Origin of the sequence: Butyrivibrio sp. AE3004 (assembly GCF_000703165.1) — a bacterium.
GTDB lineage: Bacteria > Bacillota > Clostridia > Lachnospirales > Lachnospiraceae > Butyrivibrio.
The window spans coordinates 3273391-3388733 of record NZ_JNLQ01000002.1 but is presented as its reverse complement, the minus strand read 5'-3'; the positions used below and the strand labels follow the sequence as shown (position 1 = coordinate 3388733).

General features: G+C 36.8%; 97 protein-coding genes and 2 tRNA genes (1 of these 99 running past the window's edge). 38 read left to right on the top strand and 61 right to left on the bottom strand.

Features of this window, described 5'->3' with window-relative positions:
- Positions 1–38 precede the first annotated feature (38 nt).
- The 10 genes from BV60_RS0117540 to fba form a co-directional block, all read right to left on the bottom strand.
- Complete coding sequence (locus BV60_RS0117540) at positions 39–1064, bottom strand: aldo/keto reductase (protein ID WP_029323832.1); 1026 nt, start codon at positions 1062–1064, stop codon at positions 39–41.
- Positions 1065–1117: 53 nt separating this feature from the next.
- Positions 1118–2197 carry a PTS transporter subunit IIC gene (locus BV60_RS0117535; protein WP_029323829.1) on the bottom strand — a complete coding sequence of 360 codons (1080 nt, stop codon included), beginning with the start codon at positions 2195–2197 and terminating at the stop codon, positions 1118–1120.
- A 62-nt stretch (positions 2198–2259) separates the two neighbouring features.
- Positions 2260–3456 carry an FprA family A-type flavoprotein gene (locus tag BV60_RS0117530; RefSeq protein ID WP_029323827.1) on the bottom strand — a complete coding sequence of 399 codons (1197 nt, stop codon included), beginning with the start codon at positions 3454–3456 and terminating at the stop codon, positions 2260–2262.
- An 89-nt stretch (positions 3457–3545) separates the two neighbouring features.
- Positions 3546–5132: an NAD(P)/FAD-dependent oxidoreductase gene (locus tag BV60_RS0117525; protein ID WP_029323825.1), complete on the bottom strand. Its 1587-nt coding sequence runs from the start codon at positions 5130–5132 to the stop codon at positions 3546–3548.
- A gap of 70 nt (positions 5133–5202) precedes the next feature.
- Entirely contained in the window at positions 5203–7212 is a 2010-nt protein-coding gene (locus BV60_RS0117520) for a hybrid sensor histidine kinase/response regulator (protein ID WP_051656832.1), read from the bottom strand.
- Positions 7209–9380, bottom strand: coding sequence for a hybrid sensor histidine kinase/response regulator (locus BV60_RS22310; protein ID WP_051656831.1), 2172 nt, complete (start codon positions 9378–9380; stop codon positions 7209–7211). Before BV60_RS22310 ends, BV60_RS0117520 begins: the two co-directional genes overlap by 4 nt.
- A 34-nt stretch (positions 9381–9414) precedes the next feature.
- Positions 9415–10032 carry a YdcF family protein gene (locus tag BV60_RS0117510; RefSeq protein ID WP_051656830.1) on the bottom strand — a complete coding sequence of 206 codons (618 nt, stop codon included), beginning with the start codon at positions 10030–10032 and terminating at the stop codon, positions 9415–9417.
- On the bottom strand, positions 10029–10544 hold the full coding sequence (locus BV60_RS0117505; protein WP_029323820.1) for a flavin reductase: 516 nt from the start codon (positions 10542–10544) through the stop codon (positions 10029–10031). Before BV60_RS0117505 ends, BV60_RS0117510 begins: the two co-directional genes overlap by 4 nt.
- Positions 10545–10592: 48 nt before the next feature.
- Positions 10593–11096 carry a transcription elongation factor GreA gene (gene greA / locus BV60_RS0117500; RefSeq protein ID WP_029323818.1) on the bottom strand — a complete coding sequence of 168 codons (504 nt, stop codon included), beginning with the start codon at positions 11094–11096 and terminating at the stop codon, positions 10593–10595.
- A gap of 323 nt (positions 11097–11419) precedes the next feature.
- The gene (gene fba / locus BV60_RS0117495; protein WP_029323816.1) at positions 11420–12355 is read right to left on the bottom strand and encodes a class II fructose-1,6-bisphosphate aldolase; all 936 of its coding nucleotides are present in this window, start codon (positions 12353–12355) and stop codon (positions 11420–11422) included.
- Positions 12356–12513: 158 nt separating this feature from the next.
- Here fba and BV60_RS0117490 point away from each other — a divergent pair, with 158 nt between their 5' ends.
- The gene (locus BV60_RS0117490; protein ID WP_029323814.1) at positions 12514–13374 is read left to right on the top strand and encodes a putative sugar O-methyltransferase; all 861 of its coding nucleotides are present in this window, start codon (positions 12514–12516) and stop codon (positions 13372–13374) included.
- A gap of 99 nt (positions 13375–13473) precedes the next feature.
- Here the strand turns inward: BV60_RS0117490 and BV60_RS0117485 are convergent, their stop codons facing one another.
- The 16 genes from BV60_RS0117485 to BV60_RS0117410 all read right to left on the bottom strand — a co-directional run bounded on the left by BV60_RS0117485 (position 13474) and on the right by BV60_RS0117410 (position 34810).
- The gene (locus BV60_RS0117485; protein WP_029323812.1) at positions 13474–16683 is read right to left on the bottom strand and encodes a glycosyltransferase family 39 protein; all 3210 of its coding nucleotides are present in this window, start codon (positions 16681–16683) and stop codon (positions 13474–13476) included.
- Entirely contained in the window at positions 16670–19405 is a 2736-nt protein-coding gene (locus BV60_RS0117480) for a YfhO family protein (protein WP_029323810.1), read from the bottom strand. Before BV60_RS0117480 ends, BV60_RS0117485 begins: the two co-directional genes overlap by 14 nt.
- 35 nt (positions 19406–19440) lie before the next feature.
- On the bottom strand, positions 19441–21546 hold the full coding sequence (locus BV60_RS0117475; RefSeq protein ID WP_051656829.1) for a glycoside hydrolase family 13 protein: 2106 nt from the start codon (positions 21544–21546) through the stop codon (positions 19441–19443).
- Positions 21547–21750: 204 nt separating this feature from the next.
- Positions 21751–23625, bottom strand: a complete 1875-nt coding sequence (gene ftsH, locus BV60_RS0117470) for an ATP-dependent zinc metalloprotease FtsH (protein WP_029323806.1) — start codon at positions 23623–23625, stop codon at positions 21751–21753.
- Positions 23626–23637: 12 nt separating this feature from the next.
- Positions 23638–24162 (bottom strand): hypoxanthine phosphoribosyltransferase, encoded by a 525-nt coding sequence (gene hpt, locus BV60_RS0117465; protein ID WP_029323804.1) that lies wholly within the window; start codon positions 24160–24162, stop codon positions 23638–23640.
- 41 nt (positions 24163–24203) lie between these two features.
- Positions 24204–25631, bottom strand: coding sequence for a tRNA lysidine(34) synthetase TilS (gene tilS / locus BV60_RS0117460; RefSeq protein WP_029323802.1), 1428 nt, complete (start codon positions 25629–25631; stop codon positions 24204–24206).
- 48 nt (positions 25632–25679) lie between these two features.
- Entirely contained in the window at positions 25680–25997 is a 318-nt protein-coding gene (locus BV60_RS0117455; protein WP_029323800.1) for an FtsB family cell division protein, read from the bottom strand.
- A gap of 102 nt (positions 25998–26099) precedes the next feature.
- Positions 26100–26339, bottom strand: a complete 240-nt coding sequence (locus tag BV60_RS0117450) for an RNA-binding S4 domain-containing protein (RefSeq protein WP_022761750.1) — start codon at positions 26337–26339, stop codon at positions 26100–26102.
- Positions 26336–28066, bottom strand: coding sequence for a PEGA domain-containing protein (locus BV60_RS0117445; protein ID WP_029323799.1), 1731 nt, complete (start codon positions 28064–28066; stop codon positions 26336–26338). The genes BV60_RS0117450 and BV60_RS0117445 overlap by 4 nt, the downstream gene beginning before the upstream one ends.
- Positions 28067–28113: 47 nt before the next feature.
- A complete protein-coding gene (locus BV60_RS0117440; protein ID WP_035777851.1) occupies positions 28114–29454 on the bottom strand; it encodes a CCA tRNA nucleotidyltransferase in 1341 nt (446 codons plus the stop codon).
- Between the two features lie 81 nt (positions 29455–29535).
- Positions 29536–30972: a proline--tRNA ligase gene (gene proS, locus BV60_RS0117435; protein ID WP_029323795.1), complete on the bottom strand. Its 1437-nt coding sequence runs from the start codon at positions 30970–30972 to the stop codon at positions 29536–29538.
- A 217-nt stretch (positions 30973–31189) separates the two neighbouring features.
- Positions 31190–31780: a cytidylate kinase-like family protein gene (locus tag BV60_RS0117430; RefSeq protein WP_029323793.1), complete on the bottom strand. Its 591-nt coding sequence runs from the start codon at positions 31778–31780 to the stop codon at positions 31190–31192.
- A gap of 12 nt (positions 31781–31792) precedes the next feature.
- The gene (locus BV60_RS0117425) at positions 31793–32536 is read right to left on the bottom strand and encodes an amino acid ABC transporter ATP-binding protein (RefSeq protein ID WP_029323792.1); all 744 of its coding nucleotides are present in this window, start codon (positions 32534–32536) and stop codon (positions 31793–31795) included.
- Positions 32526–33197, bottom strand: coding sequence for an amino acid ABC transporter permease (locus BV60_RS0117420; protein WP_029323789.1), 672 nt, complete (start codon positions 33195–33197; stop codon positions 32526–32528). Before BV60_RS0117420 ends, BV60_RS0117425 begins: the two co-directional genes overlap by 11 nt.
- 52 nt (positions 33198–33249) lie before the next feature.
- Positions 33250–34089, bottom strand: a complete 840-nt coding sequence (locus BV60_RS0117415) for a transporter substrate-binding domain-containing protein (protein ID WP_029323787.1) — start codon at positions 34087–34089, stop codon at positions 33250–33252.
- Positions 34090–34093: 4 nt separating this feature from the next.
- Positions 34094–34810, bottom strand: a complete 717-nt coding sequence (locus BV60_RS0117410; protein WP_029323785.1) for a gamma-glutamyl-gamma-aminobutyrate hydrolase family protein — start codon at positions 34808–34810, stop codon at positions 34094–34096.
- Positions 34811–35204: 394 nt separating this feature from the next.
- Between BV60_RS0117410 and BV60_RS0117405 the strand changes: the two genes are divergently transcribed.
- Positions 35205–35277: transfer RNA gene (locus tag BV60_RS0117405), tRNA-Lys, on the top strand.
- Between the two features lie 169 nt (positions 35278–35446).
- Here the strand turns inward: BV60_RS0117405 and BV60_RS0117400 are convergent.
- The 7 genes from BV60_RS0117400 to BV60_RS0117370 all read right to left on the bottom strand — a co-directional run bounded on the left by BV60_RS0117400 (position 35447) and on the right by BV60_RS0117370 (position 43119).
- Positions 35447–36235, bottom strand: coding sequence for a hypothetical protein (locus BV60_RS0117400; protein WP_029323783.1), 789 nt, complete (start codon positions 36233–36235; stop codon positions 35447–35449).
- Between the two features lie 79 nt (positions 36236–36314).
- The gene (sufU, locus tag BV60_RS0117395) at positions 36315–36776 is read right to left on the bottom strand and encodes a Fe-S cluster assembly sulfur transfer protein SufU (RefSeq protein WP_029323781.1); all 462 of its coding nucleotides are present in this window, start codon (positions 36774–36776) and stop codon (positions 36315–36317) included.
- Positions 36777–36798: 22 nt separating this feature from the next.
- Positions 36799–38013 (bottom strand): aminotransferase class V-fold PLP-dependent enzyme, encoded by a 1215-nt coding sequence (locus BV60_RS0117390; protein ID WP_029323779.1) that lies wholly within the window; start codon positions 38011–38013, stop codon positions 36799–36801.
- A gap of 10 nt (positions 38014–38023) precedes the next feature.
- Entirely contained in the window at positions 38024–39187 is a 1164-nt protein-coding gene (locus tag BV60_RS22305; RefSeq protein WP_051656828.1) for a SufB/SufD family protein, read from the bottom strand.
- Between the two features lie 4 nt (positions 39188–39191).
- Positions 39192–40601 (bottom strand): Fe-S cluster assembly protein SufB, encoded by a 1410-nt coding sequence (gene sufB / locus BV60_RS0117380; RefSeq protein WP_029323775.1) that lies wholly within the window; start codon positions 40599–40601, stop codon positions 39192–39194.
- 84 nt (positions 40602–40685) lie between these two features.
- A complete protein-coding gene (sufC, locus tag BV60_RS0117375; RefSeq protein WP_029323772.1) occupies positions 40686–41465 on the bottom strand; it encodes a Fe-S cluster assembly ATPase SufC in 780 nt (259 codons plus the stop codon).
- A gap of 394 nt (positions 41466–41859) precedes the next feature.
- Entirely contained in the window at positions 41860–43119 is a 1260-nt protein-coding gene (locus BV60_RS0117370; protein ID WP_029319159.1) for an IS110 family transposase, read from the bottom strand.
- Positions 43120–43434: 315 nt separating this feature from the next.
- Here BV60_RS0117370 and BV60_RS0117365 point away from each other — a divergent pair, with 315 nt between their 5' ends.
- Together BV60_RS0117365 and BV60_RS0117360 are read left to right on the top strand one after the other, a co-directional pair.
- Complete coding sequence (locus BV60_RS0117365) at positions 43435–44127, top strand: hypothetical protein (protein ID WP_029323770.1); 693 nt, start codon at positions 43435–43437, stop codon at positions 44125–44127.
- An 18-nt stretch (positions 44128–44145) separates the two neighbouring features.
- Positions 44146–44700 (top strand): hypothetical protein, encoded by a 555-nt coding sequence (locus tag BV60_RS0117360; protein WP_029323769.1) that lies wholly within the window; start codon positions 44146–44148, stop codon positions 44698–44700.
- Positions 44701–44751: 51 nt separating this feature from the next.
- On the opposite strand, the gene BV60_RS0117355 is transcribed toward BV60_RS0117360, so the two are convergent.
- Positions 44752–45435, bottom strand: coding sequence for a fibronectin type III domain-containing protein (locus tag BV60_RS0117355; protein WP_029323768.1), 684 nt, complete (start codon positions 45433–45435; stop codon positions 44752–44754).
- Between the two features lie 282 nt (positions 45436–45717).
- Between BV60_RS0117355 and BV60_RS0117350 the strand changes: the two genes are divergently transcribed.
- A complete protein-coding gene (locus BV60_RS0117350; RefSeq protein ID WP_029323767.1) occupies positions 45718–46755 on the top strand; it encodes a putative manganese transporter in 1038 nt (345 codons plus the stop codon).
- A gap of 3 nt (positions 46756–46758) precedes the next feature.
- Here the strand turns inward: BV60_RS0117350 and BV60_RS0117345 are convergent, their stop codons facing one another.
- From BV60_RS0117345 to BV60_RS0117335, 3 genes are all read right to left on the bottom strand, one after another.
- Positions 46759–48099: a sensor histidine kinase gene (locus BV60_RS0117345; RefSeq protein ID WP_029323766.1), complete on the bottom strand. Its 1341-nt coding sequence runs from the start codon at positions 48097–48099 to the stop codon at positions 46759–46761.
- Positions 48100–48125: 26 nt separating this feature from the next.
- Positions 48126–48800: a response regulator transcription factor gene (locus tag BV60_RS0117340; RefSeq protein ID WP_029323764.1), complete on the bottom strand. Its 675-nt coding sequence runs from the start codon at positions 48798–48800 to the stop codon at positions 48126–48128.
- A gap of 82 nt (positions 48801–48882) precedes the next feature.
- Complete coding sequence (locus BV60_RS0117335) at positions 48883–50007, bottom strand: DUF3810 domain-containing protein (protein ID WP_081846802.1); 1125 nt, start codon at positions 50005–50007, stop codon at positions 48883–48885.
- Between the two features lie 121 nt (positions 50008–50128).
- On the opposite strand from BV60_RS0117335, the gene BV60_RS0117330 reads away from it, so the two are divergent.
- Positions 50129–50824, top strand: coding sequence for a hypothetical protein (locus tag BV60_RS0117330; RefSeq protein ID WP_029323760.1), 696 nt, complete (start codon positions 50129–50131; stop codon positions 50822–50824).
- A gap of 225 nt (positions 50825–51049) precedes the next feature.
- A complete protein-coding gene (locus BV60_RS0117325) occupies positions 51050–51565 on the top strand; it encodes a hypothetical protein (RefSeq protein ID WP_029323758.1) in 516 nt (171 codons plus the stop codon).
- Positions 51566–51625: 60 nt separating this feature from the next.
- Here BV60_RS0117325 and BV60_RS0117320 read toward each other — a convergent pair whose 3' ends face one another.
- Both BV60_RS0117320 and BV60_RS0117315 read right to left on the bottom strand, forming a co-directional pair.
- On the bottom strand, positions 51626–53005 hold the full coding sequence (locus BV60_RS0117320; protein ID WP_029323757.1) for an MATE family efflux transporter: 1380 nt from the start codon (positions 53003–53005) through the stop codon (positions 51626–51628).
- Positions 53006–53201: 196 nt separating this feature from the next.
- On the bottom strand, positions 53202–53867 hold the full coding sequence (locus BV60_RS0117315) for a hypothetical protein (protein ID WP_029323755.1): 666 nt from the start codon (positions 53865–53867) through the stop codon (positions 53202–53204).
- Between the two features lie 213 nt (positions 53868–54080).
- Here BV60_RS0117315 and BV60_RS0117310 point away from each other — a divergent pair, with 213 nt between their 5' ends.
- Positions 54081–54833 (top strand): RluA family pseudouridine synthase, encoded by a 753-nt coding sequence (locus BV60_RS0117310; protein WP_029323753.1) that lies wholly within the window; start codon positions 54081–54083, stop codon positions 54831–54833.
- Between the two features lie 40 nt (positions 54834–54873).
- On the opposite strand, the gene BV60_RS0117305 is transcribed toward BV60_RS0117310, so the two are convergent.
- From BV60_RS0117305 to BV60_RS0117295, 3 genes are read right to left on the bottom strand one after another with little or no spacing between them, the layout of a single operon-like run.
- Positions 54874–55563, bottom strand: a complete 690-nt coding sequence (locus BV60_RS0117305) for a response regulator transcription factor (protein WP_029323751.1) — start codon at positions 55561–55563, stop codon at positions 54874–54876.
- A 29-nt stretch (positions 55564–55592) separates the two neighbouring features.
- Positions 55593–56720, bottom strand: coding sequence for a sensor histidine kinase (locus BV60_RS0117300; protein ID WP_051656826.1), 1128 nt, complete (start codon positions 56718–56720; stop codon positions 55593–55595).
- Positions 56721–56738: 18 nt separating this feature from the next.
- A complete protein-coding gene (locus BV60_RS0117295; RefSeq protein ID WP_029323748.1) occupies positions 56739–58622 on the bottom strand; it encodes an HD-GYP domain-containing protein in 1884 nt (627 codons plus the stop codon).
- 158 nt (positions 58623–58780) lie between these two features.
- Here BV60_RS0117295 and BV60_RS0117290 point away from each other — a divergent pair, with 158 nt between their 5' ends.
- Positions 58781–59704 (top strand): alpha/beta hydrolase, encoded by a 924-nt coding sequence (locus tag BV60_RS0117290; RefSeq protein WP_029323746.1) that lies wholly within the window; start codon positions 58781–58783, stop codon positions 59702–59704.
- Positions 59705–59718: 14 nt separating this feature from the next.
- Here the strand turns inward: BV60_RS0117290 and BV60_RS0117285 are convergent, their stop codons facing one another.
- Positions 59719–61281: a glucosyltransferase domain-containing protein gene (locus tag BV60_RS0117285; protein ID WP_029323744.1), complete on the bottom strand. Its 1563-nt coding sequence runs from the start codon at positions 61279–61281 to the stop codon at positions 59719–59721.
- 96 nt (positions 61282–61377) lie between these two features.
- Between BV60_RS0117285 and BV60_RS0117280 the strand changes: the two genes are divergently transcribed.
- Positions 61378–63051, top strand: a complete 1674-nt coding sequence (locus tag BV60_RS0117280; RefSeq protein WP_029323742.1) for a hypothetical protein — start codon at positions 61378–61380, stop codon at positions 63049–63051.
- Positions 63052–63110: 59 nt separating this feature from the next.
- Entirely contained in the window at positions 63111–64184 is a 1074-nt protein-coding gene (locus BV60_RS0117275; RefSeq protein ID WP_029323740.1) for an undecaprenyldiphospho-muramoylpentapeptide beta-N-acetylglucosaminyltransferase, read from the top strand.
- Positions 64185–64247: 63 nt separating this feature from the next.
- Here BV60_RS0117275 and BV60_RS0117270 read toward each other — a convergent pair whose 3' ends face one another.
- Positions 64248–65828, bottom strand: coding sequence for a glucose-6-phosphate isomerase (locus BV60_RS0117270; protein ID WP_029323738.1), 1581 nt, complete (start codon positions 65826–65828; stop codon positions 64248–64250).
- 254 nt (positions 65829–66082) lie between these two features.
- Positions 66083–67591, bottom strand: coding sequence for an arabinosylfuranosidase ArfA (gene arfA, locus BV60_RS0117265; protein ID WP_029323737.1), 1509 nt, complete (start codon positions 67589–67591; stop codon positions 66083–66085).
- Positions 67592–67840: 249 nt separating this feature from the next.
- Between arfA and BV60_RS0117260 the strand changes: the two genes are divergently transcribed.
- Together BV60_RS0117260 and BV60_RS0117255 are read left to right on the top strand one after the other, a co-directional pair.
- Complete coding sequence (locus BV60_RS0117260) at positions 67841–69019, top strand: cation:proton antiporter (protein ID WP_029323735.1); 1179 nt, start codon at positions 67841–67843, stop codon at positions 69017–69019.
- A gap of 2 nt (positions 69020–69021) precedes the next feature.
- Positions 69022–69840, top strand: a complete 819-nt coding sequence (locus tag BV60_RS0117255; protein ID WP_029323733.1) for a helix-turn-helix domain-containing protein — start codon at positions 69022–69024, stop codon at positions 69838–69840.
- A gap of 3 nt (positions 69841–69843) precedes the next feature.
- On the opposite strand, the gene BV60_RS0117250 is transcribed toward BV60_RS0117255, so the two are convergent.
- From BV60_RS0117250 to BV60_RS0117230, 5 genes are all read right to left on the bottom strand, one after another.
- Positions 69844–70548, bottom strand: coding sequence for a 5'-methylthioadenosine/adenosylhomocysteine nucleosidase (locus BV60_RS0117250; protein ID WP_029323731.1), 705 nt, complete (start codon positions 70546–70548; stop codon positions 69844–69846).
- Between the two features lie 125 nt (positions 70549–70673).
- Positions 70674–71198: an S-ribosylhomocysteine lyase gene (locus BV60_RS0117245; protein ID WP_035777305.1), complete on the bottom strand. Its 525-nt coding sequence runs from the start codon at positions 71196–71198 to the stop codon at positions 70674–70676.
- Positions 71199–71317: 119 nt separating this feature from the next.
- Positions 71318–71473: a hypothetical protein gene (locus tag BV60_RS24540; protein WP_081846739.1), complete on the bottom strand. Its 156-nt coding sequence runs from the start codon at positions 71471–71473 to the stop codon at positions 71318–71320.
- Positions 71470–71595, bottom strand: coding sequence for a hypothetical protein (locus BV60_RS24055; protein WP_255358134.1), 126 nt, complete (start codon positions 71593–71595; stop codon positions 71470–71472). Before BV60_RS24055 ends, BV60_RS24540 begins: the two co-directional genes overlap by 4 nt.
- A gap of 199 nt (positions 71596–71794) precedes the next feature.
- Entirely contained in the window at positions 71795–72337 is a 543-nt protein-coding gene (locus BV60_RS0117230) for an NADH peroxidase (protein WP_029323727.1), read from the bottom strand.
- A gap of 266 nt (positions 72338–72603) precedes the next feature.
- Between BV60_RS0117230 and BV60_RS0117225 the strand changes: the two genes are divergently transcribed.
- Positions 72604–73461, top strand: a complete 858-nt coding sequence (locus tag BV60_RS0117225) for a MurR/RpiR family transcriptional regulator (protein WP_029323725.1) — start codon at positions 72604–72606, stop codon at positions 73459–73461.
- Positions 73462–73610: 149 nt separating this feature from the next.
- On the opposite strand, the gene BV60_RS0117220 is transcribed toward BV60_RS0117225, so the two are convergent.
- A complete protein-coding gene (locus BV60_RS0117220; protein ID WP_029323723.1) occupies positions 73611–75860 on the bottom strand; it encodes an ABC transporter substrate-binding protein in 2250 nt (749 codons plus the stop codon).
- 162 nt (positions 75861–76022) lie between these two features.
- Between BV60_RS0117220 and BV60_RS0117215 the strand changes: the two genes are divergently transcribed.
- On the top strand, positions 76023–77540 hold the full coding sequence (locus BV60_RS0117215) for an MBOAT family O-acyltransferase (protein ID WP_029323721.1): 1518 nt from the start codon (positions 76023–76025) through the stop codon (positions 77538–77540).
- Positions 77541–77562: 22 nt separating this feature from the next.
- Complete coding sequence (locus tag BV60_RS0117210) at positions 77563–78654, top strand: hypothetical protein (protein ID WP_029323719.1); 1092 nt, start codon at positions 77563–77565, stop codon at positions 78652–78654.
- Between the two features lie 171 nt (positions 78655–78825).
- On the opposite strand, the gene BV60_RS0117205 is transcribed toward BV60_RS0117210, so the two are convergent.
- The 9 genes from BV60_RS0117205 to dnaA all read right to left on the bottom strand — a co-directional run bounded on the left by BV60_RS0117205 (position 78826) and on the right by dnaA (position 90148).
- On the bottom strand, positions 78826–79587 hold the full coding sequence (locus BV60_RS0117205) for an exodeoxyribonuclease III (RefSeq protein ID WP_029323717.1): 762 nt from the start codon (positions 79585–79587) through the stop codon (positions 78826–78828).
- Between the two features lie 34 nt (positions 79588–79621).
- Entirely contained in the window at positions 79622–79831 is a 210-nt protein-coding gene (locus BV60_RS0117200; RefSeq protein ID WP_029323716.1) for a hypothetical protein, read from the bottom strand.
- A gap of 134 nt (positions 79832–79965) precedes the next feature.
- Entirely contained in the window at positions 79966–81414 is a 1449-nt protein-coding gene (locus tag BV60_RS22300; RefSeq protein WP_029323714.1) for a GGDEF domain-containing protein, read from the bottom strand.
- A gap of 5 nt (positions 81415–81419) precedes the next feature.
- A complete protein-coding gene (gene gyrA / locus BV60_RS0117190; RefSeq protein WP_051656825.1) occupies positions 81420–84056 on the bottom strand; it encodes a DNA gyrase subunit A in 2637 nt (878 codons plus the stop codon).
- Between the two features lie 13 nt (positions 84057–84069).
- Positions 84070–86007 (bottom strand): DNA topoisomerase (ATP-hydrolyzing) subunit B, encoded by a 1938-nt coding sequence (gene gyrB, locus BV60_RS0117185; protein ID WP_029323710.1) that lies wholly within the window; start codon positions 86005–86007, stop codon positions 84070–84072.
- 10 nt (positions 86008–86017) lie between these two features.
- The gene (gene recF / locus BV60_RS0117180) at positions 86018–87118 is read right to left on the bottom strand and encodes a DNA replication/repair protein RecF (RefSeq protein ID WP_029323709.1); all 1101 of its coding nucleotides are present in this window, start codon (positions 87116–87118) and stop codon (positions 86018–86020) included.
- Positions 87115–87336, bottom strand: a complete 222-nt coding sequence (locus BV60_RS0117175) for an RNA-binding S4 domain-containing protein (RefSeq protein WP_029323707.1) — start codon at positions 87334–87336, stop codon at positions 87115–87117. Before BV60_RS0117175 ends, recF begins: the two co-directional genes overlap by 4 nt.
- A 5-nt stretch (positions 87337–87341) precedes the next feature.
- On the bottom strand, positions 87342–88451 hold the full coding sequence (gene dnaN, locus BV60_RS0117170) for a DNA polymerase III subunit beta (protein WP_029323705.1): 1110 nt from the start codon (positions 88449–88451) through the stop codon (positions 87342–87344).
- Positions 88452–88756: 305 nt separating this feature from the next.
- On the bottom strand, positions 88757–90148 hold the full coding sequence (gene dnaA, locus BV60_RS0117165; RefSeq protein WP_029323703.1) for a chromosomal replication initiator protein DnaA: 1392 nt from the start codon (positions 90146–90148) through the stop codon (positions 88757–88759).
- 487 nt (positions 90149–90635) lie between these two features.
- On the opposite strand from dnaA, the gene rpmH reads away from it, so the two are divergent.
- The 21 genes from rpmH to BV60_RS0117060 all read left to right on the top strand — a co-directional run bounded on the left by rpmH (position 90636) and on the right by BV60_RS0117060 (position 113304).
- Positions 90636–90770, top strand: a complete 135-nt coding sequence (gene rpmH / locus BV60_RS0117160) for a 50S ribosomal protein L34 (protein WP_022761795.1) — start codon at positions 90636–90638, stop codon at positions 90768–90770.
- 114 nt (positions 90771–90884) lie between these two features.
- Positions 90885–91262, top strand: a complete 378-nt coding sequence (gene rnpA / locus BV60_RS0117155; RefSeq protein ID WP_035777842.1) for a ribonuclease P protein component — start codon at positions 90885–90887, stop codon at positions 91260–91262.
- A complete protein-coding gene (yidD, locus tag BV60_RS0117150) occupies positions 91234–91443 on the top strand; it encodes a membrane protein insertion efficiency factor YidD (protein ID WP_029323700.1) in 210 nt (69 codons plus the stop codon). The genes rnpA and yidD overlap by 29 nt, the downstream gene beginning before the upstream one ends.
- A 17-nt stretch (positions 91444–91460) precedes the next feature.
- Complete coding sequence (locus BV60_RS0117145) at positions 91461–92750, top strand: YidC/Oxa1 family membrane protein insertase (RefSeq protein WP_029323699.1); 1290 nt, start codon at positions 91461–91463, stop codon at positions 92748–92750.
- Positions 92751–92765: 15 nt separating this feature from the next.
- The gene (gene jag / locus BV60_RS0117140) at positions 92766–93572 is read left to right on the top strand and encodes an RNA-binding cell elongation regulator Jag/EloR (protein WP_029323697.1); all 807 of its coding nucleotides are present in this window, start codon (positions 92766–92768) and stop codon (positions 93570–93572) included.
- Positions 93573–93663: 91 nt separating this feature from the next.
- The gene (gene mnmE, locus BV60_RS0117135; RefSeq protein WP_029323696.1) at positions 93664–95061 is read left to right on the top strand and encodes a tRNA uridine-5-carboxymethylaminomethyl(34) synthesis GTPase MnmE; all 1398 of its coding nucleotides are present in this window, start codon (positions 93664–93666) and stop codon (positions 95059–95061) included.
- An 18-nt stretch (positions 95062–95079) separates the two neighbouring features.
- Positions 95080–97008 carry a tRNA uridine-5-carboxymethylaminomethyl(34) synthesis enzyme MnmG gene (gene mnmG / locus BV60_RS0117130; protein WP_029323695.1) on the top strand — a complete coding sequence of 643 codons (1929 nt, stop codon included), beginning with the start codon at positions 95080–95082 and terminating at the stop codon, positions 97006–97008.
- A gap of 59 nt (positions 97009–97067) precedes the next feature.
- Positions 97068–97805, top strand: a complete 738-nt coding sequence (gene rsmG, locus BV60_RS0117125) for a 16S rRNA (guanine(527)-N(7))-methyltransferase RsmG (RefSeq protein ID WP_029323694.1) — start codon at positions 97068–97070, stop codon at positions 97803–97805.
- A gap of 319 nt (positions 97806–98124) precedes the next feature.
- Positions 98125–98889, top strand: coding sequence for a ParA family protein (locus BV60_RS0117120; protein WP_029323693.1), 765 nt, complete (start codon positions 98125–98127; stop codon positions 98887–98889).
- A gap of 193 nt (positions 98890–99082) precedes the next feature.
- A complete protein-coding gene (locus tag BV60_RS0117115; RefSeq protein ID WP_029323692.1) occupies positions 99083–99976 on the top strand; it encodes a ParB/RepB/Spo0J family partition protein in 894 nt (297 codons plus the stop codon).
- 15 nt (positions 99977–99991) lie between these two features.
- Positions 99992–100504: a DUF4446 family protein gene (locus tag BV60_RS0117110; RefSeq protein ID WP_029323691.1), complete on the top strand. Its 513-nt coding sequence runs from the start codon at positions 99992–99994 to the stop codon at positions 100502–100504.
- A gap of 45 nt (positions 100505–100549) precedes the next feature.
- Complete coding sequence (serS, locus tag BV60_RS0117105) at positions 100550–101836, top strand: serine--tRNA ligase (protein ID WP_029323690.1); 1287 nt, start codon at positions 100550–100552, stop codon at positions 101834–101836.
- Between the two features lie 98 nt (positions 101837–101934).
- Positions 101935–102819 carry a DUF3881 family protein gene (locus BV60_RS0117100; protein WP_029323688.1) on the top strand — a complete coding sequence of 295 codons (885 nt, stop codon included), beginning with the start codon at positions 101935–101937 and terminating at the stop codon, positions 102817–102819.
- A 109-nt stretch (positions 102820–102928) separates the two neighbouring features.
- A tRNA-Arg gene (locus tag BV60_RS0117095) sits at positions 102929–103002 on the top strand.
- A gap of 357 nt (positions 103003–103359) precedes the next feature.
- Positions 103360–104070, top strand: a complete 711-nt coding sequence (locus tag BV60_RS0117090) for a hypothetical protein (RefSeq protein ID WP_029323686.1) — start codon at positions 103360–103362, stop codon at positions 104068–104070.
- Entirely contained in the window at positions 104067–104717 is a 651-nt protein-coding gene (locus tag BV60_RS24240) for a CD3324 family protein (RefSeq protein ID WP_197029589.1), read from the top strand. Before BV60_RS0117090 ends, BV60_RS24240 begins: the two co-directional genes overlap by 4 nt.
- Positions 104718–104954: 237 nt before the next feature.
- Complete coding sequence (locus BV60_RS0117080; protein WP_051656824.1) at positions 104955–107306, top strand: DUF3160 domain-containing protein; 2352 nt, start codon at positions 104955–104957, stop codon at positions 107304–107306.
- Between the two features lie 10 nt (positions 107307–107316).
- Entirely contained in the window at positions 107317–108744 is a 1428-nt protein-coding gene (locus BV60_RS22295; protein ID WP_051656823.1) for a CapA family protein, read from the top strand.
- Positions 108745–108790: 46 nt separating this feature from the next.
- The gene (locus BV60_RS0117070) at positions 108791–109888 is read left to right on the top strand and encodes an NHL domain-containing protein (RefSeq protein WP_029323681.1); all 1098 of its coding nucleotides are present in this window, start codon (positions 108791–108793) and stop codon (positions 109886–109888) included.
- A 17-nt stretch (positions 109889–109905) separates the two neighbouring features.
- Positions 109906–112341: a clostripain-related cysteine peptidase gene (locus tag BV60_RS0117065; RefSeq protein ID WP_029323680.1), complete on the top strand. Its 2436-nt coding sequence runs from the start codon at positions 109906–109908 to the stop codon at positions 112339–112341.
- A 6-nt stretch (positions 112342–112347) separates the two neighbouring features.
- Complete coding sequence (locus BV60_RS0117060) at positions 112348–113304, top strand: 3'-5' exonuclease (RefSeq protein WP_029323678.1); 957 nt, start codon at positions 112348–112350, stop codon at positions 113302–113304.
- Positions 113305–113330: 26 nt separating this feature from the next.
- On the opposite strand, the gene BV60_RS0117055 is transcribed toward BV60_RS0117060, so the two are convergent.
- A complete protein-coding gene (locus BV60_RS0117055; protein ID WP_029323676.1) occupies positions 113331–114752 on the bottom strand; it encodes a D-alanyl-D-alanine carboxypeptidase family protein in 1422 nt (473 codons plus the stop codon).
- Between the two features lie 141 nt (positions 114753–114893).
- Between BV60_RS0117055 and trmB the strand changes: the two genes are divergently transcribed.
- On the top strand, positions 114894–115343 hold the 5' portion of the coding sequence (trmB, locus tag BV60_RS0117050; protein ID WP_029323674.1) for a tRNA (guanosine(46)-N7)-methyltransferase TrmB. Its footprint extends 189 nt past the window's final position; only the first 450 of its 639 coding nucleotides appear in the window; it begins with the start codon at positions 114894–114896; the stop codon falls past the right edge of the window.

The following is a 115343-nucleotide window of genomic DNA, read 5'->3' as shown; positions in this document are numbered from 1 at the left end:
TGATATAAAAACCATGTTATTTTTATCAAATATATGATTTAGACCGTTATTTCTCCTGATATTACCCTTTTGTAATCAGCTAGGTTTTTCTTTAGAAGTTCGGGAGTTTTTAGACCATAAGGACATCTGCTCATGCAGGCACCACAATTAATGCAGTCATCTATCTTTGCCATTTTAGCCTGCCATTTTGTTGACAACCACCCCGCACTGGGGGCTCTCCTGATCATAAGTGACATTCTTGCACAATTATTTATTTCTATTCCTGCTGCACAAGGAAGACAATATCCACATCCCCTGCAAAAATCTCCTGACAGCTCTGCCTGTTCCCTTTTTATAAAATCTTTTATTTCACCTGTCATAGCAGGTTCCTTTTCAAAGAAATTAAGCCATTCCTCCAGTTCGGACATTCTCTGTATCCCCCAGATAGGAACAACATTAGGATAATCAAGCATAAATGCCATTGCTGCATCAGAGTTCGTTATAAGACCTCCGGCAAGACCTTTCATTGCAATAAATCCAACATCAAGCTCTTCGCATTTCTTTACAAGAGCTATATCCTTTTCATCTGCCAGATAGCTGAAGGGAAATTGCATAGTTTCGTAAAGTCCGGACTCCACACACTCCATAGCCACTGCAATTCTATGAGATGTTACACCGATGTGTCTTATCTTTCCCTGTTTTTTTGCTTCCTCCATGCACTCATACATTCCGCTGCCATCACCGGGCTTCCAGCACTGAGTAACCATGTGGAACTGATAAACGTCAATATAGTCTGTTTGAAGTTTTTCGAGAGATGTTTCCAAATCCTTCCAAAACTGATCCGGAGTCTTGGCTGCCGTCTTGGTTGCAATATATATTTTTTCACGCATACCTGCAAAAGCATTTCCCAGCTTCTCTTCACTGTCGCTATAAGCTCTTGCAGTATCAAAATACCTCATGCCGCCATCATACGCTCTTCGCAAAATAGAAATACTGGTATCCATATCATCTCTCTGTATAGGAAGAGCACCAAAGCCATTTTGCGGAACTACTATTCCGGTTTTGCCAAGTTTTACATCTCTCATAAGAAATCCTCACTAAAAATCCATAGAATGCGTAATATTACAAAAACAATTGATTATGAAAGCTTCAGATCGCCTTCCTTAATCCATCCTATCTTTCTGAAAATCTCACCAAATATATATGTGAGAACTGCAGGAAGGACAAAGCAGATAAGGATAAGCCCTGCCCAGTCAAATGCTGTAATTGCTGCCTTAGAACCGTTTGCTACATCATTGACCCATCCGGCATATACACCTATCTGTCCCACAAAACCACAGGTTCCCATTCCGGATGCAACTGCACTTGCGGGATCATTCATCTGAAGGTGGAAAACGCAGGTAGCAAGAGGACCTGTGATAGCACTGGTAATAATAGGTGCAATCCAAATCTTGGGGTTCTTAACAATGTTTCCCATCTGAAGCATTGATGTTCCGATTCCCTGTGATATAAGGCCTCCCCATTTATTTTCCTTAAATGACATACATGCAAAACCAACCATCTGTGCGCAGCATCCTGCAACAGCTGCACCACCGGCAAGTCCCGTAAGTCCGAGAGCCGCACAAATTGCTGCTGAAGAAATAGGCAGAGTCAAGGCAATTCCCACAACAACAGATACCACAATTCCCATGAGGAAAGGCTGCTGCTCTGTAGCCCACATTACAACTCCTCCGACAGAAGAAGCTGCTGTTCCTATTGCCGGTGCGATCAGACTTGCAAGTCCAACACCTACAAGAATTGTAACAATAGGAGTTACAAGAATGTCAACTCTTGTCTCTTTTGAAACTGCTTTTCCGAACTCTGCAGCTATTATTGCTATGAAAAGAACAGCAAGTGGGCCGCCCGCTCCGGATCCGCCTGACAAAGTTGTACTACCGAGAGCGTTGGCTGCATATCCCACAGTTACAAGTGAAAAAAGTACAAGCGGTGGTGCCTGAAGTGCGTATCCAATTGCTACTGCCATAGCTGCTCCGCTCATTGATGAAGCATACTTTCCAATCTCTGAAAGCCATGCCAGTCCAAGCTGCGTGCCGATTGTATTTAGTATCGTTCCGATCAGGAGCGATGCAAACAATCCCTGTGCCATAGCAGACAGTGCCTCAATACCGTATCTCTTTCCGGAGATTACGATATTCTTTCTTTTCATAAATTCTTTCATTTCTCCTCCTTGCCTCCTTATATCAGCCCCTTTGACTGTATACGTGAAGGTCTTAAAATTATTTATGCTTCAACAACAGCTGTAACAAAAGCATCAAGCTCCTGTTCATCTGTCTCATGAAGTGCACTTTTGATTGTGAGCATAGGCTCAACAATTTTAACGTTTTTCAGGCATTGAAGTTTTTCTGTCATCAGTTTACCTGAAGCAGGTGCCCAGGTTCCGTTCTGTGCAAGTGCAAAGGTTCTGTTCTGAACCATTAAAGAAGCACAATCACTAAGGAAATTTTCCATCGGTATATATATACCGTTGTTGTATGTAGGGCAGAAAAGAACAATCTTTTTGCATCTCCATACCTCTGATACAAGTTCAGAAGCATGCGTCTGAGATACGTCATAAACAGCAACCTTCTTACCGCTCTTTTCGCGGAGAAGAGCAGCAGCTTTCTGAGCCGCACTTTCAGTATGTCCGTAAAGACTGCCGTAGATTACAATAATATCTTCATCTTCCGGTGTATATGTGCTCCACTTTTGATATTTATCAATAAACCATGCAATATCCTTGCGCCATATAGGACCGTGGAGAGGACATATAAACTTAATATCAAGACCTGCTGCCTTTTTGAGCACTGCCTGAACCTGCATTCCATATTTTCCGACAATATTAGCATAATATCTTCTGGCTTCATTCAGAAATGTTTTTTCAAAGTCATATTCATCCGCAAAAATTCCCGCATCTATGGCTCCAAAAGTGCCAAATGCATCTGCGCTGAAAAGTACTCCCGTAGTAGTATCAAATGTAAACATTGCTTCAGGCCAATGTACCATTGGCGCCATAACAAAGCTAAGTGTGTGACTTCCGAGTTCAAGAGTATCACCTTCGGTCACAGTAATTTTTTTCTGCTCGTTCAGTTCCGGAAAAAACTGTGATAAAAATGTAAATGTTTTTGCATTTCCAACAAGTGTCACATCAGGATTCATGGCAACAACTGTTGCTATCTGCGAACAATGATCTGGCTCCATGTGATTTATCACAAGGTAATCCAGCTTTTTCCCATCAAGAACTCCGCTAAGATTTTCGAGAAACTGATCAGAAATGGAAATATCTGCTGTATCAAGTAACGCTGTTTTGTCATCAACAATAACATAACTGTTATAGGATACGCCACTATTTAGCGGAAAAATATTTTCAAATCTTGAAAGTCTTCTGTCACTTCCGCCAATCCAATACGTTTCATCTGTGATTTTCTTGTAGTTAATCAATGTTGCACCCTCCTTATACCCTCATATTTATAATTAGATTATCTGATTCTAAATAAGGACGCCATAAAAAATATGGCGCCCCTATAAAATCAGTCTATCTCTATCTCTTCATCCTCTGGATTCTTCTCCTCCGTGGACTCATGGTATTCCTTCTCAGTATTAACACTCCAGATATTGCTTCTGTCACGTGTTCCGCTGAGAATATTTTTAACAGTCTCAAATGATGTACACATAGAGTGGTCTATATTGTTGTATCTGTGCTGTCCGTTTCGTCCTACACAGAAAAGATTGTCAATTGTGTTGAGATAATCAACAAGCTTGTCCATCTCATCATATGTATCGAAATAAGCAGGGTATGCCTTCTTAACACGCTCTACGTGATAATCAATAACCTCTTTTTCTTCATCGATGAGATTGATCTTAACCATCTCCTTGATTGCCATTTTAGCAAACTCATCGTCAGTCATGCTCCACATGGAATCGCCTTCATTGCAGAAGTACTCAAGTCCCATCCAGACAGTATGATCGATGTCCTTAACAAGATAAGGAGACCAGTTATTGTAAATCTGGAAACGTCCCATGGAAACATTGCGGTCATGGACATATACCCAGTTATCCGGAACTATATTTCCGATTGTTCTTACTTTTGTCTTATTCTCAAGGTTAAGATGCGGAATAAGAACACCAAGTGTCATATAATCTCTGTAAGGAAGACCTGCTGCGATCCTTGCGGGATCTGCGGGAACATCATTCATTCCGGCAACAAGATCCTTTATTGGCATCGAACTGATCACGTAATCTCCGTTAACAGTAACCAGTTGTCCGTCCTTCTCATACGTAACACCACTAATATGATCTCCGTCTTTGTTTATCTTAACAACCTTGGCACCTGTTATTATCTGTCCGCCCTTTTTATGAATCTCAGCAGCAGTAACATCCCAAAGCTGTCCGGGGCCGAGCTTTGGATAGCTGAATTCCTCAATAAGAGATGTCTCAACCTTTCCGCCGGTCTTTCCGCTCTTTTTCTTAAAGGCATTAGCCAAAACTGCCATGATTGATACGCCCTTTACTCGCTGAGCGCCCCAGCTGGGATCTATTTCAGAAGGATGTCTGCCCCAGAGGTTAGCAGTATAATGCTCGAAAAACATTGAATAAAGCTTCTTACCAAACCTGTTTACATAGAAATCCTCAAGTGAATTCTCTTTACGTTTGAAAAGCATTGCCTTTATGTATGAAAATCCTGCAACAATAGTTGTTCCGAGACCCATGTTTGTAAAAGTCTCGACTTTAAGTGTTATAGGATAATCAAAAAACTTACCATTAAAGAAAATTCGTGAAATACGATTTCTTCTTAACATTACCCTGTCTTCTGTCTCAGGATCGGGACCGCCCTTTGTAATGGTTGACGAACGCTTAAGCACAATATCATCATATGATGGACTTCCCTGTCTGGGAAGCATGTTGTCCCACCATTCATTTACCTCGGGAACCTTAGAAAAGAATCTATGTCCACCCATATCCATTCGGTTGCCGTGATATTCGACTGTTCTGGAAATACCTCCGAACTTTTCAGTCTCCTCAAACACCACCACTTCAATATCGTCTGACTTTGCCAATAATTCGTATGCAGCCGTCAGTCCTGCAGGGCCGGCGCCTATGATTAAAGCTTTCTTCATTTTTTTACATTTTGCTCCACTATCTTTATTTATATCTTCACAATAGTGTAATTTTAACATTTATAATTATTTATGTCGACTGCATATTTTCTCTTAATGATAATATTGTATTTTCCACCACATTCATATCTATGGGTTTAGCCACATGCGCATTCATTCCGGAGTCTATTGCCCTCTGCACATCATCGGCGTAAGCATTCGCAGTCATAGCTATTATAGGGATCTCCTTAGCTCTTTCCTTATTCAGTTTTCTGATTGCAAGCGCTGCCTGATATCCGTTGAGAATTGGCATCTGTATATCCATAAGAATCATATCGTAATGATAAGGATCAGCCTGTTCAAACATTTCAACAGCTTCCTTTCCGTTTGCTGCCCTCTCAACTATAGCACCATCCATGTTCATAAGCTCTGTAAGGATATCAGCATTTATATCATTATCCTCTGCTGCCAGGAATCTCATTCCTTCAAGCGCCTTTCCCTTATTATCTTCTTTAACTGTGCTGACTCTGTTAAATATATCATCCATAAGCTGTTTAAATGTAGATAAGAAGAATGGCTTCTGAATGAAATCGTATATTCCTGCTTCCCTTGCCTCTTGGGCGATTTCTTCCCAGTCATCTGTAAGCAAAAGAAGAATTGGCTTTGGTTTTAAGTTTTTATCTCTTATAAAGGCCGCAAGCTCAAAGCAGCTTATGCTTCTTATCTGCATTCCCAGGAAAATAAGGTCAAAGCCTCTGTTATCATCCGCTCCTGCCTCAATAAGTCTCAAAGCTCTGTAGCCACTGGTGCAGAAGAACACCTCCACATCCGTGTCATGAAGAGCGGTCTCTATTTTATTACATTCATCCATGTCATCGTCAATAATAAGAATTCTATGGATACCGTGGTTTTTCCAGTAATTTCCTTCATCCTGATGAACACCCTGAAGTCTTAGTTTTATTAAAAATTTTGATCCTTTTCCTTCTTCGGATTCTACTGAGATTGTTCCGCCCATCATCTGAACAAGGCTTTTTGTTATTGCCATTCCAAGCCCTGTTCCCTGAATTCCGCTTGTTGCCTCCTTTTCTTCCCTTGTAAAGGCATCAAAGATTTTCTCCTGAAATTCCTTACTCATTCCGATTCCGTTATCTTTTACAGAAAAGCTAAGATCCCAGTATTCTCCGGATGAGCATTTCTCTTCACTTATGGTAAAATCTATTTTTCCTCCTTTAGGAGTATATTTAACCGCATTTCCAAGAATATTTACCAGTATCTCATTGATCCTTTTTTTATCACCTATAAAAATGTCCTGCTGCATTCCTCCGGAATGTACCTGGTAATCCAGTTGCTTTCCCTTAGCCTGGAAAGCTATTACGGAATTAACCTCTTCCAAAAGAAGACCAAGCGCAAATTCTTCATGATTTATGTCTGCTTTTCCACTTTCAATCTTACTCATATCAAGAACATCATTTAAAAGTGACAACAGGTTCTGGCATGCAAGTCCTATCTTATGTGTATAGTCCCTTACCTTTTGAGGATTATCCGAATTTTTGGCTATAAGCAGATTGAAATTCGTGATGGCATTCATCGGTGTTCTGAAATCATGAGACATATTAGCCAGAAAGTCTGTCTTGGCATTATTGGCTGCCTGAGCAACAGCAATCATTTCTTCCATCTGCCTGTTTCTTTTTACTTCTTCGGTTATATCAGTCCAGATAAGTAAGAATTTATCACCGTCCTCAAAATCCACATGACTTATGATACCTCTGAAATAACTAATGTCTCCGGTAATCTGATTTTGAACCTCAAGTATTTCAGCCTGTGCCATCTGCCCTATTGAAAGCTTCCTTACAGATTCATCTGATGGCGGAACTGTCTCATCAATTCTTACTCCTTTTTTTATAAGATTTCTTACATCAGATAAAATGCTATCTCTTGGCACTCCAATTATTTCCTCTGCATTATCCGTTAAATATTCAACGCGGAAGTCCTTTGCCGAGAAAATAGCTGCTACTATCCTGTTTTGTCTGACCACATAGTCACAAAACCAGTCCTTATATTTATTTTGTTTATCCTGTCCGCTACTTACTTTTTCAATCATATGCTTTCGTGCCCCCTGCCCTTAAAAGCCCTGACTGTGTTTTCAAAAAGCTTTATATCAATTGGTTTGGGTATATGGGCGTCCATTCCCGACTCACTTGTCTGTTCTATATCTTCTTTAAAAGCATTTGCGCTCATCGCAATGATTGGAATCGTTCCTGCGTCTTCTCTCCCTTTTGCCGAAAGTTTCCTTATTTCCTGCGCCGCCTCATATCCATTCATATTTGGCATCTGTATGTCCATAAGTATCATGTCATAATACCAGACTCCCTTATCCTTAAACATCTGAACTGCTTTCTCGCCGTCTTCCGCTATATCTATCAGCCCGGCTCCCTTCATTTTCAGTATTTCAACAAGGATTTCCGCGTTAAGCTCGTTGTCCTCCGCCCCAAGAAAACGCATTCCCTTAAATGCGCTCTCCTCTTCCTGTACATCGTTGTTTTCCTTGTTTTCAAGGGCTTCTTCTATTTCCCTCATTTCTTCGAGCTCAGTCTTTTTTGGTATATCAAATGCAAGTCTGACTGTAAAAATTGTTCCCGCATTTATTTTACTCTCAGCTTCAATTGTTCCACCCAGAGTTTCCACCACTGTTTTTGTAAGAGTTAGTCCGAGTCCTGTTCCCTGCTCTTTATTGGCATTTTTTCTTTGCTCCTTCTTAAAAGCTTCGAAAGCGTGCTCAATAAATTCTTTGCTCATACCGATACCATTGTCTGAAACTTCGAATTTCAGGTGTATCCTCTCCTTGTCTTCCTCATACTCCTTAAAGACATCCAGTCTTATTTCACCTTCCTCATCAGTATATGTAATGGAGTTTTGCAAAAGATTTTTCAATATAATTTCGAGCTTAAAAGCATCCCCTATAAGCAGATCTTCCTTCACGCTGCTTCTGTCGATAGTAAAATTCTGTTTTTTCCCTTCCGCCAGCGCGCCCATTTCATTTTCTACAATTCTGAGAACATCATTTAATGAAAATCTTTCATATTTGATCTCGTCCCCGCCCGCTTCCATCTTGCTCAGGTCAAGAATGCAGTTTATCATGTTCAGCATATTCCTATGGGCATATTCCGCTTTTTCTCCGTATTCGATAACCTTTTCCGGGTTATCCGCATTTTCCTTCATAAGCGCAAGATATCCTGACATGGCATTCATAGGCGTTCTGAAGTCATGAGACATATTCGCCAGAAATCTTGTCTTGGTCTCATTCGCTGTATTTGCAACCTTTAGCATATCCTGCATTGATATGAATCGCATAAGAAGCATTAAAATTGCCAGTGCAACTGCAAATGCAGAAATAAGCAGAATATTATTTATCCATCTCACTTGGGAAATACTGCGTTCAATAGGTTTTGACGGAGTTAAACAAACAAGCATTGTTTTGCCGTAATCTACGGGCATATATGTGACATAATAGTCTTCCCCTTCAATCTCCATTACGCATACACCGGTTTTTCTTGTCTCGATTTTTTGCTCAATGGGTCCTCCCACCGGATCGTAAATAACCCTTCCATTCTGGGATATGTACCTGACAATATTTTCTTTTTCCTCTTCAAGGCTTACCGATGTCGCTATCAGATCTCCGTCCTCATTAACAATGTAATTCTGGGATCCTGCCATATCGCTTCTTTTTATGGACAGTTTACTCTTGATCAGATCCGTATCTATAGCCACGCCTATTGCACAAAACTCTTTATTATTAAACTTGACCGGTTTTATACTCAGCACAAAAAGATCCTGATGTTTTCCTTTACTGGCAATAATATGTGTAACCTGCCTTGTACCAACAGAAGAAAGATTCGAAATAAAACCAGCCGATTCCTTTAAAGTTCCGATTTTTCCATCAGAATCTCTATAGTTGCCTTTCTCGTCAAAAAGGTAAACCTGTTCTACTTCCCATATTTTTTTTTCAGTATTTATATAAATTAAAAAATCACTGATTCCTGAAGATTTTTCATGTTCAAGATGATACGACCAGCTTTTTAAAAGCTTATAATATCTTGTAAATCTGGTCGTAACAGCAGATTCCAGCTGAGAATAATACGTTGTCAGCTGAACAATTCGATCACTATATACATATCTGTTCTGGATAATATTGACTACAAAGATCAGAACAGCAAAAAGAAGCGCGGTAACAACCGGCACCACCCATTTGGTTATCTTTTCACTACGCATATTAACCCCTCATGAAAATAGCGCATTGTGAATACTATCTCAGCTCATACATGCGATCTCCCTTGAAGTAGTCTCCGCATTTTCTGAGTTCCGACAGTACTAAGTCATAGCTTTTAAGATTGTCCATCCAGGTATCTATACTGATTCCTCTTGTGACAATCGGGCATACCGTAAATTTATAATCTCTAAGTTCCGACTGGAACGTCATTAAAGCTCTTCTTGCATGAAAAGCCTGGCAGCATAATATTATGTGCCTTACATCTTTTAATTCGTTTTCAATAATTTTTCGTGAGAACTTAGCATTTTCAAAAGTATTCCTGGATTCTGTTTCCTTTATTATCACATTTTCAGGAACGCCTTGTTCCACCATTAGTTTTGTCAGATACTCCGCCTCTGTACTGCATCCAAGACTATCTCCACTACTTGCTGAAAATCTTTGAAATTCATCTTCAAGAGATTCATATGTCATATAAAACTTGCCTGAAACCAGAATTTTGGGAGCGTAGCCTTCTTTCCACAAATATGCAGCATGTTCTGCAAGTTCCTTCATTGGTGCACCGGGAACAAGTATCAGATCAGCTTTCCCGGGCTTTTCTGAAACAAAAATAAATTTTCCAATTTCCTCCAGTGAAACTATGTTAGCAGGTCTCATCGAATCATTACCTTTTTGATCTCAGCTATATAAAAATAGTGATAATCACCCTTATCGTAATAATCAGCAATAATACGTCCGTTTACAACACAATCCTCTTTCATAAGCTGTTTGTAAAGAACCTTACATATAATAATGTTATCCGCTTCGTCAATAAACGGAACTCCATCGTCAAAATTCAGATTAAGCTTGGCATTGGAAATCTTATCCTCGTCTCTTCCTGAAACAGAGCCAAGGTACTTCTTAAGTCCCCTGTATGCATCACGGTTAAGGAACGAAAGCGAAAATTTCTTCTGCGCATCAATAAATTCTCTGGTATACCTGCTTTCTCTGACATAAATGATCGCACATGTTTTATCCCATATATGGGTTATTCCGCCCCAGGAAACAGTCATGGTATTTGCCTTCTCATCATCCCCTGCCGTTAGCAGTGCCCATGTATCTCCGCCGAAGTGAAAAGCACCCTCCAAAATTTCATCTAACTCAACAGGTTGAAATACGTGAAGTCCCATAATTAATTCCTCCTAAACCGTGCGAAAAAATATTTATTCTTGTTCTTTTTAAAAGTCTCTGAGTTTATCTTCTTCCGTAAGCTCGGTATTTTCTATCTTCAATATGGTTATGTCATAGCTATAGTCGCTATTTACTTCAATTGTCAGCTTATCTCCGACTTTATGCCCCATAAGCTGTTTTCCAAGCGGAGACTCTATACTGATAAGGCCTTTAAGCGCATTTCCTCGCATTGTGGTAACAATCTTGTAAGTAGCTTCGGTTCCGTCGTCTTCCATTCTGACTGTAACCGTCTTATTCATTCCAACCTCATCCTCAGCGCTGGAATCATCAACTATCTCAGCTGTTTTAATCATTCTCTCAAGGAATCGTATTCTGCTTTCATTCTGATTCTTGGCCTTTTTTGCTGCATAATACTCAAAGTTCTCACTTAGATCACCTTGAGCCCTTGCTTCTTTAACGTCTTCTAAAAGTTCCTTTCTTACAACAGCCTTGCGGTGCTCAATCTCCGCCTCCATATCCTCGATATCTTTTTTTGTCAACTGATTGTGCATTATAAAAAACCTCTCTTAATAGCATATATACTAATTGTACACGAGCTGATTAATAAATAAAAGTAAAGAAATCCTAAAGATACCCAAAGAAACCTATGGAAGTTCTGCTCTCGCTTTGCTCGCCAGAACTAGCACACTTACTAAGCTCAGCTTTGCTTCGCTAAGTAATTGTCCTAAAAGTAAAGAAATCCTAAAGATACCCAAAGAAACCTATGGAAGTTCTGCTCTCGCTTTGCTCGCCAGAACTAGCACACTTACTACAAAACAAGGCTACTGCGGATTAACCGCAGCAGCCTTGCTGTTTTTATAATATGTTCGATTTATCAAGCCTTTCCGTCTGAACCAAGAACATTGATGATCTTGTCATGAACGATTTCCTTAACATATGCACGGCCATCGCCAAGATACTGACGAGGATCGAAATGCTCAGGATGCTCAACGAAGTGCTGACGAATACCTGCTGTCATACCAAGACGAAGATCTGAATCGATGTTGATCTTGCAGACTGCACTCTTAGCTGCTGCTCTGAGCTGCTCATCCGGAATACCGATAGCATCCTTCATAGCGCCGCCGTTTGCATTGATGATACCAACGTACTTCTGAGGAACTGCTGAAGAACCGTGAAGAACGATAGGGAATCCGGGAAGACGCTTAACAACTTCTTCAAGGATATCAAGACGAAGCTTAGGATCCTGGCCGGGCTTAAACTTGAATGCACCATGGCTTGTTCCGATAGCAATTGCCAGTGAATCAACGCCTGTACGCTTCATGAAATCCTCAACCTGATCGGGATTTGTGTACTGTGCTGCATCATCAGCAACGTTAACATCATCCTCAACACCTGAAAGAGTACCGAGCTCAGCCTCAACTACGCAGCCCTTCTCATGTGCGTAATCAGCAACTTTCTTTGAAAGCTCAATATTCTCTTCGTAAGGCTTTGAAGAAGCATCGATCATAACAGATGTGAATCCGTTGTCGATACACTCCTTACAAATCTCAAAGCTAGCACCGTGATCAAGGTGAAGAGCGATCGGAATACTTGTAGCTTCAGTTGCAGCCTTAACCATGTTTACCAGGTAAGGGAACTGTGCATACTTGATAGCGCCCTGTGAGCACTGAAGGATTACAGGGGACTTAAGCTCATCACAAGCCTCTGTGATAGCCTGAATGAACTCCATGTCGTTGATATTGAATGCACCAACAGCATATCCACCATCGTATGCTTTTTTGAACATCTCAGTCGTTGTAACTAATGGCATAATTTTTACCACCTTTCGTAAATATTGTTAACAAAACACTAGAAATATTATAGACCAAATCATAACCTTAGTACAATCCTTATTTGCTATCAGTTTAGCTTTTTCTGTAAGGATTTTATGATACAATATCATAAGATACTCGGCAGGAGGAGTTACATATGACTTTTAATGATAAGGTTTTAAAAAAGCTTGATCAGAAGATCATGGCTGATTATTTGGATAAGAGCACAGGCGGCAGCAGTGTTTCCGATGACGGAAGATATCCCGCATACTGTCGTCTTGCCAGTGAAAACAACTTTTTGTTCAGTCACTTCAGAAGAAATGAAATATATAATCTGATTCTTGAACACATGTCTAAAGAGCAGGGAAGCGAATACCTTGAAGAGCTTACCAAAAGTGATAATTTTGGAGATCTTTGCTCTCGCCTCAATGAATATTTAAAAAATGACACTGTTGGTAAACCACGTGTATATGATTACGAAATTGGCGGCAGAACCGTTTCCGTTTCTCCTACAACCCTAAGGTACATTAAGGTTTTGGACGATCTTAAAAAGCTTTTCCCAATGGAGGATATTAAGTCTGTTGCGGAAATAGGAGTGGGCTACGGTGGACAATGCAGAATAATTTTTGCTGATTATAAAATTGATAAGTATTCGCTCATTGACCTCCCAGAAGCTCTTGGCCTTACTAAGCGTTTTCTAAAAAAACTTATAGATATCGGTAACGTACAATTCATAGACGGAACCGCTATGGATGGCGAAAATATATCAGATCATGACCTTGTGATCAGCAATTATGCTTACAGCGAGCTGGCAAGAGTAATCCAGCAGGGGTACTGGGATAAAGTTGTTTCCAAGGCTTCCCATGGATATTTTACCTGGAATCTTGAATCAGAGCGCAAGCTGGACGGCTTTACGGTTGATGAATTCACAAATATGCTAAAATCAATCGGTCGTGATGTAAGAGTTCTTGAGGAAAGACCTCTTACAGCCCCCGGTAACTGCCTGATTGTCTGGTAAAAAATGATCATCTCATCATAAAAAATTAAGTAATGATTCTTATAATAAAAAACATCAGTTTGAAAGTTCCTTCATTTCTTTCAAACCGATGTTTTTATTTTATTTCTTTATTATTTTCCGAACCCCAAACCCGATCATAATCATCAAAAATGCTAATGAGATTATCTCTGAAATTCTCCAGTATAATGGCTCCCTGAACCTGATTTTTATTACCGAATCAGTACCTTTGGGAACCGTAACCCTTAGCTTATTATTGTCTCCCGATGTCAGCTCATATTTTTCGTTTCCATCAGTCCCGTAATAATATGGATAAGCCAAAAGCGGAAGGTCTGCAAAGCCCTCATTTGTCGTACTGTTCACAAGGTGTAAAGAGTATTCTCCGTCTTTTCTTTCTTCATCAAAGTAAGTTATGTCTTCAGATGATGGTAGCACAGATGCATACTGAAGTCTCTCCGTGTCCGTACCGACTATCATATACTGTCTGTCATCATCAAAAGAAGTCCAATCTTCAAAATTATTAACCGCAACCTTAACCGTCTGCTTTTCAATGAAGCATCTCACGTAGGATCCACTCTGCCAGATACTTATGACAAGAAGGATAATCCCCAGCTTGTACCACTTTTTTTTCCCAAGCATGACAGCATAAAGAGCACATATAAGAATTGTTGCTGCAGTAAGATATCTTGGCGGATATTGAATGCTCCCCAGTATCTTAAACAGGATTTTCACCTTGTTATAAAGCATATCGTACGGGAAATAACAAGTGCTGAGAACAAGTGCCAATAACGCAAGCGCTCCCGTTATAATCTCCGCTACATGCTTTTCAAGTTCTTTTCTGTTCGAAAAAAGGTAGATTACAAAAGCAATCATTATCATAATCAGTGAGATCCCGGGTGATTGAGGCATTTCCGTTATAGGCTCATTTCCAAGCTCCCTCATTGGTGCAACCACATCATAATATGCTCCAAACATTTGCTTCCATGTTATTCCGAAAGTCTGGATTGGAGTGGTCTCCCCTGAATTTATAAGCATCGGCACGTTTTTGTAATAATCAATAAGTGGAACTATCTGCCACAAATTAAGTAGCAACGCACTTCCTGCTGCAAAAGCAAGTTTTTTCCACTTCCCTTTTAACAGCATGTTTTTAGCATCCGCAATTACAAATATCACTATAAAAAGTGTTGCCATTATAACGCTTAACAGATGCGTCATGAACAATCCCGTCATTCCAAGACAAAGTAGCACAACCCCTCTTTCAGACTTATCATCCCTGTGAATTCTTGAAAGTCCTAAAACTATCAGGGGCAGAAATGCAAAAGCGCTGTATTCTCCCACTGCCTGCCTTGTGAAAAGGTCCGTAAGTCTCCAAAATGACAGGAAATATAAAAGCATGCATAAAGCACCAAAGCGCCTGCTGCCCGATAGATATTTAAAGCAGATATAAGCTGTAAATGCCGTGAGAAGCTGTATGAAAATGCAGTAGCAAATATATGTCATCCAAAGGGGCATTCCCAAAAGATGTAAAATGGCCGGAATATAAAGAAGAGCATCACCATACATGACTCCAACCGGATATCCATAATTATTAAACCAGTAATGCTGCATTTTTACAGGAAATTCTCCGTCCCTTAATCCTTCCGCAATCCCTGCTATCCTTCTTATATGGAACGGCAGATCATGTCCAAAAGGAATACCCTCTTCTTTTTCTTCAGAAGAGGAAGCTTCCGTATATTCTATCTGCTCTCCCTGCCATATTAGTAAAGCCCCGTCAAATTTTAATATCTGATCACATCCCATATTCTGAAGGCTTTCTACTCTCTCATCATTTCCGTCAAACACAAGATAGATATAGTCGCAACTGAGTTCATCAGGTGGATTAAACAGATATCTTGCATAGTAGGAAGTATCATTCATATTAAAGTCATAGGGCGAAAGCTTTGTTCCGAGAAGGAAGAAAATATACGGCGGAATATACGGCTGATTATCATGGATAAATACAACCTGCTTATCCACAAAGTATTCCTCTTTTTCAAGCACCTTAAGCGGTTCATCTATTGTCTTTTGAAAAAGATATAAATTATCCGAGTATTCCCCAAAATACTTAATAAAGAAAGCTCCCGATAACCCGATAAACACACAGGCTAACAAGGTACAGGAGGCAATCATTGCCTTTCTTTTTTTTGAAAACAGTAAAAGTACAGTTTCCATACCAAATGCTGCAAAAAATGCCAGCGTAAAGAAGATTCCGTTCATCTTATTTACATTTGGTCCGTCTCCCCCAAGCATTGCTCCGATCAAAAGCTCACAAGCAAACCATAAAACCGGAAGAATTGCAAAGCCAAAAGTCTTAATCTTAGCCGAATCTTTTATCGATATTATTGAACGAACCATCCCTATCACGATAAAAGGTATTGTCACATAATACATTGTTCCGAATGCAGGAATACTATTGTAATCAAGACTGTCATACAAAAATACACTCTTTAGCGCATTTAGTAATCCTGTAAGAGAAGGAGCAATTATCTCTCCACCTCTGTAGAAAGTAAGAGCCGGCATAGTTATAATTCCAAATACTATGGATTCTTTGCCGTTTATATTTACATATTGTGTCACAAGAAGAGGTGCTGCAAGAATCGCAAGCGGTATTACAAAGCTTATAACTCTAAGAGCACTTAGTTTCCTGCTTACCAGCAGGATAACAAACAAAACTGCAAGAAATAGCGGCATTATAGCATAGCTTATTGCATATGTATAAAGTGTTGCTCCAGCCAGGAGGCCTGCCAATGCATAATCACCTGTTTTCTCTGAGCCGATTGCCCTCATCATGGTGTATAAAAAAAGTGTGGTCATGCCCAGCATCAGATTACAGTCAAGACCGAATCTTGCACTCATAACGAACACAGGGCAACATGTAAATATTATTGGGTAAATATATTCTGCGATTGAATCTTCTCCGCAAATAATTCTTACTATTTTTTCTCCCGCAAACAATGTAATAAGAGAGAAAATTGCACCCGGAAGGCGAAGTGCCCACACATTCAGTCCGAGGAATTTTACAAAAATTGCTGCAAGATATGCATATAGCGCACTTTGCCCGCCTCCAAAGTTTATGAGATAAACCGGAAAGGATAAAAGATTTCTGTCTACCCCGTAATTTGCAAGACAATACGCATCATATGCCATTCCGGCTTCATCAACATGCAGTCCTGAAGGTGTACTCCCAAGAAACACAAGTCTTGAGAATATAGCGATCATATATACTGCAATGAAATAAAGCTGCTTTTTGTTTAAGCCATTATTTGTCTTCACGACTCTTCTTCTCCGTAATTATTAGTATTATGAAAATTGCGACACCTGCTATTGCCATCAATACTCCGAAAGTCGCACCGGGGGTATGGTACTTTAGTGCTATACTGTGAGTTCCCTCTGTTATTGGTGTTCCCAAAAACATTATGTTTGCTTTTTCAGGTATCCTCTTTTCTCCATCAACATAGATATCCCATCCCTTATCATACGGGATATTTATCACAAAATATGAATCTTCATTAGCGGTTATTGTACCTGTAATCTCATTTGTCATCAGTGACATTGGATTTCTGTGGAGGTTATTGTCTTTCATTGTTTCTGCGCAAAGATTCTCCGACATCCCCACATAATCCTGCATGCTCTGGCATATTACGCTAATACTGTCAAAGCTGTATCTTCCTTTTTCAGGGAAGGTTATTGTAATTGCACTTCTTGCTTCATCACTGTAACAAAGATTAACAAGATAATTATGCCATCCACTGTAAAACTGACTGTAAGGCGTTTTGTATGCAATTGTCTTAGTTATCTGTCTGTTCCCGGGTGTATCTGTCGAAACGGATATATTTGTTGAATCATAAGGTATTTCACATCTTAAATTTTCAATATAAAGATATGTTTCAGATTTCGGAATTCCCTCAAAAGACAGAGTGCATGTAGCATTTTCCTTCTTAACAACAAAAAGTCCGTCTTTAACCTTTAGGCCATGTTTCTCGGAAATCTCATAGGGAACACTTACCTCTTTAAAATACGAATCATCCAAAGTATCAAGCTCTGAAAGCTCGGCTGTGCTTTTACTGTTTTCTTTTTCTCTTACTGCTCCGAAAAGCATGGCCTGCTGCCTTCTTACAGGTGAAAGAGCATCATAGTCCTTTCTTGAAATCACTTGTTTTCTTGTATATCCAAGAGCAGCTGAATTATTATTTGCAAAAATACCAAAATTATACCATTCAGAAAAAGGAGCATATCCAATCGGAACATAAGCCTGTTCCTGCTCATTGTTATATCTTAGGGAATAATACTTTACCCCGGCAATATTTAATGGTATAGCTCTGTCATCCAATCCGAAGAAAGAAAAGTTTGACATTTCATTTACTGCCAAAGATTCCATAAAATCCGAGACAGCTCCATTGGCAAGGCTCCAGTAAAACTGCGTTGACGGAACACTATAGGGAAGCGACGCATTCCAGGTAAGATTTCTTCCGGAATAGCTGTAATAATTATCCTGTCCTTCTGTAACAGTCTCAGAGAGAGCTTTTAGCTCCGTACTCATGACAAGATTGTCATATTCATCCGGTGTCATTTTATCAACATAACCGCTTGGAAGGTTTCCTGCCTCCGGAGCGTTGGCAGCATAGCCGTTTTGAAGTATTCCCAAAAGAATTAGTACAAACAACATACCCTTTCTCACATTCCCGGGTATTTTCTTTATAACCACAGGTATGATGAGCAATACCAGCAATATCATCTGAGGATAAACATTATCTGATTTCTCACCAAGGAAAAACATTACGGCAACATATATAAGCGATGCTGCAGCAATAACTATCATGTCTTTTGCTTTCATATCTTCCGCCTTTTCGCAGAAAGCTGTTATCAGATATGAAAGGAGCAGACAATACGCAAAACTCCATCTGTTTATTGTGTAGGAAAAGCCTGTCATCGCATATCCCGCAGCGGGAATCAAAAGCATTACCGTCATAAGGGCGGTTAATATACGAAGTCTTATTACTTCTTTCTTTTTATCCTCATCCGCCTTTACAAATAGCAGACAGACAGCCGGTAGCGCAATAAATGTGAGACTGATTACCGTATCGTATCTTGGGAAATATTTATATGACAAAAGACTTACAAGCAGTTCTTTATAGTATTCTGCGGAATATATGACAGGTATGGCATGAGATCCTATACCGGCCCTGGGGTTTGATAAAAATGCAATAATTACCGGAAGAAGTATAGGCATCGCCAAAGATGTTCCAACAACACCAAGAAATAGAAATTCCGCAATACATCTAAATGCCTTACCTATGCTTTCAAAGCACCCTGCAGTAAAAATATAGATAATCGTATACACCATTATCATCAGCACCAGCATATAAAAAAAGTAAAAGTTGCTAACAGCTGATAGGGCTGTTGCCAGTATAAACACAGCCGCTTTTTTCTCATGAATGTATCTTTGTGCACCGTAAATAAGTAGCGGCAGACATATCATGGGCTGGACAAATTGCGGATTCCACATTCCTATAAATAAAACTACACCACAAAAAGAATATGACATCGCACCGCATAATTTTGAAACATCAGAATACTTACCATTTCCTCTCGTCATGAGTAAAAATGACAATCCGGCAAGATATGGTCTAAGCAGAATAAGAAACTGAAAATAGTAATAAACATATTTAGATGGTAACAGTCCTACAGGAAGATTAAGCGGATCACCCACAGCATAATACTGCATGGAAGTAAGAAAATCAGCACCGTAACCTATTCCCAAATCATAGTTTTGGACAGATAATTTATGCTCAACAAATATTCTGTAAAAAAATCCTCTAAGATATCTTCCATATTTTGTAAGTGCATTAATGTGTTGTTCAAATGCATCAGAACTATTGATAAGTGATTTTCCGCTTTTATAAAACCACCCCCATACCAGAGCAGCCATCAGAACGTAAAATATCGTATAAAACAAATACACTGCTGTTTTGGAACGTTTATCTGCTGTTTTCATTATAATTTTGACCTCAGATCTGTATTATTGGACAATTACATGCGGAAGAAGTTGGTAGCCCAGAAAGCTTCTTCATTTATAGCTGCTATTCTGTTAAACTGCAGAACAACAGCAGAATCTGCTCCATAAGGTCTTACCAGCTTACCATTTTTAACACTATAGCTGATTGGATCTGTCCTAAATCCCTTATTACTTGTCTCAAGCACCCTAAGTAGTCTGGCATCCTCAGGAATTCCAAGAGGTACTATTGAAATTTCACTGACTGTCAGATACTTATTCGTGTTCACCACAACAATGGTCGCTGTGGTTCTGTTAAACCTGCCATAAGCAAGTATTCCTTCCCCGGCCTCCAGTCTTACAAGTGATCCGGTTCTAAGCTCCATGCTGTTCTTATGTATGCGTATCATTTCCTTATGAAACTCCAGCATACTCTGATCCTCGCATCCCCAGGGATACGTTCTCCTGTTATCAGGATCTGTAAAGCCACATACTCCTGCCTCATCCCCATAATAAACCGTCGGTGCGCCTGGCCATGTCATCTGCACTACTACTGCCTGTCTCATGACAGCCTTATTAATTCCGTCTTCAGCAGCTTTATGTCCTTTCGTAGAGCACCTTCCCACAACATGGTTTGTTCTGGTTAGGAATCTGGAATGATCATGATTAGACAGTTCATTCATGGCTACCAGTGCTGATTCCTGTACAAAATTATCAGTACCTGCCTCCAGCATAGTATTCCAGAATTTATCAACATCTCCTATCATTTCCTCATGATATTCATCACTATGCTTTTCCATTCCGGTAAGAAAATATGAAAGAGGTTCCATGAAAGCATCATAGTTCATAATGCTATCCCATTCTCCGCCTTTTAACCATTCATGAGCACTCCCATAATGTTCTGCAAGAATCAGAGCTTCGGGATTTGCTTCCTTAACTTCTTTACGAAATCTTTTCCAGAATTTGTGATTGTATTCCTCTGAATGTCCAATATCAGCACCGACATCCAGTCTCCATCCGTCTGCATTATACGGTTCTGAAACCCATTTTTTTCCTATTTCTATTATGTAGTCTTCCAGCTTCCTGCTGCCTTCATAGTTTAGCTTAGGCAGGGTATCATATCCCCACCATCCCTCATAATTTTTGTTATAAGGCCATTGTCCGCCGTTAAAGCAAAAATAATCGTGATATGGGCTGTCTTCGCTGATATATGCCCCTTCTTCATACCCCGGAGCATTCTCATATATCCTCTCCCTGTCCATCCATTTATTAAATGAACCGCAATGATTAAATACTCCGTCAAGAATGACTCTTATTCCCCGCCTGTGAGCTTCTGAAACAACCTTTGCAAAAAGCCTGTCCGAAGCTTCAAGATTTTCTCTGTTTGTTACTCTGTCTATATATCTTGTCGCCTTAGTATTATTCTCAGTGTCTTCAAGGAGATTTCCCTTATCAGACACTATTTTCCCAAAATGCGGATCAATATGATCATAGTCCTGTGTATCATACTTATGACATGAGGGAGAAACAAAAATAGGGTTGAAATAAATAACTTCTATTCCCAGCTCCTTCAGGTAATCAAGCTTTTCAAGCACTCCCTCAAGATCCCCGCCGTAAAATTCCCTGATATTGCCTTCAGGATCAGGATAATTCCCCCAATTGATTATCTGTCTGCTTCTTTTTCCAACGTAATTATATTCATTTGTCAGTACATCATTTGTGGGATCACCATTTCTGAATCTGTCGACAAATATCTGATACATAACTGCGCCTTTTGCCCAGTCCGGTGTACCAAAATCAGGTATCATTCTGAATCTGTATTTGCCTGGTATATCTGTACAAACTCCGCTTTGATCATAAAAGAGAGTCTCGTTCTCCCCTTCTATTCGGAAATAGTAATAGACAGTTCCTCCCTTTTCAGGAACCTTAGTTTTTAAAAGATAATAATCGAACCCATCCTCGGTGTGATGCTTATTCATAACCCCTTCACCGGATTCAATATCAGTTTTGTATACAAGAGTTATCTTATCTGCATCCCCATCGCCGCAGCGGAAGTATATAAAGATCACACTTCCCGGCTTTGGACTGGTGGGTTGATGAAAGTCCAAAGTCATATCATGGAACAATCGTTCCCGTCTAATCATAAAAAACTCCTTAAATAGCAAAAAAGACAGCTTAGGGTTGCTGTCTTTTTTAGAGAAGGTATTTCTTTCTTATGGGTATAGCAAAAAACTTTAATGTATTGGGGGTTACGAGATTATATTAGCACCAGCTTATTTTTTGGTAAATACTCACGTTTCACAAAATAACTAAAAGCCCCACTACATTTTTGTACATTTTGCACAAGCTTAGATTTTTTCTGCAAGTGCTGCTACATCTTCCCTTAGTGAAACAGCCGGATGAGAAGCGAATAAGGCTTCGAACTCCTCGCGTCCAATTTTTTCTTTTTCAATCAACAGCTTAGAGCTTGAATGAAGGATATCCTCGTAGGATCTGATGATTTCTTTTGCTTTTGCATAGCAAAGATCAATGATATCCTTAACCTGTTTATCTATCTCGCCTGCCATCAGCTCAGAATTTCTCTTATTGTGCTGAATGTCATAACCGATAAACACATCCTCTTCCTGTTCATTATAGTTGATGATACCGATTCTCTTTGACATTCCGTATACGGTTACCATCTTTCTTGCTTCGCTTGTAGCTTTTTGAATATCACTGGAAGCACCTGTTGTTATATCACCGAAGATTATTTCCTCAGCTATACGTCCTCCGAGAACTACCATTATCTCCTGAAGCATCTTTCCTTTTGTGAGGAACATTTCATCTTTTTCGGGAAGTGGCATGGTATATCCGGCTGCTCCCATTCCTGTCGGAATAACAGATACAGTATATACAGGTCCCACATCAGGAAGCACATGATATAAAATAGCATGTCCTGCTTCGTGATATGCAGTAATCTTCTTTTCCTTATCGGAAATAATATGACTGTGCTTCTCAGTACCTATTCCGACCTGAACAAACGCTTTCTGAATATCCGTCTGCTTAATAAAAGATCTGTTATCCATTGCAGCGTTAATTGCAGATTCATTAAGTAGATTCTCGAGGTCCGCTCCTGTAAAGCCCGCTGTTGTCTGCGCAATACTTTCAAGATCAACATCTTCTCCAAGCGGCTTATTTCTGGCATGTACCTTTAGAATCTCATGTCTTCCTCTAACGTCAGGTCTGGCAACTGTTATCTTTCTGTCAAAACGTCCGGGACGAAGGATTGCAGGATCAAGGATATCAACACGGTTTGTAGCCGCCATGACAATAATACCCTCATTAACGCCAAAACCATCCATTTCAACAAGGAGCTGGTTAAGAGTCTGCTCACGTTCATCGTGTCCGCCTCCCATACCGGTTCCTCGACGTCTCGCAACTGCGTCTATCTCATCAATAAAAATTATGCAGGGAGAATTCTTTTTTGCATCAGCAAAGAGGTCTCTTACACGTGATGCACCGACACCTACAAACATTTCAACAAAATCAGAACCCGAAATACTAAAGAAAGGTACTCCTGCCTCTCCTGCCACTGCTCTTGCAAGAAGTGTCTTACCTGTTCCAGGTGCACCTTCCAAAAGAACACCTTTAGGTATTCTCGCTCCGACCCTGGTAAATTTACCGGCATCCTTAAGGAACTCAATAATTTCCGTAAGCTGCTCTTTTTCCTCAACAAGACCTGCTACATCCGTAAGCTTGATCTTATTTTCCTCTCCTGTTGAAAGGCGCGCTCTGCTCTTACCAAAGTTCATCATCCGACTGTTGCCGGAAGACTGTCCCTGGGCATTATTCATCATCACAAACAGGAACGTAATAACAAACAATCCTACAAGAATAGGTATTATGCTGCTTATAAGAAGATTTTCCCCGGGTACATCTCTTACAATCGGATCTACGCCGTTCTGTACGAGTATATTCTCTATTTCCGAGACATCCGTAGCATATAGTATTTTTTCCGTTTTATCTGACAGAGTGATCTGAACAACTCCGGTAGGTGTTTCTTCATTCGGAACTATAACCGCATCATATACCTTTCCGTTTTGAAGGTCCTGAACAAGCTGCCCTCTGGTATAGTCTGTATTTGATGACTGAATCCTGCCTTTTCCGTACTCCAGAAAGGCAAGCGCCAGCAGCAGGACTATTATAAGTCCAAAGTAAAAATTAAATCCCCTGTTTTTATTCACTGTTTATCCCCTTCAATCGAACTCTACTACCCCAATATAAGGCAGATTTCGATACCTCTGATCATAGTCAAGTCCATATCCCACAACAAATTCATCAGGTATCTCAAATCCTGTGTAGTCCACATTAACATCCATTACACGTCTCTCAGGCTTATCAAGAAGTGTACAAAGCCTTATGCTTGCCGGTCCTCTGTCCTCAAGCATCTTCATAAGATAACTGAGTGTTCTTCCGGAATCCACAATATCCTCTACAATAAGGACATCCTTATCATTAATAGGCTCATCAAGATCCTTTACAATCTTAACAACACCACTGGACTTCGTTGAAGATCCATAGCTTGAAGCAGACATAAAGTCCATTGTTACAGGAACAGTAATTCTCTTTGCAAGTTCACACATAAAGAAAGTGCCGCCCTTAAGCACACATACAAGATGAACTGTTTTTCCGGCATAGTCCTTGCTTATCTGCTCGCCGATTTCCTGTATTCTTTTGTCAACCTCCTCCTCAGAAAGTAATACTCTAACTGATTCTGCCATAATTACCTCACTTCCGAGAGTGAAAATCACTCCGTATTTCTTTATCTTTTTGTTACTGTTACTTCCAAAACCCTGAGTGAATAATCATCCAGCTTGTAGTAATCGCCTATCCTGTATCCGGGAACCCATAAAACATTGTCCCCGTCCGCAAGTATATATAGGGAATCTCTTACATCAAGCGGAATTTTTTCATCTATCATGAATTTTTTCAGTTTCTTGTTTCCATTTCCGACTGAGATCATATCCCCTGTACATCTCGTTCGGAATTGCAAACTATTATTTATTTTATCATAATTAAACCATTTAGTATATTCTCCTGTCGGGATTTCGAGCCTACTTTCATAGAGAAATACTCTCATTTTTACAATCCCTACCCCCGGAATTTTCACTGTAACGTGTTCTCCCTGGTCAAGAGCCTCCAAATCAGGTATTATCGCCTCACTAAAGGGATTATCGAGCTTTTTGAACGTAAGCTTTAATTTGTCATAAGCCCGAATTACTTTTATTCCGTATGGAAGATCCTGTTCCTTAGATCCTTCCTTACTTAGAACCATTTTACTGATCGTATTAATGTGGATATCCTGTATATCCTTAACATGCGGATAGAGAAGTTGTAATCCCCGTATAATAAGACGTTCTCTTATTATTTCATGTCTTGAGGAAAGTACATTACAGTCAAGAATAACCTCTCCTTTCTTTTTGCTGATAAGCCACCCTTGTGTCTGATCTGCCATTAATTCCAGAAAATCATCTATTCTCCCAAGGTAATTAGCTGTCTGTGCCACATGCTTATCTGCCTTTGGATTTACCTGCTTTTTTGCCACGGGAATTATATTATGTCTTATCCTGTTTCTCGTATAGTCATCGGTAAAATTGCTGTCATCATTACAGTGCTCAAAGCCTTGCTCTGCAAGATACTCTTCTATACTCTCCCTGTCCACATCTATAAGGGGTCTTATGATCTCAAAGCCGCCTCTTGTGCCCTTTACCCTAATACCGGACAGGCCTTTGATCCTGCTTCCTCTGAAAAGATTATGAAGGACTGTTTCAGTTTGATCGTTTCTGTTATGTGCGGTTGCAATCTTAACCGTTCTTCCGTATTTTTTCGAAAGTTCCTCAGCAATCTCACAAAAGGCATTATATCTTTCATTTCTTCCGGCTTCTTCCTCGGAAATATCATTATCCTGAGTAATTCCCGGGATATCTATATCTCTTCTGAAAAAAGTTACATTGTATTTTTTGCACAGTTCTTCAACAAATCTGGCTTCACCTTCTGCAGCTTCACGTATCATATGATTGATATGTACCACTGCAAAATTAAAAAACAGTTCTTCCCTCAGTGTCCTCAGAACATGAAAAAGGCAGACAGAATCAGCACCTCCCGACACACCTGCCAGGACTATCTCTCCGTCTGCTATAAGGCCTTCATCCTCTATAAATTTTTTTACGTCTGCTGTCAAATTATTCATCTTTTAATTCAGAAAGGCTCCGGATCAATTCCGGAGCCTTTATTACCTTTACTTTCCTGCGCTCTTATCCTTGAAAATAATTTCTCCGGGATATACAAGCCCCAGTTTTTCCTTCGCAACCTGTTCAATATATTTTCTGGTTGTTGTATATGTCTCAAATTCAGCTATTTGTTCCTTGCGCTTTTCTTCCTGTTCAATCTGAGTCTGTAATGTATCAATCTTTGCATGATACATGTCTCTTTTCTGAACAAGGCTCATGCTTCTTATCAAAACCACAACAAGAAGAAGCGCAACAGCCACAGTAGCCATAATCATACCGTATTTGTTCTGTTCATTAACTCTTTTATATCTTGCTTTTGCTGCCATCAAAACTCCCCATCCGAAACAATTGCTATTTACGTTATTTCGGAGATATAACCCCTCAACTTTATTTTAGTACGCAAAAAAATCACTGTCAATCAAAGCATATCAAATATATCGGTAAAGCGATGACACATCCTCTTTGTGTATGGTTTCCTTTACATCAAGTACCTCTACCTTAACATCCTTGTTTCCAAAGCTTATAGCTATAATGTCTCCTGCTTTAACATCAGTACTTGCCTTTGCCACTCTGTCATTTATCATAACTCTTCCCGCATCACAGGCTTCGTTCGCAACCGTTCGCCTTTTGATAAGTCTTGTCACCTTTAAATATTTATCCAGTCTCATGGCTGACCTCCGCTTACTTCCTCGTGTTTTATATCACTTTCACTACCTGTATTGTTATTTCCGCTGTTATTATTTTCTTCATTACCCTCATCAGCTTTCTTAACTGGCACAAGATTAGGGAACGTGTAAGTAACATTGGATTTTTCTTTGTCTATATGAATGGTATAGCTCTTTGTCTCATACCCTTCTTTCTGAAGAGTTACCATATGTTGTCCTGCGGTTTTTGCAAAGCTTACCGGCATTATTCCAACATAATTACCATCCATATATACCTCTGCTCCTATCGGTTCATCAAAAGTCACCTTATATCCGCTGATTACATTTTCATCCACTGTGCTTTCTGAATTTGACGAATCCGAAGTATCAGATGTGTTGCTGGTTGAAGCTGCATCTGAATTATTTCCTCCTCCGGTACCTGTATCCTTTGAAGAGGAGGCTTCAGAAGATGCTGTTGTTGCTGCTGCCTCAGAATCAACACCTGCTGTGCTGCCTGAAGATGAACTTGATGATGCCTTGGCTGCGGAATTCTTCTTTTCGGATTTTGATTTTCCTGAATTGGCGGCATTTTCATTTACAAGGTCATCATACCACTCGCCCGTTGAAGTCGCATGTGTTGCTTCGCTTGGTGCGGCTGAAGATTCTTCTTCTGCGGAATTTTCCTCTTCGACACTTGAAGCCTCTTCTGCTGCATCCTTTTCCTTTGTACCCTCTTTTGCCTCAAGATCTATAAAAAGCGTTGCGTCAGGCTCCGCAACCTTCAGGATATGATCCTGTGGTTCGTACCCTTCGGCCATAACATGTAACTTATGCTTACCATAGGTGTAACTGTGAGGTACTTCAGTCAGTACTTCATTTCCGTCAACAAAAACTCTTGATTCGGAAGGAGTAACAACAAAAGTCACATTTCCTTCTTTTATTTTTTCGACCTCAGCAACACTTGTATCAATTACGGTTTCTTCGTTTCTGTTTACAATAATTTCAGACGAAAACTTTGCGCCGTTTCCCATAATGCTGACATTATAGCTTCCTTCAGGCGCACTTATCAGCATATGAGGAGTTATTTTTCTTATTACTTCCTTATCGAGCTCAATCCATGCTCCTACAAGGCTTCTGTCATTAACTGTTTCCGATGAAAGGCTTACATAACCATGGCCTTTTGTTACCACTATGCTGTACAGTTCCTTATCTATACCACTAACCCTCAGCGTATCAGTAGCAAGAATATCTTCAGGATTCACAGCCTGCCCATCAGATATTATCAGTGTTTTGGGCGTTATATGGAAAACCGTACCATTAATCTTTGCTGTCTCATCATCGCTGACAAGGCTAAAGTCTGTCACTCCGCCTTCTACCCATGCATCACGGGATACACAAAGAGAGTTTAGATGCTTCACGCCTTTAAGAAAAGTTATGTTCACCACCTGTCCTACTTCGAGCATTGATGCAGACATTGGCTCTCCGTGGATATCGTATATCATGGATGTATTATCATAGCTTAATGTATAATTTTTGCCCACATCATGATTTCTGAACTGTATGGTCTGGGAATAGGTATTGACCTGTTTGACCACGGCTGTATCTGCAGAATCATACTTCGCCAAAAGAGAAACTCTGACTTTTTCATCTTCATTTATTACTACGTCAGACGCAAAAGCACTGATTGGTCGAAATAATGCAAAAGCCAGTGCAAACAGCAATATGAAAAAATTCTGAAAGGTCTTTTTCATAGCTCCCCCTTTTCCGGATTTCGGAAACAGCCCCAAACTTTTATTTACTATCTACCCGTAAATCCCGAAAATACGGAATCATCAAGTAAATATTCTTTTGAATTGTGAGAAGGATTTTCAATAACATCCATGAGCATTGCACCAAGAATATCTCCAAGCTCTTTTCCGGGCTTAATACCTTTATCAATGAGATCTTTACCGTTTACAGCAAGCATTTTTAAGGATGTGCATTCATTGTCTCTTTTGATCTCATCGTACAAACGGCTCAGTTTATCAATCCATGCAAATTTCTCATCCTTTAAATAATCACTTTGTGCAACGGTATCTGCCCGTTTTATCTCGAGAAAATACGGAAAGAGTTCCTCTCCGATTTTGTTTACAGCCTTTCTTACATTCTTCTTCTCTGCTGAAAATCTCCAGTCATGATACCTCACAAGTATCCTGACCTTATCCATTGTATCCCTGTCAAATTTCAGGCGTCTCAAAATAGCATATGCCGTATCCGCACCCTTCTCTGCATGTCCAATAAAATGATCTTCTCCCATTTCATCGGTAGTTTTGCAGGATGGTTTCTCTATGTCATGCAAAAGCATGGTAAGTCTGAGCAGCTTATCATTTTTCACTGCTTCAACAGATCTTACAATATGTTCTCCGACATTATATGCATGATGCGGGTTATTCTGCTGTGTTTCAAAGCATTTGTCAAACTCAGGCATAAATACCGCTGTGATTCCTGTCTGATACAGTTCTCTCATTTCTCCCGGATTGGAAGAAACAAGAAGCTTTATCAGTTCCACCTGAATTCTCTCTGTGCTGATTTTGCTTAAGGTAGGCGCAAGTTCTGTAATGGCTTTTTTTGTTTTATCCTCAATTGTATATCCAAGCTGAGCCGCAAACCGCACCGCTCTCATCATACGCAGTGCATCCTCTGTGAATCTTTCTGTAGGATCTCCCACGCATCGGATTATCTTTTTATCAATATCTAAAATTCCTTCGAACTTATCAATAAGGCCATCTTCTTCACTATAAGCCATTGCGTTTATGGTAAAGTCTCTTCTTTTCAAATCCTCGATAAGATTTGAAGTAAAGGTTACGTCCTTGGGATGCCTTCCATCCTCATACTCACCGTCTATTCGGTAAGTTGTAACCTCAAAGCCCTCTTTGCCTATCATAACTGTTACGGTTCCGTGAGCGATTCCTGTATCGATTGTTCTTCCAAATATCTTTTTTACCTGTTCGGGTCTTGCGCTGGTAGTTATATCCCAGTCGCCCGGTTCTCTACCCAGTATGCTGTCCCTTACGCAGCCCCCAACCACATAAGCCTCATAACCATGTTCATGAAGCTTATTCAGTATTTCGGCTGCGGGAACAGGAATATTTATTTTTATTGCTTGCTTATCCAAATTGTCTTTCTTTCGTTAATAAAAATATATGGTTTTTCTTTTTATTAGAAAAACATCAAAAGCTTTTTAATATGCTCTTCCCCAGTAAACCATCTTTGTAGCAGGCTTTCCGCAGCATACACAGGTTCCTGAAAGTTTTTCCTGTTCGAAAGGAATACATCTGCTTGTTACAGAGTAGTCTTCCTTTATCTTATCCTCACAGGCTCTGTCACCACACCACATTGCTTTTACAAAGCCCTTGGTTTCCTTAAATGCCTCCTCAAACTCTTCCTTGCTTGTAGCTGAAAATGTATGAGTATCAAGGTGATTCTTAGCTCTTTCGTACATATCGTTCTGAATTTTAGGAAGGAGCTCACCAACCTTAGCTGCAACCTCATCAATAGGACACTCAATCTTTTCGGATGTATCTCTTCTTACAAGTACGCACTTGCCAGCCTCGATATCCTTGGGTCCAATCTCGATTCTGAGCGGAATACCTCTCATCTCCTGATCTGAGAACTTGTATCCCGGACTTCTATCGGAGTCATCAAGCTTTGCTCTGAAATCCCCTAGGGCTTCAAGCATCTTACCTGCAGCCTCAAGAACACCTTCCTTCTTCTGCTGAATAGGAACGATCATAACCTGTACGGGAGCAATTCTTGGAGGAAGCACAAGACCTGAATTGTCGCCATGAACCATGATCATCGCTCCGATAAGTCTTGTTGTTGCACCCCATGATGTCTGGAATACGTGATGAAGTTTATTATCTTTTCCTGCATACTGGATCTCAAAAGCCTTTGCAAAGCCATCACCAAAATTATGGCTTGTTGCAGACTGAAGAGCACGTCCGTCGTGCATAAGTGCCTCAACAGTATAGGTAGCTTCCGCACCGGCAAATTTTTCTTTCTCGGTCTTTTGTCCCTTGATTACCGGTATTGCCATGTCCTCCGCGAGGAAATCAGCATATACGTTCAGCATCTGCTGCGTCCTCTCCTCAGCTTCCTCAAATGTGGCATGAGCTGTATGTCCCTCCTGCCAAAGGAACTCTCTTGAACGAAGGAAAGGTCTTGTCTCCTTCTCCCAGCGTACTACACTGCACCACTGGTTAAGTACCTGAGGAAGGTCTTTGTAAGAATGGATTTCTCCCTTGTAGTAATCACAGAAAAGTGTCTCTGATGTAGGGCGAACACAGTATCTCTCAGTAAGAGGCTCTGTTCCGCCATGTGTAACCCATGCCACTTCCGGAGCGAAACCTTCAACGTGATCCTTCTCCTTCTGAAGAAGAGATTCCGGGATCAACATAGGCAGATAAGCATTCGTTACACCTGTCTTCTTAAAACGCTCATCCAGATGCTTCTGAATCAGCTCCCAAATGGCGTATCCTGCAGGCTTTATAACCATGAAGCCCTTAATGTTTGAATAGCTGATAAGCCCTGCCTTTGTAACTACGTCCGTGTACCATTGTGTGAAATCCTCATCCATCGAGGTTATCTCTGATACAAGTTTCTTTCCATCCTGTGCCATGATAAATTCTCCTAATTCTTAGTATCTTTTATTTAATCGGGTAAAACTCAAGTCATATGTAATAACAGCATATTACCCCATAATGCTATAAAACCATAGTTTGTATCATGATAAAGCTTAAATGTTCTGTTTGTCAATGTTTGAGGACTTTTAAAAACATCAAAAAACAGACCTCCTCTTCATGGATTTGGTCTGTTTTTTAAGCGAACATTCACATTCAGTTTGACTTTGCAGCTCTACATATAAGGTCTATACAATTATCTATTCCGAGTGTTGAACTTTTTACGGATAGATCATAGTAGGCAGCATTTCCAAACAGAGTATGTGTATAATATTTACAATACTTTTCCCTTGTTTTATCAACAGAGCGAAGATGCTCAAGTATCTTTTCTTCTGTCATATCAGGCATTTTTTCTTTCATTCTGTTAAGACGAAAATGTTCTGTTGCAGAAATAAAAACGTGCAGCGTCCTGTCATATTCTTCAAGTATAATATTTGCATTTCTCCCGACTATTACACAGTTTCCTTTTTCCGCTACCTTCTTGATTGCTTCCCTTTGCGCATTGAACAGGCGCTCGTCCAAAGGCTTGTTATAAAAATCAAAGAGACTCTGCCCAAATCCGAATTCTCTTGGAACCCGCTCGTCATACTGTCTGACTTCCGAGGGTGAAAGGCTTCCGCATTCCATCGCGGCCTTTAATATCATATCCTTGTCACAATAATAAAATCCCAGTCTGTCTGCTACTGCCTGACCTATTGTGCTTCCGCCTGCTCCGAATTGTCTGCTAATTGTAATAATATTTTTCATTATATTCCACCATCACAAAACTTTATTCAGGAAATCAATTGTTCTCGCTTCTTTGGGATTAAGTAAAACCTCGGAAGGTGTACCTTCTTCAATAATATAGCCTCCGTCCATAAAGATCACTCTGTCTGCGACCTCTCTGGCAAATCCCATTTCGTGAGTTACAATAACCATGGTCATCCCATCTGCGGCAAGGTCTTTCATAACCTGCAAGACTTCTCCGACCATCTCAGGATCCAGTGCGGATGTGGGCTCATCAAAAAGCATAATATCCGGCTCCATACAAAGAGCTCTGGCTATGGCAACCCTCTGCTTTTGTCCACCTGAAAGCTGGCTTGGATATCTGCCTGCCTTATCCGCAAGGCCAACCTTATCAAGCATCTTCTTTGCTCTTTCTATTGCTTCATTCTTAGAGCACTTTTTTAGCTGAATAGGTGCAAGAGTAAGATTGTCCAGGATATTCAGATTATTAAAAAGATTAAAGTGCTGGAAAACCATTCCGATATTTTCACGAACATGATTTATATTTATCTTTTTCTGGGTTATATCCACTCCGTCAATTATTACTGTTCCCGAAGTCACATTTTCAAGCTTATTAAGACATCTTAAGAAGGTCGATTTTCCCGATCCGGACGGTCCTATTACACAAACAACCTCTCCTTTATGTATCTTCGTCGAAATATCTTTTAATACTTCAAGCTTATCGTATCTTTTTCTCAGATTTTCAACCTTGATTTTAATTTCATTTTTATCTGCCAATGCTGAGCCTCCTTTCAACCACCTTTGCACTTCTTGAAAGGATAGTTATTACTATCAGATACATTATTCCGACAATGGCCCATGTCTGGAAGGACATGAAAGTATTAGCCTGAACATTTTTAGCTGTATTAACAAGCTCCGGAAATCCTATTACGGATAATATTGACGTGTCCTTTAAAGTTATAATGAACTGGTTTATAAAAGTAGGTATCATTGTTTTTATAGCCTGTGGAAGCACTACCTTTCTCATTGACATACCATAGGTTAACCCAAGTGAACGTGCAGCCTCCATCTGACCGACATCAACAGATTGTATACCCGCGCGAACTATTTCCGCCATATATGCTCCGCAGTTAAGTGCAAGGCAGATAGTTCCTGCCTGCAGTGCGGTTAAATTTACGGAAAAGCCTCCTATGATCGTGTTAAAAAAGTAGGGAACTCCAAAATATATAAAAAATGCCAATACAATCATCGGAACGCCACGGATAATATCAACAAAAATCTGTGCTATGACATTACAGACTCTGTTCTTTAAAACACCCATTATTCCAAATATCATGCCTATAATGCACGCAAAAAACAGTCCCAGCAAAGTCAAAATAATAGTTCTGCCAAGAGCTGTCAGAAGCATTCCGCCGTATACTGTAATAATTTTTATCATTTAAATAGTCCTCATAATAGTAAGGGCAGGTCTTATGCCTGCCCAGTTGTTTTTATTCACCAAGATACTTTGCAATGATCTCGTCGTATTTACCATTTGCTTTAATATTTGCAAGCCCCTTGTTAAACGCATCCACAAGCACCTGATTATCTGCATTAAAAATAGCCAGACCATACTGAGCGGGATCATTTCCCGTTCCCTCGAGAATCTTCATTGAAATTCCGGTATCCTTTATATTTGCAGCCATTATCGGAGTATCATCGAATGCTGCGGCAACCTGTCCGCCTACTACCGCCTGATACATTGTTGGTGAATCCTCGAAATATGTAATAGTAAATCCATATTCATCGGCAATACTCTCTGCATATGCTGCACTCATGGTTCCGGTCTTAACTGCTGCTGATTTACCGCTCATTCCGTCAAAGCCTGTAATATCCGAAGATGCTTCAACAGCCATACTCTGATTTGCATCATAGTATCCGTCTGAGAAAATCCATCCTGATTCCTTTCTCTCATCTGTAATGGATGCACCTGCAATAAGAGCATCTGCCTGTCCTGCCTGACATGCGGCTATTGATGCATCCCACCCGAGAACCTGTACTTCATATTTAAAGCCCTGATTCTCAGCAACAGCAGCAAGTATATCCATGTCTATACCGACAAAGTCCCCGTTATCATCTGTATATTCAAAGGGTTTAAATGCTGTATCAGTCGCAATTTTCCATACCTTGTCCGATGCTGTATCTTCTGAAGCTTCTGTAGCTGTCTCTGCTTCAGCGGTTGCGCTTTCCTCTGCCGGAGCCTTAGTTGAAGGTTCCTTTTCTGCACTGCCGCATCCTGCAACAGTTACCATCATACATGCCATTACAATTCCCAACAGTTTCTTTTTCATATTATTACTCCTTCCTTGTATTAAGACATTCATCCACAAATGCCTGCACTATTTTTTTACTTTCCTTACTTGTTTCGTAGGAAAACTCCGGGTGCCACTGCACCCCTATTGCAAATCTGTGATTTCTCACAGCGATTGCCTCTGTTAATCCATCCTCAGACACCGCCATTTTCTCTACTCTCGGCGAAAGGACTTTAATAGCCTGATGATGATAGCTGTTCACACCATGTATTCCTTCACCTATTATTTCACCTAGCTTCGTACCCTTTAGCACTTCAACATTATGTGCTGTTCTGTTGTAGGGTGGTGACATATGATGTTCAACATTACTACTGTATTCCGATTTTAAGTCCTGATATAAAGTACCTCCAAGATATGCGTTTATAAACTGGATTCCCCTGCAAATACCAAGTAGAGGCTTTTCGTCAGAAAGACATCTTTCGAGAAGATAGCCTTCCATTTCGTCTCTTTTGCTGCATATATCACCGCAAAGCGGCTTTTTATCCTCACCGTAAATATCAGGAGAAATGTCGTGCCCACCTGTAAACAATATCCCATCGCATAATTCGTATGCCTCTCTCAATATTTCTTTATCCTTCGTAAGAGGAAGCATAATCGGCAATCCATTACAGTTCTTTATAACATTCATATATCCGGGCAACATCCAAAGGCTGTCCTTGCTATCATCATAAAGCGGAATAAGTCCAATAACCGGTCTCATATTGTTCTCCCTGTTTATAAAAAGCATTCCTAAACTTATTTTTTTGATCCGGTGCGTTAGGCATATACAAAATTTAGACAAAAAAAACGCCTGCTAAATCTTATAGCAGACGCCTTTGTCTTCGATATTGTTAATATATCTGAATTTTTAATATTGTGCAACATTATAGTTTTACCACATTAAAGTCTTTTTTTGAAAAAAACAATAAAAAAACAAGAAACTTTTAATTATTTTTTTCTTTAAAACCGCTTAATAACAGCATTTGAGCGGTACTATTTATAAAAATAATTTAAATTTGAAAAAAATTTTAAAAAAGTGCTTGCATTATAAAACAAACAGTAGTAATATATCACTTGTCGCCGAGATAACCACTTCGACGAACACCAATGAATAAGCGCTTCTAGCTCAGTTGGTAGAGCACCTGACTCTTAATCAGGGTGTCCAGGGTTCGAGCCCCTGGAGGCGCACGCCGAGTACTGTTTTGTGGGTATATCCCATGGGGCGGTACTTTTTTTGTGCCCTGAAACATTTAAATTATATTTCAGGAAAGCTATTATATATAGGAGCAATTTATTTTAAATAGCCAGTAAAAAAGGCAGAGATGTTCATTTCATCCCTGCCTTTTATTTTGACAAATTATTTAATCTTTGTTCCTATTACGTAACTACCTGATTCTTTTCTTGCTGCAAAGAAATATCCGTCCAGTTTCAAGTAAATAACCTGATTCTTCTTAACCTTGATCTTCACCTTACCTGTCTTTGCAAGATCAATTCTGCCCTGAGCCTTAGCTCTTCTTGATTTGTTATATACTGTATAGTTAAGATGTGACAGGTCATTTCCAAGATCATTATTTGTAATCTTGATTGTCATTGTGCCTGTTTTCTTAGCCTTTATCTTGAATACATCAACGTCTTTTACATTCTGGATCTCTCCATAAATATTCTTTCCGGATTTATATGTCTTTTTCGCAGTCTGAAGGCTGTTTGCGTCATCAGGATTCATTTTAACAGCTACTGTGAAACCGCTTCTCCATCCCTTATTGTTTATGTGAAGGTAAACCGTCTCATGTGCTTCCACCCCGATAAATTCTGTTTTTCCGTTACCCGTAAAGTAACTTGAATTACCTGTGCTCTTTCCATTAGTGTAAAAGAAATTGTAATTTGGCCAGGTGCTTCCGTCTGTATGAGTCATTGTTACTTCTGCCATAGCACAATCATTAGAATTATTGGTAAACTTGTACCATCTGCCTACTTCAGATTCATCCTTTGTAAAAGAACCTGTCTTAAAGCCATTGTCCTCAATTTCAAGCGCTGTTTCTCTTGAAACATTAGTCTCTTCTGCTTTAACCTCAACGCCTCCGCCAAATGCCGTTACCCCCGACACTGAAAGCGCAAGCGCCATAACAAAACCTAAAACTTTTTTCATTTCCCCAAACTCTCCCTTTTTATAATTTCCCCCTCGATATATATTTCAGAATTATGTTAAAAATTCTGTAAATACCAAATTACTGATTCTCTGTAGATACATTCCCTGCTTCTTCAGGGTGCTCAAGCATTTTCTGCATTGTCTTCCATCCAAGAACCGCACATTTAACTCTTGCAGGCATATGTGAAATATCCTGGAGTGCTGCTGCCTCATCAAGTTCTTCCAGCTCTTCTTCATCCTTTATTTCACCCTTTATCATTCCCATAAATGTTCCTGCAAGCTTGATCGCATCTTCCTTTGATCTGCCTATAACCTGATCTGCCATCATATCAACAGATGCCTGTGAAATGGCGCAACCGGATCCTGAAAACATAGCATCCTCTATAACACCATCCACAACCTTAAGCTGAAGGGTAATATCATCTCCACAGCTTGGATTTACTCCTCTGAGAATCAGATCAGGCTTCTCCATATTCCCCTTATGTGAAGGGCGGAGATTATGCTCATTTACTATTTCTCTGTATAAACCTTTTAAATCCATAACAACCTCATTTATTGCAATATTAATAGCCCATAACGCTTCTCACACCCGCAAGATGCTCAAGAAATCTGTCCACTTCCTCCTCGGTATTATAGAAGTAAACGCTTGCTCTCGCAGTTGATCCGGCTCCGATAAACTGCATAAGTGGCTGAGCACAGTGATGACCGGCTCTTACACATACATGATCATCGTTTAAAACAGATGAAATATCATGCGGATGAACTCCATCCATTGTAAAGGTGACTATTCCACTATGCTTATCAGGGTCTGAAGAACCGTATATCTTGATATATGGAAGTTTTTTCATGCCCTCCATCATGCGCTTTGTAAGCTTCTTTTCCTGTTCCTCAATAAAATCAAAGCCAACATTTTGTAGATATTTTATTGCAGCCTCAAGGCCTACCGCACCTGCTGCATTAACAGTTCCCGCTTCAAATTTATGCGGTAGCTCTGCATATGTGGCATCTTCTCTTGTAACATATTCTATCATCTCACCGCCTGTAAGAAACGGCTTCATGTTTTCAAGAAGATCCTTTCTTCCATATAAAACACCTATGCCCATGGGTGCCATAAGCTTATGTCCTGAAAATGCATAAAAATCCGCACCAAGCTCTCTGACATTAACAGGAATATGCGGTGCTGCCTGTGCTCCGTCCATGATAACAGTAGCACCCTTTTCGTGTGCATATGCTGCTATTTCCCTGACAGGATTAGTTATCCCAAAAACATTTGATACATGACCGATTGAAACAATCTTTGTTCTGTCAGTAATCTTGCTCTTATATTCCTCGGGTGTTATTACACCTTCTTCATCAGGTTCTAAGTAAACAAGCCTGGCTTTCTTCTGTTTTGTGACCATCTGCCATGGAAGAATATTGCTGTGATGCTCCATGACACTGATAACTACTTCATCGCCTTCATTTACATTTTCTAGCCCATAGCTATATGCAACAAGGTTCATGGATTCTGTAGTATTTCTGGTAAAAATAATTTCTTCCGTAGATGATGCTCCGATAAAATCCGCCACTGTTTTTCTGGCGTTTTCATATCTTTCCGTAGCCTCTACACTCCAATCATAAAGCCCTCTTAATGGATTTGCATTGGAGTTCTCGTAAAAATCCTTTATTGCATCGACTACACAATCAGGCCTCTGCGAGGTTGCTGCGTTGTCAAAATATATGTAATCCCCTTTGCTTAGTATAGGGAAGTCTTTGCGGTAGTCTTCAGGTCTGGCCATTTGCTTCTCCTTACAAAATAGTTCTAATAAATTGCTGAATACGTATTATCATTGCCTCATCCGGTATCATTCGGGCAATACTTTCCATACGAGCACGAATCATCAGCTTTTTAGCTGATTCCTCATCTATTCCCCGGCTCTCCATATAAAAGATAGTATCATCTCCAAGCTGTCCGATAGACGCACCATGACGTCCGTCCACATCCTCTTCCTCACAAAGGATTACAGGTATTGTCCTATTAATTACATCAGGGCTAAGTAGCAAAGTATCCTCCTGCTCATCGCCTACAGATCCGGCACTTCCTGATTTAAAATCAAGTGTTCCGCGGAAGGTCTTTTCAGCTTCGTCAAGGAGTACACCCCTGAATACCATGTTGGACAAAGTTTTCTTACCCATTTGATCAGCAACATAGTTCATGTCATACGACTGCTTATGACGACAAAGATATCCTGTGTGATTGTTAAATACACTCTTATCTCCGACAAGTGTTATCCTGCAGCCTCCCCAGGTTTTTCCTGCTCCAAGCTGCATATTTATAGTCTCGATATCTGCCTTGTCATCACATACTCCGCCAATATCCTCAAAATGGGTTATCTTCTCACCGAGCATCTGAACCTTAATAAGGTTGATTTTTGCTCCCTCTTCAGCAAGAAGTCTGGTCTGAATTCCCAAAAATCCATTTGCTTCAGGTTCTGAATCATATTCCATAATAACCGTCAGCTCTGAACCCTTTTTAGCATAAATCACCTGGCTCCCCAGAGCACAATCGCCATCCTTAAGTGAATATTTGATTGTAACAGGTTCTTTAATTTCATATCCCTCTTCTGCAGTGATAAGCGTAACAGGTACATTCATTTCCTTCATCAGCTCATCTATTTCTGCACCCATTCCTGTTTTTACAGTCTGAGTATCATTAAGAGGTGATGTATCACCGTTTGGTCCCGGAAGAGTTGTCTTACGGGAGGCTATCTTTTCATTAATACCGCTAAAAAGCTTTTGTATATCCGCTTCGGTTACATTCTTTGTTACAGTAACCGATGTAGGAACATTCTCAGCATCAGGTGTAGCCACATCCTGAATCTTTATATCCTTAATTTCTATCTCACTGTTATTTGACTTTAAAAATCGATAAGTCAGGGCAGGGAGATAATTTACCTTTAATGTGCTATTCAATTTCTCAGCCTCCTGACATCTCAAGCTTGATAAGATTGTTCATTTCTACTGCATATTCCAGAGGAAGTTCCTTAGAAACAGGATTAGCAAAGCCGCTAACTATCATAGCTCTGGCATCTTCCTCCGATAAGCCTCTCGACATCAGATAGAATACTGCCTCATCACTGATCCTTCCTATCTTGGCTTCGTGTCCCACATCCGCATCATTGGTTCTGATATCCATTCCGGGAATTGTATCAGCTCTTGAAATGGAGTCAAGCATAAGTGAGTCGCATGAAACCGAAGTTTTTGCATGCTTAGCCTCTTTGTTGATAATAACAGAGCTTCTGTAGGTTCCTATTCCTCCTGACTTCGAAATTGATTTGGTGGAGATCAGAGAGGATGTATACTTACCCTGGTGAACAACCTTTGCTCCGGTATCAAGATTCTGTCCTTTACCGGCAAAAGTGATACCTGTATATTCCATTGTGGAATGATCACCCTTAAGAATGGTCATGGGATACAGATATGATGTATGTGATCCAAACGATCCCGATACCCACTCCATTCTGGCGCCTTCTTCAACCAGCGCACGCTTCGTGTTAAGGTTATACATATTCTTTGACCAGTTCTCTATAGTTGAATAACGGAGTCTGGCATTCTTCTTTACAAAAAGCTCAACACATCCTGCATGAAGGTTAGCTACATTGTATTTTGGCGCTGAGCATCCTTCAATAAAATGAAGATCAGCACCCTCATCAACAATTATCAGAGTATGCTCAAACTGTCCTGCACCCGCAGCGTTAAGTCTGAAATATGACTGAAGGGGAATATCTACCTTTACTCCCTTGGGAACATATACAAATGAACCACCTGACCATACCGCTCCATGAAGCGCTGCATATTTGTGATCTGTGGGTGGAACAAGCTTCATGAAATACTCATGAACCATCTCTGCATAATCACCTGTAAGGGCACTCTCCATGTCCGTGTAGATAACGCCCTGCTCTGCAACTTCATCCTTTACATTATGATAAACAAGCTCTGAGTCATACTGTGCTCCAACGCCTGCCAGTGACTCACGTTCTGCTTCCGGAATCCCGAGTCTCTCAAATGTATTCTTTATATCCTCCGGAACCTCTTCCCATTTACCCTTCATATCAGTTTTTGATCTGACATATGATGATATGAGATTCATATCCAGTTCATCCGTATCGGGACCCCAGTCGGGCATCTCAAGCTTATTATATATTTCCAGAGACTTTAGTCTGAACTCTCTCATCCATTCGGGATCATGCTTTTCCTCAGATATCTTTTTTACAATATCCTCGGTAAAGCCATCCTCCATGCGGTAGAAGTCCTGCTCATTCTCCACATCTTTTATGTCATAGACACTACGGTCAATGTCTACAACCGATTTATTGTTTTCACTCATTAATTAACCTCATCCGTCAGCTTTACTGACATCTTATATTAAAAGTTGAAGTTTTATTTTTTTGTTTATAAACGGTACCCTTCATTATTTTTGGGGATTGCATCCGTCGCAGCCTTCACATCTTATATATTTCTCAAATCCATGCTCATTGATCTCTTCAACAAGACTTCCGTCGCCTGTTGTCACAATATGTCCTTTTACAAGTACATGTGTATAATCAACGTGAAGAGACTCTAAAATCTTGGTACTGTGAGTAATAATAAGAAGTGCTCCGTCCTTCTTTTTCTGATACTCCTGAATACCCTTTGAAACAGTTCTTACGGCATCAACGTCAAGACCTGAATCTGTCTCATCAAGAATAGCAAGCTTTGGATTAAGCATAAGCATCTGAAGAATTTCAGCCTTCTTCTTCTCACCGCCGGAAAATCCAACATTAAGATCACGGTCTGCATACTCTCCATCCATTGTGAGAAGCTCCATTGCTTCGCCAAGCTGCTTTTTATACTGAAGAAGCTTAACCGGCTTTCCGGTCTGCTCGTGATAAGCATTTCTGATAAAGCTTCCGAGGGATATTCCGGGAACCTCAAGCGGATTCTGGAATGATAAAAACATTCCTGCCTTAGCTCTCTTATCTGCAGGCTCTTTTGTTAAATCCTGACCATCAAATAAAATTGATCCCTTTGTAACGTTATAGTGAGGATTACCCATTAATGTATATCCGAGAGTGGATTTACCTGCACCGTTGGGTCCCATAAGAACATGGGTCTCACCTGCTTTAATCTCCAAATTTATGTCGTGCAGAATTGGAAGATCCTCAACTGATGCGGAAAGGTCTCTGACCTGCAATAAAGACTGTTCTGACATATTATTACTCCTTTAATTGTCTGACTGTATGTTCATTTTACGCATAATCTTACCGATTATAGCATAAAATATTGAATCTAAGGGAAAAATCCGATATTTTCTCTTTTCCTACTAAATTACTAGGAATTATATTAGCAAATGAATCTTACAATGGCAATAGCCGCTTAAATAAACAATGCAAAGTTCACATTTTTTGCGACATCCCATGCTGTAAATCGAAAAAATACAGGTCGACAATGGTACAACTTGAATATATAATACAAATTCGGAGACAAGAATATATGAAGGGAGCTATAAGTTTGAAACAGAGAGGTAGCGGATAGGAATAAAGTTTAGGGCATGACAAATAAACCACCTGGAGGTGGTCGAAAAATTAAATATTTAGGCTAAAGATCTACGATGTCACTTCTGCAAGATCATCTTTGATGATAAAACCTCTGGACTTCAATAGATTGAGAGCCTGAGTTGTTGTAAGAGTTTTCTTCTCTTCAGCAGGCTTCTGAATAAGATAACCATCATGGGTATAGGACTTAAGATCTGTGAGTATGTGCCAGATAGCGGTCAGGAGCATACGGCAGATGGCAATGATGGCTTTCTTGTGACCACGATGTGATTTAATACGGCGATAACGTTCTGTGATTTCAGGATGCTTCTTGGATTTGATCAAAGCATTTGCAACTTGCACCAATACTGGTTTAAGATAACTACCAGCACGGGAAATCCTAGTGGATTTGATTTTGAAATTGCTTTGGTCATTGCGTGGACAGCAGCCAGCCCAGGAAACAAGGTGCTTGTCTGTGGGGAAGACGGACATATCGCCACCTATTTCTGAAAGTATCTGTATTGCCGTGAATGGATTTTTATCCAAACCCGGAACTGTACGAATCAGGGCAAGAGCATCGTTGTATGGATCAGAAACACGAAAGATTTCCCGCTCTATTTCATTCTTGTGTTTCTCTAACTCATCTATGTGATCCAGACATTGGCGAAGCTTGATTGCTTGTTCTTCACAGATTGCACCATCAACGGCAGCCTGGATTTCTTCAATTGGATGCTTACATCGTCTGTCAACAAATGGAGAAACATCGAAACATTCTCCGGGATGCTTAAGAATATATTCAGTTATGGATCTGGAAGATTTTCCAAATACATCAGTGAACACTTCATCAAGTTTAAGATTTGATACTGTGAGACAATTAAGAGCGCGATTCTTCTCACCTGTGATCATACAGGAAATCTTGAATCGGTATCTCACCAGATCTCTAAGATGACGGATGTCAGCTGGTGGAATGAAGGAAGGCTTGATCATGTCGCACATGAATAAGTCACATATCCATTTTGCGTCCTTACGGTCGGTCTTATTACCTTTTTGTGGTTTTGTATATTTGGGATGAGCAAGTACGACATTGCAAGTCTTTTCAAGGATATTAAAAACAGGTATCCAGTACTTGCCGGTAGATTCCATGCAGACATCAATGCAATGATGCTTGGTAAGCCACTCAGCAAGTTCACGCAATCCTCTTGAGAAGGATGAGAACCTTTTCTCAAAATACTCAGTGCGGCCATTTGCATCGGTAATGCCAATGCATGCAAAGATCCAGGTTTTGTGGACATCAAGTCCACAGCAGTTCTTTCGAAAGATTTTAAATGCCAATAGATAACCTCCTGTCAAATTTTATCGTTGTAATGCTGACAGTGACTGGTCATCCGGCGAAATCGAGACAACTTCGGAAGAGATAAGTTTACGGGCTACGTTATGCGCCATTCGTTGATGCCTTTACAGATGACCGACAACATATAAGTATGCGAGGTAGCCGCTATACCGCCCCGCCACTCACCTCCACGTGTTCTGTAGTGTGTCAGCCTTACAAACAAAGAATAAAACAGGAAACTTTAAAATAGAAGATGGTGAAAGACGCAGGGTTTCATAACCCCGTTGGTGTCTTTCACAGAAAGACGGTTAATAAGTATGAAAAAAGTACAAACCAAATCAGTCTTCGCGAGAACTCTTCTCGCTGTTGCAGCGTTTATGCTTGCATTTAGTTTCAACACAGTAAAATCAAAAGCATATGACGCAACACCCGGTTTCAGTCAGTATTTGAGCAGCGGTTCAGAATGGACTTCAAAAGGCAGTCTTGATATCGCTTCTCTTTTCGACATTGAAAAAGGTGACAAAATCTCATTTAATGTAGCTGATAAGTCTATCTGTTCCGCAAAGCTTATCAAAACCAAGAACAAAGGCAAAATCTATTACAGCTGCTACATCACACCCAAGAAAGCAGGCACAACAGATATTACCTGCACAGTAACAAGAGGGGCTCAGGTATACACCACAAAATATACTTTCACAGGTGTAAAATATGACAAGCCTATCTCATCAATCAAGATCGGCAAAAAGGATTATGCCAAGGCTCTTAAGAAATCACCTTACCTCTATGGTACAAAACTTAAGGGTACTCAGAAAATCGATGTTCAGACCACAGACAGATATACTGTTGAATCCATTTCTGTTTCAGACGGTAAGAAAAATTCCAAACTTGCTATGTATGAGAATGGTGACACAGTAAACTTAAAGAAATGTGCACATCTCATAGTCCTTTTAAAGGATAAACAGTCCGGAGATTATCGTTCAGTAAGCATCATCAAAAATAAGAAAAAATAATTTTGGGGGACAAAACTAATGAATAAAAAAATTTCTTCAATCGTAAAAAGATTTTTAGCAGTTGCTCTTGTTGCTGCTATAGCATTTTCAAATCCTATAAGTGTAGAAGCTAAGACAAAATCAAAGACTCTTAAATCTGTAAAATCCTTTGAAACTACGACAAGTATTATTGACGCAAACGCAACTCCCGTATCAAAGGGTAACTACAAATTTAAACTTAAGAAAATCGGCTATGACGGAAGAGCTTATATTAAGTTTACAGCACCTGCAACAAAAACATATAAATTCACTTTAAACAATCTGCGTTCCAATAATGGCAAATATGCATGCGGCTTTTATTATATTATGAAAACAGATCCCAATCATCCCGAGATTTGCTCTCAGACTGATGTACAGACTAAAGGCGGTAACAGACATGATCTGTTCTTTGCAAGTAAGAAGACAAAGGATAAACAGTTCATTACCAAGAGAACCGCTTCTGTTCCTCTCACACAGGGTGAAACAATTTATGTTCACTTCAACGCATCAGGAATTCTTTCAAAATACGTTACATTTAATTTCAGCATCAAGTAATTTATTTCTATAAAAACAGCTGCCTTAGCAAATTGCCAAGGCAGCTGTTTTTTAGTGATTCCACTCTGATGTATTGTAATAAATAGGGCTGCTTGCACCGCTCTTACTTATAGGAGTGATGTATAAAAGACCTGTTGTATAGGTTGCTCCGTTAACCTTCTTAACGCCCTCTACATAAACATAATATGTCTTATTGCCCTTAACCTTCTGTTTTCCGATTTTCTTTATATTAGCACTGGTTTTCTTTCCGTTTACTGTCTTAACCTTTTTAAAGGATCCACCCTTTGAAGTTGCAACATATACATTGAACTTGTTGATGCCCTTAATTTTCTCCCAGTTAACATTTAAAGTACTTCCTATTATTTTTCCGCCAAGTTCACGGACATCCTTTCTTGGCTCTTTTGTTGTTATTGTCTGCCATTTGCCGTTAACCTTTTTAGATTCAGTTTTTTTGTAGTTACAGTTTGCTACAACATATGTGTAATACTTTGTTCCGGGCTTTAATCCTGTCATCTGATATGTTGATGCAGTATTAGGTACAACTACCTGACCGGCCTCAGCCATTGCTTTTGCGGATGACATGTCTTCACCCCATCCAATGCTGTAGTTTAAAACCTCATAAACACTGCTTCTCTCCTGTGACCATGATATATCAATTGTGGTCTCTGTCTGAGCAGTCTGAATAAGTGATGCTGCCTTAGCAGTTGCAGCATTAAAGCTGATTGCAATAAACATTGCGCCTATCGCAAGAAATACTCACGACAATTTGGAAATCTTTTCTTTCATTCCCCAATTCCTCCATTTGAAAATATTAAACTGTTATGGTAACATCCCCTCAGCTGATTACCGAATTTACATTCTATCAGTATATAACCTGCATTTACAAGATAATTTATTTCAGTTATTTACTGTATTTCCAATACTATATTTCAAATATAAAGATTCATTCTAAGTCAATTTGCAAATTGTCATGTAATTATGTTTAAATGAATTTATTATATAAAAAAGGAGAAAACAATGAGTTTTTGGATTCCTGTGCTAAAAGACACCATTGAAGATGGTTTAAAAATACTTCCGTTTCTGTTTATTACTTATCTTATAATGGAATATCTTGAACACCGTACCGGTGACAAGACTGAAGCCATGGTGCAAAAAGCAGGTAAATTCGGCCCCCTGATAGGTGGGATTTTCGGAGCATTTCCCCAATGCGGTTTTTCTGCAGCCGCAACAAATCTGTATGCCGGACGAGTAATTACACTAGGAACACTTATAGCGATATATCTTTCCACCTCTGATGAAATGCTTCCGCTTTTCATTTCCTCAAAGGCTCCCATATCTGAGATGGCTGCAATTATCGCGATGAAAGCGGCGCTTGGCATTATCTATGGATTTCTGATTGACTTTCTTATTGTTCATTACAGGAGATGGAAAAAAAGAGCAGAAAGAGACAAAGTCAGAATAGATGAGCTCTGCAAGAGAGAACATTGTCATTGTGAAGATGATACACCTAAAATATCTGCTCACAGAGGAAGAACCGAAAGAGAGGCTGTAGGCAGTTCCAATTCAACCGGTGAAAAAGCCCTTAATAAAAGCATAAGCAAAGCTGCAATAGCAAAAGAAGCAAGCACCCATCATGAGCATAAACACGAAGAGGGCCACGGAAATATTCTCCGTTCAGCCCTCATACATACAGCTCACATATTTATTTATATCTTGCTCTTTACGCTTGTACTCAATGCACTTATAGAGTTTATCGGTGAGGATGCTCTTGCAGGTTTTCTGCAGGGTAACACTATTTTAAGTCACGGATTGGCAGGGCTCGTAGGTCTTATACCAAACTGTGCCGCCTCTATAGTAATAACCGAGCTTTACCTTAATGGAATAATTACCTTTGGTGCTATGATGTCCGGGCTCCTTGTAGGTGCAGGAGTCGGACTTTTAATACTTTACAGAGTAAATGAAGGAACGCTCAGAAATGTCCAGATAACAGTGATTCTCTATATCATCGGTACTTTTACAGGTTTTATTCTGGATTTACTTGGAATAATCGTCTGATTATTATTGCATTTTAATCATTGGAACCTTTACCTTAAATCTGATTGTCTTGTCATTTTCAGTTTCTGCTTCTATGGTTCCTCCATGGGAAGTCGCGATTGCCCTTGCTACGGAAAGACCTATTCCGTATCCTCCGGTTTCGCGGCTTCTTGACGTATCACCACGATAAAAACGGTCAAACAATCTGTCAAGATTACCTTCAGGTACCTTTTCACAGGTATTTGTTACCTCAAATACAGCTGTTCTTAATGCTTCATCACTTGAAAGCTTTACATGAACTTTTCCGCCATTTTCCGTATATTTCATCGCGTTATCTATAAGAAGAGTGAACAACTGTCCAAATGAATTTTTATCTCCGTTTATGTGTATATTCTCTTCTATATCACAGGTGTATTCGATTTTTTTAAAATCAGAAACCGCTCTGAAATAAACTGTGCTCTCATCTGCAATTTTACTGATATTTATGTCTGAAAAGGCGAGATGAATATTCTCCTCTTCCATCCTTGATAATGCCAGGAGATTTTTTACCAGACCATCCATTCTTTTAATCTGATTCTTTGTACTCTTAGTCCATTCGCTTGAGCCTGCCTCAAGTTCTATCACATCCATATTTGCTGATATCACAGCCAGAGGAGTTTTAAGCTCATGTCCCGCATCCGTTATAAATCTTTTCTGTTTTTCAAGAGATTCAACCACAGGCTCAACTGCCTTTCCCGAAAAGAGATACACCAGTATAAACATTGCTGCCAGTGCGATAAAGCCTATTATAAGTGTCATTATAAAAAGTCTGCTTGCATTATAAAAACCTGCACTGCAATCCATAAAAATCATCAGATAAGAACCATCCTCGTTTTTCTTAACAAGGTACCTGTACTGATTATCTATATAACCTCGATGGTTATCCATATTATTGAAAAATAAATGCTTTGCAAAATCCGCAGCATCAGAAGATGAGACGGCTGCAATATGTCCTGTATTAATTTCCGTAACTTTGCCGGTCTCTGTAAGCTTTACCCAAAAGTATCTTGATTGAAAAGGCAATTCAATCGACCTGTTATAAAGCATTCTGTTATTAAAAAAAGGATCTTTGAATTCCTCCGGTCCCACATCGGTATTCAAAGGATTACCTTCTTCAGGTTCTTTCATTTCACCATTTTTTTTCAGAAAGTCTCCCATATCCGGAAACATTCCGTCGTTATCCGCAAGTATATTAAGTGTATCATCAGCCCCTGCCTGCACCTGTATAAAATTGACCACATTAATGACTCCAATTATACCAATCAGTATAAGCAGCAGGGATAGCATTGCTGTAAGCACAAATTTCCGCCTAAGTTTTTTAACCATCAGATTCCTCCAAGCAAACACGTCTGTTATACTTTTTCATGCATGGAATAACCTACTCCCCTGGATGCTTTTATCTCACAGGTTGCTTCAAGTGCTGAGAGTTTTTTTCTGAGATTTGAAATATATACCCAGACAACATTCACATCAGCCTCTCCGTCGGCCCATATTCTGTCCATGAAGGAATCAACAGATACAACTCTTCCCGGAGTCTCCATAAGCATCTCAAGCATCTGAAACTCTCTTCCCACAATTCTTACAGGCTCATGTCCGGGTGTCTTTAGTTCATAGGATGCCCTGTCCAGTTCCAGGTTTCCACACGACAGGTTATTCGGCGCAAAATCTGCTTTACGCCTTGTCATTGCACGTATTCTTGCAAGTAGCTCTCCCATTTCAAAAGGCTTTGTAAGATAATCATCCGCGCCAAGATCAAGTCCCTTAATTTTTTCCTCTGTCTCTGATTTTGCGGTAAGCAACAATACCGGTGTACTGATACCCTTTTCTCTTATTATTTTCAAGACCTCTGTACCCTCAAGATGAGGCATCATTATATCCATTATTATTCCGTCATAATCACTGGTCAAAATATAATCAAGCGCATCCTGTCCGTCGTAAACAGCGTCAACCGTATAACTTGAATGCTTTAAGATAGCAACAAGTGCGTTTGAAAGTTCCTTTTCATCTTCAGCAAGAAGTAGTTTCATCTAAATTGTTCTCCCATTATTCCTTATATTGTTATGATAGCAGATAGCGTAGGCTTTTATTGTAAAGTTATTATAAATTCCGCTATTTTGAGTAGTACTCAAGAAGCAGCAGTTCAACCACTCTGTCATAACTGGCTTTTCCGTCACCTACTCCATTTACTTTAAGAGTTGTATCAACAAAAGTATCCGCTGCCTTTTTAACAGTTTCGGTATCAATAACCGCTGTATCTTCAACCTTTTTCCAACTCTCCTTTGTCAGAAAAATATCATCAGCCTTTACCTGATCTGAAATGGCTACATGAGCCATATATTCATCTTTCGATACATTTTGGTAAAATGCATTGTTAACATAATTCAGTACTCCCAGATAACCACTGTACCTAAAGAACACATCATCCGATTCCATGCATGCAAGATATGCTAAAAAATTAGCTTCATCCTCAAAAATGTAGCTCTTTGTATGGGCAAGCTCATGGCACATTGTAAAAGGCTTATTAGTGACATACATAATATCGTTGTAATTAGCTTCCATAGAAAAAGGAAAATAATATCCCTGCATATATTGCTGGCTCATAAATCCCGAAAAGAAGAGCTGCTTTGGTCTCACATAATATCCCTTTAGTTTCGGGAATCTGTCCCCGAGCTTTGCCATCGATATCCTTGCCTGATCCTTCATTTTGTTTTCGTCATACGAAAACTCACCCTTTTCATCTCTCTTCACCCTGCCTGCAAGGCTGTTACATTCCGTAACAATATAATCCCTGAGCTCTGACAGTTCCTTTACAGTGAATTCCCTTTTGATCACCCTGCCTGTTTTTGATTCTGGTTCTTCTACATAAAAGCTGTCTGAAATCGGTGTGCAATGATAATTAATAAAGCAGTTAAGTGTCATGATAAGACAAATAATTGCAAGAAGCATAGGTGTGTATTTCCTGATTTTTCCGGAAAAGAATATCAATATAAGCCATATAAGACCTGCTATTATAAGTATTTCTCCGACAGAAAAAGGAAAAATCGATGTAAATCTCCCATATGTATTAACCCACAACGGGAATATCATACGAGTATATACATCGGAAAATCCCGTGATTGTCCACGATAGCACATTCAGAAGAACAGCTGTTGCAAATACATAAAATGCTTTGCTTTTTACAATTTGCTTAATTAAATAATTAATTTTTTTATTATCTGTTTTTATAGTTTCCATATAATTTATTATAGTCGAAAATGTGATGAAATATTGTCCGAAATATCCACCTATGTTAGCATACATATAAATTTGTCTTTGCAATTTTAATAATACTTTCAAAAGAAAAGGAAGTTTCCTTATGAAAAACAGATTTCATTTATATATAATGATATTTTTATTCTCTATATTTCTGTCTGCTTGTGGACTCTCAGATGAAAATCATAGCAAACTGAAAAATGCGCTTAATGATCTTACAACTCAGAAAGACTATGCAGAAGACCTTTACTCAAAGCTGACTACTGAAGACTTTAAGGAAGAACTCTCCGAGCTTTCTGAAAAATATAATGAGATAAAAGATCAGGATATTTCTAAATTAAAGAACAATCAGACGGATGATATGATTTTACAAATGGAAACTCTAAGAGACGCATATAAACAGACATTTGACCGTATGAACGATGAGCTTAAGACAGAAGAGAAAGCTGCAAAAGAAGAGGTTAAGCATATTGAAGTATTATGCAGAATTGAAAATAAATCCGGATCTGAACTCTCTTCTATAATTTTAAAGGATGTTTCCAAATCCACGGAATCGAAAAATTTCCTTGGAGAAAATAAGATTCTTTCGACGGGACAAATCCTGGAAGGGGCTGTCCTTCCTATATATTCAGACAGTACATCAAGGAGCATTTCGGTTACCGATACACTTGGTAATGTCACGGAATACCCACTGGATATTGAAGATATAAATTCTGCAGTGGGGAGTGGCATTTCCATCGTTATAAACGCCCCCGGAGGAGCTTTGGAGATTTCATCTTATTCTACAACTGAAAGATAAATCTCAAAGGCCTATGTCATAATGAATTACTTCCAAACACATTAATGTTTTAGTTGTTTGTCCATAATTTAATTACTTTACCACCGGACAGACCAAATTCTTGAGATTTTCTTAAAAATTGGGAAAAGGTGTAAAAAAAGGTTTAAAAGCCTTGAATTGAGCATTCTTTAGGACTATAGTGTTGGTGCAAGAAAAGGTAAAAAAGGGCAAAGAGGAGAATTCGTTATGACAAAATACAAACCAGGAGACAAAATTATCATATTAGATTATAATGGCAAACCTTTAGTACCTCAGGTTGTTGCAAAAATAGAAGAAATCTATCCTGACGGAAAGTACAGACTTGATCTTCCGGATGGAGCATGTTGCTTCGAATATGCCAATCATTTTGAAAAAGTAGATGATGAAACCTACAGCAAGTATCTACAGGCAGTTCATGAAAGAGAACAGGATCTTCCCCTGGATCTTAAGATAGACATCCGTAAGTTTGTTGCTAAACGTCCCCGACTTCGCAGAGAGATTTACAGAAATTACGAGCTTGATAAAAAATATGTAAGCGTCATTCACGCTTATGCCGGACGTATATCAATGTACGGACGTGCCAATATTCCCGAACAGTTTATTTGGGAATTTGAAGATGCCAAGCAGGGAATTGTAAAAACAAGATCTTTTTTCCACGATATAGATGAATCAATTAAAGAAGTTGAAGTACCGGATCAGGCTAATGCACCGTCAGTACTTTAATATTATAAAAAGACTAATTCAGAAATACTTCCGAATTAGTCTTTTTTTGTAGTCACTGTTTTAGTTGGATAGAGCCTTTGTTTTCCATCTTCCGAGTCTGTACATGATAAAAGTGATGAATGCACCGATTGTCCAGGTTATTAGCATTGACATCTGCATCATATAACAATTTCCCTGTGGCAGCTCCGGTGTTTTTGTAATATTAACAAATATATATGCCATAGGAACACGCATAATAATTGACGAAAACATTGAAATCCACATGGGTGTCATAGTATCACCGGCTCCTCTCATTATACCTGACAGGCACTGGGTAACTTCCATGGCAATGTATCCTATAATCAGAATAGACATCATATTATAGCTAAGATCAATCAAATCCTTGGTACTTGTAAAAATACCCATTATAAATTTTCCAAATATAAGTATCATCACAGAGAGGACAGCTGAAATTGTCATCGCCGCAAGTGTTCCGCTTTTGGCTCCTTTGGCAACTCTCTCAAGTTTGCCGGCTCCGATATTTTGTCCGGCAAAGGTAGTCATAGCACTGCCAAATGAAAATGCAGGAAGCATTACAAATCCATCAACACGCATAACAATTACATTTGCTGCAATATACTGCTCTCCAAAAGTATTTGTCAGGTTCTGCACAACAATCATTGACATTGAAAATATAGCCTGTGTAACCCCTGAAGGAAATCCAAGTTTTATCAGTGTATTGATATAATGGCTTTCAGGCCACAAATACTCTTTCTTTAAGTCAAATATATCTCTCATCTGTGTCAGTTTTCTTACGGAAAGAAATGCGGAAACAAACTGTGCAAGCACTGTAGCAAGAGCTACTCCCGCAACACCCATCTTAAAATACGCAACAAACACAAGGTCCAGGATCATATTTATTACAGTTGCAACAAGCAGATAGATAAGAGCTGAAACAGAATCCCCAAGTCCTCTCAGGATACCACTCATAATGTTATAGTATCCGCCTCCTGCTATCCCTATAAATATTATCCACAGGTAGCTTGTACACCAGTCAATAATACTTTCCGGTGTTCCAAGTAATTCCAAAATCGGCCTTGTTATGATAGGTCCCACTATCATAATAAAAAGAGATGCTATTCCCGTAAGGGTAATACTTGCTCCTATAGCCTTTGATAAGGCTTTCCTTTTCTTTGCTCCGAAATACTGGGAAACCATAATTGAGGCGCCTACAGCTACCCCCATGAAAAGCACCAGCATAAGGTTAAGAAGTGGGCCCGCACTTCCTACAGCTGCAAGAGCATTATCACCAACGAATCTGCCAACAATAATACTGTCAACAGTATTATAAAGCTGCTGCGCAATATTACCGAGAAGCATAGGGATTGTAAATTTAACAATCTGTTTCACAGGACTGCCTTCGGTCATATCCACAGGAGCAAATAAAGATTTAATATTCATATTTCCTCCATTTTTTATTTAATTCTGTGTTGGATTTATAGAACTTATCTCAGATAATCGATTTAACAGAGATACAGCAAATAAATATTGAATACAATCTTTATTGTAACACAAATTAAGTTATATATGAACAACAATAACTAAAAAACGGAAGATGATTATTGCTCATCTTCCGTTCGAAATTATATTTTTGAGATCAGTTTACAGCACCTGCTATAGCAAAGCCATTCTTATTCTTACCAAATCCTGCACTGTAATAATTGATTTTATGTGATTCATATTTCTTTTCTGTGCTGCCTTTAAGCTGCCCATTTCTCAGTCCGGCAAATCCCAAATGTATTCCTGTCATTCCCTGAGGAACATATACCTTATAACTGTAAACAACGTTTTTTCTCCATCCGTAGATGTAGTATGTATTACGTCCTATCTTTGCTGTAAGATTTTTGGCGTTTGAGGATTTCTCTTTGTTGAGTCCTCCGGAAATTATAATGTCTGAAAGGCTGTTACCTTCAGCGTCTACACATATCGAAGTATAGTCACTTATATGACCGCCTTTTTTCTCAGATTCCAGGACTGTTTTCTTAATATCATTTTTCGAAAGCTTTGCCTTATTAAGAGAAATGTTAACTTCATAAACATCATATATACCATCCGTAAGCTTCAAACCACTCTCAGAAAGAGTTGATGTCATTTTGAAACTTGCCGTCCTGGCCTTTGCTCCTTTATACATGGCCGTTCCGACTTTTCCTGATGATGCTATGGTAACCTTAGCACCTGCTGCCTGCACATTTACAGGTATAAAAGTAGCCGCAAGCGTAATTGCCAGCATCATTGCTGCAATCTGTTTAAAAATTTTCATCATTTTGTTTTCCCCCACTTAAAAAATTTAGTTATTGTATTTATAAAATACCAATAACACCACACAAAAAATATTATAATACACTTACGATTGATTTTAATATAAATAATTTTATAATTTAAAATATGCTTTTAATTTACACATCATTATTGAGAAAAGGTACCGTCGACAGACTGATATTCATCAGCTAAAACCAACATTTATAGATGAGGATTTATGGAAAAGATAAAAATTCTTTATGAAGACAGTGATGTACTCGTTTGTTATAAACCTGCTGGAATTGCTGTTCAAAGCAGTGGTGTCACTATTCCTGATATGGAAACTGCTTTAAGATCACAGATTCTTAGAAGTAGTGAAATAAAAAATAAAAGCACTGCTCTTCATGTAATACACAGATTGGATCAGCCCGTAGAAGGTATTATTGTATTTGCCAGAAACAAAAAGGCCGCCGCTTCTTTAAGTTCACAGGTTCAGTCAAGTGGTGATATGAACAAAACATATCTGGCAGTTGTTTATGGTAAATTTGCTGAAGGTGAAAATGAAGGTGAGCTCAGAAATTATATCTATAAAGATACAAAAACCAAAATGGCTGTAATTACAGATAATGAAAAGACTCTTTCCAAAAGCGGTGAGAAAGAGCATCCAAAAGAATGTCTCTTAAAATATAAAGCTATCCTGGAAACAGTCATTTCAGAATCTTCTTCAGATGAATTTATCACACTGGTAAAGATTCATTTAGAAACCGGAAGATATCATCAGATACGTGCTCAGTTTTCAAATATAGGTCATCCGCTACTTGGCGATCGAAGATATTCTTCAGCCATTAGTGATGAAGTATCAAAAAAGCTTTCTGTTAAGAACGTAGCTCTATGTGCATATAAGCTATCATTTAAGCATCCTTCCACAGGGAAACTGATGGAATTTGAAATCACACCATCCGGAAATATCTTTAATAAATTTCATCGATAATATAAAAGGCCGGCAGAAATAATCTGCCGGCGTCATATTTTTATACCTTAAAGCGATAACCTACACCCCAGATAGTTTCAATATACTGAGGATTTGAAGTATCAAATTCTATCTTTTCTCTTATCTTTTTTATATGAACCGTTACGGTAGCTATATCACCTATAGAGTCCATATTCCAGATTTTTCTGAAAAGCTCTTCCTTCGTAAATACATGGTTTGGGTTTTCAGCAAGGAAAGTAAGAAGATCAAATTCTTTAGTCGTAAAGCTCTTCTCACCTCCGTCAACATACACTCTTCTGGCAGTCTTGTCTATTCTAAGTCCTCTTATCTCCACAACATCATTTGATTCATGTCCGCTGCCAACGAGTCTCGAATAGCGTGCCATGTGAGCCTTAACCCTTGCAACTAGCTCTGAAGGGCTAAAGGGCTTTGTAATATAATCATCCGCACCAAGTCCGAGTCCTCTTATCTTATCGATATCATCCTTCTTAGCTGATACCATAAGAACCGGAACATCTTTCTTTTCACGAATTCTCTTACAGACTTCAAATCCATCCATTCCCGGCAACATAAGATCCAGAATCACAAGGTCAAATTCTTCATTCAGTGCAGTCTGCAATCCCACATCACCTGAGTTTTCAATTTTCACTTCGAAATCAGATAATTCCAAATAGTCCTTCTCGAGGTCAGCAATCGCTTCTTCATCCTCAACTATAAGTATTCTGCTCATACCAGTGGCCTCCTGTCTTTTTTATTGTTTTATACACTCTCAAAATCATGGTCTACCACAGCTTCTCCGTCAGCCTTTTCATGATACTCCATGTACTTACGAAGCACGAAGTGCATGCATGTACCCTCTCCCTCGTGGCTGGTCGCCCAAATGTATCCACCGTGATCCTCTATGATCTTCTTTACAATTGAAAGTCCTATTCCGCTTCCTCCCTGCTTACTGTTTCGGGATGAATCCGTTCTGTAGAATCTGTCAAAAATGTTCGGTATATCCTGTGATCCTATACCTTTTCCGTTATCCTCTATCTCGACTCTTACAGAGTCAACTTCATCAAGTATTCGGATATCAATATTACCTGTTCCATCGTCTCTTCCCAGGTACTTAACGCTGTTACTTACTATGTTGTTAACTACTCTCTTTAGCTGCTCCGGATCAGCTACTATCTGTGTATCCGGCGCAGTGAGATTAGCATAATTCAGTTTTATATCCTTACTGTCGAGATCCATTCCAATTTCTTCTATGCAATCTCCGAAATAATCACCTACAACTATTCGGGTGAAATTGTAAGGAATTCTATTGTTATCTATACTTGAGTACAGGGTGAGCTCGTTTATGAGATTATTCATATCATTTGCCTTGTTATAAATGGTACGAATATATTTCATCTGTCTCTCAGGAGTATCCGCCACTCCCTCCAAAAGTCCCTGTGAGTATCCCTTTATAGCGGTTATGGGTGTCTTAAGATCATGAGAAATGTTACTTATAAGCTCCTTGTTTTGTCCTTCTCTTATAACTTTCTCGTCAGCTGACTCTTTGAGCCTTAGTCTCATATCCTCGTAATTTCTGTAAAGCTCTCCGATTTCACCCTTATCACCTATGTCGGTTGGCAGCATATAATCAAAATTTCCGTCCTTAATATGCTGCATTGCCACATTTAACTCATCCACCGGCTCAAAAAAACCTTTCCTAAGCCAGGCGGTCAATATCAGACTTGTTGCTATCATTATCAGTGCAAAAGCTACAACCATGTAGGTTATAAGACTGGTGTAGGACTTAGCAACTGAGTTTTGTATGATTACAAATGAAGCAACAACCAGAATAAAAGGTAGAATTACTATTGTTGCCGATGTTATCATCAGCCTGGTTCTAAAACGCATGTATGCTCCTTAAGTATATCATATTTTAATATCCGGTATCTCTTCTTTAGCCTTGCCAAGAATTTCCTGCATTGCTTTATAATACAGATCGTATCTCCCCTGTCCTGTCACATTTTCCAGTTCCTCAATCAGCTTTGGTGAGCTTTCGATCACCTTTACAATTCTTGGATTGTATCTGGTGCCTGCTTCAGCCTGTAATTCCTTTAAAAGCCTTTTGCAGTCCTTACCTTTAGTATAACTTCGTGTAAGTATATCCGTACCTGCTTCTATTGAATCTGCAATTGAAATAAGATCAATTATTATTCTTATAGGTGATTTTGTATTATCATATGACAAAGGATATCCGTGAAGACCGTCATAATGCTTATGATGTCCCAATATAACATCGCCATAGGGCACAATTGCCGCATTTTTCTGTGCTTCTCTATATCCCACTTCAGTATGCTTTCTTATTGTTGCAAATTCCTTGGTATTAAGACTCCTGTTTTGTCTGTTTATGGTATCCGGAATATAGCATTTGCCTATATCATGAACCAATCCACTAATGGTTATAAATGATAAAAGATAAGCTTTATTTTTCTGAACATCCTCAGCAGACAATATGCCTCTTACTCCCACAAGAGCTTCGGGATCCTTGCTTATTATTTCATGCCCAATAAGAGTTGCAATTTTGGCAACCATCTGTGAATGTATATATGTAAAGGGCTGCCGTCTTACTATCATCTGCATTATAAACTGAACCTTATCAAGTTCGCTTGTAAGTACAGGCTCGACCGCATGATACCACTGTTCACATATAGGCTGCATCTCTCCTGTGAAAAACTTATACGGAATGTTTGATAAAACGGACATTGCTTTTGGCATAAACATTTCTGTATATTCTTCAAGTTTCCGTCCTTTAAGCTGCATTTTTTCAAGTACCATGATCGCAGTACATGCATACTTAAAATATCTCATTACAAGCTCATAGTTTACCGGATCATCCTTCGTAAAATCCGGTGTGGGAATAAGCTCATTTATGCTTTTTACTATTTTTTCAAATATTTCTTCGGATGAAATTTCTTTGCGGAGCCATTTATTAGTGATGCAGGTTCTAAATGCCGGAGACCCTTCTATATCTCCTCCGTTATTCTCTGCTCTTTTACTTGTCTCTCCGATAAGCTCTAAATACTTATCTCTGTCTTCTTCTGATAGTATTTCAATATTTTTGCACTTGGCCACAAAAGCATCTTCTGCAATTGATAAGTAGCGCTTTATATTTTCATTATCTTTATCCAGCTCCTGAACATTCTCGTTATCCCATAAAGTCCAAGCATCGTCATAGAGCCTTATACTCTCATTTTTTTCTGTATGAAAATTTGAGAGATAAATTATTAAATATGAATAGTCCTGGAAAATAAATTCCCTGATCTCGGGGCTTGATATCTGCGAATATCGACTTACCTCTCCAATAGATTTGCGAAAATATTCTATTGCAGTATTCATTCCCTTAGCATCTCCCAGGGAATGATAGAATCTGGCATATTCGCTTCCTAAAACATGATAAATTGCAACAAGAAACTCCGGTTCATCTATATCTATAAAAACCGGAAGAATACGCTCACAGAATTCGGTCAACACTACAAAGTCATGATGACCATCAAAGAAAAAACCTATGGCAAGATCATATAAAAGCTCTGCTTCTTCAGGGGTAATCTCATCAGAACAATTTTCCCACAGCTCTGCCATAAGCTCTTCATTCTCTTCGAATACATCACGCATAACATATGAGCGCTCAGAAAGAAGCTGAATCCAATCAAACGGATCCTGCAGAGTAAAAAGCTGATCTTCATAATTTTTAAGCTTTAAAGAGTTTTCAGTGTAAAGCTTCCTGAATTTCTCTGCAAGTTTTCTTTCTAACATATGTACCCCTCATATACACTAAAGAAAAAATATTGCAAAATATCAGTTAGAATTATAATACCATATTTCGTAAATATGCGCTATTAAACTTAGCATCAATTGCACAATTTAGTAGTATTTGCTAAAATTTTAGTACACTAATATTCAAGGAGGTTCCCATGAGTAAAAAGCGAAATTTCGTAATATTTGGCTTGTTGACTGCCCTTATGGGAGGAGGCGTTGCTGCAGCATCTATCTTCTATGATTTAGCAGTTGTACCAAAAAAGAAAACTCAGGAAGAAATTGATTCCAATCCTATTGATACAAAATCCGTAAAATGGCTTAGAGAACTGCCGGAGCGTGAAGATTTACACATTAATTCCATAGACGGATTAAGACTTCATGCACATTTTATTAAGGCAAATACAGAGAGTCATAAATATGCCATTTGTATTCACGGAGTAAACAGTGATGGTGAGTATATGGCATTATATGCAAAGCATTATCATGATATGGGAATAAACGTCCTTCTTCCTGATAACAGAGGCTTTGGTGAAAGTGAGGGTGATTATACCGGATATGGTTACTTTGATCGTCTCGATATATTGGAATGGATATATTACATCTTAAGAATGGATAAGGATGCCCGTATTCTGCTGCACGGAACCAGTATGGGTGCTGCGATAACACTTATGACTACCGGAGAGCATCTTCCCGATAACGTTGTTTTTGCTGTTGCAGACAGCAGCTATACAACACTTACGGAGGAATTCACAGATGTTTATAAGGGCATGAAGAGCTTTGTACCACCTTCAGTTGCGATTTTTGTAATTCGTCTGCTTATACTTCTAAAATGCGGCTACGATATTAATAAGGTTGATGTTCTTAACGCAGTTTCAAAGTCAAAAACACCTACTCTTTTTATTCACGGAGATGAAGATAGCCTGATTGATCCGCAGATGTGTGCACGACTTTATGAAAAATGTTCCGCACCTAAGCAGTACTGCCTCATACTTGGTGCAAACCACGTAAAGGGAGCTTACGTTGATCCGGATAAATATTGGAATAAAATAGACAGTCTTATGGAAAAGACCGGGTATTAAACCCGGCCTTTTCTTTATCTGTCATCTTCATTTAATTTTATAACCCATATACCGTCAATCTTTTTAGTACATCCGCTTGCAGGATATGAAGGCATATTTTTAAACTCTTCTGTTTCCATGAGCTTATCTTTTTGCTCCATGGTCACATCTCCTGTGTCTATACCTAAGAATATCTGAATAAATCTGTCCCTGTTGGTAGGAAGGAATATAAGATCCTCAAGAGTTGCCCCTTCAAAATCAACCAGCTCTTTTCCATTCATATTATGACTTGAAACAGGAAGAGGATCCGGATAAAAGCCTCCAAGAATAACCATGGGTTCGCCATATTGATAGCCTTCAGTATCCTCAAGCTTGGTAAATATTCTGTTGTAGTACTCCATGACACGGTTTTGCGCTATATAGCTCCTATAGTATGCATTATTTATCATTCTGGCACTCGAATATGCCTCCAGTATAAGCACGATAAATATTAAACCTGCAAAAAACACTGCTGCTTTTTTTGTTTTCTCACCTGCAGCCTCCGCTATTCTCTCCATACCTGCAATCAGGAAAAAATAAAATACGCTGTATGAATATATCATTACAGTTGAAGCATGGGAGAGCTGAGGAGCCATTACATAAACAAGTCCTAAAGCAAGCGGTAAGATCAAAATAAGAATTACTGAAAGTATACATCTTAGAAGATTCGAGTATACCTTTTTCCATACAAAAAGCAGTATTATGACAGCTATTAACATTACAACAAGAATTCTGTTAAATAATGTGGGAGCCCCCTTCATAAAGCTCTCAGGTGATGTCACAAAGTACTGAAGAACCCGGTGATAAGCTCTTGCCACAGCATACAAAATATCAACAGGCGCAGTGTGTCCTATATCACTAAGTCCTTTATAGTCGCTTAAATCCACAAATTTAAGACTTATGAGATATCCTCCCATAGCTACAATGAGACCAAAAAGGCTTCTGATTCCTTTTTTTATCACCAGCAAGTTGTTCATTCCATCAATCAGCATAAGAAGATATGCAAGGACAAACAATGAAACAGAAAGCCCAAAATAAGCCTGATAACATGCCATACTAAGGAACTGTAATAATGCTCCCAGTATAAAACCAAACTTATATTTTATCGTAATATGAACATTTATTACGCTGGCGAGAATTGATAGAGCAAAGGTAGGTGCAAGATACATATAGTACATATTACTTGCAGTACTTGGAAGCGTGATCATCATTACTCCAATAAGAACTGCACCTGTTATACTCTGAATCTTCAATATTTTAGTTATCACACAGGCTGTTAAAGATAAAATAATTATTGCCATTATCCCGTTTAATGCAGGATTAGACCAGGCAGAGAAAAGATCATGTACAGGCTCCTGAAACCATCTGCCAAGAACTTTTCCGCCACCTACTCCGGGAACGCAAACAAGATCGTCAAGGTTAGTTATCTTGTTTGACAGCATCAAAAAATGAACCAGTATTCCCGTTGCCAGACTGACAAAAAAGCAATATCTGTATTTTTTCGGTATGTCATTTATTATTTTATTTAAAAAGTCAGGTACTTGCGTATTATTCTCCATATACAAGCTCCTTTTATATATTAAAATCGAATTCAATTATAACAGAAAATATGATAGTATGAACAGAATGATATTATATACAGAGGTTTTATATAAATGAAAAAAGATCTAAATTTTCCGTTATGGTTTTTTCTTGTTAATCTGATCACACTGGTGCTTTTCCTTGCGATTTTCAACTTTAAGTATCCCATAAGATATGCAAACATGGGAGGCGATAACATCTGGCAATCCGCTTCTACCATAAAATATGTAAATATCTGGCTCGAAGAAGGTGCGGCCTCTATGCATTTTACTGCCTGTGAAAACTACGCTTCAGTTGAATTTCAGAGCTTTAATGACAGGATTCCCTTTATAAGCTATCCAAGCGGACATATAGTACTTGTCTTTCTTTGTGCCAAGCTGACAGGAAAAAGCATGATTAATATTTCCTTTGTAAAACATCTCCAGATGATTTTGTTTGCAATTGAATCACTGCTTTTTTCCGGATTTATATTTGTTCTTTTGTGGAAGCACAAGATAGGAAGCTATCTTGTGCGCACTTTAATTTCAGTATCTACGGTAGTCCTATGGATGCTTCTTCCGGTTAACGCATGGTATCTTCCAAATGTATTTTTCACAGATCAGAGCGTCATTTTTTATGTAATGATCTTTTTATTCCTCGAACTTCTCATGTCTATTCCGGCGATAAAGGAACATAAATATGTTTCTCTGGCATTCAGAATCCTTCATTTTTTTACAATTTATGCCGGAATCCTAACAGATTACTACTTCTGGATTCTTGCTTTCTTTGTTTTTGTAATGAGGATTATAGGGCTTATTCTTGAAAAAAGAGACCTTAAAACTATTGTAAATGCAGGTTTATCCTATGCTGTTCCTGTATGTTTTGCTGTAGCAACTTTCTTTATTCAGCTCCAGTTTGTTGATGGATGGCTTGAAACTCTTAAATACAAGTTAAAATTCAGAACAGGCTCAGATGACAGCCTTTCTGCAATAATATCAAGACTGGTTGAGAATTTTACTTCCGCTTTTACCCAGGAACAGAGAAGTTTCATGCTTTATCTTTGTCTTTTTCAGCTGATCACAATTGTTATTGCCTTTTTGACATTAAAAAAGGGTTCCCGGGTAAAAACTCTTTTTACAAACTCAGATATTGCTTTGATTATAGCTTCTTATTTTGCAGTTGCATTTCAGATAATAATGCTTAAAAACCATTCGGCTGTTCATGAATTCTCAATGATGAAGGCAGGATGGTGTGTAGCGATGACAATTCCGATTGCAGCTGTCAGTTATTCACGTGCACTCAATGTGGGGGGTAATTCAGACGAAAAATTATATTTCCTTGGCAAAAAAGTTTCTCCTCTCATTCCGGCATTTGCTATCAGTTTCTTTATAATCGTACTTATAACAGGTATTCCTACTTCAACCTCCAAATATATAGTTTCAAGAGATGGAGAGGCTGATTATACTTTAGATGAGTTTCTTTACAGAAATACAGACTATAATGATGTCTGCTTTTCATTAACAAATGAGATAACCTATGAGCCACCTATGGACCTTACTATATCGCATGAGAGAGTTTATCTTATTGATTCGGTTGATGAGATAGACACTATGTTTCCTGAGCTTTCAAGTGATGCCACAAAGCTCCTTCTTGTGGATGAAAATGCTATGGAACAGAATCCCGAATTAAAAGAAAATATCATGGATGTAGTAAATTCCTCAAAAATCAGAGCCATGGATAAAGGCTATATCCTTTATGAGCTTCCCTGATTTTATGAATACAATATATAAAGATTTGTGGTAATCTTATCTAATAAGGAGATATAAAAATGTCAAAGAAAATAGTTTTAACAGGCGGAGGAACTGCCGGTCATGTTACACCAAATATGGCCTTAATTCCCGAGCTTAAAGAGATTGGATATGAAATAAGCTACGTTGGCTCACATGAAGGAATTGAAAAAAAACTGATAGCCGATTTTCACATCCCTTATTATTCGATTTCTACAGGTAAGCTTAGAAGATATTTCGATCCCAAAAATTTTTCAGATCCCTTCCGTGTTATGAAGGGTTTCTTTGAAGCAAGACAGCTTTTAAAAAAAATAAAGCCAGATGTTGTATTTTCAAAAGGGGGTTTTGTTTCTGTTCCTGTTATAAGAGCAGCTGCCACTCTCGGTATTCCCTGTGTTTTACATGAGTCTGACATGACTCCCGGACTTGCAAACAAGCTTAGTTTTTCTTCCGCAAAAACCATCTGTTGTAACTTCCCGGAAACCCTGGAGCTTCTTCCTCCCAACAAGGCTGTACTTACAGGTACTCCTATCAGAAAAGAGCTTATGAGAGGTTCAAAGGAAGCAGGAAAAGAATTCTGCGGTTTTAAGGATGATAAACCTGTAATAATGGTAACAGGCGGAAGCCTTGGTGCTCAAAGCATTAATGAAACCATACGCTATGCTCTTCCGAGACTCCTTCCAAGCTTTAATATCGTTCATCTGTGTGGCAAGGAAAAGATGGATAATTTAAAACTCAATGTTGAAGGCTACAAGCAATTTGAATATGTTAAAAATGAAATGAAAGACATTTTTGCTATGGCTGATGTAGTAGTATCCAGAGCCGGAGCAAATGCCATATGTGAGCTTGCAGCGCTTAGAAAACCCAACGTACTTATCCCTCTTTCAGCAAAGAGCAGTAGGGGTGACCAGATTATTAATGCCAAGTCATTTGAACAACAGGGTTTTTCTGTTGTAATTGATAACGAAGAGCTTGATGAAGACATCCTTGTAGAAAGTATTTTTGATGTATATGAAAACCGCGAAAAATACATTAAGAAAATGAGTGAAAGTAATCAGTCAGGTGCAACTGAGACTATATTGAAGATTATCGAAGAAGCTTCAAAAAATAACTGACGAATGAAATTCTCATTCGTCAGTTTAACCGGATCCTTCCCCAAAGGGGGAAGGATTTTTTTATCATATATTAAGAAGATCACTATAAACAGCAAGTGCGCCTTCTGTCTCGTGTGCAAGAACCTTCTTTGCAAGAACCTTTCCGAGCTGGACACCTTCCTGGTCAAAGCTGTTAAGATTCCATACAAATCCCTGGAACATAACCTTGTTCTCGAAGTGAGAAAGAAGAGCTCCAAGTGACTTAGGATTAAGCTCATCACCAATGATGATGCTTGAAGGACGGCCACCTTTAAAGTTCTTATTGAGATTTTCATCCTTCTTACCGCACGCAAATGCAACAATCTGAGCTGCTACGTTAGCACAAAGCTTCTGCTGGCTTGTACTTCCCTGAATATCAACATCATTCTGAAGCTGGCTGTTCTTGAAACCTATGAACTGCATCGGGATAACGTCTGTACCCTGGTGAAGGAGCTGATAGAAGGAGTGCTGTCCGTTTGTTCCGGGTTCACCGAATATTACAGGACCTGTCACATAATCGATAGGTTCTCCGAAACGGTTAACGCTCTTACCGTTTGACTCCATATCAAGCTGCTGAAGGTGTGCAGGGAATCTGCTAAGTCCCTGTGAGTAAGGAAGTACTGCTGTGGAAGGATATCCAAGTATGTTTCTCTCATAGAAACCAATCATTGCGTCAAGCATGGCAGGATTCTTCATCAAATCCTTTTCTGCTGCAAGCTTATCTTCCTCTGCTGCACCTTCAAGGAACTGTGCAAATACATCGGGACCAAAGGCAAGTGAAAGAACCGCTCCGCCAACTCCTGATGTTGAAGAATAACGTCCACCTATATAATCATCCATATAAAATGCTTCAATGAAATCATCTGATTTAGCAAGAGGTGATGTCTCTGAAGTAACTGCTATCATGTGCTTAGAAGAATCAAGTCCTGCCTTCTTAAGAGCATCCATTACAAAGCTCTGGTTTGTAAGAGTCTCAAGTGTGGTACCTGATTTTGATACAAGAATAAAAATAGAATGAGCAACATCAACACTGTTAAGAACTGCTGATGCATCATCAGGGTCTACATTACTGATGAACTTAGCTTCCATCTTAAAATTGCCTGTTCTGTGTGCCCAATTCTCAAGAGCAAGATACATAGCTCTGGGACCAAGGTCGGATCCACCAATACCAATCTGGACTACAGTTGTGAATTTTTCGCCCTTCTCATTTGCAATTTCACCTGAGTGAACCTTGTTTGCAAAATCTGCGATTCTCTTCTGCTCTTTCACATAGAACTCTCTCTTGTTAACACCGTCAGCCATAACATCATTGCCAAGCTGACCTCTTGTAAGCTGGTGAAGAACCATTCTCTTCTCACCTGTGTTAATTACTGCTCCATTATAGAGCTCCTCAAACTTCTCGGAAAGCTGTGCTTCCTTGGCAAGCTTATCAAGTGCTGCAAGAATATCATCATCAACCTCTTTAGCTGCATAGTTGTAATCAAGACCTGCTGCCATTTTTACTGAATATTTCTTTACTCGCTCAGCACCTGAATCTCCTGTCATTGCTGATACGAGATCAATGTGTTTTACCTTTTTAAGCTCATCGAATGAACTTAATGTGTCAAGATTTTTCCAATCTGCCATCTTGTAGAATCCTCCCTTATTTTTGGTATTACATCTGCCAACCAATCCTAAAGCAGGTAGCACATGTAATATTTCTACTTTCGCGTTCAAGTTTAACAAAACTTGATAATACTCGCAATATTTAAGTCCTTAAATATTGATTAATAATAGTTGTAATATGAAATATTAATTTATATATAATATAAGAATCCTGATTAAAGCCTTATAGCCGACTCGTTATGAGCCGGCTATTTTAAATAAAGGGCTTTATAAACTTATTTAGCGAGACGAATTACATTCCAGCTCTTTGAAGGAAGGATTGCATTAAGAATTCCATTTTCAACCTTTGCGTCCTTACCTTCTGTGGGAGCTACCGTATTAGGCTTCTTCTCAGTATTAACAGCCTTAAGGTCATCATTTGTGAGTATGATGTGATCAACAACCTTGTAGCCTGCATACTGACGAAGGTCACATGTAAGCTCGAAATCATCGGTAAGATTCTTATTTACGGCAAAGATCGTAATTGTCTCATTTTCATCATCTGCTGTAACAACACTGTCGATGTAGGGTGCGTCGCCGTGCTTACTCTCATATGAAGATGACTTAACAACTGTATTAAGTACAGTTCCTCTTCCATAAAGGCTTGCATGCATATAAGGATAGAAAATTGTCTGTCTCCATGAACCTGTATCGCTTGTCATAATGGGAGCAATAACATTTACGAGCTGGGCAAGGCATGCGATCTTAACTCTGTCTGCATGACGAAGAAGTGTAATCAGCATTGAACCAACAAGAAGTGCATCCTCGAAATTATAAACATCTTCAAGCTGATGAGGATGTTCACACCATTTCTCAAGCTTCTTATCCTGCTCATTTGAATGATACCATACGTTCCATTCATCAAAGGAAAGATTGATAGTCTTATCCTTTCTCTTAACGGCCTTAACATAATCACAGATTGAAATTACCTGTGAAATAAACTTATCCATAGCTACGCTGCTTGCAAGGAAGTTCGGTGTATCGTCTTCAGGGTTGCCATAGTAAGTGTGAAGTGACAGATAATCAGCCGAATCATAGCTGCACTCAAGAACTGTCTTCTCCCACTCACCAAAAGTATCCATGTAAAGTGAAGATGATCCGCAAACAACTGTCTCAATTGAAGGATCAACAAGCTTCATGATATGACCTGCTCTTCCTGCCTTCATACCATATTCCTGAGCTGTCATATGACCTATCTGCCAGGGGCCGTCCATCTCGTTTCCAAGACACCATAGCTTAATGTCATGAGGATCCTTAACACCATGCTTTATACGCATATCACTGTAATAGGTTCCACCTTTTATATTACAGTATTCAACGATATTCTTTGCGGCATCAATATCTCTTGTACCAAGATTTACTGCCATCATAGGCTTTGTATTTGCCTTTTTGCACCAATCCATAAATTCGTTAAGTCCAAACTGGTTAGTCTCAACAACATTCCATGCAAGTTCTATTCTTCTCGGACGTTCTTCCTTTGGACCCACACTGTCTTCCCAATTAAATCCCGATACAAAGTTTCCTCCGGGATATCTTACTATCGGAACATGAATTTCATTTATAAGTTTAAGGACATCACTGCGATAGCCATTTTCATCTGCATTTTTGTTTCCGGGCTGATATATTCCCTCATATACTGCTCTTCCAAGATGTTCAAGGAATGAACCGTAAATTCTGTCATCAATTTTGCTGATTTCAAAATTCCTGTCAATGCAGAGCTTTACCTTCTGTAATTCCTTTGCCATTATGTAACCCTCCAAATTAGAAATAATTGATTTTTTGTTTTTGATAATAGTAATTATTCTACAATTTTATAACTAATTAAATGGATTTTATTCCGATTTTATTGACTTTTTGTCCGACTGGTTATATTAAATAATTATCATATATTTCCTTGATAAAACCTGCCTTCGGGCATACAATGTTATTTGGCAAAAATCTGTATTACTTTTTTGCCAACGATAAAGCTTTAAGAAATCGGAGAAATATAAATTATGGATACTTTAGAAATTTTAAGAAACCTTGCTATTATAATCATAAGCGCAAAAGCATTCGGCCTTTTAGCCAGAAAGCTTAAGGCTCCTCAGGTTGCCGGAGAGATTATTGCCGGCCTGCTGATTGGCCCTACTCTGTTAAATATTGTTTCTACGGATGACTTCCTTGCAGGTATGGCAGAAATCGGCGTTATCCTCCTGATGTTCAGTGCAGGACTAGAGACCGATATTGATAATCTGAAGAAATCCGGTGTAAAGGCAACAATTCTTGCCTGTGGCGGCGTTTCTATCCCTCTTATTTTAGGTACACTTCTTTATATGTGCTTTTATGGCTTCCAGAGTCCTAAAACCAGTGGTTTCATGCAGGCTCTCTTCATTGGAACCATACTTACCGCAACATCTGTAAGTATCACTGTACAGGCACTTAAGGAACTTGGAAAATTATCCACAGATATCGGAACAACTATCATGAGCGCTGCAATCATTGATGATGTTATTGGTATTGTCGTACTTACAGCAGTACTTGGGCTTAAGGATCCAAACGCCAATCTGGGAGCTGTATGCATCAAAACAGTTATTTTCTTTGTTCTCTCCCTTGTTCTTGGAATACTCATTTTCAAGATTATGGAAAAATTCGATAAAAGATGGCCACACACAAGAAGAATCCCCATCATGGGAATGACGCTTGCATTTATTCTTGCTTACGTTGCCGACAAATATTTTGGAGTAGCTGATATCACAGGCGCATATGTTGCCGGCATAATTTTAAGCTCACTTGATGATTCAGAATATATAGACAGAAAAATGGACATTAACTCATACATGATATTTGGGCCCGTATTCTTTGCAAGTGTAGGTTTACAGACAAACTTAAAATCCGTAGATTTTACAATACTAGCCTTTTCAATTGCTTTTGTAGTTGTAGGTCTTCTCGGAAAAGTTGTAGGATGCGGACTTGTTGCCAAAGTTCTTGGCTACAATTCTTCGGATTCATTAAAAATCGGTGTTGGAATGATGACAAGAGGAGAAGTTGCTCTTATTGTCGCTCAAAGAGGACTTAAAGCCGAGATTATTGACAGCAGATATTTCACAGCCGTTATTTTGCTTATTATTATAAGCTCTGTACTTACTCCTATTATTTTGAAAGCAATCTATGCTTCAGATGCTAAAAAAGCCTGATTATGTTTAGAACAGATTACTGCGGATACAACTATCATAATCCTGACAGGGATATCATTTACAGACCGGAGGGAAGCGGAGATTATTTATTCCTATACCTCTTATCTCCCATGGTTTTCTTTTTTCCCTGCGACGACAAACATCAGATTTCTAATTCTGATGTAATTACAAGAGATCGGAAAAAACTGATAAAAAAAGTAAGCTCTCCCGGAGATTGTATTCTTTTTACACCGGGAAAGCTTCAATATTATCAGGCCTTAAATACCTTTTCCAATTCCTTTGTCCATTTTACCTGTGAGCCGGATGAAATTCAGGGACTTCAGATACCTATGAATACGCTTTTCAGACCATCCTCAGATGAAATGATTGTTGATGTTCTAAGGCGTATTCAATTCGAATATCTTTCCAAACAGCAAAGAAGAGAGCGAATGATAGATTTACTTATAAAAGAACTCCTTATTGCTGTTGAAAGAAGTCTAAGCGGTATTGCTGAACAGAATCAACAAACCGAATTATATTCTTTTCTCTCTGCCTTCAGAGTAAATATGCTCCAAAGATGCTCTGAAGAATGGAATATAAAAAAAATCTGCAAGGAAACACACCTGGGACGAAGTCAGTTATACCACTACTATCGAGCCTTCTTTTATACAAGTCCTAAAGATGATCTTATTTGTGCCAGAATTGATAAAGCAAAGCATCTACTTACAAATAAGGAGCTTCGTATATCGGATGTAGCAATACAATGCGGATTTACAAATATTTACCATTTTAACAGATACTTTAAGCGAGAGGTCGGATGTACTCCAGGTCAGTACAGATAAATATTATTCTATGTTTTTTATAAATGCCTCTGTAAGTGCTGCACAATCCCTTGCTGCCTTCTTCTCGAATTCAGGATAATCCATAATATCACTTCCATCAGCTTTATCCGAAATAGCGCGAAGAATGACAAATGGAATTTCATTAAGAAAGCACGCCTGTGCGATTCCGCAGCCTTCCATTTCTGTACAAAGACCGTCAAATTCTTTCTTTATTTTATCTTTTACAGAATTCTCCGAAATGAACTGATCTCCGGAACATACTCTTCCGTCCCACAGCTTTCCTGAAATTTTTGCAGTATCAGCTGCCTTCTTTATCATTTCAATCATCCACTTGTCGGCAGGAAATTCAAGTCTTCCTGTCTGAGGAATCTCACCCTTCTTATAACCAAAAACAGTGGCATCTACGTCATGATAAACTGCATCTGTTGATACAACAAAATCACCTATATCAATCTTTGCATCCAATGAACCTGCAGCACCGGTATTAATAATATGAGTAACCTCAAAATCATCTACCAGAATCTGCACGCAAAGTGCTGCATTTACTTTGCATATTCCACTCTTTACCACTACTACATCAGTATTTCCAAGAGTTCCTTCATTGAATTCCATTCCTGCTTTTGACAATATTCTTGAGATTGTTATCTCTTTCTTTAGACTATCAACCTCAATTTCCATAGCTCCGATTATTCCGATTTTTCTTTTCATTTCTTAGCCTCAACTTTATTTTTGAAATTTATGACTTCTTTAAACGCAAAAATGAAAATTTCGTTCCAGAGTTCTGCGTTCCTCAGGATACGCTCTTTACAAAGCAAGGAGCTAGTCCTATATGATTATGAATCGAAGAACTCACGGCCATCATCCGTAACCAGTCTATCAGATTTGGGATATTCGAAAATAGCCTGATTATCAGCATTCTTTTCAAGATAATCTGCAAACTTTTCAGCATGCCACTTTGCAAGCCAAAGATTGTGCATGAGATAGTTTCCGCAATTTTCCTCATTTGATCCGGGAACACTGTCTGCATCTGCTACTGATTTAAAAGCTCTAAGAAGAAGATCATGTATTTCCTTAGGAGCACGGTTTCCTTTTAAAATAAGATAAAAACCTGTGAGGCATCCCATAGGTCCCCAGTATATTACCTCATTTTTCCAATCAGGATCATTTCTAAGAAATGTTGCTATTAAATGTTCAAGTGTATGCATTGCGGCTACATCTACTGCGGGTTCCCTATTAGGCTTTGTTACTCTTATATCATAGGTTGTAATTATATTTCCTCCGACCTCATCCTGTCTGCTGATGAAAATTCCGGGGATTATCTTTGTGTGATCAACTGAAAAACTAGGTATTAAATCCATTTTGTTCCTCCTAATATAATTATGTAAGGGTCAAAAACAAATTTTCCCTTACTGATGATATTCAGAGTTATTATATCAAATGCTCCGGAATTAGCCTACCATCGAGTTTTGATTTGGTTTTATTTTTTTATATTCAAAATTTTCATTCCCTGGTTATGGCAGATTCCGTCCAACCATCTAAAGAGTGAATCCGGGTCCTGTAGACTCTTAATGTTTTTGTAGGCCTCGATATATACAATCTGTGTCAGGTCCTGTGCATCTGATTCCTCCTTCATGATAGCCTTGGCACGGAAATAAACATGATTTTAAGTTGCAGAATATACTGCATTAAAGCCTTCTTCTTTCCCCCGGCCATATCCTCTATGGCCTTTTTTAGTTTTTCATCCATTATTTTCATATCTCCATTCATTTTGTAATATCGGAACTGCTCTTCTCCTTTCCCTGGTTCTACATATAAGTACCGGGAAAAGATGGAATGGTTTTATATTTTTAAAAATTTTTTCAAAAAAATAGGGTGCGGAAAAACCACACCCTACCATTCTATCATATGTTTTATGATTGTTAACGAAATACGCTTTTAATAGCTTTATATATTATTACTTAAAATATCTGTCAAGAAGTCCCTTGAAAGCTTTTCCGTGTCTTGCTTCGTCTCTGGCCATCTCATGAACAGTATCATGGATTGCGTCAAGATCAAGAGCCTTTGCTCTCTTAGCAAGATCAACCTTTCCTGCAGTAGCACCATTCTCGGCATCTACTCTCATCTCAAGATTCTTCTTGGTGGAATCTGTAAGAACCTCTCCCAAAAGTTCAGCAAACTTTGCAGCATGTTCTGCCTCTTCCCATGCAGCCTTTGCATAATAATCACCAACCTCAGGATACCCCTCTCTGTATGCCTGGCGGCTCATTGCAAGATACATACCAACCTCTGAACACTCACCGTTAAAGTTGGAACGAAGATCCTCTATTATGTCATCCGGAACACCCTTAGCTACTCCGACAACATGCTCAGCAGCCCATGTAAGTTCACCTTCCTGCTTTGAAAATTTCTCTGCAGGAGCATGACAAACAGGACACTCTGCCGGGGGCTGATCTCCTTCATGAACATATCCACAAACTGCACATACCCATTTCATAATAAAAATCTCCTTTCTTTCACGATGTCGGAATTAATTCCAAACATCACATAAACTTAATTCAAGTTAGCCAAAAATGTAATTGTAAAAGAAAATAATTATTTTACTGATATTTAGTATAACAAATAAATCTTATACATTTTATCGTTTATAAAATTTTAATAAATGTGTAAATATATTATTGTTATTTAATAATGTAATTACTGTATTTGCGATATACTATAGATGGTACATTACGTAATTCTCGTCTAAAGAAAATGGAGAAAAATATGTCACTATTAGAAGAAAGAATTAAGAGTGTATATCCTAATCTTACAAGAGAAGAGAAAAAAGCTGCGGATTACTGCTTAAAAAATGATTCCAGTATATATAATAATACTGTAGCAGAACTTGCCGAGGCCTCAGGAACTACTCAGGCTACCTGGAGTAGGTTTTCAAAGTCACTTGGATATTCCGGATTAAAGGGATTAAAGAGAGAAATTTTTTCAGATGCCAAAAAGGCTGAGAAGGCATCTCCTCATATAGAATTCAAGGATATAAATCAGTATACCTCTATGCAGGCAATTGCCGACAATATATGTGCAACCAGTTCTCAGGCAATTCAGACCACTTACAGGCTTTTTGATACCCAGTCCTTTGAAGGAGCTGTTGATGCAATTGTTTCGGCACGAATGATAAGAATATTTGGTGTTGGTAGCAGCTCACTTGCAGCATTTGATCTTTTTACCAAATTTCAGAGGCTTTCTTACAATGTTACATACAATCAGGATTTTCATAACAGTCTTATGAATGCTGCTCAGCTTCAGGAAGATGATGTGGCAATATTCTTATGTGATTCAGGCAGAACAGAGGAAATAATGCAGATATTAAAAATCGCAAATGACAGAAATTCAGAGACAATTGCGATTACAAAGCTTGGCAACAGTCCTCTTGCTCAGGGATGTAAACATGTTTTATTTACAACATCTCCCGAAATTGATAAAAAGAGTGGTGTTACCAGTTCAAGATTTGCTCAGCTTTTCCTCGTAGATACTCTTTACACCGCAGTTGCTAATAAAGATTTTGCAAATATAAGGCAGCACCTTCAAGATTCTTATGATCTTTTCCATGATATGGGATCATATTGATTATGTATAATTCAAACTTTTGATAAATGCTCTGTTAAACTTGATAATAACTATCTATAATCAAAAACCCTGTACAAATATATTCAGATTCTTATCATGCATATTTTGCAGTGATAGTGAAAATTCATATATTTATACAGGGCTTTTATTTATTCATTATTAAGATAGTTTTCTACCCTGTTCTGAATCTGGGTAGAGGCTTTTTCTGCTATTATTTCACCGTTAAAATATGACTTTGCGGATTCACTAATAATTCCTATCAGTTCAACATCCTGATGTCTTAATTTATCAATTCCACAGATAAAGTCTTTAAATTCTTCTGCTTCTGATCTTGATAGATGTGTAATATAAATCTCTTTATCGCCTATTACCGTTTTACTGCTTGTTGTTATCTTTTTTCCGTTCTCATCGATATAAAACTTTTCGTTTTGGGATTTTTCCATCAATTGATTAAAAGCAGTTTTGTTTACAGGAAATCCCCAATCAATACTGTACTGATATTCATCAAGTAAAAAGTATCTTATAAATTTCCAGGCAACATCCTTGTTTTTGCTTTGACTGCTTATAGCAAGCATCATTTCAGGATATATATATGAAGATCCTCCATCAATTGAAGGATATCCGTTAAATACAATATCCGTTCCGAAATATCCGTCTTTAATTACTTTATAATCCTCAAAGGATGTAATAAATACCGGAAGAAGTAATGCTTTATCATTCTTATAGCAGTCAGCATCTATTCTTGGTCCTTTACTGTCTTCAAGTCTTTTTATTTCCCTAAGATATATAAGTAAATTTATAAAATTGTAATTTGTAAAATCACATGTATTTTTCTCAAAGTCAATAAAGTCAAAGCCCGATGTTGTATAAAAATCATCTATCCCATCATAATAAATATCACCCATCATATACGGGACTTTTATACTATGTTTATTACATAAATTAACATAATTTGAGAGTGTTACCTTAGTGTCATTAAGAAAATTCTTTGATCCCACACAGGTATTAACTGAGAAAAACGGCATTATGACATAGTTTTTACCATTTCTTTTAACAAGCTCTCTCACATTATCAAGATATTTATCATTTATTATTTCTTTGTCATTTTCAATATAAGTATCAAGAGGTTCCAAGAGCCCTTTTGATATATATGAATCAATTGAAGAATACGAATTCAGGACCATAATATCAGGTGAATTTCCTGATTCAATATCCTCATTCATGGCTTTATAAACGGAATAATAGCTTGAATAACCTTCCTCTGAGTATTCCTTTACTCGTATAAGATATTTATCACTATTCTGATTGAAATCAATAATTCTCTTTTTTACATAGTCATCAGTAAAAGCTGTACCGATGGTTATAACTGTCTTGCCTTCCTCCTGAACATTTTTCTTTGTCATTAAAAATACCTTGGGAAGTCCGACTTTATAATCAACAATAAGTCTGTAATTATTCTCAGATGTCTCATTGAACATAATTGTATTGTCAGTATAGAAACCTGAATCAATGAAATTACAGATTTTATTCATGTCCTTATCACCATAATCAAATCCGTATACATATTTATCATCTACATAATAGAAATCATAAGTATATCCCGTAAATATGTTTTCAGAATTATATATTTCATTAGGTGCATTTCTTTTATTGGTAAAAGCCATCTTTTTAAAATCAAACTCAGAAAAAACATATTTCCATTTACTGTCTGTTTCACATACATATATTTTTCCATCATGAGATGTAAAAAATTTTCTGTCCTGATGTACATCATCATCATCTTTTACAGAGAGCTTATTTTCTTTTCCTGATAATTGATCATAAAAATAAAATCCGTTCTGTGAATAAATTAGAACTCCTTTATTTTTAACATAAACCATATCCTTAATATTTGCTGCGTGCTCAGTTTCCTGCAAAGAAGTAGCCCATATTTCATCTCCTGATGAAGAATACTTTACAAGCTTTGTTTTGCCTGCTTCCGAAAAAACAGTATCACTTATCGTATTATTTATTGCTATTTTGTCAGGATATGAAGTCCGTATTACATAAAAACTACCGGAATCACCGGTAACAAGAAAATCAAAATTTGTATTGTCAGATCCGATTAAAGTTTCCTCATACTTTAGTTCATCATTTTGAAGCCTTAATAAACTATAGTTGGTATGACCTTCACTATTTGATTTCTTAAGACAATACATTCCATCTTTGTCGTTGCTTATACATGTAAAATTTGAGCTTTCGGATATTGTAAATCCAAAATCAGAAAACTCATAAATTAAATCATCTTTATTTAGCTTTTCACTATTGTCTATATTTTTATTTTGTCCACATGAGCATATAAATACCACAAAAAATATGGAAATTAAGGCTACTATAGAATTTTTAAAAATCTTTATCATATCACTCTTCCAAAAAACCGAGTTCGAAGTTACTTGCATGATAAAATAGAAGACACCGAATATCAATTAAAAAGTACCAATAAATGCAAAAATAAAGAAAATCTTAAGAATTATGATTTAATCTGTTTTGACCTTTTTTTATTAGCATCTTATAATTGAGACATGTCATTTAATTCATTTTCATTCATCTTAATATATTTGCCCATAGTTCTTTTTTTATGGCATGGGCTTAATCATCTAAAAAAATGGAAGCTGGCAGATATTACACTCATTGCCGCTTCTTTGGTTTTGTATGGCCTTTTTTCATACACATTTGTTTTGATTCTTTTATCTTCATGCTTTATAAATTTTCTTTTATCAAAATACATAAAAAGAAAGCATATACTTTTTTTCGGTGTTTTTCTAAACCTTTTACTTTTGGGATATTTTAAGTACACCAATTTTTTTATTTCTAATATATCAGCTTTATTAGGTAAATCTTTTTGCGAACTTCAAATAATCATGCCTGTAGGTATAAGCTTTTTTGTTTTTTCACAGATTGCCTTTTTAATTGATACGCACAATGAATGTAACGGAAATATAAAGGAAGAAGAAAAATTATCATCTGTAAGTCTTACCGAATATTTATTGTACATAACCTATTTTCCAAAAATAGTTCAGGGTCCTATTGCTCTTCCCTACGAAATCATTTCTAAGTTCAGAAATAAAAATAATAGAATATTAAATTCTATTTATTTTAGAAAAGGAATAGAATTATTTGTCATTGGTCTTTCCAAGAAAGTTCTCCTTGGAGATAATCTTGCAAAAATTGCTGACTATGGTTTTAAGTACACATATTATATGGATACTCTTACAGGTGCACTCGTACTTGTTTCTTATGCTTTACAGCTTTATTTTGATTTTTCAGGTTACTGTGATATGGCAGAAGGTGTCAGTCTAATGTTTGGAATAGAACTTCCAATCAATTTTAATTCTCCTTATAAAGCCACCAGTATAAGAAATTTGTGGCAAAGATGGCACATGACACTTACACGCTTTTTTGTCAGATATGTTTATATACCTCTTGGTGGTTCACACAAAGGAGGAATAAGAACAGCAATAAATGTAATTATTATTTTTATATTAAGTGGCTTCTGGCATGGTGCAGGCTGGACATATATATGTTGGGGACTGATCATGGGAATAATGGTTGTTTTTGATAATCTCGGTATCATGGCTACTTCCGGGGATTTGAAAAAACACTATCTGCTTAGGGATAAACCCTTATTTGTAATCCCTGTCCTTGCAGGAAGATTTTTAACTTTTTGTATGTTCCTTCTATCACTTATATTTTTCAGATCACAGAATCTTACCTATGCTATCCAGTTCATTAAACAATTAGGTATATTCACCTGGCCAGGATTTATGTATAAAACTGCAGCAAATCTTGATATATCTGAAAACTATCTACTTATTACAGCAACCAATCTTTTTGCTAAAAACATGATAAACGTGGTTTACGTAGTAAGCTGGCTAGTATTACTTTTTATATCTTTCATTGTAATATGCAGTAAAAATGCTCATGAAATAGTAGAAAAAGGTAATCCTTCACGTAAGTTTACATTACTTTTGATAATACTATTTACATGGTCATTTATATCTTTATCCCAGGTAAGCACATTTATTTATTTTCAGTTCTGATTTTTTTGTAAAGAGGCTTTGATTGAATAAAAATAATTCTTTTATTAAAAATTTTATAACCGGTACACTTATAATTCTTTTTCTTATAGGTATAATTGTGTTTCTGATAGATCCGTTTTTCCATTATCATAAACCATGGTTCGGTTTGAAAGCCGTTCTAAATGATAAGGAATATCAATGTATAGGGACATTAAGGAATTTTGATTATGATGCCGTTATAGTTGGTTCCTCTGTTGCTGAAAACAACGACAACAGCTGGTACGATAATGCTTTTGATTGTAAAACAATAAAGGCTATCCGTTCCTATGGGGCTACTGCTGATCTTTGTTATCTCCTAAATGAAGCTTATTCCTCCGGAAACACTATCAGAAAGGTTTTCTATAATATTGATCCATCATCACTTAATGCAAGTACTGAACCAACTTTTAAATCTACAGGATGTCCAATGTATCTGTATGATAAAAATCCTTTAAACGACATTCAATATCTCTACAATAAAGGAGTATTGTTTGAGAAAATTCCTTATATGATAGTTAATTCATATATTGTGGATTATGATGAAAATCTTTCCTACAGTTGGGCTAAGTGGAAAACATTTAATAAAGAATCTTCACTTGGATTGTATTTCAGACCACGCACCGTTAAGAAAATGATGAATGAAAATATCTATGATGATAAGCTTTCAGTTAATATTGAAATTCTGACAGATGTTGTCAAAATGCACCCTGAAACAGATTTTTATTTTTTCTATCCTGCATATTCCATGTTATGGTGGGACGGAATCTACAGAACCGGTGAAAGAGATGCTTTTATTCATTGTGAAAAGGAAATGACAAAAGCTCTTTTATCTTTTGATAATGTAAAAATTTTTTGTTTTCAAAATGAGCCTGAAGTAATATCAAATCTTGATAATTATATGGATTCAATACACTTTTCACCGGAAATTAACAAGCTAATGCTTGATCAGATGATATCAGGTGAATATAGAATGACAAATGAAAATTATGAAGAAATATTAGACGGCATGAAAATCTATTCAGATAAGATTGTTAATGAACTTATTATCCCTTATGAAAAAGACAATCTGATACAATATGAACAAGTTGATGAGTAATCCATTATAATATTATCAATCGGATTATTAAATAACTTTATCTGGAGAAATTCTTTATCTGTATATATAATATTGCTCTATTGATATTTATTATTTTAATGAAACCAAAAGCTTAAAAATCCCTTATCTTTATTGATAAGGGATTTTGCTTACTTACTTTTAAAAAACAGATTACTTAAGTATTAATCCAACAGGACAGTGATCAGATCCCATTTGATCTTTATATATTACAGCATCCTCAAGTCTGTCTTCCAATTCTTTTGATGTTACAAAATAGTCAATACGCCATCCTGCATTTTTGGCTCTTGCCTGAAATCTATAAGACCACCATGAATAAGCACCTTCCAGATCAGGATAAAAATATCTGAATGTATCTATAAGTCCGGAATTGACAACATTGTCAAATTTTCCTCTTTCCTCATCTGTAAAGCCTGCATGTCCACGATTAGGCTTTGGATTTTTCAAATCTATTTCCTTATGAGCTACATTAAGATCTCCACAGTATATTACAGGCTTAGATTTTTCAAGTTTCTTTACATAATCTAAAAAATCATCTTCCCATACACATCTGTATTGTAGTCTTGAAAGATCGTCCTTTGCATTAGGAACATACACTGTAATTAAATAATAATCAGCATATTCTGCAGTAATAACTCTTCCTTCTTTGTCATGTTCTTCTATTCCAAGACCATATGTAACGTTAATCGGTTCTTCCTTTGAAAATAATGCAGTTCCTGAATATCCTTTTTTTTCAGCATAATTCCAATATTGATGATAACCCTGAATATCAATATCAATTTGACCAGCCTGAAGCTTTGTCTCTTGCAAACCTATAACATCAGGTTGTTCACTATCCATAAATTTTTGGAATTCGCCCTTTGAAACACATGCACGTAATCCGTTTACATTCCAGGAAACCAGTTTTATTGACATAATATTTCCTCTATACGAATAATTTTATAAAGTTTTATTTACCCATTGAAGCTATAAGAGCATCAATTTCAGCTTGACTAAGCATTTTTCCACTATCAGCCGGATTAGGTGCAGCTGCTGCAGGTGTGGAAGCCGCAGGTACCTGAACACTGAATCCTCCACTACCCTGTTGTGATGATTTTCCCATTATACTGGCAAGTAATGCCTGCTGTTCAGGATCAAGTCCGTTTGCATCAATTCCCATTCTTTGTCCTCAATAAATTAAATGTAAACGATATTTTATTATGCACATTTTAGCTTTTTTTTTCTGATTTCACAACCACTAAAATTCTAAAAATACCCTAAATAAATATTTACAATAATATCACTTTTATTTAATTATCCCAGTGTTTCCATTCTTCTCATATTCTTAAGATTATCATCGGTTTCTTTAAGCATCTCCCTAAGTGATAAACTTTCTTCATAATCAAATTCACATATTGAGTAAATGAGATGATTCAAATATTTTGTATTTTCCATTAGAAGCTTATTATTCTGTCTGGCCATCTCTATTCTAAGTTCTTCAGCCTTATCCTCTTCATCTGTAACTTCTATTACAGCAAATTCGTCTCCTCTTATCCTTCCGCACACGCTGTTCTCACCAAATACTTCACTTAAAATATCAGCTACCCTGCAAACAGCATGATCACCTTCATCATGTCCATGAATTGCATTAATATTTTTTAATGATTCCATGTCAATATATGCAACTACAGCATATTTTCCATTTTTAAAACTCATCTTCAAAAGGTCATATGCTTTTGCAAAAAAACCGCTCCTGTTCGGAAGCTTTGTAAGATAATCCTCATCGCCTATATGATCCAAAACAGATCCATCTCTTGCAATTTCTTCCTGACACTGTAAAAGCTCCTCTTCAGTATCAACAAGACATTTTTTCAGAAAATTGATTCTAATACCACACAGAACAATACTTGTCATAAGGTCATCAAAATCACCGATTCTAACACTTTCATCAAATCCCATGATAAAGAATCCGTACTGTTCTTCTCCTCTGAAAACATTACGTATTATTTTTGTTCCTTTTATCTCAGATAAATCAAATATGTCACTTGTATCCATATATTTGACTTTATCTATTTTTTCCGCCTTACCTTCATGTATGGTTATTATTCTTTTACTGTGTTTTGGAACCTGCCATCCCTTTTTTATTGAGCATAGCTGTGGTCTCTCAAGTAAAAATAATTCGAAATCTTTAAATCCCGCATTGGTAATCTTACTGAGTATGAAATCATAGTTATCCTTTGTATAACTGCATTGAGATGCAAATTCGAATAAAGCGGATGTTTTTCTGATTGCATTTAATGCAGCCTCAGCAGAAAACTCTTTTAAGACCTGCTTTCTTGATTTTACTGTATTCCCGGATATTTTCTTTAAAATCTGTTCAATAGCAAGAAATCCTATTTCAAAGTCAGAGTCGTTTTTATCATATTCAACTCTGTCAAATCCCTCCATATCAGAAAGAACAAGCATAGGTTTTTTACCGAATTGATTAAGAAATGATTCCTTTTTTAATATCTTGGCTTCTTTCCCTATACGCTCAATATCTATAACAAGACCATCAAAGCCTGCCTCGTATATATAATCATATACAGCCTGATATTGATATTCATAGGGCTTATCATCATGGAAGTTTTGGTCAGTAATGATTTTTTTTCCGGGAAAAATCACAAGTTCAACACCTAAGTCTCTGGCAGCTATATCTGCTCCGAGACATAAGTCGCACACTTTTTTTTCTTTAAATTCGGTAATTAAAAGCCCAACTCTCATAAGATTTACTCTTCATCTGTATTTTCATTGTTATCGTCAAAGGTATCTGTATTATCATCGAAATTATCCTCAATTTCCACACCTTCATCTTCAGGTATTTCTACCATGGCATCTTCGATGTTCTCAAATTCCTCATCACCATTAGAAATCTTTTCGCGTACTTTTGCTATTGCTACTACACTGACACCTTTGTCAAGATTGATCATCTTAACACCTGATGTGACTCTTCCGTGTATAGTAATTTCTTCCATTCTAAGCTGAATGAGTATTCCGCTGTCTGTGATCATCATTATCTCATGTTCATCCTTAACAGCTTTGACACCTATAACATTTCCGGTCTTCTCTGTTATCTTGTAACATTTTACTCCCTTACCGCCTCTAAGCTGGATATGGAATTCTTCTAGATTTGTTCTCTTTCCGAATCCTTTCTCGGAAACAATAAGAAGTGAATCACCCTGTGAATTAAGCTGCATTCCTACAACATCATCCTGATCACCGAGCATTATACCCCTTACACCCATTGATGATCTTCCTGTAGGTCTTACATCTGTTTCCTTAAATCTGATACACATTCCGTTCTTAGTTACAAGGAATATCTCTGAATCCGATTTAGTAGTCTTAACTTCAATCAGCTCATCGTCATCATCAAGATTGATTGCAGTAAGTCCGTTCTTCCTTACATTGGCAAATTCCATTATAGGAGTTTTCTTAACAGTTCCCTTTCTTGTTACCATGAAAAGGTTCTTTTCTTCTGTGTATTCCTTAATCGGTATTGTTGCCGTTATTTTTTCATCAGGAGAAAGCTGCAGCAGATTTACAATTGCAGTTCCCCTTGAAGTTCTTGATGCTTCCGGAATCTGATAAGCCTTTAATCTGTATGCTCTTCCTTTGTTTGTAAAGAACATAATATAGTTATGAGTTGTAGTCATAAGGAGGTCTTCCACATAATCATTTTCTATAGTGGAAATACCCTTTATTCCTTTACCTCCGCGATTCTGTGCCCTGAAATTATCAATAGACATACGCTTTATGTAACCAACGTTTGTCATTGCAATAACAGTATTAACATTTGGAATCATATCCTCAATGTTAATATCTGAATCGTCGTGTCCGATCTGTGTTTTACGATCATCACCATATTTATCGGAAATCTCGGAAATTTCTTTTCTGATAACACCGAGAAGTACCTTTTTATCTGATAAAATAAGCTTTAATTCTTCGATTCTCTTTAATAGTTCGGCATGCTCCTGCTCAAGCTTGTCTCTTTCCAAACCTGTCAGAGTACGAAGACGCATATCTACGATTGCCTGCGCCTGAACATCAGATAATCCAAAACGTTCCATTAACTGTTCTTTTGCTATCTGAACAGTAGAACTTCCTCTTATGATCCTTATTACTTCATCAATATTATCAAGAGCAATAAGTAATCCTTCTACAATATGATTTCTTTCTTCAGCTTTGTTAAGATCATATTGTGTTCTTCTTGTCACTACATCTTCCTGATGAACGATGTAGTGATGAAGCATATCAACAAGTCCTAATACCTTAGGTTCATTATTAACCAAAGAAAGCATAATGATACCAAAGGAATCCTGTAACTGAGTATGCTTAAACAGACGATTAAGCATTACATTAGCATTAACATCATGTCTGAGTTCAATGACAATTCTCATACCTTCTCTGTCGGACTCATCACGAAGCGCTGTAATTCCATCAAGTTTCTTAAGCTTTACATATTCTGCTATCTTTGAAATAAGATTTGCCTTATTAACAAGATACGGAAGCTCAGTAACAATAATACGACTTTTTCCGTTAGGCATTGTCTCAATATCTGTAACAGCACGAACAATAACCTTACCTCTTCCTGTTCTGTATGCTTCTTCTGCTCCTCTAGTACCGAGGATAATACCACCAGTAGGAAAATCAGGTGCTTTAACTATAGGCAACAGTTCCTCAATATCTGTTTCCCTATCTTCATTTACTTTATTATCTATCATTTTTATGACAGCAGAAATAACCTCTCTCAGATTATGAGGAGGAATATTTGTAGCCATTCCGACAGCTATACCTGTTGTTCCGTTTACAAGAAGATTTGGAAATCTTGAAGGAAGAACTGTAGGTTCTTTTTCGGTTTCATCAAAGTTAGGAGAAAAATCAACTGTATCCTTGTTGATATCAGCTGTCATCTCCATGGAAATTTTGGTAAGTCTTGCCTCAGTGTATCGCATTGCGGCAGCGCCATCACCATCCACTGAGCCAAAGTTACCGTGTCCGTCAACAAGACAATATCTCATTGACCAGGGCTGAGCCATATTTACCAAAGCTCCGTATATAGAACTATCACCATGGGGATGGAATTTACCCATAGTATCACCTACGATACGTGCACATTTACGATGCGGCTTATCAGGTCCGTTATTCAATTCTATCATTGAATACAAAATTCTTCTCTGAACCGGTTTTAATCCGTCTCTTACATCAGGAAGTGCACGAGAAGCTATAACACTCATCGCATAATCGATGTAATCAGCTTCCATGGTTTTTTGAAGGTCAACCTCTTTAATCCTGTCAGTGGTTACCTGATCAAAAATATCATCGGCTAAATCTTCACCATTGTTATTGTTATTATTGTTATCAGCCATCTTTTCCCCTTAATTATATATCCAGGTTTTTAACAAACTTAGCATTTTTCTCGATAAATTCACGTCTTGGTTCTACCTTATCACCCATAAGTGTTGTAAACGTAACATCTATATCTGACTCTGCTTCTTCATCTATGTTTACTCTAAGGAGTACTCTTCTGTCAGGATCCATTGTAGTTTCCCAAAGCTGTTCAGGATCCATCTCTCCAAGTCCCTTATAACGCTGAATCTTATTATTTTGGTCACGTCCTACATCATTAAGGATCTTATTAAGTTCATCATCACTATATGCATACCAGACCTTTTTGTTTTTCTCCAATTTATAAAGCGGAGGCTGTGCAAGATATACATGTCCGGTCTTTATAAGTTCAGGCATGAATCTGTAAAGGAATGTGAGCATTAGTGTTGCTATATGAGCACCGTCAACATCGGCATCAGTCATTATGATGATTTTATTGTAACGAAGCTTTTCAATATCAAAATCATCATGTATTCCTGTTCCAAAGGCAGTTATCATTGCCTTAATTTCAGCATTTCCGTATATCTTGTCAATTCTGGCTTTTTCAACATTAAGAATTTTTCCTCTAAGTGGAAGAATAGCCTGTGTAGCACGAGATCTTGCTGTCTTTGCTGATCCACCGGCGGAATCACCCTCAACAATGAATATTTCACAATTTTTAGGATCTTTATCAGAACAATCCGCAAGCTTTCCGGGAAGTCCGAGTCCATCAAGCGCAGATTTTCTTCTTGTCAAATCTCTTGCTTTTCTTGCAGCATCCCTTGCATGCTGAGCAAGGATTGCTTTTTCAAGAATAACCTTTGCTACCTGAGGATTCTGTTCAAGGAAATATGTAAGCTGCTCTGATACTACACTATTAACAGCTCCTCTTGCTTCACTATTACCAAGCTTTTGCTTAGTCTGACCTTCAAATTGAGGATCTTCTATCTTTACACTGATAATTGAGGTAAGTCCCTCTCTTATATCATCACCTGTAAGATTATCCTCATTATCCTTTAACATCTTTTTTTCACGTGCATAGTCATTAAAGGTCTTTGTGAGCGCAGCCTTAAATCCCTCAAGATGTGTACCACCTTCAGGAGTATTAATATTATTTACAAAAGTGTAAGTACTCTCGTTAAATGAATCATTATGCTGAAGTGAGACTTCAACCTGTACATTATTCTTGTTTCCTTCAAAGTACATAATCTGATCATAAAGTACTGTTTTACTCTTATTCAAATATTGGACAAATTCCTTAATACCTCCTTCGTAGTGGAAGGTCTGTTCAACGGGTTCTTCCCCTTCCTCAACACGGTAATCTCTTAAGGTAATTTTCAGTCCCTTTGTAAGGAAAGCCATTTCTCTTAGACGCTGTTTTAATATATTGTAATCAAAAACAGTTGTCTCTTTGAAAATCAAAGCATCGGGTTTAAAGTATACTTTTGTTCCTGAAGTAATAGCATCTGTTGTACCGACTACTTTGAGAGGATAACATACTTTTCCTCTTTCATAGCGCTGTTGATAAATCTTTCCTTCTCTCACAACCTGAACTTCCAACCATTCAGAGAGAGCATTAACAACTGATGCTCCAACGCCATGAAGTCCTCCGGATACCTTGTATCCTCCACCGCCAAACTTTCCACCTGCGTGAAGAATCGTAAATACTACCTCAACACCGGTAAGACCTGATTTATGGTTAACATCTACGGGAATTCCTCTTCCGTTATCCATTACAGTAATAGTATTATCAGCATTAATATTAACTTCTATGTGATCACAAAATCCTGCCAATGCTTCATCAACAGAGTTATCAACTATCTCATACACCAGGTGATGAAGTCCTCTTGCAGCCGTAGTACCGATATACATTCCCGGTCTCTTTCTTACTGCCTCAAGTCCTTCAAGAATCTGTATTTGATCCGCACCGTAATTATTTTCAACGTTACTCATTATTTTCCTCTTATTCTTCAGGTATACTTCCGTTTACAACCTTGAAAACCTTATTAATTTCAAAACGATTATTAACAAATTCATCAAGACCGGTACATGTAATAATTGTTTGTATGTCACCGATCGTATTAAGCAGATAATTCTGTCTGTTACTGTCAAGTTCAGATAAAACATCATCCAACAACAATACCGGATTTTCTTTTTTTGATTTTTTCACGATTTCAATTTCCGATAACTTTAGCGATAATGATGCAGTTCTTTGTTGTCCCTGTGATCCGTATTTTCTTATGTCTATCTCATCCGGAACATTTTGAGTACATACATTGAAAGAAAAATCATCCTTATGAGGCCCAACAGTAGTCTGTTTTAAATAAATATCTTTCTGCCTGCTGTTTCTAAGCTTTTCCTCATATTCATCAACTGTGACATTAGGCTCATAATATATCCTGAGCTTTTCTCTTTCACCTGTTAGCTTGTTATGTATTGGATCAACTATCTCGCAGAGATCCTTTATAAATTTATCGCGGGATTTAATAATAACTGATCCATATTCAAGAAGCTGCTTATCCTGAACATCCAATAGAACACTATTTTCAGGATGTTCAAACATATCTTTTAAAACTTTATTTCTCTCAGTGATCAGTTTGTTGTATTTTGAAAGGTTCTCTAAATAAATTTGATCCAGCTGACAAAGCTCCATATCCATGAATCTTCGTCTCTCTGCCGGACCATCTTTAATAATACTAAGATCCTCTGGTGAAAAAAATACAACATTACATCTTCCTACAAGATCTGAAGCTTTTCTAATCTTCTGACCGTCAATTGCAATTCCTTTGGATTTACTTTTTCTAAGGTGCATATCTACACGATATTCTGCACCATCTCTTTCGATTATTGTTCTGATATGTCCCTCTTCTTTACCAAAGGAAATAATTTCTTTATCCTTACTTCCTTTGTGGGACTTAGTAGTAGCAGCAAGATAAATAGCCTCAAGAATGTTGGTTTTTCCTTGGGCATTGTCACCATAAAGAATGTTGGTTCCACTGCTGAATTCTATTTTTAAATTTTTATAATTTCTAAAATCTGCAAGTTCTAATGACTTAATTATCATTTCGTTATTTGTACCTGAATGCCTTCGTATTCGATAGTATCTCCGCTGTAAAGTTTACGCCCTCTTCTGGTTTCCACCTCCCCGTTAACTTTAACAAGACCATCCTGAATATCTACCTTGGCATCTACTCCTGATTCTTCAAGTCCTGCTTTTTTCATAGCCTGTCCAAGCTTGATAAAATCATCGCCTTCTCTTAAATTGATTGTAATATTTTCCATTTTTCTCAGCTCACTGTTGTAAAGTTTATGGGAAGTACAAGGTAAATATAGTTAGAATCCTTGTCTCTTATGAAACACGGTGCCTTTGGATTTACCATATAAATATCAATATTTTCATCCTCAATAACACGAAGTGCATCAATAAGGAACTTGGGATTGAAACCTATTATCAAATCCTTTCCCTGTTTTTCTATTTCAATCTCTTCATCCATACTTCCTATGGTTGAATTGATCTTCAATTCCATTTTTTCATCATTTATCGAAATAATTACAGGCTTTTTATCGCCTTCTTTAACAAGAAGAGTTGCTCTGTCTATACAATCAAGCATCTCTTTTCTTGAAATTGTCATTTTTGTCTCATAATCACTTGAGAGCATTTGATCAATATTAAAGTATTCACCCTCTAAAAGTCTTGATACAACTATAGTTTTATCGAACTCAAAGAGTATATGCTTATCTGTAAAGAAAATATCTACATTATTCTCGGTACTGTCTGTGATAATTTTGCTTATATCAGACAATGTTTTTCCGGGAACAACTACCTTCTTAGGTTCATATGAATTTTGAAGCTTAACTTTTCTGATTGAAATTCTGTGTCCATCAAGAGATACAAGCTTTAAAACATCCTGATTGATTTCAAAAAGCTCGCCACTCATCATCTTATTAGCATCATTTTCTGCAATAGAAAAGATAGTCTGCTGTATTACATTTTTCAATGTATACTGAGAAACTGTAATTCCATCTATCCTTTCAATAATTGGAAGATATGTAAAATCATCTGCATTTCTTCCTACAATACTGAATTTTGCCTTCTCACAGGTAATACTTACTTTTCCGTTTGAATCAGAATCAATTGTTACATCACTGTCAGGAAGTTTTCTTATAATATCAAAGAATATCTTCGCATCAATTGCAATATATCCTCTCTCTAAAATATTGCCTTCAATCTCGGTTTGTATTCCAAGTTCCATATCATTAGCAATAAATTTTATGACACCTTCGGTAGCATCTATTAGAATGCATTCCAATATAGACATAGTTGTCTTATTAGGAACAGCCTTAGATACTATCTGTAATCCGGCAATAAGATTTGATTTTGAACAAACAAATTTCATGAATGAAAAAACTCCCTCCGGCGATAATGTGGTTTTACACAAAGCGCCATATATAAATAAATTAATTATTTTAGTAATAAATAGTAATAATAGTTGTAGATTTGTGGAAATCCTTATCTATTATACAATTTATCTGGCTTATTTACAAATTTTTAATAGTTGATAAATAAAAATTTAATGTTGAAAAGCTAAATGTTACACACGAGGCAAATTTCGCGATTTAAGGCTATAAAAAAGTTTTCCACTCCTATCCCCAATTTATAAACAATTTATAAAGTATTTATAAACTGAGTTATCCACTTACATCAAGCTGAGGGGTTTAGTTTCTTATTAATAATATCAATATTTCTGTTTAGCTCATCATCAATCTCTAACAGATCTTTTATCTTACTGATACCACTCATTACAGTAGTATGATCTTTTTTACCGAGAGCTTTTCCGATTTCCTCAAGAGGTGCGTCGGTGAGTTCTCTGGCAAGATACATAACTATCTGTCTTGGAAGAACAATCTCTTTATTTCTCTTCTTAGAAGCAATATCTTCCTGTCTTACATTATATTGCTCGCATACTGTAGTAATAATAAGAGGTATTGTAATAACTTTTGACACATCCGGATAAATGATATCCTTGAGTGCTTCCTTTGCGTTATCCAAAGTTATTTCTACTTTATTAAGACGTGAAAAGGCTATTATTTTGTTATATGCCCCTTCTAGTTCTCGTATATTTGATTTGATGTTGGTTGCTATATATTCAAAGATTTCATCGTCGATATGTTTTGAATAACTTTCGGCATTCTTTTTAAGAATGGCCATTCTGGTTTCATAATCAGGAGCCTGAATATCAGATATTAGTCCCATTTCGAAACGTGATCTGAATCTTTCTTCAAGTGTTTCCATTTCCTTTGGTGGTTTATCTGATGAAATGATAATTTGTTTTCCTGACTGATGAAGAACATTAAATGTGTGAAAGAACTCTTCCTGTGTACTTTCTTTTCCTATAATAAACTGTACGTCATCTACCATAAGCACATCTACTGTACGATATTTATCTCTAAGTCTGCTCATGGCTTCGGCTTTACCACTTCTTATTGATTCTATAACTTCATTTGTAAATTGCTCTGATGTAACATACAAAACCTTAAAATTCGGATTGTTTTCTATAATAAAATGACCAATAGCATGCATAAGGTGAGTTTTTCCAAGTCCCGGTCCTCCGTAAAGGAAGAGAGGATTGTAAGCTTCTCCTGGTGATTCTGCTACCGCAAGAGATGCATTGTAAGCAAATCTGTTATTACCACCAACTACATATGTATCAAATACATATTTGGGATTAAGATTTGAAAATTCATAGTTATTTTGGTTAATTCGAGAATCATTTGAATTATTATGTTGAGTTTCTTCATTATTAATATGTGCATCTTTTTCCAGTAAGAATTCTACTTCAACATTTTCATTTAAAAACTCAGATAAAGTAACCTTAAAAAACATTTGATACTTTCTCTCTATATAATTAAGGAAGTTACTGTCATCAAAAGGAATTAAAACAATAACTGTGCCATTTTCATATTTGAAAAAGGATAATGGCTTTATCCATGTATCAAATGAAATAGCAGTCATTCCAAGCTCTCTGCGTATTTCGTCCTTCAAGCTGTCAAAGTTATCAGCTAGTTTTTTTGTTATTTCTGTTGCTTTTTCCATAAAAATCTCCATTTTGTGAATTTACGCTTTATTTTATCTTATGGAAAACTAAATATCAAATTAAGGGAAATTGTGGATAACTTTTTTAAAAAAAATATTTTTTAATGTCATTTTCTTATATAAGAGGAAAAAGTGGAAAAGTAATAATAAGATACACACCGTATCAAACCCGCATAAATACTGAATTCTAAAAAAATATTCACATCTTTATCAAAATGTTTTCCACAAACTATCCACAATTTGTGGATAAGAAATATAAATTTACAGATAATAACAGTTTATCCACAAAATCAACATTTAGATGTGGATAAGTTTTTTTTACACCATATATTGATAAACATTTTTTTTAATAATTTTATAAGTTATCCACAATTTATTTTATAACTTGACGGAAATGCTTAATTTTATTATAATAACAACGATTTTTTCTGATTCAGACAATTATATTATTTGCTAAATAGATCTAAGAAGGAGGTGTATTTCGACTATGAAGAGAACTTATCAGCCGCATAAGCTTCAGAGAGCTCGTGTTCACGGCTTTAGAGCAAGAATGGCAACTAAGGGAGGCAGAAAGGTACTTGCTGCCAGAAGACTTAAGGGTAGAAAGAAAATATCTGCATAATAGGGACCACATTATGTTGTGGTCTTATTACGCGAATGTGCATAGATGCATATTCGCGTATTTTCTTATTTTGTAATATTTTATGAAATAAGACTTTCCGATAAGGATAATAATATGCAAAAAACAGAAAGTTTAAAGAAAACCGCTGATTTTCATCTTGTTTATAAGACGGGTAAAAGCTACGCAGATAAAAATATTGTTGTTTATGTCAGAAAAAATGATACAAATATGAACAGATTGGGAATTTCAGCAAGTAAAAAAGTAGGTAACAGTATTGTAAGGCACAGGTTTGCAAGACTTGTTAGAGAAGTTTACCGACTACATGAAAATATATTTAATAGTGGTTTAGATATAGTAGTCGTGGCCAGAAGCCGTGCTAAGGATGCTTCATATTTTGATATAGAAAAATCATTCTTATATCTGGCCTGTAAGTCTCATCTAAGAAAAAATGATGAGGTGAAAGATGAAGAAGATACTGATATTACTAATTAGGTTTTATCAAAGGTATGTTTCTCCTTTAAAGAGAACAAAATGTCCGTATATACCGACTTGTTCACAATACGGATTGGAAGCAATAGAAAAATATGGTGCAATAAAAGGAAGCTTATTAGCCGCATGGAGAATACTTAGATGTAATCCTTTTTCAAGTGGCGGATATGATCCTGTACCGTAATTATCGGAGGATTAGTTTTGAGTATTGTTACACTTACACAATATCAGGGGAAAATTGTAGGTCCGATTGCCTGGCTGCTTGGCCATATTATGAATTGGATTTTTATATTCCTTAATAAGATAGGTATACCAAGTACCGGTCTTGCAATTATTTTATTTACTATTATTATTAATCTCTTGCTTTTGCCCTTAACTTATAAGCAGCAGAAGTTTTCTAAGCTTCAAAGCAAGATGAATCCTGAGCTTCAGGCTATTCAAGCTAAGTATAAAGGTAAGAAAGATAATGATTCAATGCTGGCTCAGCAGGAAGAAATAAAAGCTCTTTATGCTAAGTATGGCGTTTCTCAGACAGGTAGTTGTGTTCAGATTTTAATACAGTTTCCTGTAATGATAGCTCTTTACAGAGTTATTTATTCAATGCCTGCTTATGTTAGTCAGATTAAACAGGCTTTTTATCCTTTGGTAAGTCAGCTTAGGGAGACAGTAGGAGCTGCTGATTTTATTCAGACACTTTCAAGTGCTTCTCAATATGCGAAACAGTTTACTAATGAAGCATTTACTTCTGGTAATACTACTTATATAGAGAATACTTTCATTGATGTTCTTTATAAGTCATCAACATCTGATTGGAATGCACTTACTGAAAAATTTGGAAGTCTTTCTGATTCTATAAATAATACGCACAACTTACTTAATACTTATAATAGTTTTCTTGGATTAAATATTGGTGATTCACCTTCATATATGATTCAGACTGCTTTTAATAATAAGTCATTTGTAATGTTTATTGTTGCGCTTATTATTCCCGGACTTTCATTTTTAACACAATGGATAAGCTTAAAACTTATGCCTCAGCCTGCAACTTCAAATGATCCTAATGATCAGGCTGCACAGATGGCTAATTCAATGAAAACAATGAACATGATGATGCCTGTTATGTCATTATTCTTCACATTTACTTTCCCTGCAGGTCTTGGTATTTATTGGATTATAGGTGCTGTTGTTCGTACAATTCAGCAGATTGTTATAAATAAGCATATTGATAAGATGGATATTGATGCTCAAATAGCGAAGAATGCTGAGAAGTATAACAAGAAAATGGAGGAGATGAAAGCTACTCCTCAGATGAACCGCTATGCTAATATGAATACCAGAACTATGAACAGTTATTCTTCAACACGTTCTGATAAGGAGAAGGAAGAAGGGCTTAAAAAGGCAAACGATATTTACGAATCCGGAAAAGCTAATAAGAAAAGTTTGCTTGCCAGAGCAAATATGGTTAAGGAATTCGATAATAAGAATAATTAATTAGGGGATACGATTATGGATTATATTGAAATTTCAAAAAAGACTGTTGAAGATTGTATAACCGAAGCATGCGCACAGCTGATGGTAACAAGTGATAATCTTGATTATGAAGTGATTTCTACTGGTTCTACCGGTTTTCTTGGTTTAAATGTAAAACCTGCAATTATAAGAGCAAGAGTTAAATCAGATGAAACAAAAAATGTAGAAAAGAAAACTACTTTGGAAGAGCAGATTGAATCTAAGGTAAAAGAACAGGCAGAAAAGAAGGCTGCTGTTAAATTAGAAAAAACAGAAGAAAATATTACTGAAGTTACAAATACCAATTCAAATGTAACAGAGGAAAAAGAAATAACTTATAGTTTTGATCATGAATTTATTACAAAAGCAAAAGAGTTTCTTTCTAAAGTATTTGGCGCTATGAATATGAAAGTTGATATTAATGCCAAATATAATTTAACAGATAAGGTTCTTGAAATTGATCTTTCAGGAAATGAAATGGGTGTTCTGATTGGCAAAAGAGGCCAGACTCTTGATTCACTTCAGTATCTTATATCTCTTGTAGTTAACAGAGACAGTGAAGATTATATTCATGTAAAAGTTGATACAGAAAATTATAGGGATAGAAGAAAAGCAACTCTTGAAAATCTTGCAAAGAATATTGCTTATAAGGTTCGAAAAAATAGACAATCCGTTTCTCTTGAACCAATGAATCCTTATGAAAGACGTATTATTCATTCAGCACTTCAGGCTGATAAGTATGTTACAACTCATAGTGAAGGTGAGGAACCTTTCCGCAGAGTTGTTGTAACTCTTAAGAAATAACAAAATATTAAGAGCTGCCATTGATTTTATATTAATTTCAATTGGCAGCTTTTATTGCATTTTTTATATTTTTATTTTTTGAGGAATAGAAATGTTTTTTAAGGAAGATACAATATGTGCTATAGCAACTGCAATGATTGATGCCGGAATTGGAATAATCAGAGTTAGTGGTGATAAAGCTATAGAAATAGTAGATAAGTTATATATAGATGCTAAAGGAAATCATAGCCTTAAACTGTTTGAAAGCCATACTATAAATTATGGTTTTATTGTTGATGATAACAATAATAAAGTTGATGAAATAATGGTTTCATTAATGAAAGCACCGAGGAGTTATACAAAAGAGAATGTTGTTGAGATTAACTCACATGGTGGAAGACTTATAATGGAAAAAATATTGAATCTTCTTATTTCGAACGGATGTAGAATTGCTGAACCCGGTGAATTTACAAAAAGGGCTTTTTTAAATGGGAGAATTGATCTTACCAGGGCAGAAGCAATAATGGATCTTATACATGCTCAAAATGAATTTTCGGTAAAAAATTCAGAACTTCAGTTGAATGGATTATTATTTAAAAAAGTCGATGAACTAAGAAAAGAAATTTTATATGAAATGGCATATATAGAATCTGCCATCGATGATCCTGAAAATTATGATCTGACTGATTATGACAAAACGATTAGAAGTAAAAATAATGAATGGATCGATAAACTTGAAAAAATGATCAATACTTCTGATGAAGGTATTATTCGAAAAGATGGAATAAAAACTGTTATTATTGGTAAGCCAAATGCCGGAAAATCATCCCTTCTTAATAAACTAGCAGGAGAGGAAAAAGCGATAGTAACAGATATAGAAGGTACGACAAGAGATGTTATAGAAGAAAATATAAGATTAGGCGATATTATACTTAAAGTTATGGATACTGCAGGAATAAGAGATACTGAGGATAAAGTTGAAAAAATTGGTGTCGATAGAGCTGTTAAATCTGCAGAGAATGCTGATCTTATTTTATATATTATAGATTCAACAGATGATTCTGTTTCAACTGATGACAGAATAAAAAAGATAATATCTGATAAGAATGTAATTATACTTCTTAATAAAAATGACATCAGTGATAATATCAATTCACTAGAAAATGATATAAAAAAAATATATGGAATTGAAATACCTGTAATAAAGACATCAATGATTGATGATACAGGTATTGATGAGTTAAAACATATAATAACTAATTTATTTTTTAATGGTGACATATCATTAAAGGATGAAATATATATAACAAACATAAGACAAAAAGAAGCATTGCTAAATTCACTTGATAGCTTGAAAAAAGTTCAGGCCAGTATAGATGCTTCTATGTCAGAGGATTTTTATTCAATAGATCTCATGAATGCTTATACTTTCTTAGGTGAAATAATAGGCCAGGAAGTAGATGAAGATCTTGTTGAAGAAATATTCTCAAAATTCTGTATGGGTAAATAATTTTATTGGAGATTTTTTATGTTAGCTGATAGCGTTGATGTAATTGTAATAGGTGGTGGACATGCAGGTTGTGAAGCTGGACTTTCTGCCGCACGAATCGGATTAAAAACAATATTATTCACTTTAAGTGTCGATAATATTGCATTTATGCCATGTAATCCACATATAGGTGGATCATCTAAAGGACACTTGGTTAGAGAAATTGATGCACTGGGCGGTGAAATGGGAAAAAATATTGATAAAACATATCTCCAGTCTAAAATGTTAAACAAATCAAAGGGTCCTGCCATTCATTCACTTCGTGCTCAAGCTGATAAATTGGAATATTCTAAATCAATGAAGATGATTCTGCAGAATCAGGAAAATTTAATCATTAAGCAATCTGAAATTTCAGAAATTATTTTTGAGGATTTTAAAGAGACAGATGATGAATTCATAAATCATGGATACGAGAAAAAAATTAAAGGTGTAAAAACAGTTACGGGATTAGTATATGAAGCAAAAGCTATAATATTATGTACCGGAACATACCTAAAGAGCAGATGCTTATGTGGAGAATCAATTTCTTATACCGGACCTAATGGATTACAACCTTCTAATCTTTTATCTGATTCCCTGATAAAAGCAGGAGTTGAACTTAGAAGATTTAAAACTGGAACACCTGCAAGAATGGATGGAAATTCAATTGACTTCTCAAAAATGGAAATCCAGTATGGTGATACTCCTGTAGTTCCTTTTTCTTTTGACACAAATCCTGACGATATACAGAAAGAACAATTTAATTGCTGGTTAACCTATACAAATGAAAAAACACATGAAATTATACGAAATAATATAAATAGATCTCCAATATATGCGGGAATAATTGAGGGTATAGGTCCTAGATATTGCCCATCTATTGAAGATAAAGTTGTAAAATTTCCTGATAAAATAAGACATCAGGTATTTATTGAACCCGAGGGTACTTATACAAATGAGATGTATGTAGACGGTATGTCATCATCTATGCCTGAGGATGTACAAGTTCAAATGTATAGAACAGTACCCGGTCTAGAAAAATGTATTATTGTAAAAAATGCATATGCAATAGAGTATGATTGTTTATGTTCGGGACAGCTTGCACCTACATTAGAAATAAAGAAGATAAAAGGACTTTTTAGTGCAGGACAATTTAACGGTAGTAGTGGCTATGAGGAAGCAGCAGCTCAAGGACTTTATGCAGGTATAAATGCATGTATGCAAATTTTAGGAAAACCTTATATTTCTATTGATAGATCTGAGGGATATATAGGAGTTCTTGTTGATGACATTGTTACAAAGGATAATCTAGAGCCTTATAGAATGATGACATCCAGAGCTGAATATAGATTGTTACTTAGACAAGATAATGCTGATATTCGTTTAAGAAAAAAAGGTTATGAAGCTGGTCTTATTTCAGAAGAAAAATACAAATCACTTATTTTAAAAGAAAAACAGATAGAAGATGAGATGAATCGTTTAAAATCAATAAAAGTTGGAGCCTCATCTAATGTGCAGGATTTTATGGAAAGACATAATTCTCCTAAATTGAAAACAGCAGTTTCACTTGCTGAACTTATTTGTCGTCCTGAACTTGATTATCAAAGCATTGAAGAACTTGATATGGATAGACCAGAATTATCTAAAGATATAATTGAACAGGTTGAAATCAATATAAAGTATGAAGGTTACATAGATAGACAAAAAAGACAAGTTGAAAAATTTAGAAAGATGGAAAATAAAAGAATTCCTTCAGACATAAATTATGATGATGTATTAAGTTTACGACTTGAAGCAAGAGCAAATCTGAAAAAAATTAAACCAGTTAATGTTGGTCAGGCATCTAGAATCAGTGGAGTTAATCCTGCTGATATTTCTGTATTACTTGTTTATTTAGAAAATTATTCAAGAAATAATTATAACCACTAATTGTATTATATGTTTCACGTGAAACACTATATATTGTATTTTTTAAGGAGTAAAAAAATTTGAATAATAACTTTAATAATTTTATTAAAGATGTTGGAGAATTTAATATTAGTCTTACAGACTATCAGTTAGAGCAGCTGGAAAAATACTATGAATTACTAATTGAATGGAATGAAAAAATAAATCTTACTGCAATCACTGATTTTAATGATGTATGTAAATTGCATTTTGTTGATTCTATTTCAGCTGCAAAAATTTTTGATTTTAGTGATCAGAATTATTCATTGATTGATATTGGTACTGGTGCAGGCTTACCCGGTATTGTATTAAAAATTGTATTTCCAAAACTGAACATAACTTTACTTGATTCATTACAAAAGAGAATAAATTTTTTGGATACTGTGATAGAAAAATTAGATCTAAATACGGAAGGTAAAATAGTTACAGTTCATGGTAGAGCAGAAGATTTAGCAGATTATAAAAAGGGTGAATTAAGAGAAAAATATGATATAGCTGTTTCTCGGGCTGTAGCAAAATTCTCCACTTTATGTGAATATGATTTACCTTTTGTAAAAGTTGGTGGAAAGTTTATTGCATATAAAGGTGATAAAGGTACAGAAGAAATAGCAGAAGCAAAAAATGCGCTGTACTTATTAGGTGGAAAAATAAATATAAAAGAGGAATTTAATCTACCAAATTCTGATATAAGAAGAACAATATGCATTATAGATAAGGTTCAAAAAACATCATCCAAATATCCAAGAAAAGCAGGAACACCTCAAAAAAATCCTTTGTAATAAAAATTTAGTTAAATATGTAATAATTTCTGATTTAAATTCATAATTAGTTACTTCTATTTACTATATAATATATAAAAAATATATATTAAAAAAGTTTCACGTGAAACATTGAAAATTTAAAAATATTATTCATACAATAAATTGTTTCACGTGAAACATATAAACGCAATATATAGTTGTATTAAGTCGTGAAACATTAATTACTTGAATATTGTATCGACAATATAAACAATTACATATAGAAATATAAAACTGACAAAGATAAATTGTGTTATAATTACAAAGTTGAAAAATTAAAGAGGGAGAGAAAAAGTAAATGGGAAGAGCAATAGCTATAGCCAACCAAAAGGGTGGAGTCGGTAAGACTACAACATCTATAAATCTTTCAGCTACACTCGCTGAAAAAGGAAAAAAAGTTCTTGTTATTGATACAGATCCTCAGGGAAATACAACCAGTGGTTTTGGATTAAATAAGAATCAGTTAGAAAACACAATCTATGAATTGCTAATAGGAGAATGTAATGTAAACGATGCATTATATACAAATGTAGTAGATGGTGTAGATATTATTCCTTCAAATGTAAATCTTGCTGCAGTTGAGATTGAGTTAATAGATATGGAAGAAAAGGAGTTTATTCTAAGGAACGCAATAGAAAAAATTAGAAAAAACTATGACTTTATAATAATAGATTGTCCTCCTTCTTTGAGTATGTTAACAATAAATGCCATGACTACAGCTAATACAGTTTTAGTTCCAATTCAATGTGAATATTATGCTTTGGAAGGACTTAGTCAATTAGTACATACAGTTAATCTTGTAAAAGAGAGATTAAATGAAAATCTTGAAATGGAAGGTGTCATATTTACTATGTATGACTCACGAACAAACCTTTCAATGCAAGTAGTTGAAAATGTAAAAGATCATATTTCTGAAAATGTGTATAAAACAATTATTCCAAGAAATATAAGATTAGCAGAGGCACCAAGCTACGGACTTCCAATAAATCTATATGATACAAGATCATCAGGTGCAGAAGCATATAGACTTCTTGCTGATGAAGTAATAGGAAGAAAATTTTAATAATTAAATACAAAGATTTAATTATTAAATTTATAATGATACAATAAAATGTATCACGTGAAACATTATCACTATATATAGTATATTAAAAGAACTTAAGGTATTAGTGAGTATTAATAAATATTATACTAATCTGAGTAAAAAAATATTTGTATATAGATGAATAAAAAAAGAGAAATGAAAGAGGTAAAACATGGCATCAAAGAATGCAAAGAGAGGCCTTGGGAAAGGACTTGATGCGCTTATTGCTCCGGCACCGACTCCAACTAAAAAAGAATCGGATGGAAAACCTGAAGAAGGACAGGTAGTAACAATAAATATAACAAAGGTTGAACCAAATAGAGAACAGCCAAGAAAAACATTTGATGAAGATAAACTATTAGAACTATCTGATTCCATAAAACAATACGGAATAATAAATCCTTTGATAGTTCAAGATAGAGGAGACCACTATGAAATAATTGGTGGTGAAAGAAGATGGCGTGCTGCTAAGAAAGCAGGATTAAAAGAAGTTCCTGTAATAATTAAAAATCTGACAGAAGAAGAAATAGCAGAATATGCGTTAATTGATAATATTCAGAGGGATGATCTTAATCCTATAGACGAAGCGCTTGCATTTAAAAAACTAATCGATGATTTTGGATATACTCAGGACATAGTTGCAGAGAAAGTTTCTAAAAGTCGTGTTGCTATTACAAATTCACTTAGACTATTAAAGTTATGTGAAGAAGTAAGACAAATGGTTATTGATGGTAAACTTTCTACCGGACATGCCAGAGCATTAATTTCAATAGAGGATAAAGAAAAACAAATAGAAATTGCTGAACAGATTTTTGATCAAAAAATGAGTGTACGTGATACGGAGAAGCTAGTCAAAAATCTGGGAAAAGTAAAAAAGCAGAGCAAAAAGGATACAAAAATTAATCCAAGTATTGAATCAGTTTATAGAGATTTGGAAGATAAATGTACACAGGCGACAGGTACAAAAGTTTCTATATCTACAAAAGGTGATGGTGTAGGTAAAATAGAAATTGAATTTTACAGTACGGATGATCTTGAAAAAATTACAGAGCGGTTATTCAGATAGGGGAGAAGTTGAGGGATGAATAGTAACTTGTTGGGACAATTAGGGTTAAATATTGATATTGCTTTTATTCTTATTCCTATTATATTATTGATAATTGTTCTTCTAATATTATTGATAATGCAGTCTAACAGAATTAAAAGTATTGAAAATCAAATATCAAGATTTATGAAAGGAAAAGAAGCTGCTTCACTTGAAGAAGAAATAGTTGCTTTGTTTGAAGATAACAAGTTTATAAAAAAGGCAACAGAAAAAAACCAAAAAGATATAGATGACTTATATGAAAGATTAGCTTCATGCTTCCAAAAAGTCGGAATAATAAAATATGATGCATTTAATCAAATGGGTGGACAATTGAGTTACTCGATTGCATTATTGGATGAAAATAATAACGGATTTTTATTAAATTCTGTACACAGTACAGAAGGCTGCTATTCCTATTCTAAAGAAATCAGAAATGGCAAATGTAAACTCGAACTTGGAGATGAAGAACAGATGGCTTTAAATGAAGCTATTGATTATCAAAACTAACAATTTGTAACCAAAGTTACAATTATAATAAAAGGGGAAAAGAAAATGATAGATATTAAATTCTTAAGAGAGAATCCTGATGTAGTAAAGGAAAATATTAAAAAGAAGTTTCAGGATGAAAAACTCCCGCTTGTAGATGAAGTTATTGAACTTGATAACGAGAGAAGAAGTAATCAGCAACAGGCAGACGAACTTCGCGCACATAAGAATAAAATTTCAAAAGAAATCGGTGCACTTATGGCACAGGGAAAGAAAGAGGAAGCTGAACAGAAAAAGGAAGAAGTAGCAGCTAATGCTAAGAGACTTGCAGAACTTGAGGAAAATCAAAAAATTGTAGATGAGAAAGTAATGAAAATAATGATGGTTATTCCTCAAATTATTGATGAAAGTGTTCCGATTGGTAAAGATGATTCAGGAAATGTAGAAATAGAAAAATTTGGTGATCCTTTTGTTCCAGATTTTGAAATACCGTATCATACAGATATAATGGAAAGATTTAACGGAATTGATTTTGATGCAGCAAGAAGAGTTGCAGGTAATGGATTCTATTATTTGATGGGTGATATTGCCAGACTTCATTCTGCAGTCATTTCATATGCCAGAGACTTCATGATAGACAGAGGTTTTACATATTGTGTACCTCCTTTCATGATTCATGGAAATGTCGTTGAAGGTGTAATGAGTTTTCCTGAAATGGAAGCTATGATGTATAAGATTGAAGGTGAGGATTTATACCTGATTGGAACAAGTGAACATTCCATGATTGGTAAATTCAAGGAACAACAGATTATGGAGGAAGAACTTCCTCAGACACTTACAAGTTATTCTCCTTGCTTCAGAAAAGAAAAAGGAGCACACGGAATTGAAGAGCGCGGTGTTTACAGAATACATCAGTTTGAAAAACAGGAAATGATAGTTGTATGTAAGCCTGGAGATTCAAAGATGTGGTATGACAAGCTTTGGCAGAATACAGTTGATTTATTTAGGTCATTGGATATTCCGGTTCGTACACTTGAGTGTTGCTCAGGAGATCTTGCAGATCTTAAATGTAAGTCATGCGATGTAGAGGCATGGTCACCCAGACAGAAAAAATATTTTGAAGTTGGAAGTTGCTCAAATTTAGGTGATGCTCAGGCAAGAAGACTTAAGATAAGAATAAAAGGAAAAGATGGAAATTATCTTGCACATACATTGAATAATACTGTTGTAGCACCTCCGCGTATGCTTATAGCTTTCCTTGAGAATAATCTCAATGAGGATGGCTCTGTAAATGTACCGGTAGCATTGAGACCGTACATGGGTGGTAAGGAAAAACTAATACCTGTAAAATAATAATAATAATATGCATAAACACAATTGAATTGTGTTTATGCATATTAAGTTGTAAGATGGAGAATATTATTTGAAAAAAATGGAAGGAGGTGAAATCCGTGCATAATTATCTAAGAGCAATTGGTTTTGAAAATTTTAAAAGCAGAGAAGATATACAGCAGCTTATAGCTATGACAGTTCAACAAGCTGATTCCAGATCATATGTAACTAAGGATGGAGAAAAGCTTATCGGAGAATTTTGCAAGGATTTTGCCGATGGGATAGGAATTTGTGTTTGTGGAGAGTTCAATGAACAAGACAAATTTCTATATGATTATTATTATCCATATATCAGGGGAACAAGAATCACAACAGAAGAAGATATTACTGTTTCGAGGCATTCATCAAAAGAATCTTATGCAGGTGTATGTGACGATCTAAGAGTAGGAGTTACAATTATTTTTTATCTTCAAAACATGATACCCTATATAAAGATTCAAAATGAAAACAGATTTCCTATAAAAGGGACAACACTAACATTATCAGCACTATCACTTAAAGGCACAGTTATGATGCCAATTGCCAAAACAGAAAGTGATAAAAGCTTTGCAAAAAAAAGAACAAGAGAAAGAGAAATGCTTATGCATAAAGCCAGAAAAGGTGATGAGTCTGCGATGGAATCTCTTTCTATTGATGACATGGATACTTATAGTGCTATATCTAAGCAGATTAAGACAACAGATATTTACACTTTGGTTGATAATTATTTTATGCCATTTGGAGTTGAGTGCGACCAATATTCAATTATGGGAGAAATAATTGAATGCCATGAGGAAAAAAATTCACTTACAGGACAGACATTAGAAATAATGACAATAAATTGTAATGAATTGATTTTTGATGTATGTATAAATAAAAAAGATTTACTTGGTGAACCAATGCCCGGAAGAAGATTCAAGGGAAATATATGGATGCAAGGAATTGTTAATTATCCGGATATGTGAGAATACGCAATTTTTCAAGTGTTGAATAAAAAAATTCACTGTGATAAAATATCATGGTGTGTGAAGAATAATGATTTATATTCTTTACATAAACAGAATTATATTGCAAGTCTTCGTAGCTCAGCTGGATAGAGCACCTGCCTCCTAAGCAGGGGGTCGGAGGTTCGAATCCTCTCGGAGACGTTTAAATAGATCCTTTTATAAGGGTCTATTTTTTTATAATAATTTTTATAAGATAAAATATTCATCAATGGATGAATATTAGTGCGAAAGGAATATTTTGATATCCAAAATCGCGCCTTACGTAAAGTTTTTGAGAACAAAATTGAAATAAAGGAATATGTATAGTTCAACTATAATGATTCTCTCTATATGATTAGCTAACTGATACTGATATCATCATATTTGTAAAAGCGCTGATACATAAGATATGACAATCCACGTACACGAGAATTGGAAAGTGGATTATGAAAACTATAAACTTCATAAGGAATCTATCGCAAGCGGTATGCCTTATAATAAAAGATGAGGAATAAAATTATGAACAGAGACATATTTATAAGAAACCTTACAAAAGAAAAAATCAAAATGAGTCCCACGGGAAGAAATGCTAATGAACTTTCACAGGAAGAATTCGATAGTTGCTATGAAAGCTTCTTTAACATGATATTTGAAATCGCATCGACTGATGTTTCATCACTTGAAGGTTACGGAGAATTTGATGAGAACAACAAGGCTCCCTTTAAATCTTTGGAAGAATTCATCCGCTCAGATATGATCGATGAGCCTGAAGATGGCTATTGGAAGAATTGGAAGCAAATGTTTGGAACAACATTTTTAAAAAAAGATTACTACTATGAAATAGCAGAAAAAGCTCTTAAGAATGTAACCTTTTGTGAAAAGCAGAGGTTTCTTGTAAACAATAATACGTTTTTTTGTAATATGATTATTAGCGATGATGGAAAAACATATTGTACTGATTGGGGAAGAGCAGGTATTATGGACTATCTGATGGATTTTGCAATCCTAGATCTTAATAAGCCATATCTTATGATTCCTGAAAAGCTCTATGAATATGCGAAGAAAAAGAATATAAAAATAGAAAATTTCAAAGAGCGTTTCTTATGTATGGCATATTATAAAGGAATAGTTACACTCAGATGGCATGCATCAATTGATGACCTTGAATCTTGTGAGTCTATCGTCAGATCAATTAACGCCCTTGAAGAAAGAATGAATAAGCTTGTATGAAATACGAAAATGCAAAAAATATCTTGCCTGAAAAATTATTAGAGGAAGTGCAAAAATATGCTGAAGGAAAAGTAATTTATATCCCAAAGAAAGAATCTGCAAAGGGATGGGGAGAAGCATCCGGTTATCGAAAAAGACTGAACAAGCGTAATTCGATAATCTGTAATAGATATTCTGCAGGTCATTCTATAATGGAAATAGCCGAAGAATTCTACCTTTCACCGGAAACCATAAAAAAACTGGTTTATGGTAAAAAAGTGAATTTACCTATGTTTTCACCAACTATTACTTCTGCAGAAAAATATGCATCACAGGGACTTGGAGAAGAGTGGGTACGCACATTTTTAAGTATTTTAGATAAAGAGATTCCGGATTATTCAGAGTATTTCATGTCAGATTTGATCAGAATCCCTTTAAGACTTATCAACTATAAAAATGTCGAAAAGATGGAATATAATGCTGAGGATTTTTCAAATCTTCCGTTGATAGTTATCTATAAAAACCACGCCTTTTCGGTTCCATATCAGCAGGAATATCTACAATTCCTGAAACAGGAAAAAAGAAATTCTCATTATGCCTTTGTCTTTGCATGCAATGAAGAGTATGGATATTTTTGGAATAATTTTGGAAAAAACTTCAGGAGATAAAATATTAAATTTTTGTAAATAGTAACATAGATATAGAAAAAAGCAGGATAATAAGTGAGTAATAATAGATAATACTATTTTGACCTGGCAATATAAGAATCGATATACCAAATGATATATGATATACTTTTTATAGTTATTACAAAAACGTAATTTTGTTTCTTGATATGTTGTGGCAAACAGTTTATTAAACTATTGCTGCAAGTGGTACGCATAAGGTTGAGGGGATATTTAAATATGAAGAAAAAAATTATTTCAATGATTCTTTTATCTACAATAGTTTTTTCGGGATGTTCATCCACAAATGCCAATAATATTAGTACTTCAGAAGGTACGGAATTAAAAACAGAAAAAAGTCAGGAACAATCGGAAAAAAATGCTGACGCTGAAGCAGACGAAAATGCTTCTAATGATGCTGATGATAATGATACAGTACAGGAAAAGGAAGAAAGTACAACTTCAGATGCCAAAGAGAATGATGAGCAGAGTGAGGAGCAAGCTGAAAAGACGGATGAATCACTGACAAATTCAACTTTTCTTGGAAGTGAGGAAGAGATTTATTATGATGCAAATCTTAAGCCTTCGATTCCTGCATACAAAGTAAATGATGATTTTTCAAATGTTGAATATGATAAGATGTTTGATTATAAATTCAATCCTGAATATACCAGTGAATATAATGATCCGGCTAAGCTTAAGGAAATGCTTATTAAGAATTCATTTGCAATAGTAGATGATAATTACAGTGAATTTTTTGATATTTATGAGAGTAACAGATATAGTTATTTTCCTAATTTTGTAACTGTTGATTCTCTTATGCATACATATCATATCTATTTTGCATATCTGATGAAAAAGACCGAATCTGACTATCTGTCAGAAAAATTACAGACTTTAAGCCTGGAGATGCTTGAAAAATCGAAGAAACAATATGATGAATTAAAAGGAACTGAATATGAAACAGCTGCTTTGAATAACCTTATGTTCTTCTATGTTGGAAATTTGTTACTAGATGACAAAACTGAGAAACCGATAGATGATAAAAATTTTGACCAAATTGTTAATACGGAATATAGCAAGATAATTTCAGCTAAAGGAATAGATAAGTGTCTTCTTACAGATTTAAACGAAGATTACAGTCAATATAAACCAAGAGGTTATTATGAAGGCGACGAAAAAATGGAAAAATATTTCCGTACCATGATGTGGTATGGGAGAATTCCATTTGAATTTGAGGATGAAGATGCCACAAGAAGTGCTATGCTTATAACCATGGCAATTTCAGATAATCCTGATGATTGGATGAGTATTTATAATATTACAAGTTTCTTTGCAGGAACATCAGATGATCCGGGATATACAATACTTTCTTCCATATTGAAAGACAGTTTCGGAAAAGAACCTCAAATTAGCGATTTAGCAGGAAATGATGATGCATTTAAAAAAGTATCAGAAAAGGTGAAGAGCCTTGATCCTCCAAAGATTAATTCTATTCCTGTAATGGAAACCGAGGAAAATCTAATACCGTCATTTAGATTTATGGGACAGAGATTTACAATAGATGCTGCGATCATGCAGCGTCTGATATACAGATCTGTAGAAGAAAATTCTGAAGGTGAAAAAAGATATCTTCCGGATGCACTTGATGTAGCTGCAGTATTGGGATCTGACACAGCTTATACAATTATGAAGGATGAGGGAGCGACAGACTATAAAAAGTATGAAGATAATTTAACCACAATGAAATCTTATTTTGGCGGTAATGAACCGGAATTATGGAATGTTAGTCTGTATTCAGGATGGTTAAATACGCTTAGACCGTTATTGGAAAAAAAGACCGAGGGTTATCCTTCTTATATGCTTTCTGAGGAATGGTCCAGGAAAGATCTGGAAACGTTTGTCGGCTCATATACTGAACTTAAGCATGATACTATTTTATATGCTAAGCAGGTACTAGCTGAAATGGGATCAGGGGAAGATGAAGAGACCCCGGATGATAGAGGCTATGTAGACCCTGAACCGGTTGTATACAGCAGGTTTGCATTTTTATCAAAAAAGACAAAGGAAGGTTTGGAATCCTTTGGAATGATAGATGAGAATGGTAAAAAAGATCTTGATTTATTATCGGAAATGTCATTAAAGCTTCTTGAAATTTCCGAGAAAGAATTGAAAAATGAAAAATTGAGTGATGATGATTATGAGTTTATAAGAACTTATGGAGGAAACCTGGAGCATTTTTGGATTGAAGCAAATAAGGAAAATGTTGACGAAGAACTTATATACAGCTACCAGGCTCCGTGTCCTGTTGTTGCTGATATAGCAACTGATCCAAATGGTCAGGTACTTGAAGTAGGAACAGGAAATGCTTCTACTGTTTATGTTGTATTTCCTATAGATGGAAAACTACATATAGGAAGCGGTAGTGTATATGACTTCTATCAGTTTACTGTACCGATTTCCGATAGAATGACAGACTCAGAATGGAGAGAAGCACTTGAAAATGGTCATTTTGATGACGACTGGAACTGGATTGAAAATACCGAAAAGCCCAAAAAACCTGATTGGACAATGGAATACAGAGTAAAGTGAGATTTAAATTATGAGTTTATTCAGAAAATGGCTGCTGCTTATTTTGGTGGCAGTCATTTTTTCTTTAATACTATTTAGACAGAATATATCGGCAAAAGTATCTGTGCAGGATGAAATTCCTAATTGGATTGAGTGGAATGAACAAACAATAGAAACTGAAAATGAGACTATTTTAAGTATTAATTCTAAAAGGCTAATAGTAAAAAATGAAATGACAGGTCTATATTGGCAGTCGGATAAAGAATTTTTTGTACAGGATGTACTTTCTACCAATCTGGATAGTGATGCGGATGAAGAAATAATAGTTCTATTGTGGAAAAGAGGTAAATATGGAAAACACAGGCCTTTTTGGATAACAGATGCGGATAATAGTTACTCACAGCATATTTTTATATATGATATTGAAAATGACAGGGTATCCCAGAAGTGGTGTACATCTGAATTGGGAAGAGTAATAAAAAGAATGAAAGTAATGGAAAAAAACAATGCCATCATACTTTTTGAAGATACAGATGGCAATAATACCCTTTGGTGCTGGCAGGGATTTGGACTTAAAAATATTGATAACAGCGTAAAAATTATTGCTTTTGGTGACAATATAATTCACAAATCTATATATGAATATGCCTTTAATTTCAAAAATGGAAATTTTGATTTTTTATATGAACCATATAAGGAAGAAATAGCAAAAGCAGATATTTCTGCTATACAGGCGGAGACAATACTTGTTGACAAAAAAGAAGCTGTTTCGGGATATCCATCTTTCGGATCACCAATTGAAGTAGGAGATTCAATAGCAAAAGCAGGATTTGATATAGTATCCTGTGCTAATAATCATTGCCTTGATAAGGGTATTACAGGGATAAATACCTCAACAGATTTTTATGAAGAAAATGGACTTATATGTGTAGGAATACAAAACAGTCGGGATACACAATACAAGCCTTATAAAATAATAAAAAGAAACGGAATCAGTTTTGCTGTTTTTTCTTATACCTATGGAACAAATACCATAAATGCTGTAAATAAATACCCTTATGTTGTTCATTATCTTCCAAACAGTAATACAGAAGAATCTGAATTTGTAAAAGAAATAAAAGAAGCAGGTATGGAAGCGGATTTTATAATTGTGTTTGTACATTGGGGAGAAGAATACTCTGATAAAATTAGTAATGAACAGGAAAGAATAACAAAACTATTTAAAGAAGCGAATGTAGATGTAGTGATAGGAACACATCCGCATGTTATCCAGGATGTAAAGATGATAAAAAGAGCGGATAATAAAAATATGCTTGTCTATTATTCTCTTGGAAATTTTGTTTCAGGAAAAATGAAAAATAAAAGGGCAAATATAGGTGGAGAAGCTGTTTTTACAGTAGAATATACATATGAGGGTGTGAAGATAAAGGATTATGAAATGAAAATCTTGCATTTTTGAATTTAAAGATTAAAAAAATGTATAATATTTTATGTGGGGGAATTTCATGTATAAAAAGAATAAATCAAAAGTAAAATGGATAATACTTATTCTTGTTCTATTGGTAACAATATTTTCGGTTTCAATGATAATATGGGGATTATACAAAGAAAAAACTTCTGAAAAAAATCAGGAAGAACAAGGCACTGAAAATGAAGAGGAATTGTATGAAATTGATCAGTCAGGAGCTTTGAATGCATTTAATGCTGAGACTGATGAAAAGGATAATATTAATTTTGCATTGGATGCTCTTCCTGATACAGTTGAACCTTGTGGAATGAGTGTAATAGAAGATGGTTTATATATTACTGATTCTTTTTCAAAATGTATTTGGAAAGTTACGGACAAAACAGCAGAAGTCTATGCAGGTGCTGACAGTTCAAGAGATATATACGATAAACCACAGGGTGGATACAATGATGCAGATGCAAGCGAGGCGCTTTTTAAATTACCATGGGGAATAGCACCTTTCATAGGAGGAATTGCTGTTTCTGACACCGATAATAATGCAATCAGGATAATAAGTGATGGACATGTGGATACGCTCAATTCTTCAGACAGCAATTTTTCTTACAATTATCCTACGGGAATATGTACTGATGAATCGGGAAATCTGTATATTTCAGATACTCATGGAAATGAGATAATAATTGTTTTTTCAGACGGATCTGTTAATTCTTTTATTGATGAATTGGAAAGTCCCATGGGGCTTTGTTGGAATGATGGATATTTGTATATAGCAGAAACCGGTAATAACAGAATAATACGAATCAGTACTTTGGATGTAAGCGCTCCAAAATCAAAAAATGATATTGAGGTAGTTGCCGGAAACGGGGAAGAAGGATCAAATGACGCTGATACATTGAATTCAAGTTTTGCTTCACCAAAGGGTGTCGCTGTAGCTAAAGACGGAACAGTATATGTGGCAGATACTATAAATGGATGTGTAAGAATGGTAAGAAATGGAGAAGTTATTACCATGGCTGTTCTTGATAAAACAAATCCGGATTCGGAACTTATTTCACCTATAGGCATATGTATTCAGGGTAGTAAATTGTACGTGGGTGATAATTTTGGAAGAAAAATATTTGTTGTAGACAGATAAGATGGGGGATAAGAAAAATGGCAGATAAGCCAATAAGAAGAAAAAAGAATGTAGAAGAAGGTGGCGAAGGTGTTCACAGAAGAGATGAGGCCTTAGGAGGAGGCCCTGTAGGATCACAAAACGGGCATTCGGGAAATAATGGCGGAACAACAGGTGGAGGAGGACAAAAAAGAAACAGAGGCTTTAGCCCTCTGTCTGTAATAGTAGTAATTGTAATTTTACTACTTGGTGGAGGCGGAAGTTTACTTGGCGGACTTTCAGATAACGATAATACTGCCTACACGGATAATCAAAACCAGGTAAATAGCGAAACTTCTGCATCCAATAATTTAGAGGAAGATGAAGTGACATCATCTTTAGATGCCCTTTTTGGTAGTGGAACAGGCTATTTTGACCATGTACCCAGTGATTGGATTGATACACCAAATACAGGTGAATTCAATCCGGAGGCAGCAGAGGGTTCCAGAGAAAAAAGAACAAAGATAATCGGAAATGACGAGGACATTACCACAATAATGGTATATATGTGTGGTACCGATCTTGAATCAAGAAGTGCTATGGCTACCAGAGATCTTCAGGAGATGATGGCATCAAATATCAGCGATAACATTAATATACTTGTCTATACCGGTGGATGTAAAAAATGGCAGAATAATGTTATTTCAAATGAAAGAAGTCAGATTTATCAGGTAAAACAAGGTGGATTAGTTCTGGTTAAAGATGACCTTGAGAAAACCAGAATGACAGATGGGGCTACTCTCACCGATTTCATTACCTGGACGGCAGATAATTATGAAGCAAACAGATATGATCTCATTTTCTGGGACCATGGCGGTGGAACAAGCGGCGGGTATGGCTATGATGAACTATATGAAAGAGAAGGGTCAATGGGACTTTCGGAAATAGGAAGTGCCCTTAAAAATAGTGGAGTAACCTTTGATTTTATAGGTTTTGATGCATGTCTGATGGCAACGGTGGAGACAGCACTTGTTGTATCGAATTACGCAGATTATATGATTGCCTCTGAAGAGGTTGAACCGGGAATAGGCTGGTACTACACAGAATGGTTAAATGCGTATTCAAAGAATCCATCAATGGAAACACCTGAACTTGCAAAAATTATTATTGATACTTATACAGATAAGTGTGCAGCAAACTGCAGAGGACAAAAGACAACACTTTCACTAACAGACCTTGCGGAACTTCAAACAAAATTGCCTGAGGAAATGAAGGAATTCTCTAATGCTACTTCAGATAGGATATCCAATAAAGACTATTTGTCAGTAGCAAGTGCAAGAGCAAATACGAGAGAATTTGCTCCTTCATCGAAAATCGATCAGGTAGACTTTTTGCATTTGGCAAAAAATATGAATACAATTGAAGGAGATGAGCTGGCAGAGGTTATTAGGGGCTGCGTAAAGTATAACAGAACCAGTTCTAACATGACCAATGCTTATGGATTATCCATTTTCTTTCCATATAAAAAAGTTTCAAATGTGGATAATATAGTAAATACTTATGAGTCCATAGGCATGGATGCGGGGTATACAGACTGTATTCAGAAATTTGCATCTATGGAAGTAGGTGGACAGATCGCTGCAGGCGGTACAATGTCTCCTATAGGAAGTATTTTTGGTGATTCATCCGATATGGGACAGATGGTATCAAGTGCAGATGTCCTTATTCAACTTTTCAGCACAATGATGAAGAGTGGAGTGACCGGAATTTCAGGTCTTGATTCATCTAATTCATCATTTTTCGGAAAAAATATTGATGCTGAAACAATGGCAGAATACATTTGTGAAAATCAGTTAAGCTCAGAAAAGCTTGAGTGGACTGTAAACGATGCCGGTGATGACGTTATAAAATTGTCAGAAGATGACTGGAAAATCATAGAGGATGTTGATGTAAATATTTTTTATGATGATGGAGAAGGATATGTGGACCTGGGACTTGATAACTCTTATGATATAGATGAGGATGATTATCTGATAGCACCAAAAGACAGAACCTGGGTTTCGATAAATAAAACACCTGTTGCATACTATCGTCTGGATTCACAGGGAGATGAGGACAACTATACTATTACAGGAAAAGTTCCATGCAAAATAAATGGAGTAGATGCTAATCTTATTTTGGTGTTTAATTCTGAAAATGAGGATGGATTTGTTGCAGGTGCTTCTTATGATTATATCGATAATGAGACTGAAACGGTTGCGAAAAATCTAACAGAACTTAATAAGGGTGATAAGATAGATTTTGTCTGTGATTTCTATGATTATGACAAAAATTTCAAATCGCGTTATAAGCTTGGCAATACTTTGATAATGGATGGAGAAATGTCAGATCTTCATATCTCAAACACAGAGGTGGGAGAAGGAAAAGAACTGATATTATTTAAGCTTACGGATATTTACGGACAGGAATATTGGACACCGGCTAAGGAGTATTAAACCTTAATGGGAAATTATATTGTATTTGATCTTGAATGGAATCAGGGAAAAAGTGTAAAAGAAAAGAACGGAAAAGCTCTGCCTTTTGAAATTATAGAAATAGGTGCTGTGAGACTTGATGAAAACAGAAAAAGGACAGGGGAATTCAGTCGACTGATTCGACCTCAGGTATATAAGAAAATGCATAAAATTACTGAGGAATTGATTCATATTTCAATGGAGGATCTACAAAGCGGTGATGATTTTGTCACCGTCATAAATGAATTTCTTGAATGGTGTGGAGAAGAACCAACCTTTTGTACCTGGGGACCTCTTGATCTGACAGAGCTCCAAAGAAATATGGATTTTTATGATCTGCCTTTGCTTTCCGACAGACCTCTCCCTTTTTATGATGTTCAGAAACTCTTCAGTATTCAATATGAAGACGGAAAAATGAGAAGGTCTTTGGAACATGCAACAGAGAGCCTCGGAATGACAAAGGATACAGCTTTCCACAGGGCATTGTCTGATGCTGATTATACTTCAAGGATTTTCTGCGAGTTAAGCAGAAAAGTTTTTTATAATTATTCTTTTGATAATTATGTAACGCCTAAAACAAAAGATCAGGAAATTCATATTATTTTTGAACATTACGCAAAATACATATCCAGGGAGTTTAAATCAAAAGAAGTATTATTGTCAGACCCTGAAGTGATGGGAACCAAGTGCTATATTTGCAACAAGCCAATAAAGCGTAAAGTTAAATGGTTTTCAAATAATGGAAAGCATTTTTATAGTGTATCCTTATGCAAAGAGCATGGTTTTATGAAAGCAAAGGTAAGACTGAAGAAGTCCGAGAGTCAGAAATACTATGCTGTAAAAACTCTTAAATTTATTACAGACAAAGAGATGGAAGAGATGAAAGCCAAATCCGAAAAAAAGAGCTTCAATAAGTTGGGCGATCATAAAAAGAAGGCAGACTGAATAATCTGCCTTCTTTTTCGTCTTTATTAAAATCTGGGGCCACTTCTTTTTTTGGCTTCTTTTTTCCTTCTGTTAAGTCTTTTTCTATCTTGTTTGCTTATACTTGAAAAAGCACCTATCAAAGAGGAAAGATAAATAAAAACTATTACCGAACCACCCATAATGGATATAATTGCCAAAATAAGTTTAATATTGATATAAATCATTTTTGAAGAAGAGTTGTTCACATCTTCAGGAGTGACATAAGTATTTTTTGAAATAAGGATATGTCCGGAACCTATCGGGACACCATTAAAACTATAATTGATTGTTGAAATGACTCCTGTTGAGCCTGTATTATCATCATACGACACTGTGGAAACGGCATCTGATAATGAAGCTGTAACAGGAAGAATCACGTAATCATTTTTTGCAAATTCCAAAAATGAGCTTTGAGTATAAAAAATATTATCTTTTGATGAGAAAAAGGCATTGTCATTTGGAATATAACCTGTTTCTTCGCTTTTTACATTAACAGATTTAAAATTATTAAATCCATAGTCAAACAACGTAACTGTATCCGTAAACTGATAGGGTGACTCTTCCATAAAAACAACACAGATCAAACGCATACCGTTTTTTTCTGCACAGGTAACGAGAGTTTCTCTCGCAAGATCTGTATAACCGGTTTTACCGCCAACTATACCTTCATAAGGTATTTCTCCGGTTATCAATTTGTGCTTGTTATTTAAGTAAAAATCATCAGGCTGCCCGGCACTGGGCGAGAAATGATATCTTGGAGTATTTCCCACGCGACATAAAAGCTCGTTTGAAAAAAAGGCTTTTGATATAAGAGCAAGATCATAGGCACTGGTATAATGATCCGGAGACTGAAGACCATTGGCGTTTGCAAAATGTGTATTTGTACATCCAAGTGATTTTGCTTTCTCATTCATAAGATTGACAAAGCTGTCAATTGATCCGCTTACGTGCTCTGCAACAGCATTTGAAACTTCATTGGCACTTCCAACCATTATTCCGTAAAGCGATTCCTCTAGTGTAAGATATTCACCGACATCCATCCCAATTTTCGAACCGTCTACAGGGACCGAATGTATTGCATTGGCAGAAAAGTCCACTTTGTCATCAAGATTTGAATTTTCCACAGCTAAAAGACAGGTCATTATCTTTGTTGTACTTGCGGGATATAATTCTTCATGTATGTTTTTTTCATAAAGGATAGTTCCTGTATTTACATCCATAAGTATTGCCGCTTCAGCAGCAATCTGAGGCCCCTCAGGCCACCCCTGAATTTCATTGCTTTGAATAGGAAGTACCTTTCTGGCAGCACTGGCAGCTTCTGCATCTGTTTCAGCATAAACTGAAAAAGAATTGAATAAAATAACCGTTAATGAAGCAAAAAGAGCTGACACCTTATATATTTTGTTTATAAGATTATTATTTTTCATAAAAACTCCTTGTAGCAGAATTCTACATTTCTATGATACACTAAAAGAGGAAGGAACCAAAGATAAGGCTGCAAAAACTTTTCAATATGTAGCGTTTGGTGGTACAATTAATTTATACATTGAAAGGTAAAGATATACTATATGCGGCTAAGAAATATTGCAGGATCCAGAGAGAGGATTGCAGAGAGTCCGTTCACTATTGATAGTCCTGAGGAGTACAAGGGAAAATGGAATGAAGTGTTCGGGAATGATAATCCGATAAGGATTGAAGTTGGAACGGGAAAAGGACGTTTTATAATGGATATGGCAGCAGCCAATCCTGATATTAATTATGTAGGAATTGAGAAATACTCAAGTGTTCTTTTGAGAGCAGTCCAGAAGCAGACAGAGCTGGAACTGACAAATGTCAGATTTATCAGAATGGAAGCTGAAATAATCACGGAAGTGTTTGAGGAGAACGAGATAGACAGAATTTATCTCAACTTTTCGGATCCCTGGCCTAAGGAGCGGCACGCACAGAGAAGGCTTACATCGAGCAGTTTCCTTAGAAGATATGATCAGATTTTAAAAAAAGATGGTCAATTGGAATTT

Excerpts from the sequence above, each read along its gene's own strand:
- BV60_RS0117540 (WP_029323832.1), bottom strand. The coding sequence starts at position 1,064 with ATGAGAGATGTAAAACTTGGCAAAACCGGAATAGTAGTTCCGCAAAAT.
- BV60_RS0117535 (WP_029323829.1), bottom strand. The coding sequence starts at position 2,197 with ATGAAAGAATTTATGAAAAGAAAGAATATCGTAATCTCCGGAAAGAGA.
- BV60_RS0117525 (WP_029323825.1), bottom strand. The coding sequence starts at position 5,132 with ATGAAGAAAGCTTTAATCATAGGCGCCGGCCCTGCAGGACTGACGGCT.
- BV60_RS0117520 (WP_051656832.1), bottom strand. The coding sequence starts at position 7,212 with ATGATTGAAAAAGTAAGTAGCGGACAGGATAAACAAAATAAATATAAG.
- BV60_RS22310 (WP_051656831.1), bottom strand. The coding sequence starts at position 9,380 with ATGCGTAGTGAAAAGATAACCAAATGGGTGGTGCCGGTTGTTACCGCG.
- BV60_RS0117510 (WP_051656830.1), bottom strand. The coding sequence starts at position 10,032 with ATGAGACCTGCTAACATAGTTTCACTGGAGGAAATTGGAAAATTTATT.
- BV60_RS0117505 (WP_029323820.1), bottom strand. The coding sequence starts at position 10,544 with ATGGGACTTCACGTATTTCAACCTGTTGAGTTAGATGAAATTTTGGAG.
- greA (WP_029323818.1), bottom strand. The coding sequence starts at position 11,096 with ATGCACAATCAGTTGACAAAAAAAGATATCGAGGATATGGAGGCGGAG.
- fba (WP_029323816.1), bottom strand. The coding sequence starts at position 12,355 with ATGCCATTAGTTACAACGACTGAGATGTTCAAAAAAGCATACGATGGT.
- BV60_RS0117490 (WP_029323814.1), top strand. The coding sequence starts at position 12,514 with ATGACTTTTAATGATAAGGTTTTAAAAAAGCTTGATCAGAAGATCATG.
- BV60_RS0117480 (WP_029323810.1), bottom strand. The coding sequence starts at position 19,405 with ATGAAAACAGCAGATAAACGTTCCAAAACAGCAGTGTATTTGTTTTAT.
- BV60_RS0117475 (WP_051656829.1), bottom strand. The coding sequence starts at position 21,546 with ATGATTAGACGGGAACGATTGTTCCATGATATGACTTTGGACTTTCAT.
- hpt (WP_029323804.1), bottom strand. The coding sequence starts at position 24,162 with ATGGCAGAATCAGTTAGAGTATTACTTTCTGAGGAGGAGGTTGACAAA.
- tilS (WP_029323802.1), bottom strand. The coding sequence starts at position 25,631 with ATGAATAATTTGACAGCAGACGTAAAAAAATTTATAGAGGATGAAGGC.
- BV60_RS0117455 (WP_029323800.1), bottom strand. The coding sequence starts at position 25,997 with ATGGCAGCAAAAGCAAGATATAAAAGAGTTAATGAACAGAACAAATAC.
- BV60_RS0117450 (WP_022761750.1), bottom strand. The coding sequence starts at position 26,339 with ATGAGACTGGATAAATATTTAAAGGTGACAAGACTTATCAAAAGGCGA.
- BV60_RS0117445 (WP_029323799.1), bottom strand. The coding sequence starts at position 28,066 with ATGAAAAAGACCTTTCAGAATTTTTTCATATTGCTGTTTGCACTGGCT.
- proS (WP_029323795.1), bottom strand. The coding sequence starts at position 30,972 with ATGGCACAGGATGGAAAGAAACTTGTATCAGAGATAACCTCGATGGAT.
- BV60_RS0117430 (WP_029323793.1), bottom strand. The coding sequence starts at position 31,780 with ATGAAAAATATTATTACAATTAGCAGACAATTCGGAGCAGGCGGAAGC.
- BV60_RS0117420 (WP_029323789.1), bottom strand. The coding sequence starts at position 33,197 with ATGATAAAAATTATTACAGTATACGGCGGAATGCTTCTGACAGCTCTT.
- BV60_RS0117415 (WP_029323787.1), bottom strand. The coding sequence starts at position 34,089 with ATGAAAAAGAAACTGTTGGGAATTGTAATGGCATGTATGATGGTAACT.
- BV60_RS0117410 (WP_029323785.1), bottom strand. The coding sequence starts at position 34,810 with ATGAGACCGGTTATTGGACTTATTCCGCTTTATGATGATAGCAAGGAC.
- BV60_RS0117400 (WP_029323783.1), bottom strand. The coding sequence starts at position 36,235 with ATGAAAAAAGTTTTAGGTTTTGTTATGGCGCTTGCGCTTTCAGTGTCG.
- sufU (WP_029323781.1), bottom strand. The coding sequence starts at position 36,776 with ATGGATTTAAAAGGTTTATACAGAGAAATAGTAAATGAGCATAATCTC.
- BV60_RS0117390 (WP_029323779.1), bottom strand. The coding sequence starts at position 38,013 with ATGGCCAGACCTGAAGACTACCGCAAAGACTTCCCTATACTAAGCAAA.
- sufB (WP_029323775.1), bottom strand. The coding sequence starts at position 40,601 with ATGAGTGAAAACAATAAATCGGTTGTAGACATTGACCGTAGTGTCTAT.
- sufC (WP_029323772.1), bottom strand. The coding sequence starts at position 41,465 with ATGTCAGAACAGTCTTTATTGCAGGTCAGAGACCTTTCCGCATCAGTT.
- BV60_RS0117365 (WP_029323770.1), top strand. The coding sequence starts at position 43,435 with ATGAAAAAAGTACAAACCAAATCAGTCTTCGCGAGAACTCTTCTCGCT.
- BV60_RS0117360 (WP_029323769.1), top strand. The coding sequence starts at position 44,146 with ATGAATAAAAAAATTTCTTCAATCGTAAAAAGATTTTTAGCAGTTGCT.
- BV60_RS0117355 (WP_029323768.1), bottom strand. The coding sequence starts at position 45,435 with ATGTTTATTGCAATCAGCTTTAATGCTGCAACTGCTAAGGCAGCATCA.
- BV60_RS0117350 (WP_029323767.1), top strand. The coding sequence starts at position 45,718 with ATGAGTTTTTGGATTCCTGTGCTAAAAGACACCATTGAAGATGGTTTA.
- BV60_RS0117345 (WP_029323766.1), bottom strand. The coding sequence starts at position 48,099 with ATGGTTAAAAAACTTAGGCGGAAATTTGTGCTTACAGCAATGCTATCC.
- BV60_RS0117340 (WP_029323764.1), bottom strand. The coding sequence starts at position 48,800 with ATGAAACTACTTCTTGCTGAAGATGAAAAGGAACTTTCAAACGCACTT.
- BV60_RS0117335 (WP_081846802.1), bottom strand. The coding sequence starts at position 50,007 with ATGGAAACTATAAAAACAGATAATAAAAAAATTAATTATTTAATTAAG.
- BV60_RS0117330 (WP_029323760.1), top strand. The coding sequence starts at position 50,129 with ATGAAAAACAGATTTCATTTATATATAATGATATTTTTATTCTCTATA.
- BV60_RS0117325 (WP_029323758.1), top strand. The coding sequence starts at position 51,050 with ATGACAAAATACAAACCAGGAGACAAAATTATCATATTAGATTATAAT.
- BV60_RS0117320 (WP_029323757.1), bottom strand. The coding sequence starts at position 53,005 with ATGAATATTAAATCTTTATTTGCTCCTGTGGATATGACCGAAGGCAGT.
- BV60_RS0117315 (WP_029323755.1), bottom strand. The coding sequence starts at position 53,867 with ATGATGAAAATTTTTAAACAGATTGCAGCAATGATGCTGGCAATTACG.
- BV60_RS0117310 (WP_029323753.1), top strand. The coding sequence starts at position 54,081 with ATGGAAAAGATAAAAATTCTTTATGAAGACAGTGATGTACTCGTTTGT.
- BV60_RS0117305 (WP_029323751.1), bottom strand. The coding sequence starts at position 55,563 with ATGAGCAGAATACTTATAGTTGAGGATGAAGAAGCGATTGCTGACCTC.
- BV60_RS0117300 (WP_051656826.1), bottom strand. The coding sequence starts at position 56,720 with ATGCGTTTTAGAACCAGGCTGATGATAACATCGGCAACAATAGTAATT.
- BV60_RS0117295 (WP_029323748.1), bottom strand. The coding sequence starts at position 58,622 with ATGTTAGAAAGAAAACTTGCAGAGAAATTCAGGAAGCTTTACACTGAA.
- BV60_RS0117290 (WP_029323746.1), top strand. The coding sequence starts at position 58,781 with ATGAGTAAAAAGCGAAATTTCGTAATATTTGGCTTGTTGACTGCCCTT.
- BV60_RS0117285 (WP_029323744.1), bottom strand. The coding sequence starts at position 61,281 with ATGGAGAATAATACGCAAGTACCTGACTTTTTAAATAAAATAATAAAT.
- BV60_RS0117280 (WP_029323742.1), top strand. The coding sequence starts at position 61,378 with ATGAAAAAAGATCTAAATTTTCCGTTATGGTTTTTTCTTGTTAATCTG.
- BV60_RS0117275 (WP_029323740.1), top strand. The coding sequence starts at position 63,111 with ATGTCAAAGAAAATAGTTTTAACAGGCGGAGGAACTGCCGGTCATGTT.
- BV60_RS0117270 (WP_029323738.1), bottom strand. The coding sequence starts at position 65,828 with ATGGCAGATTGGAAAAATCTTGACACATTAAGTTCATTCGATGAGCTT.
- arfA (WP_029323737.1), bottom strand. The coding sequence starts at position 67,591 with ATGGCAAAGGAATTACAGAAGGTAAAGCTCTGCATTGACAGGAATTTT.
- BV60_RS0117260 (WP_029323735.1), top strand. The coding sequence starts at position 67,841 with ATGGATACTTTAGAAATTTTAAGAAACCTTGCTATTATAATCATAAGC.
- BV60_RS0117255 (WP_029323733.1), top strand. The coding sequence starts at position 69,022 with ATGTTTAGAACAGATTACTGCGGATACAACTATCATAATCCTGACAGG.
- BV60_RS0117250 (WP_029323731.1), bottom strand. The coding sequence starts at position 70,548 with ATGAAAAGAAAAATCGGAATAATCGGAGCTATGGAAATTGAGGTTGAT.
- BV60_RS0117245 (WP_035777305.1), bottom strand. The coding sequence starts at position 71,198 with ATGGATTTAATACCTAGTTTTTCAGTTGATCACACAAAGATAATCCCC.
- BV60_RS24540 (WP_081846739.1), bottom strand. The coding sequence starts at position 71,473 with ATGAAGGAGGAATCAGATGCACAGGACCTGACACAGATTGTATATATC.
- BV60_RS24055 (WP_255358134.1), bottom strand. The coding sequence starts at position 71,595 with ATGAAAATAATGGATGAAAAACTAAAAAAGGCCATAGAGGATATGGCC.
- BV60_RS0117225 (WP_029323725.1), top strand. The coding sequence starts at position 72,604 with ATGTCACTATTAGAAGAAAGAATTAAGAGTGTATATCCTAATCTTACA.
- BV60_RS0117220 (WP_029323723.1), bottom strand. The coding sequence starts at position 75,860 with ATGATAAAGATTTTTAAAAATTCTATAGTAGCCTTAATTTCCATATTT.
- BV60_RS0117215 (WP_029323721.1), top strand. The coding sequence starts at position 76,023 with ATGTCATTTAATTCATTTTCATTCATCTTAATATATTTGCCCATAGTT.
- BV60_RS0117205 (WP_029323717.1), bottom strand. The coding sequence starts at position 79,587 with ATGTCAATAAAACTGGTTTCCTGGAATGTAAACGGATTACGTGCATGT.
- BV60_RS0117200 (WP_029323716.1), bottom strand. The coding sequence starts at position 79,831 with ATGGGAATTGATGCAAACGGACTTGATCCTGAACAGCAGGCATTACTT.
- BV60_RS22300 (WP_029323714.1), bottom strand. The coding sequence starts at position 81,414 with ATGAGAGTTGGGCTTTTAATTACCGAATTTAAAGAAAAAAAAGTGTGC.
- gyrA (WP_051656825.1), bottom strand. The coding sequence starts at position 84,056 with ATGGCTGATAACAATAATAACAATAACAATGGTGAAGATTTAGCCGAT.
- gyrB (WP_029323710.1), bottom strand. The coding sequence starts at position 86,007 with ATGAGTAACGTTGAAAATAATTACGGTGCGGATCAAATACAGATTCTT.
- recF (WP_029323709.1), bottom strand. The coding sequence starts at position 87,118 with ATGATAATTAAGTCATTAGAACTTGCAGATTTTAGAAATTATAAAAAT.
- BV60_RS0117175 (WP_029323707.1), bottom strand. The coding sequence starts at position 87,336 with ATGGAAAATATTACAATCAATTTAAGAGAAGGCGATGATTTTATCAAG.
- dnaN (WP_029323705.1), bottom strand. The coding sequence starts at position 88,451 with ATGAAATTTGTTTGTTCAAAATCAAATCTTATTGCCGGATTACAGATA.
- dnaA (WP_029323703.1), bottom strand. The coding sequence starts at position 90,148 with ATGGAAAAAGCAACAGAAATAACAAAAAAACTAGCTGATAACTTTGAC.
- rpmH (WP_022761795.1), top strand. The coding sequence starts at position 90,636 with ATGAAGAGAACTTATCAGCCGCATAAGCTTCAGAGAGCTCGTGTTCAC.
- rnpA (WP_035777842.1), top strand. The coding sequence starts at position 90,885 with ATGCAAAAAACAGAAAGTTTAAAGAAAACCGCTGATTTTCATCTTGTT.
- yidD (WP_029323700.1), top strand. The coding sequence starts at position 91,234 with ATGAAGAAGATACTGATATTACTAATTAGGTTTTATCAAAGGTATGTT.
- jag (WP_029323697.1), top strand. The coding sequence starts at position 92,766 with ATGGATTATATTGAAATTTCAAAAAAGACTGTTGAAGATTGTATAACC.
- mnmE (WP_029323696.1), top strand. The coding sequence starts at position 93,664 with ATGTTTTTTAAGGAAGATACAATATGTGCTATAGCAACTGCAATGATT.
- mnmG (WP_029323695.1), top strand. The coding sequence starts at position 95,080 with ATGTTAGCTGATAGCGTTGATGTAATTGTAATAGGTGGTGGACATGCA.
- BV60_RS0117120 (WP_029323693.1), top strand. The coding sequence starts at position 98,125 with ATGGGAAGAGCAATAGCTATAGCCAACCAAAAGGGTGGAGTCGGTAAG.
- BV60_RS0117115 (WP_029323692.1), top strand. The coding sequence starts at position 99,083 with ATGGCATCAAAGAATGCAAAGAGAGGCCTTGGGAAAGGACTTGATGCG.
- BV60_RS0117110 (WP_029323691.1), top strand. The coding sequence starts at position 99,992 with ATGAATAGTAACTTGTTGGGACAATTAGGGTTAAATATTGATATTGCT.
- serS (WP_029323690.1), top strand. The coding sequence starts at position 100,550 with ATGATAGATATTAAATTCTTAAGAGAGAATCCTGATGTAGTAAAGGAA.
- BV60_RS0117090 (WP_029323686.1), top strand. The coding sequence starts at position 103,360 with ATGAACAGAGACATATTTATAAGAAACCTTACAAAAGAAAAAATCAAA.
- BV60_RS24240 (WP_197029589.1), top strand. The coding sequence starts at position 104,067 with ATGAAATACGAAAATGCAAAAAATATCTTGCCTGAAAAATTATTAGAG.
- BV60_RS0117080 (WP_051656824.1), top strand. The coding sequence starts at position 104,955 with ATGAAGAAAAAAATTATTTCAATGATTCTTTTATCTACAATAGTTTTT.
- BV60_RS22295 (WP_051656823.1), top strand. The coding sequence starts at position 107,317 with ATGAGTTTATTCAGAAAATGGCTGCTGCTTATTTTGGTGGCAGTCATT.
- BV60_RS0117070 (WP_029323681.1), top strand. The coding sequence starts at position 108,791 with ATGTATAAAAAGAATAAATCAAAAGTAAAATGGATAATACTTATTCTT.
- BV60_RS0117065 (WP_029323680.1), top strand. The coding sequence starts at position 109,906 with ATGGCAGATAAGCCAATAAGAAGAAAAAAGAATGTAGAAGAAGGTGGC.
- BV60_RS0117060 (WP_029323678.1), top strand. The coding sequence starts at position 112,348 with ATGGGAAATTATATTGTATTTGATCTTGAATGGAATCAGGGAAAAAGT.
- BV60_RS0117055 (WP_029323676.1), bottom strand. The coding sequence starts at position 114,752 with ATGAAAAATAATAATCTTATAAACAAAATATATAAGGTGTCAGCTCTT.